At 60.8% G+C, this 108,939-nt stretch carries 127 protein-coding genes and 3 tRNA genes (1 of these 130 only partly in view); 106 read left to right on the top strand and 24 right to left on the bottom strand.

Annotated features, from left to right (window positions below; genetic code table 11):
• Nucleotides 1-998 carry the 5' portion of an acyl-CoA dehydrogenase family protein gene (locus tag AAD018_RS14345; protein WP_367315487.1) on the bottom strand. Its footprint begins 691 nt before the window's first position, so only the first 998 of its 1,689 coding nucleotides appear in the window; it begins with the start codon at nt 996-998; the stop codon falls past the left edge of the window.
• A 145-nt stretch (nt 999-1,143) separates the two neighbouring features.
• On the opposite strand from AAD018_RS14345, the gene AAD018_RS14340 reads away from it, so the two are divergent.
• Nucleotides 1,144-1,926, top strand: a complete 783-nt coding sequence (locus tag AAD018_RS14340) for a sulfite exporter TauE/SafE family protein (protein WP_367315488.1) — start codon at nt 1,144-1,146, stop codon at nt 1,924-1,926.
• Here the strand turns inward: AAD018_RS14340 and AAD018_RS14335 are convergent.
• Both AAD018_RS14335 and AAD018_RS14330 read right to left on the bottom strand, forming a co-directional pair.
• Nucleotides 1,923-2,453, bottom strand: a complete 531-nt coding sequence (locus tag AAD018_RS14335) for a DUF3859 domain-containing protein (protein WP_367315490.1) — start codon at nt 2,451-2,453, stop codon at nt 1,923-1,925. The two genes, AAD018_RS14340 and AAD018_RS14335, sit on opposite strands and share 4 nt — an antisense overlap.
• A 51-nt stretch (nt 2,454-2,504) precedes the next feature.
• Nucleotides 2,505-4,103: a phosphoenolpyruvate carboxykinase gene (locus AAD018_RS14330; RefSeq protein ID WP_367315491.1), complete on the bottom strand. Its 1,599-nt coding sequence runs from the start codon at nt 4,101-4,103 to the stop codon at nt 2,505-2,507.
• Between the two features lie 292 nt (nt 4,104-4,395).
• Between AAD018_RS14330 and AAD018_RS14325 the strand changes: the two genes are divergently transcribed.
• The 7 genes from AAD018_RS14325 to AAD018_RS14295 are packed head-to-tail and all read left to right on the top strand — an operon-like array spanning nt 4,396 to nt 9,883.
• Entirely contained in the window at nt 4,396-5,097 is a 702-nt protein-coding gene (locus tag AAD018_RS14325; RefSeq protein WP_367315492.1) for a response regulator transcription factor, read from the top strand.
• A gap of 6 nt (nt 5,098-5,103) precedes the next feature.
• Complete coding sequence (locus AAD018_RS14320) at nt 5,104-6,825, top strand: sensor histidine kinase (protein ID WP_367315493.1); 1,722 nt, start codon at nt 5,104-5,106, stop codon at nt 6,823-6,825.
• A 13-nt stretch (nt 6,826-6,838) separates the two neighbouring features.
• Nucleotides 6,839-7,321, top strand: coding sequence for an HPr kinase/phosphorylase (locus AAD018_RS14315; protein WP_367315494.1), 483 nt, complete (start codon nt 6,839-6,841; stop codon nt 7,319-7,321).
• Nucleotides 7,318-8,256, top strand: coding sequence for an RNase adapter RapZ (rapZ, locus tag AAD018_RS14310; protein ID WP_367315495.1), 939 nt, complete (start codon nt 7,318-7,320; stop codon nt 8,254-8,256). The genes AAD018_RS14315 and rapZ overlap by 4 nt, the downstream gene beginning before the upstream one ends.
• Before the next feature lie 32 nt (nt 8,257-8,288).
• Nucleotides 8,289-8,696, top strand: a complete 408-nt coding sequence (locus AAD018_RS14305; protein WP_367315576.1) for a PTS sugar transporter subunit IIA — start codon at nt 8,289-8,291, stop codon at nt 8,694-8,696.
• A complete protein-coding gene (locus AAD018_RS14300; RefSeq protein WP_367315496.1) occupies nt 8,693-8,962 on the top strand; it encodes an HPr family phosphocarrier protein in 270 nt (89 codons plus the stop codon). Before AAD018_RS14305 ends, AAD018_RS14300 begins: the two co-directional genes overlap by 4 nt.
• Nucleotides 8,963-9,019: 57 nt before the next feature.
• Nucleotides 9,020-9,883: a lysophospholipid acyltransferase family protein gene (locus tag AAD018_RS14295; protein WP_367315577.1), complete on the top strand. Its 864-nt coding sequence runs from the start codon at nt 9,020-9,022 to the stop codon at nt 9,881-9,883.
• Nucleotides 9,884-9,966: 83 nt separating this feature from the next.
• On the opposite strand, the gene AAD018_RS14290 is transcribed toward AAD018_RS14295, so the two are convergent.
• Nucleotides 9,967-10,842: a 3-hydroxybutyryl-CoA dehydrogenase gene (locus tag AAD018_RS14290; RefSeq protein ID WP_367315497.1), complete on the bottom strand. Its 876-nt coding sequence runs from the start codon at nt 10,840-10,842 to the stop codon at nt 9,967-9,969.
• A gap of 164 nt (nt 10,843-11,006) precedes the next feature.
• Here AAD018_RS14290 and AAD018_RS14285 point away from each other — a divergent pair, with 164 nt between their 5' ends.
• A complete protein-coding gene (locus tag AAD018_RS14285) occupies nt 11,007-11,903 on the top strand; it encodes a DUF6473 family protein (protein WP_367315498.1) in 897 nt (298 codons plus the stop codon).
• On the opposite strand, the gene AAD018_RS14280 is transcribed toward AAD018_RS14285, so the two are convergent.
• Together AAD018_RS14280 and AAD018_RS14275 are read right to left on the bottom strand one after the other, a co-directional pair.
• On the bottom strand, nt 11,900-12,829 hold the full coding sequence (locus AAD018_RS14280) for an electron transfer flavoprotein subunit alpha/FixB family protein (RefSeq protein WP_367315499.1): 930 nt from the start codon (nt 12,827-12,829) through the stop codon (nt 11,900-11,902). The two genes, AAD018_RS14285 and AAD018_RS14280, sit on opposite strands and share 4 nt — an antisense overlap.
• Entirely contained in the window at nt 12,829-13,587 is a 759-nt protein-coding gene (locus AAD018_RS14275; protein WP_367315500.1) for an electron transfer flavoprotein subunit beta/FixA family protein, read from the bottom strand. Before AAD018_RS14275 ends, AAD018_RS14280 begins: the two co-directional genes overlap by 1 nt.
• 287 nt (nt 13,588-13,874) lie before the next feature.
• On the opposite strand from AAD018_RS14275, the gene AAD018_RS14270 reads away from it, so the two are divergent.
• Entirely contained in the window at nt 13,875-15,170 is a 1,296-nt protein-coding gene (locus AAD018_RS14270; RefSeq protein ID WP_367315501.1) for an ABC transporter substrate-binding protein, read from the top strand.
• Between the two features lie 73 nt (nt 15,171-15,243).
• Here the strand turns inward: AAD018_RS14270 and AAD018_RS14265 are convergent, their stop codons facing one another.
• From AAD018_RS14265 to AAD018_RS14250, 4 genes are all read right to left on the bottom strand, one after another.
• Nucleotides 15,244-15,816: a cob(I)yrinic acid a,c-diamide adenosyltransferase gene (locus tag AAD018_RS14265; protein ID WP_367315502.1), complete on the bottom strand. Its 573-nt coding sequence runs from the start codon at nt 15,814-15,816 to the stop codon at nt 15,244-15,246.
• On the bottom strand, nt 15,816-16,025 hold the full coding sequence (locus AAD018_RS14260; protein WP_367315503.1) for a twin transmembrane helix small protein: 210 nt from the start codon (nt 16,023-16,025) through the stop codon (nt 15,816-15,818). The genes AAD018_RS14265 and AAD018_RS14260 overlap by 1 nt, the downstream gene beginning before the upstream one ends.
• Before the next feature lie 61 nt (nt 16,026-16,086).
• Entirely contained in the window at nt 16,087-16,920 is an 834-nt protein-coding gene (locus tag AAD018_RS14255; protein ID WP_367315504.1) for an SDR family NAD(P)-dependent oxidoreductase, read from the bottom strand.
• A gap of 60 nt (nt 16,921-16,980) precedes the next feature.
• Nucleotides 16,981-17,499: an SH3 domain-containing protein gene (locus AAD018_RS14250; protein WP_367315505.1), complete on the bottom strand. Its 519-nt coding sequence runs from the start codon at nt 17,497-17,499 to the stop codon at nt 16,981-16,983.
• A 125-nt stretch (nt 17,500-17,624) separates the two neighbouring features.
• Here AAD018_RS14250 and AAD018_RS14245 point away from each other — a divergent pair, with 125 nt between their 5' ends.
• The 4 genes from AAD018_RS14245 (at nt 17,625) to tuf (AAD018_RS14230) (ending at nt 23,959) form a co-directional block, all read left to right on the top strand.
• The gene (locus tag AAD018_RS14245; protein ID WP_367315506.1) at nt 17,625-19,922 is read left to right on the top strand and encodes a DNA topoisomerase IV subunit A; all 2,298 of its coding nucleotides are present in this window, start codon (nt 17,625-17,627) and stop codon (nt 19,920-19,922) included.
• 22 nt (nt 19,923-19,944) lie between these two features.
• Nucleotides 19,945-21,171 carry a DUF898 family protein gene (locus AAD018_RS14240; RefSeq protein ID WP_367315578.1) on the top strand — a complete coding sequence of 409 codons (1,227 nt, stop codon included), beginning with the start codon at nt 19,945-19,947 and terminating at the stop codon, nt 21,169-21,171.
• On the top strand, nt 21,168-22,400 hold the full coding sequence (locus AAD018_RS14235) for a M48 family metallopeptidase (protein ID WP_367315507.1): 1,233 nt from the start codon (nt 21,168-21,170) through the stop codon (nt 22,398-22,400). Before AAD018_RS14240 ends, AAD018_RS14235 begins: the two co-directional genes overlap by 4 nt.
• 383 nt (nt 22,401-22,783) lie before the next feature.
• Complete coding sequence (gene tuf, locus AAD018_RS14230) at nt 22,784-23,959, top strand: elongation factor Tu (RefSeq protein ID WP_367315508.1); 1,176 nt, start codon at nt 22,784-22,786, stop codon at nt 23,957-23,959.
• 180 nt (nt 23,960-24,139) lie between these two features.
• Here tuf (AAD018_RS14230) and AAD018_RS14225 read toward each other — a convergent pair whose 3' ends face one another.
• On the bottom strand, nt 24,140-24,412 hold the full coding sequence (locus AAD018_RS14225) for a hypothetical protein (protein WP_367316632.1): 273 nt from the start codon (nt 24,410-24,412) through the stop codon (nt 24,140-24,142).
• Between the two features lie 106 nt (nt 24,413-24,518).
• Between AAD018_RS14225 and AAD018_RS14220 the strand changes: the two genes are divergently transcribed.
• Together AAD018_RS14220 and AAD018_RS14215 are read left to right on the top strand one after the other, a co-directional pair.
• Complete coding sequence (locus AAD018_RS14220; RefSeq protein ID WP_367316631.1) at nt 24,519-25,454, top strand: hypothetical protein; 936 nt, start codon at nt 24,519-24,521, stop codon at nt 25,452-25,454.
• 65 nt (nt 25,455-25,519) lie between these two features.
• Nucleotides 25,520-25,595, top strand: a tRNA-Trp gene (locus AAD018_RS14215).
• 14 nt (nt 25,596-25,609) lie between these two features.
• Here AAD018_RS14215 and AAD018_RS14210 read toward each other — a convergent pair.
• Nucleotides 25,610-26,128 carry a peptide-methionine (R)-S-oxide reductase gene (locus AAD018_RS14210; RefSeq protein WP_367316630.1) on the bottom strand — a complete coding sequence of 173 codons (519 nt, stop codon included), beginning with the start codon at nt 26,126-26,128 and terminating at the stop codon, nt 25,610-25,612.
• A gap of 116 nt (nt 26,129-26,244) precedes the next feature.
• Here AAD018_RS14210 and AAD018_RS14205 point away from each other — a divergent pair, with 116 nt between their 5' ends.
• The 54 genes from AAD018_RS14205 to AAD018_RS13940 all read left to right on the top strand — a co-directional run bounded on the left by AAD018_RS14205 (nt 26,245) and on the right by AAD018_RS13940 (nt 72,472).
• Entirely contained in the window at nt 26,245-27,117 is an 873-nt protein-coding gene (locus tag AAD018_RS14205; protein ID WP_367316629.1) for a hypothetical protein, read from the top strand.
• 90 nt (nt 27,118-27,207) lie between these two features.
• Complete coding sequence (secE, locus tag AAD018_RS14200) at nt 27,208-27,408, top strand: preprotein translocase subunit SecE (protein ID WP_367316634.1); 201 nt, start codon at nt 27,208-27,210, stop codon at nt 27,406-27,408.
• A 178-nt stretch (nt 27,409-27,586) separates the two neighbouring features.
• A complete protein-coding gene (nusG, locus tag AAD018_RS14195) occupies nt 27,587-28,120 on the top strand; it encodes a transcription termination/antitermination protein NusG (protein WP_367316628.1) in 534 nt (177 codons plus the stop codon).
• A gap of 216 nt (nt 28,121-28,336) precedes the next feature.
• Nucleotides 28,337-28,762 carry a 50S ribosomal protein L11 gene (gene rplK, locus AAD018_RS14190; protein WP_367316627.1) on the top strand — a complete coding sequence of 142 codons (426 nt, stop codon included), beginning with the start codon at nt 28,337-28,339 and terminating at the stop codon, nt 28,760-28,762.
• Nucleotides 28,762-29,463 carry a 50S ribosomal protein L1 gene (gene rplA / locus AAD018_RS14185; protein WP_367316626.1) on the top strand — a complete coding sequence of 234 codons (702 nt, stop codon included), beginning with the start codon at nt 28,762-28,764 and terminating at the stop codon, nt 29,461-29,463. The genes rplK and rplA overlap by 1 nt, the downstream gene beginning before the upstream one ends.
• A 378-nt stretch (nt 29,464-29,841) precedes the next feature.
• Nucleotides 29,842-30,354, top strand: coding sequence for a 50S ribosomal protein L10 (gene rplJ, locus AAD018_RS14180; protein ID WP_367316625.1), 513 nt, complete (start codon nt 29,842-29,844; stop codon nt 30,352-30,354).
• Nucleotides 30,355-30,435: 81 nt separating this feature from the next.
• Entirely contained in the window at nt 30,436-30,813 is a 378-nt protein-coding gene (rplL, locus tag AAD018_RS14175; RefSeq protein WP_367316624.1) for a 50S ribosomal protein L7/L12, read from the top strand.
• A 288-nt stretch (nt 30,814-31,101) separates the two neighbouring features.
• A complete protein-coding gene (gene rpoB, locus AAD018_RS14170) occupies nt 31,102-35,238 on the top strand; it encodes a DNA-directed RNA polymerase subunit beta (RefSeq protein ID WP_367316623.1) in 4,137 nt (1,378 codons plus the stop codon).
• Between the two features lie 89 nt (nt 35,239-35,327).
• The gene (rpoC, locus tag AAD018_RS14165; protein WP_367316622.1) at nt 35,328-39,581 is read left to right on the top strand and encodes a DNA-directed RNA polymerase subunit beta'; all 4,254 of its coding nucleotides are present in this window, start codon (nt 35,328-35,330) and stop codon (nt 39,579-39,581) included.
• Between the two features lie 132 nt (nt 39,582-39,713).
• On the top strand, nt 39,714-39,971 hold the full coding sequence (locus AAD018_RS14160) for an acylphosphatase (protein ID WP_412005284.1): 258 nt from the start codon (nt 39,714-39,716) through the stop codon (nt 39,969-39,971).
• A 9-nt stretch (nt 39,972-39,980) separates the two neighbouring features.
• Nucleotides 39,981-40,883, top strand: coding sequence for a DMT family transporter (locus AAD018_RS14155; protein ID WP_367316620.1), 903 nt, complete (start codon nt 39,981-39,983; stop codon nt 40,881-40,883).
• A gap of 272 nt (nt 40,884-41,155) precedes the next feature.
• Nucleotides 41,156-41,527: a 30S ribosomal protein S12 gene (gene rpsL, locus AAD018_RS14150; RefSeq protein ID WP_007118826.1), complete on the top strand. Its 372-nt coding sequence runs from the start codon at nt 41,156-41,158 to the stop codon at nt 41,525-41,527.
• A gap of 12 nt (nt 41,528-41,539) precedes the next feature.
• Nucleotides 41,540-42,010 carry a 30S ribosomal protein S7 gene (gene rpsG / locus AAD018_RS14145; RefSeq protein WP_367316619.1) on the top strand — a complete coding sequence of 157 codons (471 nt, stop codon included), beginning with the start codon at nt 41,540-41,542 and terminating at the stop codon, nt 42,008-42,010.
• A 24-nt stretch (nt 42,011-42,034) separates the two neighbouring features.
• On the top strand, nt 42,035-44,152 hold the full coding sequence (gene fusA, locus AAD018_RS14140; protein ID WP_367316618.1) for an elongation factor G: 2,118 nt from the start codon (nt 42,035-42,037) through the stop codon (nt 44,150-44,152).
• Nucleotides 44,153-44,236: 84 nt separating this feature from the next.
• Nucleotides 44,237-45,412 carry an elongation factor Tu gene (tuf, locus tag AAD018_RS14135; protein WP_367315508.1) on the top strand — a complete coding sequence of 392 codons (1,176 nt, stop codon included), beginning with the start codon at nt 44,237-44,239 and terminating at the stop codon, nt 45,410-45,412.
• A 188-nt stretch (nt 45,413-45,600) separates the two neighbouring features.
• Nucleotides 45,601-45,915, top strand: coding sequence for a 30S ribosomal protein S10 (gene rpsJ, locus AAD018_RS14130; RefSeq protein ID WP_367315510.1), 315 nt, complete (start codon nt 45,601-45,603; stop codon nt 45,913-45,915).
• Between the two features lie 16 nt (nt 45,916-45,931).
• Nucleotides 45,932-46,807 carry a 50S ribosomal protein L3 gene (gene rplC / locus AAD018_RS14125; protein WP_367315511.1) on the top strand — a complete coding sequence of 292 codons (876 nt, stop codon included), beginning with the start codon at nt 45,932-45,934 and terminating at the stop codon, nt 46,805-46,807.
• The gene (gene rplD, locus AAD018_RS14120; protein WP_367315512.1) at nt 46,804-47,424 is read left to right on the top strand and encodes a 50S ribosomal protein L4; all 621 of its coding nucleotides are present in this window, start codon (nt 46,804-46,806) and stop codon (nt 47,422-47,424) included. The genes rplC and rplD overlap by 4 nt, the downstream gene beginning before the upstream one ends.
• Nucleotides 47,421-47,720: a 50S ribosomal protein L23 gene (locus tag AAD018_RS14115; RefSeq protein WP_367315513.1), complete on the top strand. Its 300-nt coding sequence runs from the start codon at nt 47,421-47,423 to the stop codon at nt 47,718-47,720. The genes rplD and AAD018_RS14115 overlap by 4 nt, the downstream gene beginning before the upstream one ends.
• 122 nt (nt 47,721-47,842) lie before the next feature.
• Complete coding sequence (rplB, locus tag AAD018_RS14110; protein ID WP_367315514.1) at nt 47,843-48,685, top strand: 50S ribosomal protein L2; 843 nt, start codon at nt 47,843-47,845, stop codon at nt 48,683-48,685.
• A 3-nt stretch (nt 48,686-48,688) separates the two neighbouring features.
• On the top strand, nt 48,689-48,967 hold the full coding sequence (gene rpsS, locus AAD018_RS14105) for a 30S ribosomal protein S19 (RefSeq protein ID WP_058260876.1): 279 nt from the start codon (nt 48,689-48,691) through the stop codon (nt 48,965-48,967).
• A complete protein-coding gene (gene rplV / locus AAD018_RS14100) occupies nt 48,964-49,344 on the top strand; it encodes a 50S ribosomal protein L22 (RefSeq protein ID WP_367315515.1) in 381 nt (126 codons plus the stop codon). Before rpsS ends, rplV begins: the two co-directional genes overlap by 4 nt.
• Nucleotides 49,344-50,054 carry a 30S ribosomal protein S3 gene (gene rpsC / locus AAD018_RS14095; RefSeq protein WP_367315516.1) on the top strand — a complete coding sequence of 237 codons (711 nt, stop codon included), beginning with the start codon at nt 49,344-49,346 and terminating at the stop codon, nt 50,052-50,054. The genes rplV and rpsC overlap by 1 nt, the downstream gene beginning before the upstream one ends.
• 3 nt (nt 50,055-50,057) lie before the next feature.
• On the top strand, nt 50,058-50,471 hold the full coding sequence (gene rplP / locus AAD018_RS14090) for a 50S ribosomal protein L16 (RefSeq protein WP_367315517.1): 414 nt from the start codon (nt 50,058-50,060) through the stop codon (nt 50,469-50,471).
• Nucleotides 50,472-50,653: 182 nt separating this feature from the next.
• The gene (locus AAD018_RS14085) at nt 50,654-51,271 is read left to right on the top strand and encodes a TIGR02466 family protein (RefSeq protein WP_367315518.1); all 618 of its coding nucleotides are present in this window, start codon (nt 50,654-50,656) and stop codon (nt 51,269-51,271) included.
• A 574-nt stretch (nt 51,272-51,845) separates the two neighbouring features.
• On the top strand, nt 51,846-52,052 hold the full coding sequence (gene rpmC, locus AAD018_RS14080) for a 50S ribosomal protein L29 (RefSeq protein ID WP_367315519.1): 207 nt from the start codon (nt 51,846-51,848) through the stop codon (nt 52,050-52,052).
• A gap of 4 nt (nt 52,053-52,056) precedes the next feature.
• Entirely contained in the window at nt 52,057-52,287 is a 231-nt protein-coding gene (gene rpsQ, locus AAD018_RS14075; RefSeq protein ID WP_367315520.1) for a 30S ribosomal protein S17, read from the top strand.
• Nucleotides 52,288-52,352: 65 nt separating this feature from the next.
• Entirely contained in the window at nt 52,353-52,721 is a 369-nt protein-coding gene (rplN, locus tag AAD018_RS14070; protein ID WP_011567679.1) for a 50S ribosomal protein L14, read from the top strand.
• Entirely contained in the window at nt 52,721-53,026 is a 306-nt protein-coding gene (gene rplX, locus AAD018_RS14065; RefSeq protein ID WP_367315521.1) for a 50S ribosomal protein L24, read from the top strand. The genes rplN and rplX overlap by 1 nt, the downstream gene beginning before the upstream one ends.
• Complete coding sequence (gene rplE, locus AAD018_RS14060; protein ID WP_367315522.1) at nt 53,026-53,589, top strand: 50S ribosomal protein L5; 564 nt, start codon at nt 53,026-53,028, stop codon at nt 53,587-53,589. The genes rplX and rplE overlap by 1 nt, the downstream gene beginning before the upstream one ends.
• 11 nt (nt 53,590-53,600) lie before the next feature.
• Nucleotides 53,601-53,906: a 30S ribosomal protein S14 gene (rpsN, locus tag AAD018_RS14055; protein WP_367315523.1), complete on the top strand. Its 306-nt coding sequence runs from the start codon at nt 53,601-53,603 to the stop codon at nt 53,904-53,906.
• 15 nt (nt 53,907-53,921) lie between these two features.
• A complete protein-coding gene (gene rpsH / locus AAD018_RS14050) occupies nt 53,922-54,314 on the top strand; it encodes a 30S ribosomal protein S8 (RefSeq protein WP_367315524.1) in 393 nt (130 codons plus the stop codon).
• A gap of 10 nt (nt 54,315-54,324) precedes the next feature.
• Nucleotides 54,325-54,858, top strand: a complete 534-nt coding sequence (gene rplF / locus AAD018_RS14045; RefSeq protein ID WP_367315525.1) for a 50S ribosomal protein L6 — start codon at nt 54,325-54,327, stop codon at nt 54,856-54,858.
• A gap of 12 nt (nt 54,859-54,870) precedes the next feature.
• Nucleotides 54,871-55,230 (top strand): 50S ribosomal protein L18, encoded by a 360-nt coding sequence (gene rplR / locus AAD018_RS14040; RefSeq protein WP_367315526.1) that lies wholly within the window; start codon nt 54,871-54,873, stop codon nt 55,228-55,230.
• A 138-nt stretch (nt 55,231-55,368) separates the two neighbouring features.
• Nucleotides 55,369-55,968, top strand: coding sequence for a 30S ribosomal protein S5 (rpsE, locus tag AAD018_RS14035; RefSeq protein WP_367315527.1), 600 nt, complete (start codon nt 55,369-55,371; stop codon nt 55,966-55,968).
• Between the two features lie 12 nt (nt 55,969-55,980).
• Entirely contained in the window at nt 55,981-56,169 is a 189-nt protein-coding gene (rpmD, locus tag AAD018_RS14030) for a 50S ribosomal protein L30 (protein ID WP_367315528.1), read from the top strand.
• Between the two features lie 187 nt (nt 56,170-56,356).
• On the top strand, nt 56,357-57,085 hold the full coding sequence (locus AAD018_RS14025) for a hypothetical protein (protein ID WP_367315529.1): 729 nt from the start codon (nt 56,357-56,359) through the stop codon (nt 57,083-57,085).
• A gap of 165 nt (nt 57,086-57,250) precedes the next feature.
• Nucleotides 57,251-57,739 (top strand): 50S ribosomal protein L15, encoded by a 489-nt coding sequence (gene rplO / locus AAD018_RS14020; protein ID WP_367315530.1) that lies wholly within the window; start codon nt 57,251-57,253, stop codon nt 57,737-57,739.
• A gap of 94 nt (nt 57,740-57,833) precedes the next feature.
• Entirely contained in the window at nt 57,834-59,201 is a 1,368-nt protein-coding gene (gene secY / locus AAD018_RS14015; protein WP_367315531.1) for a preprotein translocase subunit SecY, read from the top strand.
• Nucleotides 59,198-59,842 carry an adenylate kinase gene (locus tag AAD018_RS14010; RefSeq protein ID WP_367315533.1) on the top strand — a complete coding sequence of 215 codons (645 nt, stop codon included), beginning with the start codon at nt 59,198-59,200 and terminating at the stop codon, nt 59,840-59,842. The genes secY and AAD018_RS14010 overlap by 4 nt, the downstream gene beginning before the upstream one ends.
• A gap of 285 nt (nt 59,843-60,127) precedes the next feature.
• Nucleotides 60,128-60,496 carry a 30S ribosomal protein S13 gene (gene rpsM, locus AAD018_RS14005; RefSeq protein WP_367315534.1) on the top strand — a complete coding sequence of 123 codons (369 nt, stop codon included), beginning with the start codon at nt 60,128-60,130 and terminating at the stop codon, nt 60,494-60,496.
• A 15-nt stretch (nt 60,497-60,511) separates the two neighbouring features.
• Nucleotides 60,512-60,904: a 30S ribosomal protein S11 gene (gene rpsK, locus AAD018_RS14000; protein WP_367315535.1), complete on the top strand. Its 393-nt coding sequence runs from the start codon at nt 60,512-60,514 to the stop codon at nt 60,902-60,904.
• A 118-nt stretch (nt 60,905-61,022) separates the two neighbouring features.
• Complete coding sequence (locus AAD018_RS13995; protein ID WP_367315536.1) at nt 61,023-62,039, top strand: DNA-directed RNA polymerase subunit alpha; 1,017 nt, start codon at nt 61,023-61,025, stop codon at nt 62,037-62,039.
• Between the two features lie 237 nt (nt 62,040-62,276).
• Nucleotides 62,277-62,699: a 50S ribosomal protein L17 gene (gene rplQ / locus AAD018_RS13990; RefSeq protein WP_367315537.1), complete on the top strand. Its 423-nt coding sequence runs from the start codon at nt 62,277-62,279 to the stop codon at nt 62,697-62,699.
• A gap of 300 nt (nt 62,700-62,999) precedes the next feature.
• Entirely contained in the window at nt 63,000-63,611 is a 612-nt protein-coding gene (locus AAD018_RS13985; RefSeq protein WP_367315539.1) for an autoinducer binding domain-containing protein, read from the top strand.
• A gap of 64 nt (nt 63,612-63,675) precedes the next feature.
• A complete protein-coding gene (locus AAD018_RS13980; RefSeq protein ID WP_367315540.1) occupies nt 63,676-64,266 on the top strand; it encodes an acyl-homoserine-lactone synthase in 591 nt (196 codons plus the stop codon).
• Nucleotides 64,267-64,311: 45 nt separating this feature from the next.
• Nucleotides 64,312-65,622: a replication-associated recombination protein A gene (locus AAD018_RS13975; RefSeq protein ID WP_367315541.1), complete on the top strand. Its 1,311-nt coding sequence runs from the start codon at nt 64,312-64,314 to the stop codon at nt 65,620-65,622.
• 32 nt (nt 65,623-65,654) lie between these two features.
• Entirely contained in the window at nt 65,655-66,029 is a 375-nt protein-coding gene (locus tag AAD018_RS13970; RefSeq protein WP_367315542.1) for a fluoride efflux transporter FluC, read from the top strand.
• A complete protein-coding gene (locus AAD018_RS13965; RefSeq protein ID WP_367315543.1) occupies nt 66,026-67,072 on the top strand; it encodes an RluA family pseudouridine synthase in 1,047 nt (348 codons plus the stop codon). Before AAD018_RS13970 ends, AAD018_RS13965 begins: the two co-directional genes overlap by 4 nt.
• Nucleotides 67,073-67,083: 11 nt before the next feature.
• Nucleotides 67,084-67,803 carry an ATP12 family chaperone protein gene (locus AAD018_RS13960; protein WP_367315544.1) on the top strand — a complete coding sequence of 240 codons (720 nt, stop codon included), beginning with the start codon at nt 67,084-67,086 and terminating at the stop codon, nt 67,801-67,803.
• A gap of 201 nt (nt 67,804-68,004) precedes the next feature.
• On the top strand, nt 68,005-69,021 hold the full coding sequence (locus AAD018_RS13955) for an amino acid ABC transporter substrate-binding protein (RefSeq protein ID WP_367315545.1): 1,017 nt from the start codon (nt 68,005-68,007) through the stop codon (nt 69,019-69,021).
• A gap of 122 nt (nt 69,022-69,143) precedes the next feature.
• On the top strand, nt 69,144-70,373 hold the full coding sequence (locus AAD018_RS13950) for an amino acid ABC transporter permease (RefSeq protein ID WP_367315546.1): 1,230 nt from the start codon (nt 69,144-69,146) through the stop codon (nt 70,371-70,373).
• Nucleotide 70,374: 1 nt separating this feature from the next.
• Nucleotides 70,375-71,670, top strand: coding sequence for an amino acid ABC transporter permease (locus tag AAD018_RS13945; protein WP_367315547.1), 1,296 nt, complete (start codon nt 70,375-70,377; stop codon nt 71,668-71,670).
• Between the two features lie 13 nt (nt 71,671-71,683).
• Complete coding sequence (locus AAD018_RS13940; RefSeq protein WP_367315548.1) at nt 71,684-72,472, top strand: amino acid ABC transporter ATP-binding protein; 789 nt, start codon at nt 71,684-71,686, stop codon at nt 72,470-72,472.
• Here AAD018_RS13940 and AAD018_RS13935 read toward each other — a convergent pair.
• From AAD018_RS13935 to ttcA, 5 genes are all read right to left on the bottom strand, one after another.
• A complete protein-coding gene (locus tag AAD018_RS13935) occupies nt 72,450-72,959 on the bottom strand; it encodes a SixA phosphatase family protein (protein WP_412005283.1) in 510 nt (169 codons plus the stop codon). The two genes, AAD018_RS13940 and AAD018_RS13935, sit on opposite strands and share 23 nt — an antisense overlap.
• A gap of 1 nt (nt 72,960) precedes the next feature.
• On the bottom strand, nt 72,961-73,830 hold the full coding sequence (gene argB / locus AAD018_RS13930) for an acetylglutamate kinase (RefSeq protein ID WP_367315550.1): 870 nt from the start codon (nt 73,828-73,830) through the stop codon (nt 72,961-72,963).
• Nucleotides 73,831-73,885: 55 nt separating this feature from the next.
• Entirely contained in the window at nt 73,886-74,539 is a 654-nt protein-coding gene (gene yihA, locus AAD018_RS13925) for a ribosome biogenesis GTP-binding protein YihA/YsxC (protein ID WP_367315551.1), read from the bottom strand.
• A 24-nt stretch (nt 74,540-74,563) separates the two neighbouring features.
• Entirely contained in the window at nt 74,564-76,390 is a 1,827-nt protein-coding gene (gene yidC / locus AAD018_RS13920) for a membrane protein insertase YidC (protein ID WP_367315552.1), read from the bottom strand.
• A 150-nt stretch (nt 76,391-76,540) separates the two neighbouring features.
• Complete coding sequence (gene ttcA / locus AAD018_RS13915; RefSeq protein WP_367315553.1) at nt 76,541-77,389, bottom strand: tRNA 2-thiocytidine(32) synthetase TtcA; 849 nt, start codon at nt 77,387-77,389, stop codon at nt 76,541-76,543.
• Between the two features lie 45 nt (nt 77,390-77,434).
• On the opposite strand from ttcA, the gene AAD018_RS13910 reads away from it, so the two are divergent.
• A complete protein-coding gene (locus tag AAD018_RS13910; protein WP_367315554.1) occupies nt 77,435-78,028 on the top strand; it encodes a DUF1353 domain-containing protein in 594 nt (197 codons plus the stop codon).
• On the opposite strand, the gene yidD is transcribed toward AAD018_RS13910, so the two are convergent.
• The 3 genes from yidD to rpmH are packed head-to-tail and all read right to left on the bottom strand — an operon-like array spanning nt 77,929 to nt 78,752.
• Nucleotides 77,929-78,207, bottom strand: coding sequence for a membrane protein insertion efficiency factor YidD (gene yidD, locus AAD018_RS13905; protein WP_367315555.1), 279 nt, complete (start codon nt 78,205-78,207; stop codon nt 77,929-77,931). The two genes, AAD018_RS13910 and yidD, sit on opposite strands and share 100 nt — an antisense overlap.
• Nucleotides 78,204-78,602 (bottom strand): ribonuclease P protein component, encoded by a 399-nt coding sequence (rnpA, locus tag AAD018_RS13900; protein WP_412005282.1) that lies wholly within the window; start codon nt 78,600-78,602, stop codon nt 78,204-78,206. Before rnpA ends, yidD begins: the two co-directional genes overlap by 4 nt.
• Nucleotides 78,603-78,617: 15 nt before the next feature.
• Nucleotides 78,618-78,752 (bottom strand): 50S ribosomal protein L34, encoded by a 135-nt coding sequence (rpmH, locus tag AAD018_RS13895; protein ID WP_072775959.1) that lies wholly within the window; start codon nt 78,750-78,752, stop codon nt 78,618-78,620.
• A 329-nt stretch (nt 78,753-79,081) separates the two neighbouring features.
• Between rpmH and AAD018_RS13890 the strand changes: the two genes are divergently transcribed.
• From AAD018_RS13890 to AAD018_RS13870, 5 genes are all read left to right on the top strand, one after another.
• Nucleotides 79,082-79,813 carry a TVP38/TMEM64 family protein gene (locus AAD018_RS13890; protein WP_367315556.1) on the top strand — a complete coding sequence of 244 codons (732 nt, stop codon included), beginning with the start codon at nt 79,082-79,084 and terminating at the stop codon, nt 79,811-79,813.
• A 3-nt stretch (nt 79,814-79,816) separates the two neighbouring features.
• A complete protein-coding gene (locus AAD018_RS13885) occupies nt 79,817-81,265 on the top strand; it encodes a dihydrolipoyl dehydrogenase family protein (RefSeq protein WP_367315557.1) in 1,449 nt (482 codons plus the stop codon).
• Nucleotides 81,266-81,290: 25 nt separating this feature from the next.
• Complete coding sequence (locus AAD018_RS13880; RefSeq protein ID WP_367315558.1) at nt 81,291-82,691, top strand: sensor histidine kinase; 1,401 nt, start codon at nt 81,291-81,293, stop codon at nt 82,689-82,691.
• Between the two features lie 53 nt (nt 82,692-82,744).
• Nucleotides 82,745-82,821 (top strand) — tRNA-Arg (locus AAD018_RS13875).
• A gap of 185 nt (nt 82,822-83,006) precedes the next feature.
• On the top strand, nt 83,007-84,284 hold the full coding sequence (locus AAD018_RS13870) for a phage integrase (RefSeq protein WP_367315560.1): 1,278 nt from the start codon (nt 83,007-83,009) through the stop codon (nt 84,282-84,284).
• 364 nt (nt 84,285-84,648) lie between these two features.
• On the opposite strand, the gene AAD018_RS13865 is transcribed toward AAD018_RS13870, so the two are convergent.
• From AAD018_RS13865 to AAD018_RS13855, 3 genes are all read right to left on the bottom strand, one after another.
• Entirely contained in the window at nt 84,649-84,888 is a 240-nt protein-coding gene (locus tag AAD018_RS13865; protein ID WP_367315561.1) for a hypothetical protein, read from the bottom strand.
• Nucleotides 84,889-85,267: 379 nt separating this feature from the next.
• Nucleotides 85,268-85,720, bottom strand: coding sequence for a Lar family restriction alleviation protein (locus AAD018_RS13860; RefSeq protein ID WP_412005281.1), 453 nt, complete (start codon nt 85,718-85,720; stop codon nt 85,268-85,270).
• 705 nt (nt 85,721-86,425) lie between these two features.
• Nucleotides 86,426-86,791, bottom strand: a complete 366-nt coding sequence (locus tag AAD018_RS13855; RefSeq protein ID WP_367316616.1) for a helix-turn-helix domain-containing protein — start codon at nt 86,789-86,791, stop codon at nt 86,426-86,428.
• A gap of 11 nt (nt 86,792-86,802) precedes the next feature.
• On the opposite strand from AAD018_RS13855, the gene AAD018_RS13850 reads away from it, so the two are divergent.
• Complete coding sequence (locus tag AAD018_RS13850; protein WP_367316615.1) at nt 86,803-87,084, top strand: helix-turn-helix transcriptional regulator; 282 nt, start codon at nt 86,803-86,805, stop codon at nt 87,082-87,084.
• Between the two features lie 348 nt (nt 87,085-87,432).
• Here the strand turns inward: AAD018_RS13850 and AAD018_RS13845 are convergent, their stop codons facing one another.
• A complete protein-coding gene (locus AAD018_RS13845) occupies nt 87,433-87,654 on the bottom strand; it encodes a hypothetical protein (RefSeq protein WP_367316613.1) in 222 nt (73 codons plus the stop codon).
• A gap of 48 nt (nt 87,655-87,702) precedes the next feature.
• Between AAD018_RS13845 and AAD018_RS13840 the strand changes: the two genes are divergently transcribed.
• From AAD018_RS13840 to AAD018_RS13700, 29 genes are all read left to right on the top strand, one after another.
• Nucleotides 87,703-87,936: a hypothetical protein gene (locus AAD018_RS13840; protein ID WP_367316612.1), complete on the top strand. Its 234-nt coding sequence runs from the start codon at nt 87,703-87,705 to the stop codon at nt 87,934-87,936.
• Complete coding sequence (locus AAD018_RS13835) at nt 87,909-88,295, top strand: hypothetical protein (RefSeq protein WP_367316611.1); 387 nt, start codon at nt 87,909-87,911, stop codon at nt 88,293-88,295. Before AAD018_RS13840 ends, AAD018_RS13835 begins: the two co-directional genes overlap by 28 nt.
• A 38-nt stretch (nt 88,296-88,333) precedes the next feature.
• Nucleotides 88,334-88,501, top strand: coding sequence for a hypothetical protein (locus AAD018_RS13830; protein WP_367316610.1), 168 nt, complete (start codon nt 88,334-88,336; stop codon nt 88,499-88,501).
• Complete coding sequence (locus AAD018_RS13825) at nt 88,488-88,724, top strand: GcrA family cell cycle regulator (RefSeq protein ID WP_367316609.1); 237 nt, start codon at nt 88,488-88,490, stop codon at nt 88,722-88,724. Before AAD018_RS13830 ends, AAD018_RS13825 begins: the two co-directional genes overlap by 14 nt.
• A gap of 324 nt (nt 88,725-89,048) precedes the next feature.
• Entirely contained in the window at nt 89,049-90,173 is a 1,125-nt protein-coding gene (locus AAD018_RS13820) for a DUF7146 domain-containing protein (protein ID WP_367316608.1), read from the top strand.
• A complete protein-coding gene (locus AAD018_RS13815) occupies nt 90,154-92,043 on the top strand; it encodes a phage/plasmid primase, P4 family (protein ID WP_367316607.1) in 1,890 nt (629 codons plus the stop codon). The genes AAD018_RS13820 and AAD018_RS13815 overlap by 20 nt, the downstream gene beginning before the upstream one ends.
• A 478-nt stretch (nt 92,044-92,521) precedes the next feature.
• Entirely contained in the window at nt 92,522-93,142 is a 621-nt protein-coding gene (locus AAD018_RS13810) for a hypothetical protein (RefSeq protein WP_367316606.1), read from the top strand.
• Nucleotides 93,143-93,361: 219 nt separating this feature from the next.
• The gene (locus tag AAD018_RS13805; protein ID WP_367316605.1) at nt 93,362-93,979 is read left to right on the top strand and encodes a hypothetical protein; all 618 of its coding nucleotides are present in this window, start codon (nt 93,362-93,364) and stop codon (nt 93,977-93,979) included.
• A 281-nt stretch (nt 93,980-94,260) separates the two neighbouring features.
• The gene (locus tag AAD018_RS13800; RefSeq protein WP_367316604.1) at nt 94,261-95,289 is read left to right on the top strand and encodes a PAS domain-containing protein; all 1,029 of its coding nucleotides are present in this window, start codon (nt 94,261-94,263) and stop codon (nt 95,287-95,289) included.
• A 127-nt stretch (nt 95,290-95,416) separates the two neighbouring features.
• A tRNA-Met gene (locus AAD018_RS13795) sits at nt 95,417-95,492 on the top strand.
• A 33-nt stretch (nt 95,493-95,525) separates the two neighbouring features.
• Nucleotides 95,526-95,897 carry an HNH endonuclease gene (locus AAD018_RS13790; protein WP_367316603.1) on the top strand — a complete coding sequence of 124 codons (372 nt, stop codon included), beginning with the start codon at nt 95,526-95,528 and terminating at the stop codon, nt 95,895-95,897.
• A gap of 88 nt (nt 95,898-95,985) precedes the next feature.
• The gene (locus AAD018_RS13785) at nt 95,986-96,519 is read left to right on the top strand and encodes a resolvase (RefSeq protein ID WP_367316602.1); all 534 of its coding nucleotides are present in this window, start codon (nt 95,986-95,988) and stop codon (nt 96,517-96,519) included.
• A 1-nt stretch (nt 96,520) separates the two neighbouring features.
• Nucleotides 96,521-98,245, top strand: a complete 1,725-nt coding sequence (locus AAD018_RS13780) for a terminase large subunit (RefSeq protein WP_367316601.1) — start codon at nt 96,521-96,523, stop codon at nt 98,243-98,245.
• Between the two features lie 4 nt (nt 98,246-98,249).
• On the top strand, nt 98,250-99,503 hold the full coding sequence (locus AAD018_RS13775) for a phage portal protein (protein WP_367316600.1): 1,254 nt from the start codon (nt 98,250-98,252) through the stop codon (nt 99,501-99,503).
• Nucleotides 99,493-100,341 (top strand): head maturation protease, ClpP-related, encoded by an 849-nt coding sequence (locus tag AAD018_RS13770; protein ID WP_367316599.1) that lies wholly within the window; start codon nt 99,493-99,495, stop codon nt 100,339-100,341. The genes AAD018_RS13775 and AAD018_RS13770 overlap by 11 nt, the downstream gene beginning before the upstream one ends.
• Nucleotides 100,342-100,350: 9 nt before the next feature.
• Entirely contained in the window at nt 100,351-101,592 is a 1,242-nt protein-coding gene (locus AAD018_RS13765; protein ID WP_367316598.1) for a phage major capsid protein, read from the top strand.
• Nucleotides 101,593-101,671: 79 nt separating this feature from the next.
• Nucleotides 101,672-101,944: a hypothetical protein gene (locus AAD018_RS13760; protein ID WP_367316597.1), complete on the top strand. Its 273-nt coding sequence runs from the start codon at nt 101,672-101,674 to the stop codon at nt 101,942-101,944.
• A 3-nt stretch (nt 101,945-101,947) separates the two neighbouring features.
• The gene (locus AAD018_RS13755) at nt 101,948-102,514 is read left to right on the top strand and encodes a head-tail connector protein (RefSeq protein ID WP_367316596.1); all 567 of its coding nucleotides are present in this window, start codon (nt 101,948-101,950) and stop codon (nt 102,512-102,514) included.
• A complete protein-coding gene (locus tag AAD018_RS13750; protein WP_412005280.1) occupies nt 102,499-102,849 on the top strand; it encodes a head-tail adaptor protein in 351 nt (116 codons plus the stop codon). The genes AAD018_RS13755 and AAD018_RS13750 overlap by 16 nt, the downstream gene beginning before the upstream one ends.
• The gene (locus tag AAD018_RS13745; protein ID WP_367316594.1) at nt 102,849-103,265 is read left to right on the top strand and encodes a DUF3168 domain-containing protein; all 417 of its coding nucleotides are present in this window, start codon (nt 102,849-102,851) and stop codon (nt 103,263-103,265) included. Before AAD018_RS13750 ends, AAD018_RS13745 begins: the two co-directional genes overlap by 1 nt.
• Nucleotides 103,265-103,669 (top strand): HK97-gp10 family putative phage morphogenesis protein, encoded by a 405-nt coding sequence (locus AAD018_RS13740; protein WP_367316593.1) that lies wholly within the window; start codon nt 103,265-103,267, stop codon nt 103,667-103,669. Before AAD018_RS13745 ends, AAD018_RS13740 begins: the two co-directional genes overlap by 1 nt.
• 28 nt (nt 103,670-103,697) lie before the next feature.
• On the top strand, nt 103,698-103,856 hold the full coding sequence (locus AAD018_RS13735) for a hypothetical protein (RefSeq protein WP_367316592.1): 159 nt from the start codon (nt 103,698-103,700) through the stop codon (nt 103,854-103,856).
• 1 nt (nt 103,857) lies between these two features.
• Nucleotides 103,858-104,307: a phage tail tube protein gene (locus AAD018_RS13730; RefSeq protein WP_367316591.1), complete on the top strand. Its 450-nt coding sequence runs from the start codon at nt 103,858-103,860 to the stop codon at nt 104,305-104,307.
• Nucleotides 104,307-104,891, top strand: coding sequence for a gene transfer agent family protein (locus tag AAD018_RS13725; RefSeq protein WP_367316590.1), 585 nt, complete (start codon nt 104,307-104,309; stop codon nt 104,889-104,891). The genes AAD018_RS13730 and AAD018_RS13725 overlap by 1 nt, the downstream gene beginning before the upstream one ends.
• A complete protein-coding gene (locus tag AAD018_RS13720) occupies nt 104,888-107,137 on the top strand; it encodes a hypothetical protein (RefSeq protein ID WP_367316589.1) in 2,250 nt (749 codons plus the stop codon). Before AAD018_RS13725 ends, AAD018_RS13720 begins: the two co-directional genes overlap by 4 nt.
• Nucleotides 107,137-107,502 carry a hypothetical protein gene (locus AAD018_RS13715; protein ID WP_367316588.1) on the top strand — a complete coding sequence of 122 codons (366 nt, stop codon included), beginning with the start codon at nt 107,137-107,139 and terminating at the stop codon, nt 107,500-107,502. The genes AAD018_RS13720 and AAD018_RS13715 overlap by 1 nt, the downstream gene beginning before the upstream one ends.
• A complete protein-coding gene (locus AAD018_RS13710) occupies nt 107,499-107,966 on the top strand; it encodes a DUF1833 family protein (RefSeq protein ID WP_367316587.1) in 468 nt (155 codons plus the stop codon). Before AAD018_RS13715 ends, AAD018_RS13710 begins: the two co-directional genes overlap by 4 nt.
• Complete coding sequence (locus AAD018_RS13705) at nt 107,966-108,349, top strand: NlpC/P60 family protein (RefSeq protein WP_367316586.1); 384 nt, start codon at nt 107,966-107,968, stop codon at nt 108,347-108,349. The genes AAD018_RS13710 and AAD018_RS13705 overlap by 1 nt, the downstream gene beginning before the upstream one ends.
• On the top strand, nt 108,339-108,939 hold a 601-nt coding region (locus AAD018_RS13700; protein WP_412005279.1), incomplete at its 3' end, for a hypothetical protein. The genes AAD018_RS13705 and AAD018_RS13700, both read left to right, overlap by 11 nt.

The following is a 108,939-nucleotide window of genomic DNA, read 5'->3' as shown; positions in this document are numbered from 1 at the left end:
GCGGCATGGGTGATCCAGGTCTTGTTGCCCGTCACGGTCCAATCCTCGCCGTTCCTCACGGCGCGCGTCCGCAAAGCCCCCAGGTCCGACCCGGTATTCGGCTCGGTAAAGACCGCCGTCGGCAGCGTCTCGGCGCTTGCCAGACGCGGCAGCCACTTTTCCTTCTGCTCCTCGGTGCCACCGCAGAGGATCAGCTCGGCGGCGATCTCGCTCCGCGTACCCAGCGAGCCGACGCCGATATAGCCACGCGAAAGCTCTTCGGAGACGACACACATCGACATTTTCGAGAGGCCAAAGCCGCCGTACTCCTCGGGGATGGTCAGGCCGAAGACGCCCAGCTCGGCCATTTCCTCAATGATCTCCATCGGGATCAACTCGTCCTTGAGATGCCAGTCATGGGCGTAGGGCTCGACCTTCTCGACCGAAAACCGCCGAAACTGCTCTCGGATCATCTCAAGCTCGTCGTCGAGCCCGGATGTGCCGACCGTGATCTCGGCGGCCTGTTCCTGCATCAACTCGTAAAGCCGCATCCGCGCGGCCTGACTGTTCCCGGCCTGCGTCAGCTCCATCACCTCGGGGACCATCATCGCGCGCTGATCATCCTGCGTGAGACCCAGATCTTGCGGACGCAGGATCTCGGTCTGGCTCATCGGCAAGCCGCCATAGATTTGCCAAAGGTACTCGCCGAAGGCGATCTGGTGGATCAGCTGCTCCAACTCGCCAAATGTCCCCTCCGCGGTCAGCCGCTCCGCCCAAAGCTGCATCTGGCGCAGCGCTTCGGTATAGGTCGCGAGCCAGGCTAGGCCATGCGCCGCCGTCTGGTTCTGCTCCAGCAACAGGCCCGAGACCCGGCCTTCGGCGGTGACATCGCCCTTCACCCGGTCCGTCGCCGTGGCAAGCAGGCTTTCGGCAGCGGTCACGCCCGCTTCGGTCAGCCGCAATAAATCCGGCAAACGCGGGTCGAGCGTCAGGGTCAGGTCCTGTCCGTCACGGGGCATGTCACTCTCCTTGTCAGTCTCGCCCGATGTAGAGCCTTCGCAGGTGCAGCGCAACTTTAATTCGCAAGTGCAGTATAGGGCGCACGTAAATGTCGCACCGGATTTTTTCTGTTGCCCCACCACGCTGCAGGATAGACCGGCGAGGATGGATCCGGTTGCCTCCCTTCTTCCCGCCACCATGACGCTCGGCACCCTGCTTCTGGCGGGCCTCGTGACCGGGCTAGGCGGCTTCGTCAAAGGGGCCGTCGGCTTTGCAATGCCCTTGGTGATGATATCCGGAATGGGCATCTTTCTCGACCCCGAACTGGTGGTTGCCGGCATCGTCCTGCCGATCGTGGTCAGCAACGGCCTGCAGATCGCGCGGGGCGGCCTCGGCGCCGCACTTCAGGCGGCGCGGGATTTCCGCGTCTATATCGTACTGGTCTGCACCTTCATCCTGATCTCCGCGCAGTTCCTGACCCGCATCCCGACCGAGGCGATGTTTCTCGTCCTCGGCATCCCTGTCGTCGTCCTCTGCGCGATCCAGCTCTCGGGCATCCGCCTGACGATCCCGCCGGGGCGCAAGGGGATCTTCTCCGTTATCGCTGGCACGATCTCAGGCATCCTCGGTGGGCTCGCCGGGACGTGGGGGCCGCCGACGGTGCTCTATCTGCTGGCGCTCGACACGCCCAAAGCCCGTCAGATGGTGGTGCAAGGCGTCATCTACGGTCTGGGGTCGGTGGCTTTGCTCGTGGGGCACCTACAATCGGGCGTCTTGAACCGCGAGACGGTGCCATTCTCCGCGCTTCTGCTCATCCCGGCCGTGATCGGCATGTGGATCGGCTTTCGCGTACAGGACCGGCTTGATCAGGAGAAGTTCCGCCGCGCGACGCTCTTCGTTCTGCTGATTGCAGGTCTGAACCTGATCCGCCGGGGCCTCGTCGCCTAGGACAGCAGGTTCCCGTCCAGACAGCCCGAAACCATGTCCGGCAGCTGCCGCGGGTTCACCACCTCGAACGACACCCGGTAGAGCGTCCGGTCCCCCTGCGTCGCCTCGAAGGTCCAGGTGCCCAGCACCATCTCTTCGGGGAAATCGAAGCTGTAGGCGTTAATCGACGTGTTCGGCCCGCCCAGTGTCGTCGTATAGGCCTGCGTCGTCGCCCCGCTTTCGCTGAACGGAGGATGGGTCAGCGTGATCGTCACATTATCCAGCACCGTCCCGTCCGGCACTTTCGACACGATGCCAAAGCTCATCACCTCATGGGCCGGCACAAGTTGCCCCTGCCAGCGGATCTGCGGCACGCGTTCGTAAAGGTCGATCTTGCCTGCCACCGTGTCGGGCGCGTCGACCGAGCCTTCGGTGATTTTTGCGCAGAACGTCCCGTGCGAGATCGACAGTTGCGGATCGACGAAGACGCCGGTCTCCGCGAAAGCGGGCGCAGAGAGACAAATGAAGGCGAGAGCGAAGCGGATCATGGATTGAGTGTCCTCGCCTCGGGGGGCGAGGTCAACCGATTGCAGTAAGTCTTAGCCGATGGCTGCCGCTTTGACGTCGTCATCGATGAACGGCACGTATTGCGCGAAATTCTCCGAGAACATGCCGACCAGCTTTTCAGCCGCCGCATCATAGGCCGCCTTGTCCCCCCAGGTGGATCTAGGATCGAGCAGCCCTGCATCGACGCCCGGCACCGTCACCGGCACCTCGAAGCCGAAATTGGGATCCTTGCGGAACGTCGCCTCGTTCAGCGACCCGTCCAAAGCCGCCGTCAGCAGCGCCCGCGTCGCCTTAATCGGCATCCGGCTTCCCGTGCCGTAAGCGCCCCCGGTCCAGCCGGTATTCACCAGCCAGCAGGTCGCGCCATGCTTGGCGATCTTGTCGCGCAAAAGGTTGCCGTAAGCCTCGGGCCGCCGCGGCATGAAGGGCGCACCAAAGCAGGTGGAGAAGGTCGGCTCCGGCTCGGTCACACCGCGCTCCGTGCCCGCGACCTTCGAGGTAAAGCCCGACAGGAAGTGATACATCGCCTGCGCCGGCGTCAGCCGCGCGATCGGAGGCAGCACGCCGAACGCATCGCAGGTCAGCATGATGACGTTCTTGGGATGCCCGCCAAGGCCCGTCGCGGACGCGTTGTCGATATAGTCCAGCGGGTAGGCGCAGCGCATGTTCGCGGTCAGCGAGTCGTCCTCGAAATCAAGCGCCTTGGTCTCAGGATCGAAGACCATATTCTCGATCACCGTCCCGAATTTCGAGCAGGTGCCGTAGATCTCCGGCTCCGCCTCGGCGCTCAGATTGATCGTCTTGGCATAGCAGCCGCCTTCGAAGTTGAACGTCCCCCGATCCGACCAGCCATGCTCGTCGTCGCCGATCAACACCCGCTTGGGATCAGCGCTCAGCGTCGTCTTGCCCGTTCCCGAGAGGCCAAAGAACACGGCGGTATCCACCGGATTGCCCTCGGCATGGTTGGCCGAGCAATGCATCGGCATCACGCCTTTCTCGGGCAGCAGGTAGTTCAGCAGCGTAAAGACCGACTTCTTGTTCTCGCCCGCATATTCGGTCCCCGCGATCAGGATCAGCTTGGCCTCGAAGTTCAGCGCGATCACCGTCTCGGACCGGCAGCCATGTCGTGCGGGATCCGCCTTGAAGGAGGGGCAGTTGATGATCGTGAAATCGGGCGCGAAGCTGTCCAGCTCCGACCGCTCCGGGCGGCGCAGCAGGTGCCGGATGAAAAGCCCGTGCCAGGCCAGCTCGGTCACCACGCGTACATCGAGCCGCAGCGCCGGATCGGCCCCCGCATAAAGGTCCTGCACGTGATAGCGGCCGCCCTTCATATGCTCGAGCATGTCGGCATGCAGCGCCTCGAAGCCGTCCACGCTCATCTCGGCATTGTTGTCCCACCAGATGTGGTCCGCGACCGACGGCGTTCTGACGACATGCTTGTCCTTGGGCGAGCGGCCGGTGAACTTGCCCGTCGTCACAAGGAAGGTGCCGCCATCCCCCAGCGTGCCTTCGCCCGCCGCCAGTGCCGCCGAGATCAGATCGGGCTCGAGCAGGTTATAGGACACCGCAGCCAGCCCCTCGATCCCCTGATCTTCAAGCTTGAACTGCGGGTTGACCCGTCCCTGATCCATACCGGCTCTCCAGAATATCGCGGCCCGACGCCGCACATTGGGGCCATATCATGGCAAATGCAGCGCTGAACAGGCGTCCGGAGAGGCGTTAGCGCAACCAAATCCATGTTATCGCAATCACTTGGGCAAAGGGGGCAGTCCGGCCTTAACTTGGACACAGATTGGCGTCAAAGCAGGCGATATCGGTTCACTGTGTCGCGATATTCGCGTTATTCATTGATTCGCAGCGGAAAACCGCACAGAGAGAAACGACGTCCGTGGACGTTTAAGGCAAGTTGGAAGGACAGGGCTCATGGCCAGGATCGCTCTTGTAGATGACGACCGCAACATTCTGACATCGGTCTCTATCACGCTCGAGGCTGAAGGGTTCGAGGTCGAGACGTACAATGACGGTCAGTCCGCGCTCGACGCCTTCAACAAGCGGATGCCGGACATGGCGGTGCTCGACATCAAGATGCCGCGCATGGATGGGATGGATCTGCTCCAGCGATTGCGGCAGAAAACCTCGATGCCGGTGATCTTCCTGACATCCAAGGAAGACGAGATCGACGAGGTGCTCGGCCTGCGCATGGGCGCCGACGATTATGTGAAAAAACCGTTTTCCCAGCGCCTTCTGGTTGAGCGGATCCGCGCGCTTCTGCGCCGTCAGGATACGCTGGCAGGCGAAGGCCCGGAAGAGACCGAAGAGACCAAGGTCATGGTCCGCGGCGAGCTGACGATGGATCCCCTGCGCCATGCGGTGACGTGGAAAGGCAAGGATGTCTCCCTTACCGTGACCGAGTTCCTGCTGCTTCAGGCCTTGGCCCAGCGGCCCGGTTTCGTCAAAAGCCGCGATCAGCTGATGGATGTGGCCTATGACGATCAGGTCTATGTCGACGACCGCACCATCGACAGCCACATCAAACGCCTGCGCAAGAAGATGCGGACCGCCGATGACGAGTTTTCGGCGATCGAGACTCTCTACGGCATCGGGTATCGTTACAACGAAGAGTAAACCGCCATGGCTGTGGCCGAGGAGATCGAGAAGCAGGAGGCAAGGCCGACCCGGCGTCCTGCCGATATCGAGCTCGACCTCGTTCTCGGCGACGACTATCTCAATCCCGACGGCTCCGACCGGATCCGTTCCAGATCGCGCAAGCGCGGCTTTATCCGGCTGAACCGCTCGCCGCTGGCGCGCAAGATCATCACCTTCAACCTGATCGCCCTGATCCTTCTCGTCGCGGGCGTGCTCTATCTCAATCCCTCCCGCGACAGCCTCGTCTTCCAGCGCGCCAACGATCTGGTGACCGAGGCCGAACTGATTGCCGATGTCTACGAGGCGACGATGCAGCCCGGCGATTTCGTGGGCGATGCCGCAGCACAGATCATGTCAGAGCTCGATTTGCGCGGCGGCAGCGATATCTACGTCTTCAACCGCGCCGGACAGCTCATCGCCTCGACCGAGAACGGTCCGAACAACACCGCCGGGCCTGTCACCGGCCTGCGCGACCGGGCGCAGGGCAACCTGCTCACCGGATTTCTGAACCGCATCTGGGACGGGGTGGAGCGGATCGCAGCCGCCGCCACCGATGCGCCCGATCCGATCGATCCGTTCCAGACGGCCCGAACGCTCCATGACGGGGCGGTCCTCGGCGTCACGCAGGTGACGACGACGCGCAACGCGCAGGGTGACACGGTCTTCACAGTCGTCACGCCGATCTTCCGGGGCGGCATTGCCATGGGAACCGTGGGCGTCACATCGGCTGCCGGTGAGATTGACTCGCTGGTCCGCGCCGAACGCGAACAGGTGCTCCAGATGTTCGTCATCGGCGTCGTCGTCTCTATCGGTCTCAGCCTGACGCTCGCCTCCACCATTGCGAACCCGCTTGCCGATCTGGCCACCGCTGCCGAAATTGGCAGCGAGAAAACTGCGGGCAAGTTCAGTCCCGAACGGGTGCGGATCCCCGACCTGACCGCCCGCCCGGACGAGATCGGGCGATTATCGGCGGCCCTCCGAGGGATGGTGACCGCTCTTTACGAGCGGATCGAGGGGAACGAGCAATTTGCTGCGGATGTCGCCCACGAGATCAAGAACCCGCTCGCCTCCCTGCGCTCTGCCGTCGGCACGCTGCGTCTGGCCAAACGCGGCGACCAGCGCGACCGCCTTCTGGACGTGATCGACCATGACGTGCGCCGCCTCGACCGTCTGGTCAGCGACATCGCCAACGCGTCCCGGCTCGACAGCGAACTGGTCAAGGAAGAGGAAGAGGAGTTCGACCTTCTCGTCATGCTCAAGAACCTCACCGATTTCCTCGGCGAGGATGCCAAGACCAAGGATATTGAATTCATCTCCGATCTTCCGGGCAGCCCGGTCTACATCCAGGGCCTCGAGGCGCGGCTGGCGCAGGTCTTTGTCAACCTGATCAGCAACGCGATCTCCTTTTGCGAAGCGGGCGACGCGATCCGCGTCTGGGTCCGGCGCAGCAACAACCGCGTTCTGGTCGTGGTCGAGGATACCGGCCCCGGCATCCCCGACAGCGCGCTCAAGAAAGTGTTCCAGCGCTTCTATTCGGAACGCCCCGAAAAGCAGTTCGGCAACAATTCCGGCCTCGGCCTCGCCATCTCCAAACAGATCGTGGAGGCCCATGGCGGCGTGATCTGGGCCGAGAACATCCGCCCCACCGATGCCGATGCGGGCTCCGATCCGCTGGGCGCGCGCTTTGTCGTGGGCCTGCCGGTCTAGAATGGAGGGCGCGGTGAGCCACTCGGATCACCCCGCAAACCCCGCCCCGGACATACCCGGCACCCAACCCAAGGTGGAGTGGCAGATCCTTCACGCCACCACAGTCGTCCAAAACGGTCAGGCCGCGCTTCTCTTCGGCCCGTCCGGCAGCGGAAAGTCGGCCCTCGCGCTCGAAATGCTGGCCTTGGGGGCCGGGCTGATCTCGGACGACCAAACCCGCCTCGACCTGCGGGAGGGCGAGGTCATCGCCTCTAAACCGGACACCCTGCCGCCCCTGATCGAGGCGCGCGGCGTGGGCCTTCTCCACGTGCATCTCGCCGCGCCCGCGCCCGTCCGCTTCGCCGTCGATCTGGGCGAGCCGGAACCCGAACGCCTGCCACCCTACCGCTCCCTGAGCATCCTCGGCTGCGACATCGCGCTCCTTCACAAAGCCGCGTCAGGCCCTTTTGCTGCCGCACTTATGCAATATCTATCCGCGGGTCGGAGCACGCCATGACCTCTCACCCGTCCACACCCCTCACCCCGGATCGCGCCGCCGATCGCCGCCTGTCGCTCGTTCTCGTGACCGGCCCCTCCGGCGCGGGCCGGTCCACGGCGATCAACGCGCTCGAGGATCTGGGCTTCGAGGTGATCGACAATCTGCCCCTGTCGCTGTTTCAGCGCCTCCTCGAAGGGCCGCCGCTTGGCCGTCCGCTGGCGCTGGGCCTTGATGTGCGCAATCGCGACTTCAGCACCGAGGGCCTGACCGGCCTGATCGAGCGGCTGCGCTCGGATTCCGCCCTTGCGCTCGAGGTGATGTATATCGACAGCTCGGACGAGGTGCTGCTGCGCCGCTATTCCGAAACCCGCCGCCGCCACCCGATGGCGCCCGCCTCGTCCCCGGGCGACGGGATCCGGATCGAACGCGAGCTTCTGGGCCCGATCCGCGACAGCGCCGACATCCTGATCGATACAAGCCAGATGAGCCCGCACGACCTGCGCGGCGAGATGGGCCGCATCTTCGCCTCCGAAAGCGGGCCAAATCTGGCCGTGTCGATCCAGTCCTTCTCCTACAAGCGCGGCCTGCCGCGCAGCGTCGATCTCGTCTTCGACTGCCGCTTCCTGCGCAACCCCCATTGGGAGGACACGCTGCGCCCCCTCGACGGGCGCGATTCCCGGGTCGGGGACTATGTCTCGGCGGACGCGACCTACGATCCTTTCTTCGACAAGACGCTCGATCTGATCACGACCTTGCTCCCGGCCTACCGGGACGAGGGCAAGGCCCACCTGACCATCGCTTTTGGATGCACCGGCGGGCAACACAGGTCTGTTTTCGTTACGGAAAGAATGGCGTCAGCCCTTGCAGAGGCGGGCTGGCAGGTATCTAGTCGCCACAGGGAGCTGGAACGGCGGGGTTTGGCCGCCTCCAGCGCCAACGGAGCAAGCCAGTGAACGTGCAGGCCAGCGCGCAGACAGAGACACATGTGATCGGGATCGTGATCGTCGCCCATGGCGGGTTGGCGCGGGAATATCTCTCCGCCGTCGAACACGTGGTCGGACGCCAATCGGGAATACGCGCCATCGCCATCGAACCCAATGATGACCGGGCCGAAAAACAGGCCGAGATCTGCCGCGCCGCAGATGACGTCGATACCGGCGGCGGTGTGGTAATCGTCACCGACATGTTCGGCGGATCACCCTCCAACCTGTCCTTGCGCGCCTGTTGCCCGGACAATCGCCGCATCGTCTATGGCGCCAATCTTCCCATGCTTATCAAACTTGCCAAATCCCGCCGGAAAAGCGTGGCGGATGCGGTCGCGGGCGCTTTGGCCGCGGGCCGCAAATATATCGACAGCCAGATCGTCAGCGCGGATGCCCTGAGCGCCGGATGAGCGTCAGACGGCTGAAAATCGTGAACGAGAAGGGTCTGCATGCCCGCGCCTCGGCAAAATTCGTGGAAACCGTCGAAGGATACGATGCCAGCGCTACGGTAAGACGCGACGGCATCGACGCCTCCGGAGACAGCATAATGGGTCTTTTAATGTTGGCAGCTTCGAAAGGAACTTTTATAGACGTCGAAACCGATGGCGTAGATGCGGAAGCTCTGGCTTGCGCGCTCGAAGCTCTGGTGGCCGACAAGTTCGGCGAAGGTATCTAGGGCAGCCGCTTCAGCGGGAGGGCAGGTTAATTGGTGGACGGCTCGCATCACAGATCGCTGATCGGTCCGCCGGGCGTGGCGACGCCTCCGGCGAACTATCAGGCTTATGATCGGCGCAGCCTGACCTATGCCAACACCTTCGACAATCCCGTGAAGGCCGGCGTCATCCGTTCGATGGAGTGGATGACCGGCAAGCTGACGATCCTGCGCCTGATCCGCGAATTCGAACGGCTCGGCGCGCCTCAGGGGCAGGCCTTCTGGAAGGCCGCGCTCGACACGATGGGCGTGACGCTGACCACGCCCCAGGTGCAGTTGGACCGGATCCCCGCCAAGGGACCCGTGATGATCGTGGCAAACCATCCACACGGGCTTGTCGATGGCATGGTCCTGGCCGAGCTGATCGGGCGGGTGCGCACCGACTACAAGGTGCTGACGCGCTCGCTCTTGACCGGAATCGACGAGGTGGCGGCGTCGTACCTGATCCCCGTGCCCTTCCCGCACGAGGAAGACGCGCAGCGCAAAATGATGGAAATGCGCGCCACCGCGATGGCAGAACTCAAGGATGGCGGGGTTGTCGCGCTCTTTCCCTCCGGCGTCGTGGCGTCTTCGGAGACGATGTTCGGCCCCGCAATCGAAGCGGAATGGAACGTCTTTACCGCCAAGATGATCCGCCGCTCGGGCGCGACGGTCGTGCCGATCTACTTTCCGGGATCCAATTCGCGCTGGTATCAGATCGCCAACCGGATCTCGGCGACGCTGCGGCAGGGATTACTTCTCCACGAAATTGTCCACAGCCTGAACCGCGATCAGGGCCCCATCGTCGGCGATCCGGTCGATCCCGCCCAGATCGCAGAGCGCGAGGGCGATCCTCGCGCCTTTATGGCCTGGCTGCGAGAGCACACGCTCGCCCTCAAAGGCTGACCCAACCAAATTGAGCGCCTTGCGGCGCATTCCATATTTTGTCCGCCCCGCAGCCATGTCGCGCCTGCGAGAGTCGATGGATCCTAGCGGGTCGGAACAGGGGGATCCTGTCGGTAGTCATAAAAGCCCCGGCCGGATTTGCGGCCTAGCCATCCGGCCTCCACGTATTTCGTCAAAAGCGGGCAGGGGCGGTACTTGGTATCCGCCAGCCCGTCATGCAGCACGTTCATGATCGCAAGGCAGGTATCGAGCCCGATGAAGTCGGCGAGGGCGAGAGGGCCCATCGGGTGGTTCGCGCCCAGCTTCATCGCCAGATCGATGGATTTGACCGATCCCACCCCTTCGTAAAGCGTATAGATCGCCTCGTTGATCATCGGCATCAGGATCCGGTTGACGATGAAGGCCGGAAAATCCTCCGCCGTCGCCGCCGTCTTGCCCAGCTTTTCGACAACGGCCATGCAAGCGTTGAACGTCTCCTGATCCGTTGCGATGCCGCGGATCAGTTCGACCAGTTGCATCACCGGGACGGGGTTCATGAAGTGGAACCCCATGAACCGTTCGGGCCGGTCCGTCCGGCTCGCCAGCCGCGTGATCGAGATCGAGGAGGTGTTCGAGGTCAGGATCGTCTCGGGTTTCAGATGCGGCAGCAGATCCTCGAAGATCGCCTGCTTGACTGTCTCGCGCTCCGTCGCCGCCTCGATGATCAGATCGGTCCGGCCCAGATCGGTCAGGGTTCGCGTGGTCGAGATCCGGGCGAGCGCTTCGGTCTTCTCGGCTTCGCTGATCTTCTCGCGGCTGACCTGGCGGGTGAGGTTCGCATCAATCAGCTCGCGCGCCTCTTTCAGCGCCTCGTCGCTGATATCGGTCAGCAGCACCTCGTATCCGGCCAGCGCCATGACATGGGCGATCCCGTTGCCCATCTGCCCCGCTCCGACGACGCCGATCTGCTCTATGCCCATTGCGTCATCCTTTCTGACCCACATTCGCGCGGAGCATAGGGGCGGCGGACCGGCCTCTCAAGGGCGGAAACTTCGTAAAAATATCAACAAACTGGCGGTTTAGCGAATTGGAAAGGTCTTGGAGCGACTCTGCGGACCCAACCCCCTTGTCGAGGATCCCGACAATGAAGCACGAACGCGTGGAGACAGGCAGATCTCCCGATTATCAGGACTGCCGCTACGGTCAGTCGCGTCTAGCCTTTCGCGGACCGATGGTGGTTCCCGATGACCGGACGATCACGTTCATCGGGGGCGCCGAGACGTTCGGCCGGTATATGGAGGTCCCTTTTCCCACACTCGTCTCGCGGAAGATGAATCGGCCCGTCGTCAATCTGGGCTTTCCGAATGCCGGTCCCGATCTGCTTGGCAGCGATCCCGACCTGATCGAGATCTGCAATCGCTCCGCCGCCGTGGTCTTTCAGGTCCCCGACGCCCTCAACCTGTCGAACCGGCTCTACCGCGTCCATCGGCGCCGCAACGACCGCTTCATCGGCGCGTCGGGCCAACTGCGCGATCTGTTCGAGGATGTCGATTTCTCTCAATTCACCTTCACCCGCCATATGCTTGGCGCGGTATGGGAGGCGGCTCCAGACCAGTTTGACGTGCTGCGCACCGAAATGCAGACGGCGTGGCGGCATCGGATGCGTGTGCTGCTGTCACGCTTTACCGTCCCGGTCATCCTGCTCTGGCTGTCGGATAAACCCCCGCGTCCGCCCCATTGGGGCGATGAGGGCAATCCGCTGGCGACACGGCCCATCCTGGTGAGCGGCGAGATGCTGAAAGCGGCAGGCGAACATGCGTCGCGGACAATCGTCGTGGTGCCGAACGCTCATGATATCGAAGAAGGACAGACGGATCTGATCCTGCCCCCCGATACGACCGATCTGGCTAGCGGCGCCTTGGGAACGCTGGCGCACGACCAGGCGGCAAGAGCGGTTATCGACACGCTCGGCAAACTTGGGATCGGCAAAAAAATGAGCCTGCCGGAAGGCAGGCTCATCCCAAGAAAAACAGCCGTCTAGGCCAGCTTCTCGGTCAGCTCCGGCACGGCCTCGAACAGGTCGGCGACAAGCCCATAATCGGCAACCTGAAAGATCGGCGCCTCTTCGTCCTTGTTGATGGCGACGATCACCTTGCTGTCCTTCATGCCCGCAAGATGCTGGATCGCTCCAGAGATCCCGACGGCAATATAAAGATCGGGCGCCACCACCTTGCCGGTCTGACCGACTTGCCAGTCATTCGGCGCATAACCCGAATCGACCGCCGCCCGCGATGCCCCGACCGCCGCGTTCAGCGTATCGGCCAGCTTCTCGATCATCGCAAAGCTCTCTTCGGACCCGACACCGCGTCCGCCGGACACAACGACGCCAGCCGAGGTCAGATCGGGCCGGTCGCTTTCGGCAACCTTGTCCTCGACCCAGGAACTTAGCCCTGGATCGGCCGCTGCCGAGACCGTCTCGACCGAAGCCGAGCCGCCATCGCCCGCCGCATCGAAGGTCGAAGTGCGGATCGTGACGACCTTCTTGGCATCCCCGGATTTCACCGTCTGGATCGCGTTGCCCGCATAGATCGGGCGCTCGAACGTATCGCCATCGACGATCCCGCTCACATCCGACAGAACCATCACGTCCAGAAGCGCGGCCACACGGGGCATCACGTTCTTGGCGTCCGTCGTCGCAGGCGCCACGATATGCTCGTAATCGCCCGCCAGCGACACGATCAGCGCCGCCGTCGGTTCGGCCAGCCGGTGCCCAAGCGAGGCATCTTCCGCCACCAGCACCTTGGCCACACCGTCCAGCTTGGCCGCCGCGTCGCCAGCTGCGGCAGCCGACGCGCCCGCGCACAGCACCGTCACATCGCCCAGCTGCTTGGCCGCCGTCAGCGCCTTGGAGGTCGCATCGACGTTCAATTCGCCGTTCGTTACTTCACCGATCAGAAGAACCGCCATCACACAGCCCCCGCTTCCTTGAGTTTCGTCACCAGCTCATCAACCGAGCCGACCATCTCTCCAGCCTTGCGCGCCTCGGGCTCCGTCGTCTTGACGATGCTCAGACGCGGCGCGGTGTCGACGCCGTAATCGCCCGGCGTCTTCTCATCCAAAGGCTTCTTCTTAGCCTTCATGATGTTTGGCAGCGACGCGTAACGCGGCTCGTTCAACCGCAGATCGACCGTGATGATCGCGGGCATCTTGACGTCGATCGTCTGCAAACCGCCATCGACCTCGCGCGTGACTTTGGCGCTGTCGCCGTCGATCTCCACCTCCGAGGCAAAGGTCGCCTGGCTCCAGCCCAAAAGCGCGGCCAGCATTTGGCCCGTCGCGTTCATGTCATTATCGATGGCCTGCTTGCCGCACAGAACCAGCCCAGGCTGCTCTTCGTCGACGATGGCCTTCAGGATCTTGGCGACCGCCAGCGGCTCGATATCCTCGCCCACATCTTCGGTCGCAACCACCAGGATGGCGCGGTCCGCGCCCATCGCCAGCGCCGTGCGCAGCGTCTCCTGGTTCTTCTTGGTGCCGATCGATACCGCGACGATCTCCTCGGCCTTGCCTGCCTCTTTCAGACGGATCGCCTCTTCGACGGCAATCTCGTCGAACGGGTTCATCGACATCTTGACGTTGGCCAGATCGACCCCGGAGCCATCCGCCTTCACACGGACTTTCACGTTGTAGTCGATCACGCGCTTGACGGGCACGAGCACTTTCATCTGGCAAAGCCTCCCTTGATCTTTCTGTCACCCTTTGACCTAGCGCGGGCCAGCCGCCAAAAACAGAGCGAAATGACCGCAAAGACGCGACGTCTTGACGTCCACGTCAACGCTCCACTTTGTAAATGACGTAGCGACAATCTGGTTTGATTGCTTGAATTGGGCGTTAAAGCCATTGAGATGCCATGATTTAGGCCAGTGTTTTGATGCATTTGGCCTGAAAGCCCTTCGTCCCCCGACCAATCGTGAGGACGGCAAAGATCGACGTTAACAGGAGTGTCACCGTCATGAAGAAGATTACCGTTGCAGCCTTGGGAGCGCTCGCGCTTCTGGCAGGCCACCTTCCCAGCGCGGTTCAGGCGGATCTGGTGATCCCGTCCCTGACCTATCGGACGGGCCCCTACGCGCAGAGCGGTATTCCCTTCTCGGACGGGTTTTCCGACTATGTGACGCTTCTGAACGAACGCGACGGCGGCATCGAAGGCGAGCCCATTCGCGTCCTTGAATGCGAATACGGCTACGACACCGAAAAAGGCGTCGAATGCTTCAAGGAAACGCTGGCCGAAGGCGCCCTGATGTATCATCCGATGTCGACCGGTCTGACCTATCAGCTGATCCCGATCGCCCATCAGGAAGGCGTCGTGATCCACACGATGGGCTACGGCCTGACCGCCGCCGCCGATGGCGACACGTTCCCCTATGCGTTCAACTTCCCGGCGCATTACTGGCACGCAGCCTCTGCCCAGATCCGCCACATCAAAGAGGTCGAGGGCGGCTCTCTCGAAGGCCTCAAGATCGCCCATGCCTACCACAATTCGGGCTACGGCAAGGAGCCGATCCCGACCTTCGAAAAGCTGGCCGAGGCCGAGGGCTTCGAGCTTCAGCTCTTCCCCATCGACCATCCCGGTGAGGATCAATCCGCCATCTGGCCCGCCATCGAAGAGGCCGCGCCCGACTACATCCTGCTCTGGGGCTGGGGCATCATGAACCCGACCGCCCTGCGCGGCGCGCGCAGCATCGGCTTCCCGATGGATAAGCTCTTCGGCATCTGGTGGTCCGCCGGCGAATCCGATGTCCGCCAGCTTGGCCCACTCGCCGATGGCTACAAGGTCGTGACCTTCCACGCGGTCGGCACTGATTTCGCGATCTACAACGACATGAACATGCTGGTCTATCAGGGCGGCAAGGCCCGCGGCGAGATGAACAACCTTGGCGAGGTCTACTACAACCGCGGCGTCATGGCCGCGATCTTCACCACCGAGGCGATCCGCAACGCGATGGAGATCCACGGCACCGCCGACATCACTCGCGAGATGGTCCGCGATGGCTATGAGCAGCTGAGCATGGATGCCGCAACCTTCGAGGAGCTCGGGATGGAAGGCTTTATCCCCAACGTCCAGATCTCCTGCGAGAACCATTCCGGCGAGGGCCTCGTCGCGGTCAATCAGTGGAACGGCAAGCGCAGCCGCTGGGAGCAGATCACCGACTATTACGAGCCCGACGCCGCCCTGATCGAACCTCAGGTCGAGCAAGCCGCACAGGCCTTCGCCGAAGCCGCAAACCTGCCGGACGGCAACTGCTAAGCGGCTCCCGGATCCGAAAGCAAAAGGCGGCCTCCTCGGGGGCCGCCTTTTTCGTCAACCGATCATCTCACCCTCAGCGGTTCGCCCCTGGAACCCACAGCACATCTGCGCGGCCGTCGTCATTGGCGATGCGGGAGGCGACGAAGAACCAGTCGCTTAGCCGGTTGAGGTACTTCACAGCGGACTCGTTCACGCTCTCCATCGTGGCCAGCTCCATCGACAACCGCTCGGCCCTCCGCGCCACCGTCCGGCACAAATGCAGATGCGCCGCCAGAGCAGACCCGCCCGGCAGGATAAACGACCGCAGCGGCTCCAGCGCCTCGTTCATGCCGTCGATCTCGCCTTCCAGCCGGTCGACCTGCGCCGGCACCATCCGAAGCGGCGCGTACTCCGCCTCGCCGTCCTTCTCCATATCGGGGCGGCACAGATCCGCGCCCAGATCAAACAAATCGTTCTGGATCATCGCCAGTTGCGCATCCATCTCGCCCTCCGCGTGCAGCCGCGCCATCCCGACGCAGGAATTCACCTCGTCCACCGTGCCATAGGCCGTCACCCGCAGCGAATGCTTGGCGACGCGCGCCCCGTTGCCGAGGGCGGTTTCCCCGGCATCGCCGGTCTTGGTGTAGATCTTGTTGAGAACGACCATCAGTTGCCTCCCGAGCGGCGGATGAAGACGAAGAGCAGGATCAGCACGATCGCCCCGAACTGCGCATAGATCCGGTAGCGCATCAATTTGTTGGCCCGGTGCGCGTTTTCGGTCCCGCCCTTGCCGAACGTGCTGACGCCCAACCCCAGAATAACGGCGACCCCCAGACAGGCAAAAAGGGCGATCAGAAACAGCGGGTCACGAAGCATCGGCAGATCCAGTCCTATTGCGTTCGCCGCGACCTAGCGGGATCCCGCCCCAAGGAAACCCCTAGAGCCGCCCGGCAATCGCATCCAGCGCACGGGTCGGCAGCATACGCCGAAACGCCGACATCAGGTAGGTGGGCGTCGTCACGAAGTAGCGCGGGCGCGGTTTGTCTGCCTCCAGAGCATGGATCAGCTTGGCCGTCACCGCGCTCGGCGGCAGCTCGAACCGGTCGGGTGTGCCGTCACTGTTATAAAGCCGTTTCTTCAGAACGCTCTCGTATTGCTCGGTCCGGGCTGATCCCTCCACATCGATCCACTTCTCGAAATGCGGGATCGAGTTCTCGCGGATCTTCGTTGTCACCGGCCCCGGCTCAATCAGGATTACATGGATCGGCGTATCGCGCATCTCAAGCCGCAGCGTATCGGTCAGCCCCTCCATCGCGAACTTGGTCGAGTTATAGGCCCCCCGCCAGCGCAGCGCCGCAAAGCCCAAAACGGATGAGCAATTCACGACCCGCCCGAAGCCTTGGCTGCGCATCACCGGGATGACCCGCCGGGTCAGATCGTGCGGCCCGAACAGGTTCGTTTCGAAGATCGCGCGCAGCGCCTCACGCGGCAGATCCTCGGTCGCGCCCGGAATACCGTAAGCGCCGTTGTTGAAAACCGCGTCCAGCCGCCCGCCCGTCGCCTCCAGCACCTCGGCCAGACCGCCCTCGATAGTGGCGGGATCGGCGTAATCGATCCGCGGGCTCTCGAACCCCTCTTCGATCAGGCGATCGCAATCGGCTTGCTGGCGGCAGGACGCAAAAACGCGCCAGCCCCGTTCCCGAAGCCCGCGCGCACCGTCCAGTCCGATCCCGGACGAACATCCTGTAATAAGAACCGATTTGTCTGCCATATCCGCCTCTGCCCTGTCGCGATCCTGATGCCGCGACGGGCCAGACTTGGCAATGCTGCTTTAGCCGCCCGCGGTCAGCAGACGCTCCGCCATCCAACCGGTTTCGGTCTGACCGACGATCCGGATCTCGAGCCATCCCTGACCGTTATTCCCGATCACCTCGGTTTCCGCGCCCCGGCTCAGGGTCGTGACGACGCCAAAGCTGGTGCTCGGCCCTTCGCGCACATTCACGCGCGATCCGGCGACATAGCGAAGATCGGCGGGCGGCGCCGCGACCTCCTCGACCTGCGACAGCTCGCCCTGAAGAACATCAGCCTCGCCTATCTGCATAGAAGCGTTCTGGATCACCGCTTCCCCGGTTTGCACGGCTTGCGTAATCACAGCCTCGCCATCGGGGGCCTGCAACTGATCGGCGCCCGACAGGGCAGCCAATTCAATGACTTCTTCTTCAGGAACAACGCGCACATCGGCCTCTGCCGATGCGACGATCTCTGACATGGGCCGGAAATCAGACCCTCCACTCAACTCGTAATATACCAGGCCAAGGATAAAAAATGTGAAGACGATAAAGCGTCCCATGGGTCGTACTCCTTCAAAACGCTGGCAGCGTATTGCCTCGTTAATGATTCCCGCGAACAGAAAGTTTCACGAAACTTGAGGCAAGTCGGGTTTACCCCCAGATTCCCCGTGTCTACTAAGGATCCATGACCGATATCGCGGATCCCGGCGCTCCTCAGGAGGTGGACGAACCGCTCGCCCAGGCCATCGGCGAGCGTTATCTGACCTATGCGCTCTCCACGATCATGCACCGCGCGCTGCCCGATGCGCGCGACGGACTCAAGCCGGTCCACCGCCGGATCCTCTACGCGATGAGCCGCCTGCGCCTGACATCCTCGGGCGGTTTTCTGAAATCCGCCAAGATCAGCGGCGACACGATGGGCGACTTCCACCCCCATGGGGACGCCGCGATCTACGACGCGATGGCCCGCCTCGCGCAGGATTTCAACGTCCGCTATCCGCTCGTGGACGGGCAGGGAAACTTCGGCAATATCGACGGCGATAACCCCGCCGCCTCCCGCTATACCGAAGCGCGCATGACCGAAGCCGCCGAGGCACTGCTCGAAGGTCTCAGCGAGAATGCCGTTGATTTCCGCGAGAATTACGACGGCCGCCTTGACGAACCCGTTGTGCTGCCCGCGACCTTGCCCAATCTGCTGGCCAACGGATCCTCCGGGATCGCTGTCGGCATGGCCACGAACATCCCGCCGCACAACATCGCCGAGCTCTGCGATGCCTGCCTGCATCTCATCAAGACGCCCGATGCCCGGGACGAGACGCTGCTGAACTACATCCCCGGCCCCGATTTCCCGACCGGCGGCACCATCGTTGAGCCGCGCGAGAGCATCGCGCAGGCCTACGCCACCGGGCGCGGCGCCTTCCGGTTGCGCGCCAACTGGCATGTCGAACAGCTTGATCGCGGCCAATGGCAGATCGTCGTCACCGAGATCCCCTATCAGGTCCAGAAGTCCCGCCTGATCGAAAAGATCGCAGAGCTGATCCAGACCAAGAAGATCCCGATCCTCGCCGATATCCGCGACGAAAGCGCCGACGACATCCGCATGGTGCTCGAGCCGCGTTCCCGCAATGTCGAGCCTGAGATGCTGATGGGTCTGCTGTTCCGGCAGTCCGACCTTGAAACGCGCTTCTCGCTCAACATGAACGTGCTGATCGACGGCGTCACACCCAAGGTCTGCTCCCTTAAGGAGGTGTTGCGCGCCTTCCTCGATCACCGCCGCGACGTCCTGCAACGCCGCTCGCAGCACCGGCTCGAGAAGATCGACCACCGCCTCGAGGTGCTCGAAGGCTTCATCACCGCCTTCCTCAACCTCGACCGCGTCATCGACATCATTCGCTACGACGACGACCCCAAGCAGGCGCTTCAGGCCGAGGACTGGACGCAGGATCACCCCCGCGCCGCCTCCGAGGCCGACTACCGCGCGCCCATCGGGTCCGCCGCCCAGCTCTCCGAGGTGCAGGCCGACGCCATCCTCAACATGCGCCTGCGCTCCCTGCGCCGCCTCGAGGAGATGGAGCTGCGCGCCGAACGTGACGCCCTCATGGCCGAACATGCCGAGCTGACCGACCTACTCGCTGACGAAACGCTCCAGTGGACAGAGATCACCGATCAGCTCCGCGAGACCAAGAAGACCTTCGGCCGCAACCACCCCCTCGGCGCCCGCCGCAGCCAGTTCGCCGAGGCGACCGACACGCCCGACATCGCCCCCGAGGATCTTGTCCAACGCGAACCCGTCACCATCGTCTGCTCGCAGATGGGCTGGATCCGCGCCATGTCCGGCCACATCGACCTGACCAAAGAGCTCAAATACAAGGACGGCGACGGCCCCCGCTTCGTTTTCCATGCCGAGACGACCGACAAGATCCTGCTCTTCGGCACCAATGGCCGCTTCTATACGCTCCCCGCCAGCCAGCTTCCAGGCGGCCGCGGCATGGGAGAGCCCGTGCGCCTGATGATCGGCCTGCCGAACGAAGCGGGCATCGTGGATCTCTTCACCCACCAGCCGGGCCGCACGCTGCTCGTCGCCTCCGATGCGGGCGACGGCTTCCTGCTGCCCGAAGACGAGGCCATCGCCCAAACCAAGGCGGGCAAACAGGTCCTCAACACCAAGGATCCGCACAAGGCGAAGATCTGCAAACCGGTGACCGGCGATCACATCGCCGTCGTCGGAGAGAACCGCAAGGTGCTCGTCTTCCCGCTGGATGAATTACCGACCATGACGCGCGGCAAAGGTGTCCGCCTCCAACGCTACAAGGACGGGGGCCTGAGCGATGCCACCACATTCACCCTGGCCCACGGCCTCTCCTGGCAGGACCCGGCCGGACGGACCCGAACCGAAACCGAACTCGGAGAATGGACCGCCAAGCGCGCCACCGCAGGACGCATGGCACCGCGCGGTTTCCCAAGGGGCAACACCTTCACCTAACCCGGTCACATCGCCCGAGGCGATCGCCGCCACTGCCCTCCCGCCTGAACGTCTCCCGGTCCAGTTCGCGGGGACGCGCAAGGCGCTCTTTTGGCTGGCCATGCGCACGGGCCTCTTCACCGTTCTGACGCTGGGCATTTACCGGTTCTGGATGAAGACCCGCCTGCGCCGCTGGTACTGGTCTTCGATCCGCCCGGGCGGCGATCCTCTGGAATATACCGGCCAGCCCATCGAAAAGCTGATCGGGTTCCTGATCGCGGTCTGCATCCTCGCCTTCTATCTGGCGATCATCAATCTGCTCCTGATGTTCGCCAGCTACGCGATCTTCAGCTCCAACGTCGTCGCCTATCTGGCCAGTTTCGCGGGCGTCGTGCCGGTGCTCTTTTACGCCCAATACCGCGCCCGCCGCTATGTGCTGGCCCGCACCCGCTGGCGCGCGGTCCGCTTTGGGCTCGACCCGGCGGCCTGGCGCTATTCAGGCGTCGCGCTCTGGCAATGGATCACTGTTGTCGTCTCCTTCGGCCTCCTCTGGCCGCGCAAGACCTTCCGGCTGGAAAAATTCATCACCGACCGCACCGCCTTCGGCTCGGCCAAGCTTCATCAGGGCGGCGACTGGCAGATGCTCCTTCCCGCGGCGGCGCATCTGTTCATCGGGGCCAGTTTCACGCTCTTCACCATTCTCGCCGCCACCGAGATGGAGTACGAGTCCTATACCGGCACCACCCCGTTCTGGAGCCTGCTCTACCTCACGATCCCCTACGCGATCTTTGGCCTGATCTACTACAACGTCGAATCCAAACGCATCCTCGCCAACCACAAGACAGCGAACGGCGTCGGCCTGCTCGCAAAACCGCGCGTCGCCCGGATCCTCAGGATCAACATTCTGGGCTATCTCGGGATCGCCCTCTTGATCCTGCCGATTCTTGTCATTCTGGGTTTCTTCACAGCCGCTGCCAGCCCGCTCGATCCCTTTGACTTTCCCGGACAAGAGGGCGGTCTGATCTATACGATCCGGCAATTGCCACCTTTCGTCCTGACCGGCATCATCGTCTTTCTCTATTTCGTGACCTTCCTCCTCTGGTTCGTCCTGCGCCACGCGCTCATCACCATGCCGGTGATCCGCCACTATGCCGAGACACTGACCCTGACCGGCGCGGATAATCTGCCCGGCGTCAGCCAGAAGGCCCGCGACGACTTCGCCGAGGCCGAGGGCTTTGCCGAAGCGCTCGATCTGGGGGCCGCGATATGACCGTGATCCGCGTCGGAACAGAGGTCCCCCGCTTCGAAGGGGTCGGGCTGTTCTATGACGGCGACACGCCCATCCCGCGGCCTGCCCGCATCGATATCGACGACGGCACCGATACGCTGCGTATCCATATCCTGCCCGCTGGCGAAGGCCCAACACCGGCCCCGGTGCTTTGGCCGCTCTCCAGCCTGCGCGCCTTGCCCGACCGCCCGGTTTCCGAACTGATCGTCTGGTCGAACGACGATCCCCTCCCGCGCCTGCGCCTGACCGGCGAGGCCGAGCGCCGCATCCTCGCCGCCCGCGCTCTCGATCTGCACAATCGCCCCCGGATGCGCGGACGCGGCAAGCTGCTGGGCCTCGCTATCGGCGCCGTGGGTTCGGTCGCGCTCATGATGATGGTTCTGGTGCCGTTTCTGGCCGACAGCCTTGCCGACTATCTTCCACCCTCCGGGGAGGAAGCGCTGGGATCAGCCACATTCGACCAGATCCGCAGCGCCTTGGATGACAGCGGATACGGCTTCCTTCCGATTTGCGAAAACCCCACCGGGCTGGCGTCTCTCGATATGATCGAGGACCGGATCGTCAAGGCGACCGGGTTCGAAGGCGATCTGGCCGTCCATGTTCTCGATCACCCGATGGTGAACGCCTTTGCCCTTCCGGGCGGCTATATCATCTTCTTCCGCGGCCTGCTCGAAGAAGCCGAAACCGCCGAGGAAGTCGCCGCCGTCTTCGCTCACGAGCTTGGCCATGTGGACGCTCGCGACCCCACCCGCATCGCGCTGCGCTCCGCAGGCTCCATCGGTCTGCTCGGCCTTCTCTTCGGCGATTTCGCGGGAGGCACGATGGTCCTGTGGCTGGCACGAGAGATGATCCAGGCCGACTATACCCGCGACGTCGAAGCTGCCGCCGATGCCTACGCCCATATCGCGCTTCTCGCCGCCGATCTTCCGCCATCGGCGATCGCGACCTTCTTCGAACGGTTGGTGGAGGAGACCGAGATGAAAGGCACGATCCTCGCGCATCTGACCTCCCATCCCGAAATGGGCGACCGGATCGAAGCGGCACGCGCCGCCACGCCCGAGGGCCGAAGCTTCACGCCTCTGATGTCGGACGAGGAGTTCGAGGCGCTCCAGACGATCTGCGACTATGACAGCGACTACGACCCGGATCCGGCGGAAGAAGAATACGAGGATCTGCTTCCTCCCGGATACGGAGACACGGCAGATCCCTGATGCCGGATAGCTAAAGGGTCGGGTGGCCGGATCAACAATCTCTAGGCAAAGGCGGTCATTGTTCAGTGCTGTTGCGCGCGGCGGCATCGTGCGCTGCGTTAAGGCGCATACATGCCCAAAATCCACCGACCGGATACCGACGCAATACCGACCGGATACCGAAGGCCCGTTTCGGCCATCGGGCCAGCGTTAACGGACGATTCGCGGCATTTGGGGGCCTCGGGCTGTTTTCGCCTCTCGCACGGCCTTCATCTTCCGTTAGGCTTCGCGCCCCGCCGCACCGATCCGGCTTGATTTCCCCGCCGCGTGGTCCTATGTCGCGCCCGTCTGTGAACCCCGGGCGCCAAGGTCGCGCCCCATAAAATGCGAGGCGCCAAAGGCCCATGGCTAAGGAAAAGTTTGAACGCACGAAGCCGCATGTGAACATCGGCACGATTGGTCACGTTGATCACGGCAAGACGACTTTGACGGCTGCGATCACGAAGTATTTCGGCGATTTCAAGGCCTATGATCAGATTGACGGCGCGCCCGAGGAGAAGGCGCGCGGGATCACGATCTCGACGGCGCATGTCGAATACGAAACCGACGCCCGCCACTACGCTCACGTCGACTGCCCGGGCCATGCCGACTACGTCAAGAACATGATCACGGGTGCCGCTCAGATGGACGGCGCGATCCTTGTGGTGAACGCCGCCGACGGCCCGATGCCGCAGACGCGCGAGCATATTTTGCTGGGCCGCCAGGTCGGTATCCCGAAGATGGTCGTCTTCATGAACAAGGTCGATCAGGTCGATGACGAAGAGCTGCTCGAGCTCGTCGAGATGGAAGTGCGCGAGCTGCTGAGTTCCTACGAATATCCCGGCGACGACATCCCGATCATCGCGGGCTCCGCTCTGGCGGCGATGGAGGGACGCGATCCCGAGATCGGCGAGACCAAGATCCGCGAGCTGATGACAGCGGTCGACGACTACATCCCGACGCCCGAGCGGGCGATCGACCAGCCGTTCCTGATGCCGGTTGAGGACGTGTTCTCGATCTCCGGTCGCGGCACGGTTGTCACGGGCCGGGTCGAGCGCGGCGTGATCAATGTCGGCGACGAGATCGAGATCGTGGGTATCCGCGACACCAAGAAGACGACCTGCACGGGCGTCGAAATGTTCCGCAAGCTGCTCGATCGCGGCGAGGCGGGCGACAATATCGGTGCGCTTCTGCGCGGCATCGACCGCGAAGGCGTTGAGCGGGGCCAGGTGCTCTGCAAGCCCGGTTCGGTCAACCCGCACACCAAGTTCGAGGCCGAGGCCTACATCCTGACCAAGGACGAGGGCGGCCGCCACACGCCGTTCTTCGCCAACTACCGTCCGCAGTTCTACTTCCGCACGACGGATGTGACGGGCACGGTTCAGCTGGCCGAGGGCACCGAGATGGTGATGCCGGGCGACAACGTCTCCTTCGGGGTCGAGCTAATCGCCCCGATCGCCATGGAGCAGGGCCTGCGCTTCGCCATCCGCGAAGGCGGCCGCACCGTGGGTGCGGGCGTGGTGTCCAAGATCATCGAGTAAAGCGACGCGCCCGCGAAAGCGGGCCATCGCGCACCCAGACATCCGGGCGCCCACCGCGCCCCCTACCAAACGCCGCTCCCCCGCCCCAAAGACCCCGGGGGAGCGACAAGAACCCAGGTTCGACGTGGACGGCACAATCCCGTGCCCCCCACCTCTCAACCTAAGACAAGCCGTGAAAGATCAGTGGCTTAGATATCTGAACAGCCCATCACCCACCGCAGATCTCAGTTGCCGCCTCTTTTGCGATTGGCTCGCCTTATTCGTCCCGGTCGAGATAACGGCGATCAGTTGCGTGGTCGTAAGATCCTCGGCATTCACGTCAAAGTCGAAGGATCGCAGCACACTCTGAGCCTGACGCTCGAGCTGGGTCCGGCCATCAGCGGCCGACGGGGCGGGTGCGACAAGCAGCAGACCGCCTGCGAGGACGAGACTCGCTTTGAAAAGACCTGACATCGCGGCTCCTTTCTGGAAGACATCCCTCTATCTATAGCGCAGCCCGTGATGTCCAAGGCATCGCATCTACGCGAGCAAGACAACTTTGATCTGCAAGGGGACAGTTTTGGCCAGTTCAGACGCCGATATCGCCGCCGTTTTCATGGTCGAGCCGGGCCATTACGAATGGCCTGCTATCCTCCTCGCCGCGTCCCTCAGAGCGTTCGCGACCGATCGCATATCGATCCATGCCTATTGCCGCGCATCCCTGATCGACCAGCTTCACGCAGATACGGTCACCTGGTTCGAGCGTCACGGGATCGAGCTGGCCGCCATCGAGCCGGAATTCGAAGTCATCTATCCGCAAGGCAACAAGCTTTATGCCTGCGCAGCCAAGAGGCAGGCTCCGGCGACGATCCTCTTTGATACCGATATTCTTTTGTTGCGGCCCATCCGGCTTGCCGAGACACTGGTCGAGGGCTGCATCTCGGGTCGTCCGACAGGTCCCTGGATGTGGGGCAAGACAGCCGAGGAATGGCGCCCGGCCTACGAGAGCGTCGGGCTCGATCTTCCGCGGCTGCGGCTTGGACGTCCCAATGGCAGCTTCACGGCCCCCAGCATCAATGCGGGATATGTCGGCTACACGGAACAAGGCTTCGGTGAGGTTTGGCGGGATACGGCCCTGGAGATCGAGCGAAAACGGCTGGCCAAGGGCATCTATCCAACGCTCGACCAGATCTCCCTTGCCGTTGCGACAGAGCGGGCGGGGCTTTTGTTTAACTTCATCGAAGCGACTTGGAACATGTCCGGAGAGATCAACCGGCAGGCGGTTCAGAAATTGAATATCTATCACTACCAGAAGGCTGAACGCCTCCTCGATCTTCCCGTGAAATGGCTGGCGGATGCGCTTTTGCAGGACAGCACCGACTTCGCCAGCCTAGAGGACCTCATAGCCTTTTATGACCGAGAGGCCGCCCGACCAGTCGAGGTGCTGCACAATGAAGGCTATTGGAAAGCCGTCATTCGAAAGCAGCGCAAGGTCGATGAGCCGCATAAGCCTTAGTCATCTGTTGGATTGATCTTGGACTTGATCTCGATAGAGGGGTGGCTTAACCCCGCCTTTGGCAGAGGGGTTTAGCTCAGTTGGTAGAGCATCGGTCTCCAAAACCGAGGGTCGTGGGTTCGAGTCCCTCAACCCCTGCCAAGCCGACCGCGAAGTCAGGTCGCGCTTGGCGTAAAGGTCAGGCCCGCCCCGTTGATGCAGTGAATGACCTCATTATTAATCCCCACGATATGACCGTGATGCGATCCGCACCGACGGCACGCCGCTTCGATCGCCGGACCGGTGCCGCCGGTCATGGGGCCAGAACGGTCGATATCCGTAAGGATCGCGGTCGGACGGGAATGGTAGAAAAAGACCCAGCCCATCGGCAGGATCACCTTCCATTCGCTGTCATAGAGTGGCAGATCGCAGGCCTTGCAGGAATAGACCCCGGGTTCGGACGCTTCCCAATAGGGATGGGATCGGGCCGGTTCGGTTCCACCTTCGCGCAGGACGTTGAATTCCAGATTCGACAGCATCTCGCGCCATTCCCCCTCGGGACGGTTCACCTCGAACTGGTAGGCATCGAGACGATCGGCGAGATCGGCGCGCGCCGAGGATCCGGCGGCGATGGCAGCGCTTCCCAGCGCAGCCGTGCCAAGGAACGTTCGGCGGTCGAGAGGGGCGGATGTCATTGTCGTTCTCCTTCTTCTGAGAGTGATCCTATCGCAGATCTGCCGAAATACTGGGCACGTCTGCGTGAAGGCCGTTCAGCGCGAAATTCTGGCAGTGCGAGCGGCGCGCGATCGGGATGACAGATCTGACCGTCGCACTTCACGCCGGTGCCCATAAGACGGCAACGACGCATCTCCAAAGGACGATGGCCGACAACATGGCGCTCATCAATGAGGCCGGTATATCGTTTCGTGGTCCGAATGCCTTCCGTACGCCGGGCGCAACGCTTCGGCACATGTTCGAAATCGGCCTCAAGATGGAAGAGCCCATTCCCGGCGGGCCGCAGGCTATGCTGAAAAATTTGGCGGACGGCCGGGATCGATTGATCATATCGGAGGAGAATTTCCTCGGGTCCCTCAATCCACCCGATGGACCGTTTCGGCGCCTTCTCTATCCCGATGGACCGGGACGTCTTGAGAGTTTGGCCAAGCGGATTTCGCCTTGTCCACTCGATCTTTTCTTCGCGGTCAGGGATCCCGCGACATTCATGCAATCGGCTTACAGTCAGGTCCTGTCGTCGGGTCGCAAGGTGTCTCTTCAAGACTACGTCAATGATGTTCCGCCCAAGAAAATCAGCTGGTTCCGTCTCGTAAGACGGCTGGTCGAGAAAAATGCCGCCCGGCGGATCTGGATCTGGCGATACGAAGATTATCCGAAGATACAGGAGCAGATATACAGCCACCTCCTGACACCCGAAATCGCGCGATCTATCGTGCCGCACCCCGTTCGCGTGAACAAAGGCCTGTCGCAGGCTGCGGTTGAGGCCTGCCTTTCTGACGATCCGCAAAGCCCCTCCGCCCCAGAAGCCAAGGCTCACTATCCGGTGGGGGAGACCTATCCGCGCTATGATGGTTTCTCTGAGGAGGCACGCCGTCTCAGCCGGATCCGGTACGAGGATGATCTGGAAAGGATTGCCGCGCTTCCCGGAGTTCAGCTTCTCAGACCGTGACGTCGCATTTGACCCGAACCGGTGCGGAGTGCCTTGAAACATGAAGTTGTGCCGCGTATGTCGCGAGCCAAGAGATCACGAGGACAGATGATGGCCAGGACCAATCCGGCACAGTTTATTCAGCAGGTTCGGCAGGAAGTGTCGAAGGTCACATGGCCGACCCGCCGTGAGGTCGTGCTGACGACCATCATGGTCTTTATCATGGCCGCGCTGACAGCTGTCTTCTTTAGCTTGGTCGACTGGGGCATTCGCAGCCTGCTTGAGGTCGTGCTGGTCTATTTCGGATCCTGACCGGACGGCGCGCCGGGGTTGAAAGCTGCACCGCTCCGCAGTATAGGCGGCAGACTTTGATGAGGCGTGCGGCGAATCGTGTTGCACGCCGCTTTTTGTTCCGGAACCCGGATCAATCGAACGGACAGACAATCGCGGCCTGATGGGCCGCCAAGAGTGAAAAGGCGACGAGGGGCATATGGCGAAACGGTGGTATTCGGTTAGCGTTCTGTCGAACTTCGAAAAGAAGATCGCGGAGCAGATCCGCACCTCCGTTGCGGAAGCCGAGCTTGAGGATCAGATCGACGAGGTTCTGGTCCCGACCGAGGAAGTGATCGAGGTGCGTCGCGGCAAGAAAGTGACCGCAGAGCGCCGCTTCATGCCGGGTTACGTGCTCGTGCATATGGAGATGTCCGATGAGGGCTATCACCTGATCAACTCGATCAACCGCGTCACCGGCTTTCTGGGCCCCCAGGGCCGCCCGATGCCGATGCGCGATGCCGAAGTGAACCAGATCCTCAACCGCGTCCAGGAAGGCGAGGAAGCACCGCGCACGCTGATCCACTTTGAGATCGGCGAGAAGGTGAAGGTCAACGACGGCCCGTTCGAGGATTTCGACGGCATGGTCGAGGAAGTGGACGACGAGAACCAGCGCCTCAAGGTGACAGTCTCGATTTTCGGCCGGGCAACCCCGGTGGAGCTGGAATATACGCAGGTGTCTAAGCAAGGCTAGGTTTGCTTACCAGACGCTGTCCCGAGCTTGACCCGGGACCTCGGTATCTCAAGGAGATCGGCTTGAACATACTGTCCGGCAAGAACCGGAGGGCAAACGATATCCCGGACTTTTCCGGGTGATGAGTGGGAGGTACCGCGCGCGCGCGTTCGGCCGGACCACACAACGAAAGGCCTCTGGAACGCGTTTCAGGGGCGTTGGAAAAGGAGACGGCCAATGGCCAAGAAACTCGCCGGCACCATGAAGCTTCAGGTGCCCGCCGGACAAGCCAACCCCTCGCCGCCCGTCGGGCCGGCCCTGGGTCAGCGCGGCATCAACATCATGGAATTCTGCAAGGCGTTCAACGCCAAGACTGCTGATATGGAGCCCGGCGCGCCGTGCCCGACCGTGATCACCTACTACCAGGACAAGTCCTTCACGATGGACATCAAGACGCCGCCTGCGTCCTACTACCTCAAGAAGGCGGCTGGTCTGAAATCGGGTGCGACGAACCCAAGCCGCGAGACGGCGGGGACCGTGACGACTAAGCAGGTCCGGGAAATCGCCGAGGCGAAAATGAAGGACCTCAACGCAACGACCGTAGAAGCCGCGATGCAAACCATCCTTGGCTCGGCCCGGTCCATGGGCATCGAGGTGAAGTAATGGCAAAGCTTGGAAAACGCGCTCGCGACGCCCGTGAAGCCTTCGCTGGCAAGGAAGAGGTTTCGGTCTCCGAAGCCGTCGCTCTGGTCAAGGACAACGCCAAGGCCAAGTTCGATGAGACCGTCGAGGTCGCGATGAATCTCGGCATCGATCCTCGTCACGCGGACCAGATGGTGCGCGGCAAGGTCTCGCTGCCCAACGGCACCGGCAAGGACGTCCGCGTTGCGGTCTTCGCGCGCGGCGACAAGGCGGATGAAGCCAAGGCGGCTGGCGCCGATATCGTTGGCGCAGAGGATCTGATGGAAACCGTCCAAGGCGGCGAGATCAACTTCGACCGCTGCATCGCGACGCCTGACATGATGCCGATCGTCGGCCGCCTGGGTAAGGTGCTTGGCCCTCGTAACCTGATGCCGAACCCCAAGGTCGGTACGGTGACGATGGACGTCAAGGAAGCCGTCGAGGCTGCCAAGGGTGGCGAGGTCCAGTTCAAGGCCGAGAAGAACGGCGTTGTCCATGCGGGCATCGGCAAAACCAGCTTTGACGCCAAGAAGATCGAGGAGAACCTCCTCGCCTTCGTCGACGCGGTCAGCAAGGCCAAGCCGTCGGGCTCCAAGGGCACCTATATGAAAAAGGTGTCGCTGAGCTCAACGATGGGCCCGGGTGTCACCGTTGATGTGGTCAGCGCGACCGGCAACGACTGATCGTCTTCGAAACGCAAGATAAGGCAGGTCCTCGCGGCCTGCCTTTTCGTTTGCCGGATGCTGTATTTCTAGATGCGCTCCGGCATCGGGCCTTTCGGGACCAAACGCCACGGCAGCGGGCAGGGGGCTTGGCAATGCGTACCTTTGCCTTTAGCTAGACCACTCGGCCCGAATGAGCGATTCGTTCGGGCCGTTATTCGTCCGAGACGGTGGGTTGCCCGCAAGGGTGCTAATTCCTGCCTGAGACGGGATCAGACCAGACATCTCGAGGCTCTCCTCGGACGACCTGGCTCACCCGTTCATACGGACCCTTGATGTCGGGCGGCTCGCTGTCCGGCAAGACTGAGCCGGGGAATACCCCATACTTGGAGAAAAACTGTGGATAGAGCCCAGAAAGAGAAAGTGGTCGAGGAACTCGGCCAGATCTTCGAAAGCTCTGGCGTCGTCGTGGTGTCACGCTACGAGGGCCTCACGGTTGCCGAAATGCAGGATCTGCGCGCGCAAATGCGTGAAGCAGGCGGATCCGTGCGTGTTGCCAAGAACAGGCTCGCCAAGATCGCCCTTGAGGGGAAGCCATGCGCCAGCATCGCTGATTACCTCTCGGGCATGACCGTCCTCGCCTACAGCGAGGATCCCGTCGCGGCCGCCAAGGTCATCGACGCCTATGCCAAGGGGAACGACAAGCTCGAGATCCTCGGCGGGGCTATGGGAGAAAACGGTCTGGATGTCGATGGTGTGAAAGCCGTCGCGAAGATGCCGTCGCGCGAGGAGCTTATCGCTTCGATCGTCGGTTGCATTGCCGCGCCTGCCTCGAACATCGCCGGTGCCATTGGCGCTCCTGCAAGCAATATCGCAAGCGTTCTTTCGACCATCGAAGAGAAGGCGGCATAAGCGCAATCGAAATGAGGTCCCGCGTGGGGTTGCATCCCTGACGTTGGAACACATCTAGGAAAAACGGAAAGAAGTCTTAACATGGCTGATCTTAAGAAACTCGCCGAAGAGATCGTTGGTCTGACGCTTCTCGAGGCACAGGAACTGAAAACAATCCTCAAGGACGAATATGGCATCGAGCCCGCCGCCGGTGGCGCGGTCATGATGGCCGGTCCTGCTGGCGACGCCGGTGGCGCTGCTGCGGAAGAGAAGACCGAATTTGACGTCGTACTCAAGAATGCCGGCGCTCAGAAGATCGCGGTCATCAAAGAAGTCCGCGGCATCACTGGCCTCGGCCTGAAGGAAGCCAAGGACCTCGTCGAGGCTGGCGGCAAGGTCAAAGAAGGCGTGTCGAAAGACGAAGCCGAAGAGATCAAGGGCAAGCTCGAAGGCGCTGGCGCCGAGGTCGAGCTGGCCTAAGAGGCTTGCGGGGGCGAAATCTTCTAGAAGATTTTGAAGTCAGATTTTTCTAGAAAAATCTGCGCCCTCCATCGAAACGACGAGCTGGCCCGGCGATTTGCGGGGCCAGCTTAACCTGTCTTAACGGAGGTCCGTTTCCCGGACCCCCCTTTGGACAGGTTGCAGATCGGGAGGCGTCCATTGGGACGGGCGCCGGGTATTGATCGCAACCCATCCGCTCTCATTGGGGCGCCGTGCCGAGGCCCGACGGCACTGCACCTCGCGAGATATGAAAAGGTGACGACGCATATGGCTCAGTCCTTCCTCGGTCAGAAACGCTTGCGCAAATACTACGGCAAAATCCGCGAAGTGCTGGAGATGCCGAACCTCATCGAAGTCCAGAAATCTTCTTACGATCTGTTCCTGCGGTCCGGCGATCAGCTCGAGCCGCTTGACGGCGAGGGGATCAAGGGTGTCTTCCAGTCGGTCTTCCCGATTAAGGATTTCAACGAAACGGCCATCCTCGAATTCGTCAAGTACGAGCTTGAAAAGCCGAAATACGATGTCGAGGAATGCCAACAGCGCGACATGACCTACAGCGCGCCGCTCAAGGTGACGCTGCGCCTCATCGTGTTCGATGTGGACGAGGATACCGGCGCCAAATCAGTTAAGGATATCAAGGAGCAGGACGTCTTCATGGGCGACATGCCTCTGATGACGCCGAACGGGACATTCATCGTCAACGGGACCGAGCGCGTCATCGTCTCCCAGATGCACCGCTCGCCGGGCGTGTTCTTCGATCACGACAAGGGCAAGACCCATTCCTCGGGCAAGCTTCTCTTTGCCTGCCGGATCATCCCCTATCGCGGCTCCTGGCTCGACTTCGAATTCGACGCCAAGGATATCGTGTTCGCACGGATCGACCGCCGCCGGAAACTGCCGGTGACGACGCTGCTCTATTCGCTCGGCTTCGATCAGGAAGGCATCATGGATGCCTATTACGACACGGTCGATTACAAGCTGAAGAAGAACAAGGGCTGGGTCACCAAGTTCTTCCCGCAGCGCGTTCGCGGCACCCGTCCGACCTATGATCTGGTCGATGCGAAATCCGGCGACATGATCGCGGAGGCCGGAAAGAAGGTTACCCCGCGCGCTGTCAAGCAGCTGATCGATGAGGGCAAGGTCACCGAGCTTCTGGTCCCCTATGACCAGATCGTTGGTAAGTTCGCTGCCCGCGACATCATCAACGAAGAAACCGGCGCGATCTATGTCGAGGCTGGCGACGAACTGACGCTCGAGATGGACAAGGACGGCGAGGTTATCGGTGGCACGCTCAAGGAGCTGGTCGATGCCGGTATCACGACGATCCCGGTTCTCGATATCGATAACGTGAATGTCGGTCCGTACATGCGCAACACCATGGCGCAGGACAAGAACATGAACCGCGAAACCGCGCTCATGGACATCTACCGCGTCATGCGCCCGGGCGAGCCTCCCACCGTTGATGCGGCCTCGAACCTTTTTGACACGCTCTTTTTCGACAGCGAGCGTTACGATCTGTCCGCCGTCGGCCGGGTCAAGATGAACATGCGTCTCGATCTGGATGCCGAAGACACGCAGCGTACGCTCCGCAAGGAAGACATCGTCGCCTGTATCAAGGCGCTGGTCGACCTGCGCGACGGGCGGGGCGATGTGGATGATATCGACCACCTCGGCAACCGCCGCGTGCGGTCCGTGGGCGAGCTGATGGAGAACCAGTATCGCGTCGGCCTTCTGCGGATGGAACGCGCGATCAAGGAGCGGATGTCGTCGGTCGAAATTGACACGGTCATGCCGCAAGATCTGATCAACGCCAAACCGGCGGCCGCTGCCGTGCGCGAATTCTTCGGCTCTTCGCAGCTGTCGCAGTTCATGGACCAGACCAACCCGCTCTCGGAAGTGACGCATAAGCGTCGTCTTTCCGCGCTTGGGCCGGGCGGACTGACGCGCGAACGCGCGGGCTTTGAGGTGCGCGACGTGCACCCGACCCATTACGGTCGGATGTGCCCCATCGAGACGCCGGAAGGTCCGAATATCGGTCTAATCAACTCGCTCGCCACCTTCGCGCGGGTGAACAAATACGGCTTCATCGAAACGCCTTATCGGTTGGTCAAAGATGGCAAGGTTACCGATGAAGTGCACTACATGTCCGCGACCGAAGAGATGCGGCACACCGTGGCGCAGGCAAACGCGAACCTGACCGATGAGGGCAAGTTCGTGAACGATCTGGTCTCGACCCGTCAATCGGGCGACTACATGCTGGCGCCGAACGAGCAGGTCGACCTGATCGACGTCTCGCCCAAGCAGCTGGTCTCGGTTGCCGCCTCGCTGATCCCGTTCCTCGAGAATGACGACGCGAACCGGGCTCTCATGGGCTCGAACATGCAGCGTCAGGCGGTTCCGCTTCTGCAGGCCGAGGCGCCGCTCGTCGGCACCGGGATCGAGGAAGTCGTGGCCCGGGATTCCGGCGCTGCGATCATGGCCAAACGGGCCGGCATCATCGACCAGGTCGATGCGGCCCGGATCGTTGTGCGTGCAACGGCAGATATGGAGCCGGGCGATCCTGGCGTCGATATCTACCGGATGCGCAAGTTCCAGCGGTCGAACCAGAACACCTGCATCAACCAGCGCCCGCTGGTGAAGGTGGGTGATGAAGTTCGCAAGGGTCAGGTTATCGCTGACGGTCCATCCACGGATTTGGGGGAACTGGCGCTCGGCAAGAACGTCGTCGTCGCCTTCATGCCGTGGAACGGCTACAACTACGAGGACTCGATCCTGATCTCCGAGCGCGTCACACGCGACGACGTCTTCACCTCGATCCATATCGAGGAATTCGAAGTCGCCGCTCGTGACACGAAGCTTGGTCCAGAAGAGATTACCCGCGATATCCCCAATGTCGGCGAGGAGGCGCTGCGCAACCTCGATGAGGCAGGCATCGTCTATATCGGCGCCGAAGTGGGGCCTGCGGATATCCTTGTCGGTAAGATCACGCCGAAGGGTGAAAGCCCGATGACGCCGGAAGAAAAACTTCTGCGCGCCATCTTCGGTGAGAAGGCATCCGACGTGCGCGACACCTCCCTGCGACTGCCGCCGGGGGATTTCGGAACCGTCGTCGAAGTGCGGGTCTTCAACCGTCACGGCGTCGAAAAGGACGAGCGTGCGCTGCAGATCGAGCGGGAAGAGGTCGAACGTCTAAGCCGCGACCGCGACGACGAACTCGCGATCCTCGACCGGAACATCTATGCGCGTCTCAAGGACCTGATCCTCGGCAAGACAGCCGTCAAAGGGCCCAAGGGCATTAAGGCGAACTCCGAGATCACAGAAGATCTTCTGGGTGAGCTGAGCCGCGGCCAGTGGTGGCAGCTCGCTCTCAAGGACGAGAGCGACGCCCAGATCGTCGAGGCGCTCAACGAGCAGTACGAGGCGCAGAAGCGCCAGCTCGATGCACGGTTCGAGGACAAGGTCGAGAAGGTGCGCCGGGGCGATGATCTGCCTCCGGGTGTCATGAAGATGGTCAAGGTCTTCGTGGCGGTGAAGCGTAAGCTGCAGCCGGGCGACAAGATGGCCGGCCGTCACGGCAACAAGGGCGTCATCTCCAAGGTTGTTCCGATGGAGGATATGCCCTTCCTCGCCGACGGCACGCCGGTCGATTTCGTCCTGAACCCGCTTGGCGTTCCCAGCCGGATGAATGTCGGTCAGATCCTCGAGACGCATATGGGCTGGGCCGCGCGCGGCCTGGGTCTGCATATCGACGAGGCGCTGGATGATTATCGCCGCTCGGGGGATCTGACGCCGGTGCGCGACGCGATGAAGATCGCCTATGGCGACGATGTCTACGATGAAGGCATCGCCGGTATGAACGAGGAGCTTCTGGTCGAGGCGGCGGACAACGTCACCCATGGCGTGCCAATCGCGACGCCCGTCTTCGACGGCGCGAAAGAGGCCGACGTGAACGATGCGCTCGTGCGGGCCGGGTTCTCGCAGAGCGGTCAATCCGATCTCTTCGATGGCCGGACAGGCGAGAAGTTCGCGCGTCAGGTCACGGTGGGCATCAAATACCTGCTCAAGCTGCATCACCTTGTGGACGACAAGATCCACGCGCGCTCGACCGGCCCCTACAGCCTTGTGACCCAGCAGCCGCTGGGCGGTAAGGCGCAGTTCGGCGGTCAGCGCTTCGGTGAGATGGAGGTCTGGGCGCTTGAAGCCTACGGCGCGGCCTACACCTTGCAGGAGATGCTGACGGTGAAGTCCGACGACGTGGCCGGCCGGACCAAGGTCTATGAGAGCATCGTCAAAGGCGAGGACAACTTCGAGGCCGGCGTGCCGGAATCGTTCAACGTTCTCGTCAAGGAGGTCCGGGGTCTGGGCCTCAACATGGAACTCCTGGATGCGGAGGTGGAAGAGTAAGAATTTTCTAGAAAATTCTTAAGGACAAATCCTTCTAGAAGGATTTGTCCGCCGCTCCCCTCTCAGCGCCCGATATTCGAGGTATCAAAATGAACCAGGAACTGACCAACAACCCGTTCAACCCGCTCACGCCGGCGAAGACCTTTGACGAGATCAAGGTGTCCCTGGCCTCGCCCGAGCGGATCCTGTCGTGGTCCTTTGGCGAGATCAAGAAGCCCGAGACCATCAACTACCGCACGTTCAAGCCTGAACGTGACGGTCTTTTCTGCGCGCGTATCTTTGGCCCGATCAAGGACTACGAATGCCTCTGCGGTAAATACAAGCGCATGAAATATCGCGGCGTCGTTTGCGAGAAATGCGGTGTTGAGGTGACGCTCCAGAAGGTCCGGCGCGAGCGGATGGGCCATATCGAACTGGCCGCGCCTGTCGCCCATATCTGGTTCCTCAAGTCGCTCCCCAGCCGCATCGGCCTGATGCTGGACATGACACTGCGCGATCTTGAGCGGATCCTCTATTTCGAGAACTACGTCGTGATCGAACCGGGTCTGACGGATCTCACCTATGGTCAGCTCATGACCGAAGAGGAGTTCCTCGACGCGCAGGATGCTTACGGTATGGATGCCTTTACTGCCAATATCGGTGCCGAGGCGATCCGCGAGATGCTGCAGGCCATCGATCTGGAGCAGGAGGCTGCAACACTTCGCGAGGACCTAAAGGAGGCGACCGGCGAACTGAAGCCCAAGAAGATCATCAAGCGTCTGAAGATCGTTGAAAGCTTCATCGAATCCGGCAACCGCCCGGAATGGATGATCCTGACGGTCGTGCCGGTCATCCCGCCGGAGCTGCGCCCTCTTGTTCCGCTGGATGGCGGCCGTTTCGCGACGTCGGATCTCAACGATCTTTATCGCCGGGTCATCAACCGAAATAACCGTCTCAAGCGGCTCATCGAGTTGCGCGCGCCGGACATCATCGTCCGCAACGAAAAGCGGATGCTCCAGGAGTCGGTGGACGCGCTCTTCGACAACGGCCGCCGCGGACGGGTGATCACGGGTGCCAACAAGCGTCCGTTGAAATCGCTGTCCGACATGCTCAAGGGCAAGCAGGGCCGCTTCCGCCAGAACCTTCTGGGTAAGCGCGTCGACTTTTCGGGCCGCTCCGTCATCGTGACGGGACCAGAACTGAAGCTGCATCAATGCGGTCTGCCCAAGAAAATGGCGCTCGAGCTTTTCAAGCCGTTCATCTATTCGCGGCTCGAGGCAAAGGGGCTCAGCTCTACCGTCAAGCAGGCCAAGAAGCTGGTCGAGAAAGAGCGTCCCGAGGTCTGGGATATCCTCGACGAGGTGATCCGCGAGCATCCCGTCATGCTGAACCGTGCCCCGACGCTGCACCGTCTCGGCATTCAGGCGTTCGAGCCGGTTCTCATCGAAGGCAAGGCGATCCAGCTTCACCCGCTGGTCTGCTCGGCCTTCAACGCTGACTTCGACGGTGACCAGATGGCCGTTCACGTGCCGCTCTCACTCGAGGCGCAACTGGAAGCGCGCGTGTTGATGATGTCGACGAACAACGTGCTGTCTCCCGCCAACGGTGCGCCGATCATCGTGCCGTCGCAGGATATGATCCTGGGTCTCTACTACACCACGATTGCCCGCGAAGGCATGAAGGGTGAGGGGCTCGTCTTCGGATCGGTCGAGGAAGTCGAACACGCGCTCGACGCCGGCGAGGTGCATCTGCACTCCAAGATCACCGCGCGGCTCAAGCAGATCGACGACGAAGGCAACGAGGTGATGAAACGCTTCGAGACCACGCCGGGCCGGATCCGTCTGGGCGCGCTTTTGCCGCTCAACGCCAAGGCGCCGTTCGATCTTGTGAACCGTCTTCTCAAGAAAGGCGAGGTGCAGCAGGTCATCGACACCGTCTACCGCTATTGCGGCCAGAAGGAATCGGTCATCTTCTGCGACCAGATCATGACGATGGGCTTCCGCGAAGCTTTCCGGGCCGGGATTTCCTTCGGCAAGGACGACATGGTCGTGCCCGAAACCAAGTGGACTCTCGTCGACGAGACCCGCGATCAGGTGAAGGACTTCGAGCAGCAATATATGGATGGCCTGATCACCCAAGGCGAGAAGTATAACAAGGTCGTCGATGCCTGGTCGAAATGTAACGACAAGGTCACCGATGCTATGATGGACACCATTTCGGCCAAGCGGAAGGACGACAACGGTCAGGAGCAGGAGCCGAACTCGGTCTACATGATGGCTCACTCCAAGGCCCGTGGCTCGGTCACCCAGATGAAACAGCTGGGCGCCATGCGCGGCCTGATGGCCAAGCCGAACGGTGAAATCATCGAAACGCCGATCATCTCGAACTTCAAGGAAGGTCTGACCGTTCTGGAGTACTTCAACTCCACCCACGGGGCCCGTAAGGGTCTGTCCGATACCGCTTTGAAGACGGCGAACTCGGGTTATCTGACCCGCCGTCTGGTGGATGTCGCACAAGACTGCATCATCCGCGAGGTCGATTGCGGCACCGAGCGTGCGATCACCGCCGAGGCTGCCGTCAATGACGGTGAAGTCGTGGCTTCGCTCTCCGAGCGGGTGCTGGGCCGTGTGTCGGCCGATGACGTGCTGGTGCCGGGGTCGGACGAGGTTCTGGTGAAGCAAGGCGAGCTCATCGACGAGCGCAAGGCCGACCTGATCGAGAATTCCGGTGTCACCAAGATGCGTATCCGCTCGCCTCTCACTTGCGAGGCCGAGGATGGCGTCTGCGCGACCTGCTACGGGCGTGACCTTGCTCGCGGCACCATGGTCAACCAGGGCGAGGCTGTCGGTATCATCGCGGCCCAGTCCATCGGTGAGCCTGGCACACAGTTGACGATGCGGACCTTCCACATCGGCGGCGTGGCCCAGGGTGGCCAGCAGTCGTTCCTTGAGGCGTCGCAGGAAGGCAAGGTGGAGTTCCGCAATGCCCAGATTCTCGAGAACGCAGCGGGCGAGCAGATCGTCATGGGCCGGAACATGGTCCTTGCGATCATGGGCGACGACGGCGAAGAGCGGGCCAGCCACAAGATCGGCTACGGCACGAAAATCTTCGTCAAGGACGGTGCCAAGATCGCGCGTGGCGACAAGATGTTCGAATGGGATCCCTACACGCTCCCGATCATCGCCGAGAAGGCTGGTACGATTAAATATGTCGACCTCATCAACGGTATTGCCGTTCGCGAAGATACCGACGATGCAACCGGCATGACGCAACGGATCGTGGCCGATTGGCGCTCGGCGCCCAAAGGCAACGAGTTGGCGCCGAAGATCCTTGTCGTCGGGGAGGATGGAGAGCCGGTCGCCAAGGATGACGGCAATCCCGTCGCCTACACGATGTCGGTCGATGCGGTTCTGTCTGTTGAGGACGGCGACAAGATCGAAGCGGGCGATGTGGTCGCGCGTATTCCTCGCGAGGGTGCGAAGACGAAGGACATCACCGGCGGTCTGCCGCGTGTGGCCGAACTCTTCGAAGCGCGCCGTCCCAAGGATCACGCGATCATCGCGGAAATCGATGGCTATGTGCGGTTCGGCAAGGACTACAAGAACAAGCGCCGCATTGCGATCGAACCGGCAGACGAGACCATGGAGAAGGTCGAGTATATGGTGCCCAAGGGCAAACATATCCCCGTGGCTGAAGGCGACTTCATCCAGAAGGGCGACTACATCATGGACGGCAACCCCGCGCCGCACGACATCCTCGCTATCATGGGGGTCGAGGCGCTCGCGGATTACATGATCGACGAAGTGCAGGACGTCTATCGCCTGCAAGGTGTGAAGATCAACGACAAGCACATCGAGGTCATCGTCCGTCAGATGCTTCAGAAGTGGGAGATCCAGGACAGCGGGGAGACCACGCTGCTCAAAGGCGAACATGTCGACAAGGCCGAGTTCGATGCCGCCAATGAGAAGGCTATCGCCAAGGGCGCCCGTCCCGCACAGGGCGAACCGATCCTTCTGGGCATCACCAAGGCGTCGCTGCAAACCCGCAGCTTCATCTCGGCGGCCTCGTTCCAGGAGACGACCCGCGTTCTTACCGAGGCGTCCGTTCAGGGCAAGCGCGACAAGCTCGTCGGTCTCAAGGAGAACGTCATCGTCGGACGTCTCATTCCGGCTGGTACAGGCGGCGCGACCCAGCGCGTGACGCGGATCGCGTCCGAGCGGGACAATGTCGTCATCCAGGCCCGCCGCGAAGAGGCTGAACAGGCCGCGGCCCTCGCCGCGCCCGAGCCGGTCGCAGACGAGGTGATGGAGAGCGACGGCGATCTCGATACGCTGATCGTCGACACCCCCGAGAGCCGGGACTAACTGAAAAAAGAGGCCGCCGCGAGGCGGCCTCTTTCGTTTCCGGGCCTCGTCGAAGACAATTGCAATATTCAGCTTTGGTCCGACGCGATCGCAGGCTATCGAGGTCCTATGACCTCTCCCTCCCAAACTTCTTTGACCATACGGGTCACAGGCCGTGTCCAAGGCGTAGGTTTCCGCGCATTTACCCGCGATGAGGCCCGATCGCGAAATCTGTCCGGTTGGGTCCGCAACGAGCCCGATGGGTCCGTTTCGGCGCTCGTTGGCGGCTCTCCAGCCGATGTTGGGGACTTCCTGACCGCCTTGCGCCGCGGACCGCCCGCCGCGAAGGTCGACACGGTCGAAACCGACCCCGCCGATCCACCCGCCGGCGGTTTCTCGATCCTGCACTAGGCGGCCTGAATGGCGCTTTCTCCAAACATGCGCGGCGCGCTCTTCATGGCCTCGGCTATGAGCCTTTTCACGGTAAACGACGCCTGCATGAAGGCGCTCGCCGGAGAAGTGCCGCTCTTTCAGGTCATCTTCCTGCGCGGCGTCCTGACGACCGCGTTGATCGCGCTTTACTTGATGGCAACCGACCGACGCGCCTTCATTCTACCTTCGAAAGAGCGGACCCTTGTCGCCCTGCGTGCGCTTGCTGAAGCTGGTGCAGCGGTTTTCTTCTTTGCAGCTCTCTTCAACATGCCGCTCGCCAATCTCAGTGCCATCCTCCAGGCACTGCCTCTGACCGTGACCTTCGCAGCATGGCTCTTTCTCAAGGAACCCGTAGGCTGGCGGCGCCTGTCTGCCATCCTCGTCGGACTTTGCGGTGTTTTGCTGATCGTGCGCCCCGATGCGGACGGGTTCTCGCTCCATGCGGGCTTTGCGCTGCTCGCCGTTGTCTTCGCCACGACCCGCGATGTGCTGACCCGCAAGCTCGCGCCTGGAACCTCCTCGATGACTGTGACCTTCGCGACGTCCGCAATGGTGACCGTCGCCGCCGGGATCGGCAGCCTCTTCGTAACCTGGGTCCCGCTTACGCTGACCTCTGGCGGCCTGATTGGCATCGCCTCAATCCTGATCCTCGGCGCCTATCTCACTATCGTTCTGGCCATGCGGCAGGGAGAGCTCAGCTTCGTCGCGCCATTCCGGTATACCAGCCTTCTTGTCGCGATTGTCCTCGGGGTGGTTTTCTTCGGCGAATGGCCTGACACAACGACGTTTCTTGGCGCAGCAATCGTCGTCGGAAGCGGGCTCTATACGCTGCACCGAGAGCGCTATGCCGTCCCGCGTCCAACCGTCCCGACATCGACCGGCAAGAGTTGACACCCCCCGCGACTCTCCGTATAGAGCGCCCACTCAGCCGGGGGCATCCTCTGGCCGCGCGACATCAGAATTGAAGTGGTCATGATCCGGGTCGATGCCCCGATCCTCTGAAAGCCCACCGCGTCGTTTCCGAAAGCGGAGACGCCAGCGGTTGTTTTTCGTTGTGACAGAGCGCGTTAGACGAACATCACCGCCCCGCGGACGCGCGGATGCGGATCCTTAAAAGCGGCGCCGCCGCATGACATGCGCAAGAAAGTGGGGACAAAAGCCCGATGCCAACGATCCAACAGCTGATCCGCAAACCGCGGCAGCCCAAAGTCAAACGTTCGAAATCGATGCACCTGCAGGAATGCCCGCAAAAGCGCGGCGTCTGCACACGCGTCTACACGACCACTCCGAAAAAGCCGAACTCGGCCATGCGGAAGGTTGCGAAGGTTCGCCTGACCAACGGCTTCGAGGTCATCAGCTATATCCCGGGTGAGAGCCACAACCTGCAGGAGCACTCGGTGGTCCTGATCCGTGGCGGCCGTGTGAAAGACCTTCCCGGTGTCCGCTATCACATCCTGCGCGGCGTTCTTGACACGCAAGGTGTCAAAGACCGCAAGCAGCGTCGTTCGAAATACGGCGCCAAGCGTCCGAAGTAAGAGGAAACCGATATGTCCCGCCGCCACGCCGCAGAGAAACGCGAAGTCCTGCCCGACGCCAAATTCGGTGACCGCGTTCTGACGAAATTCATGAACAACCTGATGATCGACGGTAAAAAGTCGACGGCAGAGCGTATCGTTTACAACGCCTTCGATCGCGTTGAAGACAAGCTCAAGAAAAGCCCCGTCGAAGTCTTTCACGAGAGCCTGGACAACATCAAACCGGCCGTCGAAGTTCGCTCGCGCCGCGTCGGTGGTGCCACCTATCAGGTGCCCGTCGAAGTACGCCCCGAGCGCCGCGAGGCTCTTGCGATCCGCTGGCTGATCGAAGCCAGCCGCAAGCGCAACGAAAACACCATGGAAGAGCGTCTGGCCGGTGAGCTGATCGACGCTGTCCAAGGTCGCGGCACCGCCGTGAAAAAGCGCGAAGACACCCACAAGATGGCCGACGCCAACAAAGCGTTCAGCCACTACCGCTGGTAAACTAAGGACTCCAGGAGCAGCCCAATGGCACGCGACTATCCCCTCGACCGCTACCGCAACTTCGGCATCATGGCCCACATCGATGCAGGTAAGACGACCTGCTCGGAGCGGATCCTGTATTACACCGGAAAGTCCCACAATATCGGCGAAGTCCATGACGGCGCCGCCACGATGGACTGGATGGAGCAGGAGCAGGAGCGGGGCATTACCATCACGTCTGCTGCTACCACGACCTTCTGGGAGCGGACCGAGGACGGCACAAATGCCGACACGCCCAAGCACCGGATGAACATCATCGACACGCCGGGTCACGTGGACTTCACGATCGAAGTTGAGCGTTCGCTGGCCGTTCTCGACGGTGCTGTCGCCGTGCTGGACGCCAATGCCGGTGTCGAGCCGCAGACCGAAACCGTTTGGCGTCAGGCCGACCGCTACAAGGTTCCGCGTATCGTCTTCGTCAACAAAATGGACAAGATCGGCGCCGACTTCTTCAACTGCGTCGAGATGGTCGCAGACCGCACGGGTGCGGTCCCTGCTCCCGTCCAGATCCCGATCGGTGCAGAGACCGAGCTGGAAGGCATCATCGACCTGATCACCATGGAAGAGTGGGTCTGGGCCGGTGAAGACCTCGGTGCGTCCTGGGAAAAGCGTCCGATCCGCGACAGCCTCAAGGACACCGCCGATGAATGGCGCGGCAAGCTCATCGAGACGGCTGTCGAGATGGATGACGACGCCATGGAGGCCTATCTCGAAGGCGAAGAGCCTGACGTGGCCAAGCTGCGCGAGCTGATCCGCAAGGGTACGTTGTCGCTCTCCTTTGTGCCGGTTCTGTGTGGCTCCGCGTTCAAAAACAAGGGCGTTCAGCCCCTTCTCAACGCCGTCATCGATTTCCTGCCGAGCCCGCTCGACGTGGTCGACTACATGGGCTTCAAGCCCGGCGACGAGACGGAAACTCGCGATATCGCCCGCCGTGCCGACGACGACATGGCCTTCGCCGGTCTGGCTTTCAAAATCATGAACGACCCCTTCGTGGGCTCTCTGACCTTCACCCGGATCTATTCGGGTAAGCTCAACAAGGGCGACACGATGCTCAACTCCACCAAGGAGAAGAAAGAGCGTGTGGGCCGCATGATGATGATGCACTCTAACAACCGCGAAGAGATCGAAGAGGCGTTTGCCGGTGACATCATCGCGCTGGCCGGTCTCAAGGACACGACGACGGGCGACACGCTCTGCGCCGTGAACGATCCGGTCGTGCTCGAAACGATGACCTTCCCCGATCCCGTGATCGAGATCGCGGTCGAGCCCAAGACGAAGGCCGACCAGGAAAAAATGTCCGCCGGTCTTCAGCGCCTTGCCGCAGAGGATCCGTCCTTCCGCGTCGAAACCGACCTCGAATCCGGTCAGACGATCATGAAGGGAATGGGCGAACTTCACCTCGACATCCTCGTCGACCGCCTCAAGCGCGAATTCAAGGTCGAAGCGAATATCGGCGCGCCTCAGGTGGCCTATCGCGAGACCGTGTCCCGCGAAGCCGAGATCACCTACACTCACAAGAAGCAGTCGGGTGGTTCCGGTCAGTTCGCCGAGGTCAAGATGATCATCGCGCCGACCGAGCCGGGCGAGGGCTACTCTTTCGAAAGCCGCATCGTCGGCGGTGCCGTGCCGAAGGAATATATCCCCGGCGTCGAGAAGGGTATTAACTCGGTCATGGATAGCGGTCCGCTGGCCGGCTTCCCGGTCATCGACTTCAAGGTCGCGCTGATCGACGGCAAGTTCCACGACGTGGACTCAAGCGTTCTCGCCTTCGAAATTGCCGCCCGCATGGGTATGCGCGAAGGCATGAAGAAGGCAGGCGCCAAGCTGCTCGAGCCGATTATGAAGGTAGAGGTGATCACGCCGGAGGATTACACCGGTGGTATCATCGGCGATCTCACCTCGCGGCGCGGTCAGGTCACGGGCCAGGAAACCCGCGGCAATGCCATCGCGATCAACGCTTTCGTGCCGCTGGCCAATATGTTCGGCTACATCAACACCCTGCGCTCTATGTCCTCGGGCCGCGCGCAGTTCACGATGCAGTTCGACCACTACGAGCCGGTCCCGCAGAATATCTCGGAAGAGATCCAATCGAAATACGCATGACGGGTTGGCGGGGTGAGCCCCGCCCTGCCCACCAACCCGTAAGGCGGGGCTCCCCCGCCGTCCGACATAAGAAGGAGGCCTCCCATGGCTAAGGAAAAGTTTGAACGCACGAAGCCGCATGTGAACATCGGCACGATTGGTCACGTTGATCACGGCAAGACGACTTTGACGGCTGCGATCACGAAGTATTTCGGCGATTTCAAGGCCTATGATCAGATTGACGGCGCGCCCGAGGAGAAGGCGCGCGGGATCACGATCTCGACGGCGCATGTCGAATACGAAACCGACGCCCGCCACTACGCTCACGTCGACTGCCCGGGCCATGCCGACTACGTCAAGAACATGATCACGGGTGCCGCTCAGATGGACGGCGCGATCCTTGTGGTGAACGCCGCCGACGGCCCGATGCCGCAGACGCGCGAGCATATTTTGCTGGGCCGCCAGGTCGGTATCCCGAAGATGGTCGTCTTCATGAACAAGGTCGATCAGGTCGATGACGAAGAGCTGCTCGAGCTCGTCGAGATGGAAGTGCGCGAGCTGCTGAGTTCCTACGAATATCCCGGCGACGACATCCCGATCATCGCGGGCTCCGCTCTGGCGGCGATGGAGGGACGCGATCCCGAGATCGGCGAGACCAAGATCCGCGAGCTGATGACAGCGGTCGACGACTACATCCCGACGCCCGAGCGGGCGATCGACCAGCCGTTCCTGATGCCGGTTGAGGACGTGTTCTCGATCTCCGGTCGCGGCACGGTTGTCACGGGCCGGGTCGAGCGCGGCGTGATCAATGTCGGCGACGAGATCGAGATCGTGGGTATCCGCGACACCAAGAAGACGACCTGCACGGGCGTCGAAATGTTCCGCAAGCTGCTCGATCGCGGCGAGGCGGGCGACAATATCGGTGCGCTTCTGCGCGGCATCGACCGCGAAGGCGTTGAGCGGGGCCAGGTGCTCTGCAAGCCCGGTTCGGTCAACCCGCACACCAAGTTCGAGGCCGAGGCCTACATCCTGACCAAGGACGAGGGCGGCCGCCACACGCCGTTCTTCGCCAACTACCGTCCGCAGTTCTACTTCCGCACGACGGATGTGACGGGCACGGTTCAGCTGGCCGAGGGCACCGAGATGGTGATGCCGGGCGACAACGTCTCCTTCGGGGTCGAGCTAATCGCCCCGATCGCCATGGAGCAGGGCCTGCGCTTCGCCATCCGCGAAGGCGGCCGCACCGTGGGTGCGGGCGTGGTGTCCAAGATCATCGAGTAAAGCGACGCGCCCGCGAAAGCGGGCCATCGCGCACCCAGACATCCGGGCGCCCACCGCGCCCCCTACCAAACGCCGCTCCCCCGCCCCAAAGACCCCGGGGGAGCGACAAGAACCCAGGTTCGACGTGGACGGCACAATCCCGTGCCCCCCACCTCTCAACCTAAGACAAGCCGTGAAAGGCAAGAGACATGGCCGTTCAAAGCCAGAACATCCGAATTCGCCTCAAGGCGTTCGATTACCGCGTGCTGGATGCCAGCACGCAGGAGATCGTGAACACCGCCAAGCGGACCGGCGCCTCTGTCCGGGGTCCCATTCCGCTGCCGAACAAGATCGAACGCTTCACCGTTCTGCGTGGTCCCCACGTCGACAAAAAGAGCCGTGACCAGTTCGAAATCCGCACGCATAAGCGTCTTCTCGATATCGTCGATCCGACCCCACAGACCGTGGACGCGCTGATGAAGCTCGACCTCGCCGCTGGTGTGGATGTCGAGATCAAGGTCTGAGGGAGGCACGATCAACATGCTACGCTCAGGTATTATCGCCAAGAAGGTCGGGATGACCCGGATCTTCCAGGAAGACGGCAAACAAATCCCCGTCACCGTCCTGCAACTCGACAAGCTTCAGGTCGTGGCCAAGCGCACGGCCGAGAAGGATGGCTATTCGGCCGTTCAACTCGGTGCCGGCACCGCCAAGGCCAAGCGGACTTCCGCGCCGATGCGCGGTGTCTTCGCGGCGGCCAAGGTCGAGCCCAAGCGCAAGATCGCAGAGTTTCGCGTCGCTCCCGAGAACCTCATCGAGGTGGGCGAGGAAATCACCGCGAACCACTATTTCGAAGGTCAGTTCGTCGATGTCTCCGGCACGTCGATCGGTAAAGGCTTTGCGGGTGCCATGAAACGGCACAACTTCAGCGGTCTGCGCGCAACGCACGGCGTGTCGATCAGCCACCGCTCGCACGGTTCCACCGGTCAGTGTCAGGATCCCGGCAAGGTCTTCAAAGGCAAGAAGATGGCCGGCCACATGGGCGCGGCCAAGGTCACGACGCAGAACCTTCAGGTGGTCAAGACCGACGCCGATCGTGGTCTCATCATGGTCAAAGGTGCCGTTCCGGGCTCCAAAGGCGGCTGGGTCACGGTCAAGGATGCGGTCAAAAAGCCGACACCTGAGAACGTGATCTATCCTGCGGCTCTGAAATCCGCTGCCGAGGAAGCCGAACGTCTGGCTGCCGAAGCTGCTGCGGCCGCCGAAGCCGAAGCCAAGGCCGCCGAAGAGGCCGCACTGGCCGAACAGGCCGCTGCGGAAGAGGCTGCGCTTCAAGAGGCCGAAGCTGAGATCGCCGCTGAGAAGTCGGATACCGACAACTCCGATGCCACACCGGAAGGAGGCGACGACAAATGAAAGCTGATGCAATCAAGCTGGACGGTGGCAAAGCCGGATCCGTCGATCTCTCCGATGAGATCTTCGGCCTCGAGCCGCGCATCGATATCCTGCACCGCGTCGTACGCTGGCAGCGCAACAACTCGCAGCAAGGCACGCACAAGGTCAAGACCCGCTCCGAGACGAGCTACTCGACCAAGAAGATCTATCGCCAGAAAGGCACCGGTGGCGCACGTCACGGTAGCCGCAACGCGCCGATCTTCCGCAAGGGTGGTATCTACAAGGGTCCGACCCCGCGCAGCCATGGTCACGAGCTGACCAAGAAGTTCCGCAAGCTGGGCCTGCGCCACGCGCTCAGCGCCAAGCAATCGGCGGGCGAGCTGATCGTCATTGACGAGGCGAAGCTCAGCGATGCCAAGACCGCGCAGCTGGCCAAGCACGCCAAGTCGCTTGGCTGGAAGCGTGCCCTTGTGATCGACGGCCCCGAAGTCGATGCGAACTTCGCCCAGGCCGCGCGCAACCTCGACGGCGTGGACGTGCTCTCCTCCATGGGCGCCAATGTCTACGACATTCTGAAATCCGACACGCTGGTCCTCACCAAGGCCGGTGTCGAAGCCCTGGAGGCCCGTCTGAAATGACCACCAAGGCAGAACTCTATGACGTGATCCGCAAGCCGGTCATCACCGAGAAGGCCACCATGGCCTCCGAGGCGAATGCCGTTGTCTTTGAAGTCGCGATCGACGCCAACAAGCCCATGATCAAGGAGGCCGTCGAAGGTCTCTTCGGGGTCAAGGTTAAGGCGGTGAACACGACGATTACCAAAGGCAAGCAAAAGCGCTTTCGCGGTCAGCTTGGCCGCCGCAAGGATGTCAAAAAGGCTTACGTCACGCTCGAAGAGGGCAATACGATTGACGTCAACACCGGCCTCTCCTAAGGAGGCGCATCTTACGGCCTCGCACCTCGCGGGGCCGTAGACATTTACGAACCGGGGACCTTCGGGGCCCTTCATCCATCAGGGTCTCCTCGAGACCCGCAAAGCAACGGAAAGACAGTTAAATGGCACTCAAGTCGTACAAACCGACGACGCCGGGCCAGCGAGGGCTGGTGCTGATCGACCGTTCGGAGCTTTGGAAAGGCCGCCCGGTCAAGAGCCTTACAGAAGGCCTGACCAAGAATGGCGGACGGAACAATACCGGACGGATCACGATGCGGCGTCGTGGCGGCGGGGCAAAGCGCCTCTACCGCGTGGTCGATTTCAAGCGCAACAAGTTCGACGTACCCGCGGTCGTCGCGCGTATTGAATACGACCCCAACCGAACCGCCTTCATCGCACTGATCCAGTACGAAGACGGCGAACAGGCCTACGTCCTCGCGCCTCAGCGTCTGGCGATTGGCGACAAGATCGTCAGCGGTCAGAAGGCGGACATCAAGCCCGGCAATGCGATGCCTTTCCAGGGCATGCCGATCGGCACGATCGTCCACAACATCGAGCTGAAGCCGGGCAAAGGCGGCCAGATCGCGCGCGCTGCAGGCACCTATGCCCAGTTCGTCGGCCGTGATGGCGGCTATGCGCAGATCCGCCTTAGCTCGGGCGAACTTCGCCTCGTGCGGCAGGAATGCATGGCGACGGTCGGTGCGGTCTCAAACCCGGACAACAGCAACCAGAACTTCGGTAAGGCCGGACGCAACCGTCACAAGGGCATCCGCCCCTCCGTGCGCGGTGTCGTCATGAACCCGGTCGATCACCCCCATGGTGGCGGCGAAGGCCGGACCTCTGGCGGTCGTCACCCGGTCAGCCCCTGGGGTAAACCCACGAAGGGTGCCCGCACCCGCAACAAGAACAAGGCGTCGCAGAAGCTGATCCTTCGCTCGCGTCACGCTAAGAAGAAAAGGCGCTAAACCATGAGCCGTTCCGTCTGGAAAGGGCCTTTTGTGGACGCCTATGTCCTCAAGAAGGCCGAAGCCTCCCGCGAGAGCGGGCGCAACGAGGTCATCAAGATCTGGTCGCGTCGCTCCACCATCCTGCCCCAGTTCGTGGGCCTCACCTTCGGCGTCTATAACGGGCACAAGCATATTCCCGTGAACGTCTCCGAAGACATGATCGGTCAGAAGTTCGGGGAATATTCGCCCACGCGGACCTATTACGGTCACGCCGCCGACAAGAAGGCGAAGCGCAAATGAGCAAGGAAAAGAACCCCCGCCGCGTGGCTGACAACGAAGCGATGGCCAAGACCCGCATGCTTCGCACCAGCCCGCAGAAACTGAACCTCGTGGCGGCGATGATCCGCGGCAAGAAGGTGGACAAGGCCCTTACGGACCTCACCTTCTCGAAAAAGCGGATCGCAGAGGATGTGAAGAAGTGTCTTCAGTCCGCCATCGCCAACGCCGAGAATAACCATAACCTGGACGTCGACGAGCTTGTCGTCGCCGAGGCCTATGTGGGCAAGAACCTGACGATGAAGCGCGGACGTCCCCGTGCGCGTGGCCGCTTCGGTCGCATCATCAAACCGTTCTCCGAGCTCACCATCAAGGTCCGCCAGGTCGAGGAGCAAGCCTAATGGGTAACAAGGTCAATCCGATCGGCATGCGGCTCCAGGTCAACCGCACCTGGGACAGCCGCTGGTATGCCGACACCAAGGATTACGGTGATCTCCTCCTCGAGGATATCAGGATCCGTAACTTCATTCGCGAAGAGTGCAAGCAAGCCGGCATCAGCCGGGTGATCATCGAGCGTCCGCACCGCAAGTGCCGCGTCACGATCCACTCGGCCCGCCCGGGCGTCATCATCGGCAAGAAAGGCGCGGATATCGAAACGCTCCGCAAGAAGCTAGCCACGATGACCGACAGCGAGCTGCATCTCAACATCGTTGAGGTCCGCAAGCCAGAGCTTGACGCCCAGCTGGTCGGCGAAAGCATCGCTCAGCAGCTTGAGCGTCGTGTTTCGTTCCGCCGCGCCATGAAGCGGTCGGTCCAGAATGCCATGCGCATGGGCGCCCTCGGCATCCGCGTGAACCTTGCGGGCCGTCTCGGCGGCGCTGAGATCGCGCGCACCGAATGGTATCGCGAGGGCCGGGTGCCGCTGCACACGCTCCGCGCCGATATCGATTACGCTGGCGTCGAGGCGAAGACCCCTTATGGGATCATCGGGATCAAGGTCTGGATCTTCAAAGGCGAGATCATGGAGCACGACCCCGCAGCGCGCGACCGCAAGCAGCAGGAGCTTCAGGATGGCCCGGCCCCTCGCGGCGCCGGTGGCCGGAGGAACTAAGTCATGCTTCAGCCAAAACGCACCAAATTCCGCAAGGCCCATAAGGGCCGGATCAAGGGGGAGGCCAAAGGCGGCTTCGACCTTGCTTTCGGGACCTATGGCCTCAAGGCCACCGAGCCCGAGCGCATCACCGCCCGTCAGATCGAGGCGGCCCGCCGTGCCATGACGCGCCACATGAAGCGTCAGGGCCGTGTCTGGATCCGGATCTTCCCGGACCTGCCCGTTACGTCCAAGCCCGTCGAGGTTCGGATGGGTAAAGGCAAGGGCTCCGTCGATTTCTGGGCCGCCAAGGTCAAGCCGGGCCGCATCATGTTCGAGATCGACGGCGTCAACGACACCGTCGCCCGCGAAGCGCTCCGCCTCGCCGCGATGAAACTGCCGGTCAAGACGCGCACCGTCGTTCGCGAAGACTGGTAACCGGCGAAACGAATGTTACGCCGCGTGCGCGACAGGGGATTGCTCGCAATCACCGAAAGCGTCACCCGGTTACAATATGACAAAACCCCCGCCCAACCGGCGGGGGTTTTTTAGATCTGCAGGGCGGGTTTCATCCTGCCTTCCCCCTCGCCACTCTTAAATCCCTCCGCTATTCCAATCTCATGCCTATTAGATCCCTCTTCGTCACCCGCCTCTACCGCGCCGCCCTCTCCGAACAGGGCGATCCCATCGATCCGGCCGAGCTCGAGACCTCTTGCCTCACTATCGCGGAGGATGACGAAGCCGGTCAGGCTTGGTGCGAGGAGAATGACTTCCCCGGCTATACCAGCTACGCTTCGCTCACGGACCTGGGCTGGCGCTTCCCGATCTTTGCCGATCTGATCGAGGTGCTCGACCGGCACGTCGCTGCCTTCGCCGAAGAGCTGCAGTTCGACCTCGGCGGCAAGGCACTCGAGCTTGAGGATATCTGGATCAACATCCTGCCAGAGGGCGGTATCCACACCTCCCACCTGCATCCCCACTCGGTGATCAGCGGGACGACCTACGTCGCTATGCCCAAGGGAACCAGCGCCATCCGCTTCGAGGATCCCCGCCACCCGATGATGATGGCCGCCCCGCCCCGCCGCTCCGACGCATCCGAAGACCAGCGAACCTTCGTCTATGTGAAACCGCAGGTCGGAGACGTCCTCCTCTGGGAAAGCTGGCTCCGCCACGAAGTGCCCATGAACATGAGCGAAGAGGATCGGGTGAGCGTAAGCTTTAACTATCGGTGGGGGTGAGCACCGATCCTGGCCGCATGGCCCGGCAGAAGGTCCAGTGGACCTTTTGAGGCGCGAACGGCAAGAGCCTATCAGTGACTAACTTTTCAACGCCGGAACTTGCCCTAATCAGGTGATTTTAGGCTATGAGTAGCCGCACCATAACTTACAGGATTGCACCATTACTTCGTCTTGGATCTTCTAGAGCCTAATTGAAACAGGGACTTAGAATTGTAGAAGAAAAATAATTGTGGATAAAACAAAAAATGGTTGGAACAAGAATCAGCGATATGAAGAATGAGAATGTGGGCTCAGGAGTACACTATATTTAGTTGCTCCCGAGCCCGCTGGCTCCGGCGAGGTGCACCTCGTGACCAGCTTAGTCTAGCAACTAAAGCATAGTCACGGGGTGCACCGATCCTCAAGTAAGAAACTCGCAGATGGCGAACTCAACGTCATACTGTTGGTTTTGATCAGATTCTTCGCTTGCATAGGTATATACCTGCCTCTATACGGCCCCTTCATTCACGAACTCCACGGGAATCAGCGTCACCCGACGATCGGGGCGCTCTCGTGATGTTGAAAGGACCAGGCGATGAACGCCACAGAATTGCGCGACAAGACGCCGGACCAACTCCGCGACGAACTCGCTTCCCTCAAGAAGGAGGCCTTCAACCTCCGCTTCCAGCAGGCTACCGGCCAGCTGGAGAATACCGCTCGCATGCGCTCTGTCCGCCGTGACGCCGCTCGTGTGAAGACGATCCTGAACGAAAAGGCAGCGACCGCTGCCTCTGAGGAGTAAGAGCATGCCCAAACGTATCCTTCAGGGCACCGTGACCTCGAACCAGAACGCCCAGACCGTCACCGTGTCGGTCGAACGCCGGTTCAAGCACCCGCTCCTGCAAAAGACCGTCCGGAAATCCAAGAAGTACCGGGCCCATGACGAGAACAACACGTTCAACGTCGGTGACATGGTTCGCATTCAGGAATGCGCGCCCAAGTCGAAAACGAAACGCTGGGAGGTGATTGCCGAGTAAGGCTGTCACACCCGGTTTGATCGAAACCCTGGGGCAGATGTCCCCAAAGGTCGGGAGAAACCAATATGATCCAGATGCAGACCAATCTGGATGTCGCTGACAATTCCGGTGCTCGCCGGGTTCAGTGCATCAAGGTCCTCGGCGGATCCAAGCGCAAATACGCCTCTGTGGGCGACATCATCGTGGTGTCGGTCAAAGAGGCTATTCCGCGTGGCCGTGTGAAAAAAGGCGACGTCCGCAAGGCCGTCGTCGTGCGCACCGCCAAGGAAGTCCGCCGCGAAGACGGCACCGCGATCCGCTTTGATCGCAACGCCGCCGTCATCCTCAACAACAACAACGAACCGATCGGCACCCGCATCTTCGGGCCGGTGGTTCGCGAGCTGCGCGCGAAGAACTTCATGAAGATCATCTCGCTCGCGCCGGAGGTGCTGTAATGGCTGCCAAGCTGAAAACAGGAGACAAGGTCGTCGTGCTGGCCGGCAAGGACAAGGGCAAGACGGGCGAGATTAAGTCCGTCGATCCCAAATCCGGCAAGGCCGTCGTCGATGGCGTGAACATCGCCATCCGTCACACCAAGCAAAGCCAAGCGTCCCAGGGCGGCCGCGTGCCTAAGGCGATGCCGATCGATCTGAGCAACCTGGCCATCCAGGATGCGAACGGCAAAGCGACCCGCGTTGGCTTCCGTACCGAAGACGGCAAGAAGGTCCGCTTCGCCAAGACCACGGGAGATGTGATCTGATGCTCGATACAGCAACCTACACCCCCCGCCTCAAGGCCCTCTTCGCGGATGAGATCCGCGCGAAGATGAAAGAGGAATTCGGCTACAAGAACGACATGCAGATCCCGCGTCTGGACAAGATCGTCCTGAACATCGGGGCCGGTGCCGAAGCCGTCAAGGACAGCAAGAAGGCCAAGTCGGCTGCCGACGATCTGACCGCGATTGCCGGTCAGAAGGCCGTCATCACCAAGGCCAAGAAGTCGATCGCCGGCTTCCGCGTCCGTGAAGACATGCCGCTCGGCGCCAAGGTCACGCTGCGCGGCGACCGCATGTACGACTTCCTCGACCGTCTGGTCACCATCGCGCTGCCCCGCGTTCGCGACTTCCGCGGCGTTTCGGGTAAGTCGTTCGATGGCCGTGGCAACTACGCCATGGGCATGAAAGAGCACATCGTCTTCCCCGAGATCGACTTCGACAAGATCGATGAGGCCTGGGGTCTGGACATCGTAATCTGCACCACGGCGGACAACGACGCCGAAGCCAAAGCGCTGTTGAAGCATTTCAACATGCCCTTCAACAGCTGAGGACATTCGATATGGCTAAAAAAGCAATGATCGAGCGCGAAAAAAAGCGCGAACGCCTCGTCGCGAAGTACGCTGAAAAGCGGGCGGCTCTGAAAGAGATCGCCAACGACGAAAGCAAGCCCATGGAAGAGCGGTTCAAAGCCCGCCTCAAGCTTTCCAAGCTGCCGCGCAACTCGTCCGCAGTGCGCCTGCACAACCGCTGCCAGCTCACTGGCCGCCCGCATGCGTACTATCGCAAATTGAAAATCAGCCGGATCGCCCTGCGCGAGCTTGGCTCCAACGGCGAGATCCCCGGTCTCGTCAAGTCCAGCTGGTAAGGGAGGCGTAGACAGATGAACGATCCCATCGGCGATATGCTGACTCGCATCCGCAACGGCCAAATGCGCGCCAAGTCCACGGTCCTGACGCCAGCGTCCAAGCTGCGCGGCTGGGTTCTCGATGTGCTGGCCGACGAAGGCTACATCCGCGGCTACGAGGCCACGACCGGCATCGACGGTCACCCGGCTTTCGAGATCAGCCTCAAATACTATGAAGGCACCCCCGTCATTCGCGAGCTCAAGCGGGTCTCCAAGCCCGGCCGCCGCGTCTACATGGGTGTCAAGGACATCCCGCAGGTCCGTCAGGGCCTCGGCGTGTCGATTGTCAGCACGCCCCGCGGCGTGATGTCGGACGCGAATGCACGCGCTGCCAATGTCGGCGGCGAGGTGCTTTGCACGATCTTCTAGGGAGAGGCACATGTCTCGTATTGGTAAAAGACCAGTCGACCTGCCCTCCGGGGTCGAGGCGAACATCTCCGGTCAGACGGTAGAAGTGAAGGGACCCAAGGGCACCCGCAGCTTCACCGCCACCGATGATGTGACCCTCGCGGTCGAAGACAATGCCGTGACGGTTACCCCGCGCGGCAAGTCCAAGCGCGCGCGCCAGCAGTGGGGTATGTCCCGCACGATGGTCGCCAACCTCGTTACCGGCGTGACTGACGGCTTTAAGAAAGAGCTCGAGATCAACGGCGTCGGTTACCGGGCACAGATGCAGGGCAATACGCTCAAGCTGTCGCTCGGTCTCAGCCACGAGGTCAACTTCGACGTCCCGCAAGGCGTCACCGTCACCGCCCCCAAGCAGACGCAGATCATCGTCGAGGGGACGGACGAGCAACTCGTCGGTCAGGTCGCCGCGAACATTCGCGCATGGCGCAAGCCCGAGCCCTACAAGGGCAAAGGCATTAAGTATCTCGACGAATATATCTTCCGCAAGGAAGGCAAGAAGAAGTAAGGACCCAGGAAAATGGCAAACAGCAAGAGAGATCTGTTCCTCAAGCGCCGCCTGCGCGTCCGGAACAAGCTGCGCAAGGTCAATGCAGGGCGCCCGCGCCTGAGCGTTCACCGCAGCAACAAGAACATCAGCGTTCAGCTGATCGATGACGTGAGCGGCGTGACGCTCGCCTCGGCCTCCTCGCTCGAGAAGGATCTGGGCATCGTCGGCAAGAACAATGTCGAGGCCGCCGCCAAGGTCGGCGCCGCGATTGCCGAACGCGCCAAGAAAGCCGGCGTGGAAGAAGCCTATTTTGACCGGGGCGGCTTCCTCTTTCACGGGAAGGTCAAGGCTCTTGCCGACGCCGCCCGCGAGAACGGCCTGAAGATCTAAGACTGACCCCGCGCCCCGATCAGGGCGCGGTCTGAAGAGGGCGGCGAGCTTCGCCCTCTCGATGATCCGGCGGCCCAGGGTCGACCAGGATTGGACAAACACGAAGCGCCCACAGGCGCGATGCATGAAGGAGGCCACATGGCCAGAGATGACAACCGCCGGGGACGCCGCGACCGCGACGAGAACCCGGAATTCGCCGATCGCCTTGTGGCCATCAACCGCGTCTCCAAGACAGTCAAGGGCGGCAAGCGCTTCGGCTTTGCGGCGCTCGTCGTCGTGGGCGACCAGAAAGGCCGTGTCGGCTTCGGCAAGGGCAAGGCCAAAGAGGTCCCCGAGGCGATCCGCAAGGGAACCGAAGCGGCCAAGCGCAACATGATCCGCGTGCCGCTCCGCGAAGGCCGGACGCTGCACCACGACATGACCGGCCGCCACGGCGCCGGTAAGGTTGTCATGCGGACTGCGCCAGAGGGAACCGGCATCATCGCCGGTGGTCCAATGCGTGCCGTGTTCGAGATGCTTGGCCTCAAGGACGTCGTCTCCAAATCGACCGGCTCGCAGAACCCCTACAACATGATCCGGGCAACGCTGAACGGCCTGCAAAAAGAGCAGAGCCCCCGCTCGGTGGCGCAGCGCCGCGGCAAGAAGGTCGCTGACATCCTGCCCAAGCGCGATGTGGTCGACCAGCAATCCGACGTGGCTCACAACGCCCCCGTCGCTGAAGCAACCCCCGACGCATAAGGAGATCCGATCATGGCAAAAACCATCGTCGTCAAACAGATCGGCTCCCCGATCCGCCGCCCGCAAAAGCAGCGGGCCACGCTGATCGGCCTCGGCCTGAACAAAATGCACAAAACCCGCGAGCTAGAGGACACCCCGTCCGTCCGCGGCATGGTCGAAAGCATCCCCCACCTCGTCGAGATCGTCGAAGAGCGCGGGTAAGCACCCCAAAGCGACGCCGTCCCGGACTTGATCCGGCACTTCGATTCTCGAAGCACCTCGACCCGAAAGGATCGGGGTGCTTTTTCTCTGTATACTCAGCCATTTAATCGCAGGCCTTGTGTCGTTCCACGCCAGTGCTGCCCTGTACGATCGAGCAGAGGCTTGGGAATTCGAGAATTGGAACATAATGACCGAGGATCAGACGGCGATATCAAATTTTATGCGCTGGTTTCGCATAGCGTCCGAGAAAGCGTGGGCAAACCTGAGAGAGCGCGACCTTGCTAGCTTTCGGGCTCAGGAAGTTGGTGGGCTTAGCCACCGGCGCGGTACTCATTGGTTGAACGGTTTCTCAGAAGAAGAGATTGAGAGAATCGAGGCTCGCGAGGGTAGAGCCCTTCCATTTGAACTGAAGACTTTCCTCAGAATTTGCGGAAAAACCGACAGAGGCTTCATGTCCTTTGGCTACAATGATGATAACGTCATCGTTCAACGCCCAGATGTCCCGATCTTTTACGATTGGAGTGATGACGGGCAGATTGCGATTGCTCGTCAAAGTATCCGGAGCCGCATCCTGTCTCACGTCGAGACTGGATCCTGGCTGAAAGAGTGGGGCCCTCGTCCGGCTGACTTATCCTCGGCAATGACTATGGCTGCCGAGAAGATCGAAGACGGTGCTCCCTTGTATCCTTTGCATAGCCACCGCGCTGTACTGCCGCTTTCTGCCCGATCGTTGTCGCCGGTCCTATCCTGTCATGGTCTTGATACCACTATCTATAGCTCCAGCCTGTGCCGTAACCTCGTGGAAGATACCGGCCTTGATCTTGATCTATCGGACGCACCGCCGGTTCCTGACCAAGATGCGCGCGCTATACACAGTGAGGTCCATCAGATGCCTTTCTGGGGCCTACTCGTTTAGCAGTTGGGTTGGCTGAAGTGTCTACAGGCCAACTCAACTGCCTCTTGATCCCACCACGCCTCCCGTCTATACGCCACCGGTCGGATCAGACCGACGTAATCAATCAAGAAACGCCGTGTCCGCCCATCTCGCTTCGGGGGCGGTTCCGGCTCGAAAGGAAGCGACATGGTTAAACTGAACGAACTGCACGACAATCCCGGCGCCACGAAAAAGCGCAAGCGCGTGGGCCGTGGTCCCGGCTCCGGAATTGGCAAGACCGCAGGACGCGGCATCAAGGGTCAGAAATCCCGCTCGGGTGTGGCCATCAATGGCTACGAGGGCGGCCAGATGCCGCTCTACCAGCGCCTGCCCAAGCGCGGCTTCAACAAGCCCAACCGCAAGCAATATGCCGTTGTAAACCTCGGCCTCATCCAAAAGTTTATCGATGCGGGCAAGCTCAAAGGCGACATCACCGAAGACAGCCTGATCGAAAGCGGCCTTCTGCGCCGCAAGCGCGATGGCGTCCGTCTCCTTGCCAAGGGCGAGCTGACGGCAAAGGCCAACATCACTGTCACCGGCGCGTCCAAAGGCGCGATCGAGGCGGTCGAAAAGGCCGGCGGCAGCGTCACGCTGGCCGCTCCCGTCGCGGAAACGGCACCGTCCGAGAGCGCCTGAAGGTTGTGACCGGCTTGCCGGTCCCCTACATCTTCGGCTAGATTCCACGGCGCCGCCTGACCGGGCGGCGTCCTTCTGAGAAGAGAGTCCTTTCATGGCATCAGCAGCAGAGCAAATGGCCGCCAATATGAGCTGGAGCGCCTTCGGTAAGGCGACCGAGCTCAGGCAACGGATCCTCTTCGCACTGGCTCTTCTCTGCGTCTACCGCCTCGGCACCTTCATTCCCGTCCCCGGGATCGACGGCTCTGCCTTGCGCAATTTCATGGAGGAGGCGTCCCAAGGCATCGGCGGCGTCCTGTCGATGTTTACGGGAGGCGCGCTTGGCCGGATGGGCATCTTTGCCCTCGGCATCATGCCTTACATCTCCGCCTCGATCATCGTGCAGCTTCTCTCCGCGATGTACGAGCCGCTCAAGCAGCTCAAAAAAGAAGGCCAGCAGGGCCGCCAGAAGATCAACCAGTATACCCGCTACGGCACGGTGATCCTGGCGACATTCCAGGCCTTCGGTCTGGCCGTCAGCCTCGAGGCTGGTAATCTCGCCTCCGATCCGGGCCTCTTCTTCCGCGCCTCGACCGTTATCACGCTTGTGGGCGGCACGATGTTCCTGATGTGGATTGGCGAGCAGATCACCGCCCGCGGGATCGGTAACGGCATCTCGCTCATCATCTTCGTTGGCATCATCGCCGAGGTGCCCGCCGCGCTTGCTCAATTCTTCCGCCAGGCCGAATCCAGCGGCAACTGGGCCCTTGTCATCGGCGTGATCATCATGGTGATCTTGTTATTGGGTTTCGTCGTGTTCATGGAACGAGCCCTGCGAAAGATCCATCTGCAATACCCGCGCCGTCAGGTCGGCATGAAGGTCTATGACGGCGGCTCCTCGCACCTGCCGATCAAGGTGAACCCGGCGGGCGTGATCCCTGCGATCTTCGCCTCCGCGCTGCTTCTACTGCCCACGACGATCTCGACCTTCTCGGGCAGTGATACCGGCCGGGTCATGTCGACGATCCTCGCCTATTTCGGCCCCGGCCAACCCGCCTATCTGGTCTTCTTCACGGCAATGATCGTCTTCTTCACGTTCTTTTACACCAAGGAAGTCGCCTTCAAGGTCGACGAGGTCGCCGACAACCTTAAGAACCAGAACGGTTTTGTGCCCGGCATCCGGCCCGGCAAGCGGACGGCGGAATACCTCGACTACGTTGTCACTCGCCTTCTGGTCCTTGGCTCCGGCTATCTTGCCGCGGTTTGCCTTCTGCCCGAGATCCTGCGCACCCAGCTGTCCATCCCGGTCTATGTCGGGGGAACGTCCATCCTTATTATCGTGAGCGTCGGCATGGACACGATCCAGCAAATCCAGTCGCACCTGCTCGCCCACCAATACGAAGGTCTCATTGAGAAATCCCAGCTGCGTGGCAAACGCAGCACCGGTAAACCTCGCAAGTCCAAGGGTCCGGCGCGTCGATGAATATTATACTTCTGGGCCCACCGGGTGCGGGCAAAGGCACTCAGGCCCGTAAGCTGGTCGACGAGCGCAAGATGATCCAGCTCTCCACCGGGGACATGCTGCGCGAGGCGCGGACCTCCGGCACCGAGATGGGACAGAAAGTGGCCGAGGTCATGGATCGCGGGGATCTTGTCACCGATGAGATCGTGATTGGCCTGATCCGCGAGAAGCTGGAGGCTGGCGAAGCCGAAGGCGGCTATATCTTCGACGGCTTTCCCAGAACGCTGGCGCAGGCTGACGCGCTAGGTCAGCTTTTGACCGAGTTGAACGAGAGCCTCGACCACGTGATCGAGATGCAGGTGGACGATGAGGCGCTTGTCACCCGCATCATAGGCCGCGCGACCTGCGCCGATTGCGGCGAGGTCTATCACGACGTGACCAAGCCAATCCCCGCGGATGGCCACTGCACGAATTGCAACGGGACCGAGTTCAAGCGCCGCGCGGATGACACAGAGGAGGCGCTAAAGACACGCCTTCTGGCTTACTATAAGCAGACGTCTCCGCTGATCGGTTATTATTATGCGAAAGACATGCTCGAAAGCGTCGATGGTCTGCAGGCGATGGACGATGTCTCGGGCGCCATCTCGCGCGTCCTTTCCTGAAGGGCGCACGATTTTCTAGAAAATCGTGTTAAACCAAAATCTTCTAGAAGATTTTGCCACTCCAGGATCTTCTAGAAGATCCTGCCCGGAACGACCTCTTGACGATTTGTCAAGAACCCCATAGGTGGTGCCATCCCGAAAGGGAATCGCCCGCGCGAGAGGCCGATCACCCCGCGCAACCCAACTGAGATGACAGTGACCCGAAGGCACGATGAGCCTTCCGGTTTACCGTTGTGAAAAAAGGGTCTGGAACTACGGACCCGCAACGAGAGAAGGACACCACACGTGGCACGTATTGCTGGCGTCAACATTCCGACCGCCAAACGAGTTCCCATCGCGCTCACCTATATCACCGGTATCGGCAACACCTCGGCCGAGCAGATCTGCGAAGCTGTCGGCATCGACCGTTCCCGCCGGGTCAATGAGCTTTCCGATGCCGAGATCCTGCAGATCCGCGAGCATATCGACGCGAACTTTACCGTTGAAGGTGATCTGCGCCGCGAGGTGCAGATGAACATCAAGCGCTTGATGGATCTGGGCTGCTATCGCGGCCTGCGCCATCGCCGCAATCTCCCCGTGCGCGGTCAGCGCACCCACACCAATGCCCGCACCCGCAAAGGCCCCGCAAAGGCCATCGCAGGCAAGAAGAAGTAAGGGGAGACCGGACAAATGGCACGCGATACCCGCACCCGCGGAAAAAAGAAGGTCTCCAAGAACATCGCCGCAGGCGTTGCTCATGTGAATTCTTCGTTCAACAACACCAAGATCCTGATCTCCGACGTTCAGGGCAACGCCATCGCCTGGTCCTCGGCCGGCACGATGGGCTTCAAGGGATCCCGCAAGTCGACGCCCTATGCTGCCCAGATGGCTGCCGAAGATGCCGGTAAAAAGGCGCAGGAACACGGCGTCAAGACACTCGAGGTCGAAGTGCAAGGCCCCGGTTCCGGTCGTGAGAGCGCGCTTCGTGCTCTGGCGGCCGTCGGTTTCAACATCACGTCGATCCGCGATGTAACACCGATTGCCCATAACGGCTGCCGCCCGCCCAAGCGTCGGCGCGTCTGACTCGCATTTGAAGATCCAGGAAGGTCCGCGCCAACTGCGCGGCCTTTCGCTTTCGTTTTTAGAAACCTCGGGAGTCTTCCGTTTTGGACATGAGCGGCGGACGGGAATGGAGGGACGCATGATCCATAAAAACTGGGCAGAGCTGATCAAGCCCACGCAACTCGACGTCAAACCGGGCAGCGACCCGGCGCGCCGCGCAACAGTCACGGCAGAACCGCTCGAGCGCGGCTTCGGTCTGACGCTCGGCAACGCGCTGCGCCGCGTTCTGATGTCATCGCTCCAGGGCGCAGCCATCACGTCGGTTCAGATCGACAACGTGCTGCACGAGTTCTCGTCGATCTCTGGCGTGCGTGAAGACGTGACCGATGTCGTCCTCAACCTCAAGGGCGTCGACATTAAGATGGAGACCGAAGGCCCCAAGCGCTTGTCGGTTCAGGCCAAGGGTCCGGGCGTCGTCACCGCAGGTGACATCTCCGAATCCGCCGGGATCGAGATCCTGAACAAGGAGCATGTCATCTGTCACCTCGACGATGGCGCGGACCTGTTCATGGAACTGACGGTCAACACCGGCAAAGGCTACGTCGCCGCCGACAAGAACAAACCCGAGGATGCGCCGATCGGCATGATCGCCATCGATGCGATCTATTCGCCGGTCAAAAAGGTCAGCTACGACGTTCAGCCGACCCGCGAAGGTCAGGTTCTCGACTACGACAAGTTGACGATGAAGATCGAAACCGACGGTTCGATCACACCTGACGATGCCGTGGCCTTTGCCGCGCGGATCATCCAGGATCAGTTGTCGATCTTCGTGAACTTCGACGAGCCCGAAAGCGCCTCGGCCCAGTCCGATGATGACGGCCTTGAGTTCAACCCGCTCCTTCTCAAGAAGGTCGACGAACTCGAGCTGTCCGTCCGCTCTGCGAACTGCCTCAAGAACGACAACATCGTCTATATCGGCGACCTCATCCAAAAGACCGAGGCCGAGATGCTGCGCACGCCGAATTTCGGCCGCAAGTCGCTTAACGAGATCAAGGAGGTTCTCTCCGGAATGGGTTTGCACCTCGGCATGGATGTCGAGGACTGGCCGCCGGACAATATCGAGGATCTGGCTAAGAAGTTCGAAGATCAGTTCTAATCCAGGATCGATCCCGCCTCACAGGTGCCGAAGCGACAGCTTATGGAGTGAGGCGGGATCCTGAGAAAGGTCGGCGGAATTTCACGTAATCCTTGAGGGATGCGAATTTCCACCGACCGGATACCGACGGTATACCGACCGGATACCGCACGAAGAAAATGGGCAATTCCGCCCCAAGGAGAGTGTGGGACACGCATCCCGCGCCAGACAAAGAATAAAGCACTTAGGAGACCTCAAATGCGCCACGCCCGCGGCTATCGCCGCCTCAACCGCACCCACGAGCACCGCAAGGCGCTCTTTGCCAACATGGCCGGATCGCTCATCGAACACGAGCAAATCAAGACCACGCTGCCTAAGGCAAAAGAGCTGAAGCGGATCATCGACAAACTTGTAACCCTCGGAAAACGCGGCGATATCCACGCTCGCCGTCAAGCCGCTGCCCGGCTTAAGCAGGACCACCACGTCGCCAAACTCTTTGACGTCCTTGGCCCGCGCTATGCCGAACGCCAAGGGGGCTACGTCCGCGTTCTGAAGGCTGGTTTCCGGTATGGGGATATGGCGCCTATGGCGATCATCGAATTTGTCGACCGTGACGTCGATGCGAAAGGTGCCTCAGACAAGGCTCGCCTCGCAGAAGAAGAAGCTGCAATCGACGCATAAGTCGTTGAATTATATATCAAAGAGCCTCGCCGATCGGTGAGGCTCTTCTAGTTTTGGCACCCGTGTGATGCGCGCGTATTGATACGAGCCGTTCGGCGTCGAAGAATGCGCAGGACAGCCTTTGCATCGCTCGATTGCACTTTGATAAAGTCGATCAGAAGATCCCGATCTCTCAAATCCATATCTTGCATGTGATGATGAAGATCTGCGTCGATATTCTTCACAGCTATACCCTTGTTTTCGCTTGATCTCCTCACAATTTATGGTTGACCGGCCGTTAAGCAACTTGTCTAAAAAGACATGTCCCTTAGGTCTGGAATAGAACGTCAAACACACCGTCTGTCTGCGCTTGCACCAGGCGGTTTTTTCTTTGCGCTGCACATCAGGTTCGCGCTGCCGCTCTTGCACCATCAGACGTATCCGCAGGGCTGGACGGACCGTTATACAGAGGAGGCTTATGCGCTTCGCGATCCGATCATCGCCTGGGGATTCAGTCAGGTCGGTGCCGCGAGATGGAGCGAAATAAAGATACCAGATCCCTTCGACATCCTTGAGCAGGCGAAGGACTTCGGCATGATCTATGGTTTCGCAGTATCCTGCGGCGAGATGAAGTCACGTACGATTGCATCTGCGGCCCGTGATGACCGAGAGTTCAGTGATGATGAAATAGCCGAATTCTCCGAGCTGATTCAACAGCTTCATAAGATTACCGAACCACCGACAACGCTCACGGATGCCCAACTCGAAGCCCTGCGGTGCATCGCCAACGGGGATCGTCACGCAGCTGCCGCAGCGAAACTGAATATCTCCGAGAGCGCGTTGAAGGCGCGTCTTTCATCGGCAAGGCAAGGTCTTCTTGCCCGAACGACCGCAGAAGCGATCCAGAGGGCAAAGGATTACCGATTGCTGTAGGTGATCCACATGGCTGTTCCGGCGGGGTGAACCGTTAACCACCGTCCTGCTGGAGCAAAAAGCTATGCAAACAACGACCCTTTCTTTCGCCAACATGCACAACCATGGAGAGCTGCTGGCAAATATCCTGCGCGCGAGACGACAGTCCTTCATCGTGCAGAACAAGTGGAACCTGCCCGAAGCCATGGGCATGGAGTTCGACCAATACGACACGCCGCAAAGCCGCTGGATCGCCGTTCACAACGAGTTGGGGGAGGTCCTTGCCGGCTTGCGTCTGACCCCGACAACGGCGCGATGTGGTATCTACAGCTACATGATCCGCGATGCCCAGAACGGCTTGCTCGACTCCATCCCTACAGATCTGCTCTACGATCCCGCTCCCGTGGGCGAGGAGGTGTGGGAGGCCACGCGCGGTTTTGTGGCGCATGATATCCCCGCCCACCTTCGCCGCAGGGTACATCTCAACCTCGTGCTCGAGATGCAGCGCACAAGCCGCGCAGAGGGGATCCGCCGAATGATCGCTCTGCTTCCCTCGAACTGGAACAGGTGGTCGGCTCGCTGCAATCTGCAAATGTCCGATGCTGGCCGGACGATGAACATGGGCGGAATCGATTATCAGGCCGTCTGGATCGATTTTGCCGCGCAGTTGAACTGACGGACGTCTTTGAAACTCCCGTCGGACCGGCCTAGGGTCGGTCCGATGCCAGATCTCTTCGATACCCCCAACGCAGAGCGACCTGCCTCAAGGACACGGCCGCTGGCCGACCGGCTGAGGCCGGCGCGGCTCGAGGATGTCGTTGGGCAAGATAAAGTCTTGTCGCCAGATGGTCCGTTGGGTGCGATGCTTGCATCGGATGCCCTGTCCTCGGTGATCTTCTGGGGCCCGCCTGGCGTCGGGAAGACGACGATCGCGCGGCTGCTCGCGGACGAAACGGACCTGCATTTTGTGCAGATCAGCGCGATTTTCAGCGGTGTCGCTGAGCTGAAGAAAGTGTTCGAGGCAGCCCGCCTAAGACAGCGGCAAGGGCAGGGAACGTTGCTTTTCGTTGACGAGATCCACCGGTTCAATAAGGCGCAGCAGGACGGCTTTCTTCCTTACATCGAAGATGGGACGATCCTGCTGATCGGGGCCACGACCGAAAACCCCTCCTTCGAGCTCAACGCGGCGCTTCTTAGCCGTGCGCAGGTCATTTTGCTGGAGCGTCTGTCGCGCGATAGTCTCGAAGGATTGATCAAACGCGCGGAAGCCGAAATCGAGAGCCATCTGCCACTCGATGAAGGCGGGCGGGCGCTGCTTATCGAACTTTCGGACGGGGATGGAAGGGCGCTGCTGAACCTCATCGAGCAGATCCTCTCCTGGAAACTGACCGAAAGGATCGGAGCCGATGTCCTCAGCCGTCGCCTGTCACAGCGTGCCGCCAAATACGACAAAAGCGGCGACGAGCACTACAATCTAATGTCCGCTCTGCACAAATGCGTTCGGGGAAGTGATCCCGACGCCGCTCTCTACTGGACGGCGCGGATGCTTACCGGCGGAGAGGATCCGCGCTACCTCGCCCGGCGCATCACCCGAATGGCGGTCGAGGATATCGGTCTTGCCGATCCGCAGGCGCATCGCATGACACTCGATGCCTGGGAAACCTATGAGAGGCTTGGCTCGCCCGAAGGAGAGCTGGCGCTCGCGCAAGCCGTCGTTTACTTGGCGCTCGCTCCAAAATCCAACGCGGGTTACGTGGCGTACAAGGCCGCAATGAAAGCTGCGAAAAAGACCGGCTCTGAACCTCCGCCAAAGCACATCCTCAACGCGCCGACCTCGATGATGAAAGAGCAAGGATACGGTGCGGGTTATACTTATGACCATGACGCGGAAGACGGGTTTTCGGGTCAGAACTACTTTCCCGACGCGATGGACCGCGAGGCCTATTATAGCCCGGTCAAGCGCGGCTTCGAACGCGAGTTGAAGAAACGTCTCGACTACTTTGCCAGATTGAGAACCGAGCGACGCAGTTGACACCTCCGCCCGGGCGGATATTGCCCAGAGCCATGGGTTCTGCCTTTCTTCAGGTCGCGATCGGCGGCGCAATCGGCTCCGTGCTTCGGTATGGCGTGTCGATTGCCATGGGGATCAGCCCCGGCGGTTTTCCCCTCGCGGTCCTGACCGTGAATATCTTCGGATCCGTCCTGATGGGTCTTTTCATAGGTCTCGCAGCCAGTCGCGGATTGATGGGGATCAGCCCCTTCGTCCAAACAGGTCTGCTTGGCGGCTTCACGACATTTTCTGCATTCTCGCTTGAGGCGGTGACACTCTACGAACGTGGCGCGATCGGGCAGGCGGCGCTTTATGTCGGCCTCTCCGTCGGGCTGTCCATTGCAGGCCTCTTTTTGGGGCTCGTCATGGCACGGGGACTCTTCTCATGAGCGGTGTGCAGATCGTCGATGTCGCCTCTGGTGAAGGAGATCAGCGGATTGACCGCTGGCTCCGGCGGCGGTTTCCGCACCTGAGTCAGGGCCGGATCGAAAAGATGTGCCGCAAGGGCGAGCTGCGGCTCGATGGCGCGCGCGTCAAATCAAACACTCGCGTCGAAGTGGGCCAGCAGGTTCGCATTCCGCCGGTGCCGAACGCCTCCGAAGTCTCCTCAAATCGCGTGACCCGGGTGAGCGATGCGGACGCCGAGATGATGAGAAGCCTCGTCATCTATAAGGACGATCATCTTATCGCCCTCAACAAACCTCCGGGGATCGCTAGTCAGGGCGGCAGCGGTCAAAGCCGACATCTCGACGGTCTGGCCGAAGCGCTTCGCTTTGATGCGGACGAAAAGCCGCGCCTCGTTCATCGGCTCGATAAAGATACATCTGGTGTCTTTGTCATGGCCCGAAGCCGGGAAAGCGCGACGGCCCTGTCAGAAGCCTTTCGCGACCGCGAGACCCGCAAGATCTACTGGGCCGCCGTCGCAGGGGTTCCGCATCCTGCAATGGGGACCATCCGATATGGTCTCGTCAAAGCGGGCGGGCATGGCTCGGGTGGAGAAGGCGAGAAGATGCGCTGCATCCACCCTCGTGATATCGACGAAACCGCTGGTGCGAAACGAGCCACCTCCGATTATGCCGTGCTTTCCGGTCTAGGCGGGCGCGTGTCGTGGTGTGCGCTGGTCCCCATCACCGGTCGCACCCATCAACTTCGCGCTCATATGGCCGAACTCGGTCACCCTATCATCGGGGACGGCAAATACGGCGGATCGGGTCAGGAGAACATGGGCGACGGATGGGGCGCCCAGCTTGGCGATCAGATTAGCCGAAAGCTCCACCTTCACGCGCGCTCCCTCGTGTTGACCCACCCATTCACGGGCGCCCGTCTGTCCTTGGTCTGCCCGCTACCGGATCATATGCACCGGACATGGGACTTCTTTGGCTGGGATACCGCCACTGTCCCGGCAGATCCTTTCGAAGACGATCTGGCCTGAGGAGGACGGTGATGGCTGAATGGGCTCTGAAGCGATTCTGGAGCGACGCTTGCGTCGTCGAGGATCGCCACGGGTATCGGATCGAGCTGGATGGAAAGCCGATCCGGACACCTCTCAAGGATCTGCTTTTGTTGCCGACCCGCGCGATGGCGGATGCGGTCTCGGCCGAGTGGGATGCTCAAACAGATGTGATCGATCCTCGCGCGATGCCAATGACGCGATCTGCCAATTCCGCGATCGACAAGGTCGCGCGGCAAAAGGCCGAGGTCGAAGCGATTGTCGCGGATTATGGAGAGACGGACCTCCTTTGCTACCGCGCGCCGGATCCGGCAGCACTGGTCGAGCGACAGGCGGAGGCTTGGGATCCTCTGCTCGATTGGGCTGCAGAACGCTATGGTGCGCGCCTTGCGACGGGGACTGGCGTTCTGCCGATTGCACAGTCTTCTCGAACCTTGGCGGCCCTGTCCGACGCAGTAGCTCAGACGACTCCATTCGAGCTGACAGCTTTGCACGATCTCGTGAGCCTTTCCGGCTCGCTCGTGCTGGGACTTGCCGCCGCTGAGCGTGTCTATCCGCTCGTCGATGTTTGGAAACGATCGCGTGTGGATGAGGTATGGCAGATAGAACAATGGGGCGAAGACGAGGAAGCTGCAGAAGCGTTGACCATCAAGGAAGAAGCGTTTCATCATGCTTTTGCTTTTTTCCAACTGGCGCAAAAAAACGCGAGTTGAGTAAGCGTTGCCCGATGCTTGGGCGCCCAAAAAGACAGACGTTTCCTAGGGAACATGTCCGCTTCGGCCCTTGACCTCCTCGCGGAAATCCGCCCAAGCTGTCAGTATTGAAGGGGACACCTTCACGTCACTCGATGCCGTTCTCTCGCAGAGCGGCCAAAACCGCTTAAAGTCAGGGCGGACACTCAGGAAGAGGTAAACATGAACAAATCCGTATTTCTCGGCGTATTAACCGTAGCTGGTATGGCGGCCGGCGTTGCATCTGCTGCAACGCTCGATGACGTCAAAAGCCGGGGAACGCTCAACTGTGGTGTATCCACCGGCCTCGTTGGTTTTGCGGCTCCGAACACGAGCGGTGAATGGGAGGGCTTTGACGTCGATCTTTGCCGTGCCGTCGCCGCAGCTGTTTTGGGGGATCCCACAGCCGTCGAATTCGTTCCGACTACACCCAAGACGCGGTTTACTGCGTTGTCTTCGGGCGAAGTTGACATGCTCGCACGGAACACGACCTGGACTTTTAGCCGCGACAACGATCTCAAGCTCGAATTCACCGGCATCAACTATTATGACGGTCAGGGCTTCATGGTCCCGACAGAGCTTGGCGTGTCGTCGGCCAAGGATCTCGACGGCGCGACCGTCTGCATCCAGACCGGAACCACAACAGAGCTGAATCTTGCGGATTACTTCCGCGCCAACAATATCAGCTACGAGCCTGTTCCGATCGAAACCAACGCCGAAGCTCAGCAGCAGTATCTGGCCGGTGCTTGCGACGTCTACACGACGGATGCCTCCGGTCTGGCCGCGACGCGTGCAACTTTCGAAAACCCGGATGATCACGTGCTTCTGCCCGAAATTATCTCGAAAGAGCCGCTCGGACCGCTGGTCCGTCATGGCGACAACGAGTGGGGCGATATCGTTCGCTGGACCCTCAACGCACTGATTTCGGCTGAAGAGCTCGGTGTCACCTCTGCGAATGTGGGCGAAATCGGCGAGTCTTCGAACAATCCCGAAATCAAACGTCTTCTGGGAACCGAGGGCGAGCTGGGTGCGATGCTTGGTCTGGACCCGAACTGGGCTCAGCAGGCGATCACCGCAGGTGGTAACTATGGTGAGATCTTCGAAAAGAACATCGGAGAGAACACCCCGATTGGTTTGTCCCGTGGTCTGAACGCGCAGTGGACCGATGGTGGCCTCCTCTATTCGCCACCGTTCCGCTAAGAACCGTTGAAGAGGGCGCGGACCATTCCGCGCCCTTTTCACATGTACTTTAAAGATAACATTCGAACCGGGATCGAGGCTGTCTTGCCTCTCGCGGATTCGAAGAGCCAGGGAACACGTCCATGACGGCTATGTCCGACGCCCCCACGCAATCCTTCCGACTTTCCATGCTGCTCTACGATATGCGGTATCGTGGCTACACAATCCAGTTCATCGTCATCCTGTTCGTTGTTCTGGCGATCGGATACCTCGTGTCAAACCTCTTCGCCAACTTGGCGGAGCAGGGCGTGGTCCTGACCTTTGGTTTTCTTGAACAGCCCGCCGGATACGATATCAGTCAGAGTCTGATCGACTACAACAGTCAGAGCTCCCATCTGCGAGCATCTGTCGTTGGCGCGCTGAATACGCTTCTCGTCGCAGCCATGGCTTGCGTTCTTGCCACGATTCTCGGTGTCTTTGCCGGTATCCTCCGTCTGTCGAACAACTGGCTCGTCGCCAAACTCATGGCGATTTATGTCGAAGCCTTTCGCAATGTTCCGATCCTTATTTGGATCATCATCATCAACACGGTTGTGACCAGTTTTGGATCCTCCCCACGGGTCTTTCTGACAAGAGGCGGATCGGTCGAGCCAGAAAGCTCGATGTTCCTGGGCATGTTCGCCTTCACAAACCGCGGTCTATACATCCCCTCAATCGGTCTTGGAGCCGGGTGGGTCGTCGTGATCCTGGCTTTCATTGCGGGGATCGTCGGCTTTTTCGCCTGGCGCTCCTATGTTAAAAAGAAGCTCTTTCAGGAGGGTAGTCTTTTACCCTCATGGCCGGCTTGGGCTATCCTTTTCGGCCCGGTCATCCTTGCGCTTGTGTTGCTTCCCGGTGCTTTGACGATCCTGCGACCAGATGTCGAATCGAACAACTTCAACATTCAAGACGGTGTTCTGCTCGGACGGCCCTTGCTCGCTCTCTGGCTTGCCCTTTCTATCTACACAGGCGCTTTCATCGCGGAAAACGTCCGTGCCGGGATCCTCGCGATTTCCAAAGGCCAGACCGAAGCCGCTGCCGCCTTAGGGCTGCGTCCTGGCCGGATCATGAATCTTGTGATCCTGCCGCAGGCGCTTCGGGTCATTATTCCGCCGCTCATCTCGCAGTACCTGAACATCACAAAGAACTCGTCGCTCGCAATCGCAGTCGGCTATGCCGATATCACGGCGACCCTTGGGGGCATCACCCTTAATCAGACGGGCCGTGCCATCGAATGTGTGCTTCTGCTTATGCTCTTTTATCTGACCATCAGCTTAAGCATCTCGGTGTTGATGAACCTCTACAACAACTCCGTCCGGCTTAAGGAGCGTTGAGATGAGCGATACGCATGCACAAACCGTCGCCTTCGTCCGCGACACCGAAATCCCGCCATCGCCTCCACCCGCGTCGGAAGCCGGAGTGATCAAGTGGCTGCGTGAGAACCTGTTCTCGAGCATCTCAAACTCGATCCTGACCATTCTCGGCCTTATCGCGGTTTACTATATGGTCGTCGGCCTTGGTCCTTGGCTCGCGAACAGCATCTGGCAATCGGACAGTCTCGCAGAGTGTCGCGAAATCCTCGATGGAGCGACCGGCGCGTGTTTTGCCGTCATTCGCGAACGCTGGAATCAGCTTCTTTTCGGGTTCAGATATCCAAGCGATGAGTACTGGCGTCCCGCTTTGGCCTTCATCTTGCTTTTCGTAGCGATTCTGCCGGTTCTCTTTAGCAACCTGCCACGGAAGCTGTTGATCGGAACTGCGCTCTATCCGTTTCTGGCGTTTTGGCTGATCTGGGGCGGCTCCGTTCTGATCCCGATTGTCGCTCTCTTGGGCTTCATTGTAGGCGGCGTCGCCTATTCGATGATGTCGGCTCGCAGCTTTGTTGGTGCGGTGGTGGCTGCCATTGTTGCCGCCGCAGTGACGTGGTGGGCTGGCGGTCTTCTCCTTGAGATAGGATCCGACTTTCTCGCGCTTAGAGCCGTGCCGTCACGTGATCTGGGCGGCTTCATGTTGAATATGATCTTGGGAACAGTCTGCGTTTCACTGTCCCTGCCCATTGGGATCGTACTTGCGCTGGGGCGACAATCGAACCTCCCGATTGTCAAGGTTCTTTGCGTGATCTTCATCGAGTTTGTCCGGGGCGTGCCGCTTATTACACTGCTCTTCGTGGCCAGCGTGATCCTGGCCTATTTCTTCCCGCCCGAAAGCAATCTCGATCTGGTTCTGCGGGTCATCATCATGATCACGATGTTTGCCTCAGCCTATATTGCCGAGGTGATCCGGGGCGGTTTGGCGGCCCTGCCGCGCGGCCAGTATGAGGCGGCAGATAGCCTTGGCCTTGATTACGCGCAGTCGATGCGGCTTATTATTCTGCCGCAGGCGCTGAAGATCTCGATCCCCGGTATCGTGAATGTGGCCGTCGGCCTTTTCAAGGATACGACCCTCGTTGCGATTATCTCGATGTACGATCTCGTCGGCCTTATTCGCGGACCGATCCTGGCGTCGACCGACTGGAACGGCGTCTACTGGGAACTCTGGAGCTTTGCCGCTCTGCTCTTCTTCGTCATCTGCTACGGCATTTCGCAATATTCACAATGGCTCGAGCGCAAGCTGGCCACGGATCACCGATAAGGAGTCTTCACACATGACCATGACCGAAGACATGCACCTCGACACCTCGCAGATGAAAGTCTCCGACGAGGTCGCGATATCTATCGATAATATGAATAAGTGGTACGGTAGCTTCCACGTTCTACGCGATATCGATCTTACTGTTCATCGCGGGGAACGGATTGTGATTTGCGGTCCATCCGGATCCGGGAAATCGACACTCATTCGATGCATCAATGCTCTTGAAGAGCATCAGCAAGGTCGGATCGAGGTCGATGGAACGGTACTGTCATCAGACCTCAAAAACATCGACAAGATCCGGTCCGAGGTCGGAATGTGCTTTCAGCATTTTAACCTCTTCCCGCATCTGACGATCTTGGAGAACTGCACCCTTGCGCCGATCTGGGTGCGCAAGACGCCAAAGAAAGAAGCCGAGGAAACGGCGATGCACTTCCTGCGGAAGGTGAAGATCCCCGAGCAGGCCGACAAGTATCCTGGCCAGCTTTCGGGCGGCCAGCAGCAGCGTGTCGCCATCGCCCGATCCCTCTGCATGCGGCCTCGGATCATGCTCTTTGATGAGCCGACTTCAGCGCTCGATCCCGAGATGATCAAGGAAGTTCTCGATACGATGATCGAGCTTGCTGAAGAGGGGATGACGATGCTCTGCGTCACCCACGAGATGGGTTTTGCTCGCCAGGTCGCGAACCGTGTGATCTTCATGGATGACGGACAAATCGTCGAGCAGAATGAGCCAGAGGCGTTCTTCAGCAATCCTCAGAACGAACGGACAAAGCTGTTCCTCAGCCAGATCCTCGGTCACTGAGCAAGTCTCGGGGCAGCACGAAGTCCAGTACCTTGGCGGATCCCTCCGCCAAGGTTGGCCAATCTTCGATTTCGTAAACGGTCGTTGCGCCAGTCGGATATCGCAAGAAATCATGATGATCCGGCGGCGTTGCCGCGAGAGCTTCTGAGAAATGTGCGATCCCGGGGTTGTGCGCGATGAGGATCGTTGTTCCCTGACCATGCTCTCTGAGCGTATTCAGAATGGTCTGCTCTGAGGCGCAATAAAGAGCGTCGAAATAGATCGGGTCGGGGGCATCGCTGGCATGTTCGGCAATCAGATCCCAAGTCTGCCGCGTTCTCGTGGAGCTTGAGACCAGCGCCCGGTCGATGCGGCCAATGTGTTCGGCCATCCACTTACCCAAGGCTGCTGCTGACTTGCGGCCTCTGCCGGAAAGAGGCCTCGCTTCGTCGCCGGTCATGGCTCCTGACCAATCGGATTTGGCATGTCTGGTGAGGATTAGCTTCATGTCACTGAGGCGCCGATCGAATGATGGATCCGGCGCCGTGCTCCGTGAAGAGCTCAAGCAAACATGCATTCGGCGCTCGCCCATCGAGGATGACAGCGGCCCTCACGCCGCTTTCAATCGCTTGTAGCGCCGTTTCGGTCTTGGGGATCATGCCGCCCGCAATAACGCCATCGTTCACTAGCTGACCGATCTGCTCAACGCTCAATTCGGTCAGGACATCACCGCTTGCATCCTTCACGCCCGCGACATCCGTCAGGAGCAGCAGCCGGTCCGCCTTCAACGCCCCGGCAATCGCACCGGCAGCCGTGTCGCCATTGATGTTGAAGGTCTCTCCTGCGCGCCCCGCCCCGATCGGAGCGATCACGGGGATCGTGTCGCTCTTGAACAGGGTATGAAGCAGACTCGTGTCGATCTCGACCGGGTTGCCGACAAAGCCAAGCTCCGGCGTTGCGGGTTCGCAAATCATTAGGCTTGCATCTTTACCCGATAGTCCCGCGGCCCGCCCACCTTGTCCGTTGATTGCCTGTGTGATCGCCTTGTTTACCTGACCGGATAGGACCATCTCGACAACTTCGACCGTGGCGGCATCCGTGATACGCTTGCCATCAATGAACCGAGATGGAATTTCCAGCTTGTCCAGCATGCTGTTGATCATCGGCCCGCCGCCATGGACGATGACCGGGTTCACACCGACCTGCTGCATCAGGACGATATCGCGGGCAAAGCCGTCCAGCGCCTCGCGACTGCCCATCGCATGCCCGCCCAGCTTGATAACGACGATAGCCCCGTCATACCGCTGTAGAAACGGAAGCGCCTCGCTTAGGGTCCGGGCGGTGGCGATCCAGTCGCGGCTCATGTCACGGGGCTTCATTCTGTCGCATCGTCCGGGCGAGATATCCGGTTCGATCCAGTCTGTGAAGGGAGGTTCATTCAAGGCCTGCGATGATCGCACGCAGTGTCGCGATCCCATCACCCGTCTCGGATGACGTCATCACAATCTCTGGGAACGCGGCGGGATACTTCTGCAAGGCCTTTCGTGTCAGATCCAGCGCACGCTCTTTGTCCGAGGCCTTCACTTTGTCCGCCTTGGTCAAGACGCATTGAAACGTAACCGCAGCTGATCCGAGCAGGGACATGATCTCTTCGTCTACCGACTTCACACCGTGCCGGGCATCGATCAACACAAAGGCCCGGCGCAGGTTTTGCCGTCCGGTCAGATAGGATTTAAGCAGGGCCTGCCACTTCTGGACCACTGGCAGCGGAGCATTCGCAAACCCGTAGCCGGGCAGGTCCACCAGATAGTGGCTTTCTGCCAAAGTGAAGAAGTTGATCTCCTGTGTACGGCCCGGCGTATTCGACGCACGTGCCAAGGCCTTCTGGCCTGTCAACGCATTGATCAACGTCGATTTGCCGACATTAGAGCGCCCGGCGAGGCAAATCTCAATCCGATCCGCAGGCGGCAGACCCGACATGGCAACAACGCCCTTCAGAAACTCCGTCGATCCGGCAAAAAGCTTGCGACCGGCCTCCTGGATCTCCGGCTCGGGATTCCCGGCCAGTGGGAAGGGTAGATCCGCCATAGGTTCAGATCCGTCCGGCCCGCATCACTTGTTTTTGGCCTCTGCTGTCTTCTTCCCGCCACCAAGGATATTTCCGAAGACATCCGGCTTGATCCCCTGACTGCGCATGATGAGATACTGCTGCGAGAAGGTGATCATGTTGTTCGCAATCCAATAAACAACCAGTCCGCTGGCAAAGCTGCCGAGCATGAACATGAAAACCCAAGGCATCCATGCAAAGATCATCCGCTGTGTCGGGTCTGTTGGGGCCGGGTTCAGCTTCTGCTGAAGCCACATGGAAATCCCCAGAAGGATCGGGAGGATCCCCAGCGAGAAGAGGAAGAAGATCGAACCAACCTCGGGCGTTCCCCATGGCAGCAGGCCAAAGAGGTTCAGGATCGAAGAAGGATCGGGCGCTGAAAGATCCCGGATCCATCCGAACCAAGGCGCGTGGCGGAGTTCGATCGTGACGAAAATCACTTTGTAGAGCGAGAAGAAGATCGGGATCTGAAGCAGGATCGGCAGGCAGCCTGCAGCCGGATTGACCTTGTTGTCCTTGTAAAGCTTCATCATGCCTTGCTGAAGCTGCTGACGATCATCGCCCGCCCGTTCCTTCAGCTTTTCCATTTCAGGCTGAAGCTCTTTCATCTTCGCCATCGAGACGTAGGATTTGTACGCAAGCGGCAGAAGAACTGCCTTGATGATCAAGGTCAGGACAATGATCGACCATCCCATATTCCCAATATAAATATTGAGGAAGTGGAGCAGCGCGAAGATCGGCTTCGTAAGAAAGAAGAACCAACCCCAGTCAATCGAGTCGATGAAGCGCGGGATATCCCGCTCGTTCTCGTAGGTCCGGATCGCCTCCCATTCCTTCGCACCGGCAAACAGCTTGCTCGCCTGCGATACGACTTCGCCGGGGGCGACGGTTTGAACCGGAAGAATGATCTCGGTCTGGTAGATGTCCTGCCCGCTACTGTAACGTGCAACGGACCGGAATGGAGTGCCGGTCGGCGGCACCAGCGTTGTCATCCAGTATTTGTCCGTAAAACCGATCCAGCCACCTGTCTCGCCCCGACGCTGCTGATCGGATGCATCAAGCTCGGTCAGATCGGAATAGCTGATCTGATCGGTTCCCTCGTCGCTCAGCCGAATGACGCCTTCATGCAGGATGAAGAAACCCGTCAGATCCTCAGGCTCTCCGTGACGCGCCACCAACCCATAGGCTGCCATGTCGGCGGCTTGACTGCCGGTATTCTCAACGGACTGTGTGATGTCGAAAAGGTACTCGTCATCTACGCGAATTTCACGGCGGAAAGTCAGTCCAGCACCATTGTCCCAGCGCAGAACGACAGGCTCTCCTGGACGTAGTGTGCCCCCGCTTTCAATGTCCCACTCGGTCGACGCCCCCGGAACGGCCTCTGCGTCCACACCAGATCCGCCGATCCAGCCATAGAGCGCGTAATAGGGGGCGTCCGTGCCCAACGGTGACAGAAGCTGGACGATACCGGAATCGTCCTCCAGCGTTTCGTTGTAACCCTTGAGCGCAAGTTGATCGATGCGCCCACCGATCAGAGAGATTGATCCAGCGAGGCTTGGCGTGTCGATTTCGATCCGGTCTGCCCGCCCGATCTGGGCCTCGATATCGGACACGCTCTGTTCTGGCGTAGCCGTTGTCGAAGTTGTCCCATCGAGTGATGGTGGCTGTGCAACCTCTGGCGTTCGTGACGGATCAGCCGGTTGCGCCAGCTCCGTGGCCGGCGGGGTGTCGGATTGAACCGGCGGCTCTGGCGGGAAGAGCACGAACCAGACCATAAGAACAAGAAAGCTCAGAACTGAGGCCAGAATAATGTTCTTGTTCTGATCATCCATAAGGAGCTGCCGTGCGTGATGTCGGGAAAAATGAGATTTGGCCGGTTGAACAGGGGGCCGTCGCTGACGTCAAGTCGATTCCAGTCTCAGATAAGCAGTGAAGCATCATGCAGCAAGGCGGCAAACCCATATCAAAGGGGCCTTGCCAGGTCACTTGTCTGTATCCGATCCTGCGTTTTCCCTTACCAGTCCGGCAAAATCGAACAGTGACGGGTCGAGCATATGGGACCGGCGCACATTCGTGAGCGACTTGAAAATGACCTGCCGCCGACCGGGGCTGTTTCGCTCCCACTGGTCCAACATCGCTTTTATTTGCTGGCGCTGAAGACCGTCCTGACTTCCACATAGGTCACAGGGAATGATGGGATAGTTCATTGCTTTGGAGAAGCGGTCACAGTCGATCTCTGCGACATGCGCGAGAGGCCGGTAGACAAAAAGATCTCCGTCTTCGTTCAGCAGCTTCGGAGGCATTGTCGCAGTCCGTCCGCTGTGAAACAAATTCATGAAAAAGGTCTCGAGAATGTCGTCGCGATGGTGACCCAGAACGACCGCCGAACATCCCTCCTCGCGCGCGATCCGATAAAGATTGCCACGCCTTAACCGCGAGCAAAGGGCGCAATAGGTTCGCCCCTGCGGAACCTTGTCCATGACGATAGAATAGGTGTCTTGGTATTCGATCCGATGACGCACGCCCATCCGTTCAAGGAAGTCGGGCAGGACTGTCGCCGGAAAGCCGGGCTGACCCTGATCGAGATTGCAGGCCAAAAGCTCGACCGGAAGCAGGCCGCGCCATTGCAGCTCGTGCAGGATGGCAAGCAACGTGTAGCTGTCTTTGCCCCCTGACAAACAGACAAGCCAGCGTGTGCCCGGTTCAACCATGCCATACTGGTCAACTGCTTCACGAGTCTGCCGGACAAGACGCTTGCGCAGCTTGCGAAACTCCGTCGTTGCAGGAGCGCCCTCAAAAAGGGGATGAATATCGTCAATGTCGTCGAGCATCGCAGGCTCCATATCCTTTGGACCGCAGACAGGAAAGGTTTCTCGATGGATCAATTCGATCATCCGCGCCGTAGGCACGATCCCTATCCCGATCATTGGTCCAGGCTTGGAGGGTTTTCCTATCGCGATCCCCTCGTGCTCGTCCGTCTGAAGGATGCGGTGCGCCTTCGAACCGGGGAAGATGCCGATTTCATCACGGGCGCCCCGTTTGGGGTCCTGATTGAGGTGGATCGGCACGTCCGGAAGCTCATCGTTCCACCTGGTCTGATCACCGACTTGACCTCCGTTCCGGTGATCGCGCGCTGGACCGTCGGCCGGGTTGGGCCGTGGCTCGAGGCCGCAATCGTTCACGACTATCTCTATATTGCCTGGCAGGATCAGCCCCACCCTGTCGCCCGGGACCGGGATCGCCTGTTCGCCGATCTCGTCATGCTGGCCGGGATGAAGGCGGCCCGGGTAGGCCTCCTTCGCCGGTATGCGATTTTCGCGGCGGTTCGGCTTTTCGGTGGCTTCGGATACCGCCGCCGGACTCGTGATCGCTATGCGGACCTGTCGGATGTCGACTGGGCCTTCGTTCTGCCAGGAGAAGCGCTATCGCTGCCGGGGACATTGTCGATACCCGAGCCACCCCAGGGGTGACACCGGCTCAACCGGCGAAGCGTCAGCCAGCCGCCTTTGAGGCCGCCATGCCGCTGGAGCGCTTCAAGAGCGTAGACAGAGCAGGTGGGCTGAAACCGGCAGCCGTGACCCACCCACGGGGACAAAACAAGCCGGTAGGCGCGGATGGGTAGCGCGATGATATGAGCAAGCGGCGTCATTTTCCATGGAGCTTGCGAAGGGCGCGTCCGAAATCCTCTTTCAAGACATCGAAGGGCAGCGTGGCTGTCATCTTGTGTCGTCCGATCAGCACATAGTCCCAACCGCCTTGCCCATCTTGCGCGAGCCCCTGTCTGGCGATCTCCCGCAGGCGCCGCTTTGCCCGATTGCGGGCCACTGCGTTCCCGACCTTCTTGGAGCAGGTATATCCCACCCGGATCCCGGGTCCGTCCTCACGGCGGCGTCCCTGAAGAACGAATCCGTCCGTCACGACCCTCCTCGCCCGCGCCAGACGCAGAAAATCCGACCGCTCCTTCAAAACGGTCGGCATAAACGTCAAAGCCGCGGAGGGAAACCCCGCGGCATCGGTTGGTTTATCGGGTTCGGCTGTCAGCATGGCAGCCAGACCGGATCACGCGCTGAGCGACTTCCGGCCGCGTGCGCGACGGGCGTTCAGAATCTTGCGCCCGGCTTTCGTTGCCATACGCGAACGAAATCCGTGGCGCCGCTTGCGCACGAGATTGGAAGGCTGAAAGGTGCGTTTCATCGCGTCTCTCCGGTTCAGAGGTCGATCCGCGTTATGGATCAAGACCTGTCATATATCGAAGCCCGTGCATTAATTGCCTCTCTTGCGCGTGTCAATCGCCCAAGCGCCTTGGAAAACCTGCAACAAGGAGCGCGGACGGGGCGTCACATTGTTACAGGTCCGCCGACTCTGGCATCGATCCTGAAACATGCGCAGCCGGTTTCGCTCAAACTCCTCACCGCAGCGTGAGAAGGCCATCAACCGGCTGTGAGCCCTCTATCCGTCGCGGTGAACTCTCGTCATCTGTAGCCCAGCCCCGCCCAACGGGACCTGATTGGAGAGCCAAGGATATGACACGAGACGAGACGTCCCCGCCCAACGCCATGCTGCGCCGTTTGCCCCTAATCGTGATCGGGCTTGCCGCCGTCCTGGGTTTCTTTTTCCTCAGAGACTACTTCACCTTTCAGACCCTCGCGGACAATCGGGAAACCCTGATCGCGTTCCGCGATAGCAACTATATCGCGACGGTCCTCGTGTTCATGGCAGTCTATATCGTCATCGTCGGATTCTCTCTGCCCGGCGCCACGATCGCGACACTGACGGGTGGGTTTCTCTTTGCAACGTTTCCCGGGGCGCTCTTCAACGTCACGGCGGCAACGATAGGAGCCATCGTCATCTTTCTCGCCGCACGGTGGGGCCTTGGAGAGCGGCTCGCTGCCAAAATGGATGCGTCCGATGGCGCGGTGAAGAAGATTAAAGCGGCGATTGACGACAGTCAGTGGGAGGCGCTCTTTCTGATCCGTCTGGTGCCCGCGGTGCCCTTCTTCGTCGCCAATCTGGTTCCCGCCCTCGTCGGGGTCCCGCTTGTTCGGTTCGCGGTCACTACATTTCTGGGCATCATTCCCGGCGCGGTCGTCTATACCTCCGTCGGGGCGGGCTTGGGCGAAGTCTTCGCCCGCGGAGAGACGCCCAATCTTGGCATCATCTTCGAGCCCCACATCCTCTTCCCGATCCTCGGCCTGTGCTGCCTGGCCGCCCTTCCAATCGTCCTCAAGGCCGTGCGCGGCAAGAAAGGGATCTGAGTCATGACACAGACCGCAGAACCAGCCCGCACAGCCGATCGCATCAAAACTGACATCCTCATCATCGGCGCAGGATCCGGCGGCCTTTCGGTGGCGGCCGGGGCGGTCCAGATGGGCGCAAATGTAGTCCTGCTCGAAGGTCACAAGATGGGCGGCGATTGCCTCAACTACGGATGCGTTCCCTCCAAGGCGCTGATCGCGGCCGGCAAGAAGGCTCACGCGATGCGCTCTGGCGGCGGCTTCGGCGTCGAGCAGGTCGATCCGTCCGTGGACTACGCTCAAGCGAAGGAGCACGTCCATAAAGTGATCGAAACCATCGCCCCCGTCGACAGCCAGGAGCGGTTCGAGGGTCTGGGAGTCAAGGTCATCCGCGAATACGGCCGGTTCATCTCGAAGACTGAGGTGCAGGCAGGAGAGACGATCATCGAGGCCCGCCGGATCGTCATCGCAACCGGATCCTCTCCTCTCGTGCCGCCGATCCCGGGGATCGACGAGGTCGAAGTTCACACGAATGAAACGATCTTCGACCTTCGTACCAAACCCGAGCATCTTCTCATCATCGGCGGCGGCCCGATCGGTATGGAAATGGCGCAGGCCCATATCCGGCTCGGATCGAAGGTCACGGTCATCGAAGGACAAAGAGCCATGGGAAAGGACGATCCGGAGCTGGCCGCGATCGTTCTCGACAAACTCCGGGCCGAAGGCGTCGAGATCATCGAAGAGGCTCAAGCCGAAAAGATCTCGGGCAAGGACGGCGAGATCACCGTAAGTACGCCCAAAGGGGATTTGACGGGCTCGCATCTTCTGATGGCGGTGGGGCGCAAGGTCAATCTCGACAAGCTCGACCTCGAAATAGGCGGTGTCCGGTTCAAGCGCGGCGGCGTCACCACCGGCGACGATCTGCGCTCCGTCTCAAACCGCAGCGTCTATGCCATCGGAGATGCGGCGGGGGGTTATCAGTTCACTCATGTCGCGGGCTACCATGCCGGGGTCGTCATCAAGTCGATGCTCTTCGGCCTGCCTTCGAAGGCCAGACAGGATCACATCCCGTGGGCCACCTACACCGATCCCGAACTGGCCCAGGTCGGGCTGACCGAGGCCGAAGCGCAAAAGAAATTCGGGTCCAAACTGAGCGTAGTTCGGTTCCCCTACGACGAAAATGATCGCGCCATCGCCGAAGGCAAGACGACGGGTCTCGTGAAGGTGATGGTCGTCTCCGGCCGTCCGGTCGGCGCCTCCATCGTTGGCGCGCAGGCGGGCGAATTGATCGGCATGTGGGCGATGGCGATTGCCAACAAGCTCAAAATGACGGCCTTATCTAATACCGTGCTGCCCTATCCGACCTTGATGGAGGTCAACAAAAGGGCGGCAGGGGCGTATCTTGGCCCGAAGATCTTCGAAAGCGATCTGGTGAAATGGGTCGTCGGCACGGTTCAAAGGTTTTTGCCCTGAAGGATCAAAGGCAGGGAAGGCGAACATGATCAAATCACTTTCCGGCCGTTTTCTGGTTCTGACGACCGTCTTCGTCATGTTGGCGGAGGTGCTGATCTTCGTGCCATCCGTCGCGCGCTTCAGGGAAGACTATCTGCGATTGCGACTTGAACGCGCACAGATCGCCTCATTGGCGCTACTGGCCGATGACATGATCGACCGCGAGCTCGAGAAAGAGCTTTTGACAAATGCCGGCGTCTACAACGTCGTCCTGCGCCGGGACGAGATCAGCCAGCTAATCCTGTCGTCGCAGATCCCGGCGCCGATCCATGCCACCTTCGATCTGCGTGATCCGACCGCCTGGGAACTGATCCGCCATGCCATCGAGCGCCTCATCGATACCGAAGAGCGGGTCGTCCGTGTCATCGGCGAGCCGGTTCGCGAAGGCGGTCTCCTCATCGAGGTTGCCATGCCGACGATGGATCTACGCGACGAGATGATCGCCTATGGGATCCGGATCCTGTTCCTGTCGGCCCTGATCTCCATCGTCACCGCGACATTGCTCTTTCTCGCCGCACGCCGGTTCATCGTTACACCGATCAAGGGCGTTGTCCGCGCCATGCAGCGCTACGCTGACGCGCCCGAGGACAATCGTCGCATTATCGAACCGAAGGCTAGCGTCACGGAACTCAGAGAGGCCGAAGAAGCCCTGCAATCCCTGCAATCGCAACTGACCACCGCCCTGCGCCAGAAAGAGCGTCTGGCCCAACTCGGTGGTGCGGTCGCTAAAATCAGCCATGACCTGCGGAACATCCTGACCTCCGCTCAGCTCTTCACGGACCGGATCGAGACGTCCGAGGATCCGCTGGTCACCCGGATGGCACCCAAGCTTGTCAACTCCATCACGCGGGCCGTCTCCTTGTGCGAAAGCACGCTCGCCTTCGGCCGGGCCGAGGAGCCCCCGCCGACGCTCGACCGGCTCGCTATCAACCGCATAGTAGAAGACGTCATCGACAGCGAGAGGCTGGCCGCTGGCGATTATCCTCTTGAAATCGCTGACGAGGTCCCGGCAGGCTTGGTCGTTCGCGCCGACGGAGAGCAGCTGTTTCGCGTCGTCTCGAACCTGGTCCGCAATGCGCGTCAGGCCATCATGGCCACCGGCGATCCCGGTCGCATCTGCGTCTCCGCTTGGGAAGACGACACGGCATGGTGGATCGAGATCACCGATACCGGCCCCGGCCTGCCCCCAAAAGCGCAGGAATATCTCTTCCAGCCGTTTCAGGGTGGCGCGCGCAAGGGCGGCTCAGGCCTTGGTCTAGCAATCGCAGCAGAACTCATTCGCGGTCACGGCGGAACTCTCGAGCTTTCCAGAACAGGGGACGAGGGAACATCCTTCAAGATCTGTCTCCCCAAAGGAGACGCCATGTCCCTCTTGGCCGCCGGATAGGCGTTTGGGCCTTGCATTGCCCGAGGTCGGAAGCTATCCCCGCCACACTCTGCGCGCTGGTAGCTCAGTTGGATAGAGTACCTGACTACGAATCAGGGGGTCGGGGGTTCGAATCCTCCCCAGCGCGCCATTTTCTCCCCGCAAAATAATCATCCAAGACATTGATAACTAATGATTAAATCCCGTCTTGATCGTTCGGATCAGCCAAGATTTGCATGCGTTTTTGCTGAACAACTTGCCAACACCCGCGCCGATTCCTAGGCTCCGGATCATGCATGGTCGCCCCGATTCCCGTCCCCGTCCCCGACGCGCCGCGTGATCTTCCGACGCGGAAAGAAGGGGCTTTTTACCCATGCCCGCAGGCGACCCAAACGCTTCGAACCCGTAGATGAGCGCGAGATTATCTACACCGCACTCAGAACCGACCAAGAGGCAGTCGCCCGAGCCAAGGCCGCCGAGATCGAGGCGATGCAGGACGCCTATTGGGAAGCACGGTTGGCCGGTCACGATGCCCGCGCGGCCGCCTATTTCGACGCGCTCAAGGACATTGCCGCGCGCCGTGGCTTCGCCTACCGGCCGGCGCAGGACCTCGCTTCGGCGGAGCTTTCCGAGATCCTGCGCCGCGCCGAGGCGATCACCTCCGCATCCTCCAACGCCCGGCCGGATCTCGAAGCCGCTCTCTTGGGCGCTGCCGAGCCGATCTCGATCCCTATCTCCAAGCTCTTCGAGCGCTATGAGGACCTTACCCGGGATAGACGCATCGGCTACAGCAGTGATCAGACCCGGCGCTGGCGCAACCAGCGCCTGAAGGCCACGGCTAATTTCATCAAGGCGATCGGAGACCGAGAGATCGACAAGATCACCCGTCAGGATGCGCTCGGCTTCCGCGCCTGGTGGTGGAAGAGGGTCGAGGCTGGAGAGGTGCAGGCGGCGACGGCAAACAAAGACTTTACGATGCTGGGGGCGATGATCGCTGCCATTCGGGGTCTGGAGCAGACCGATCGGCCAAACCCGTTCCACGGTATCCGCTTCGAGCAGCAGACCGGCAAGCGACTGCCGTTCTCGCCGAAGTGGATTCAAGATAGGCTCTGTGCTCCTGAGGCCCTCTCTGCGCTCAATTCGCAAGCGGCCGATATCCTGCGCGCGATGATCAATACCGGCGCTCGGCCCTCAGAGATCTGCGCATTGCGCCCGGCCCAAATCCGTCTTGAAGCGCCCATCCCGCATATTGCGATTGAGGAGGGGGACGCCATGCGCCTGAAGACCCCCCATTCCCGGCGCGATATCCCATTGGTCGGGATCTCGCTGGCCGCCCTCAAGCGGCACCCGAACGGCTTCCCGCGTTATTTCGACAAGCCTTCGAGCTGGTCCCAGCTCGTCAACGATCATCTGCGCGCGAGCGGCCTTGCAGAGACTCCGAACCATACCGCCTACGGCCTGCGGCACAGCTTTTCGGACGCGCTGCAAAACGCCAACTGTCCCGACCGAACCCGTAAGGAGTTGATGGGGCATCGGGTCGAGGGCATGAGCTACGGCGCTGGCGCGCGTCTTGATGTCAAACGGGATTGGATTGATCGGATTGGATTCGGCTGAGTGGATCAGCTCGGCCGCAAGCGCTCCGATTTAAGGAAACGCGAGGCGCGCTCGACCGCTTCCTCTTGGGCCTCGGCCGCGTCCAACTCGCTTTCAAGGCGTTCGAATATCGGTGCGTAGACCTCGCCGCCCGGCCGCTGCATTGCCTCAGCGACAGTGACAAGAGCCGCTCTTATGCGCGCCTTGTGATTCACGGCCGGCCCACCATCACGGCGCGTCGGCAATGACTTGTCGAATTCGAGTTAGGAGGCGGAGGCAAAGCACGGCTCGGCAAGGTCACACCCCATGTCAAGTCCGCCGCCGCCGGCGTAGAGGGACAAGCCGACTTGGGGAGGTAGCACCTTGCCATCCGCCTGCGCCGTACTCAGATTTTCATCGCTTGATCGTCGACGATACGCCACGCGCGTGGATGGTTGTCGATGACGTCGGCATTGCGCAGCTCGCAGACCACGTAGGTCTGCATATTCGTGGCACGGGTTACCTTCGCCGCCTGAGCCGCCAGCATACAGTCGTGAAGGCTTGGCATCGCGCTGACTTCTTTTTCGGCGCAGCCCCCTTCGACTGTCAGTCCCGCACAAAGAACGAGAGTCCAGATGAATTCCATAATCTTCCTCCTATCAAATGAAATTGAAACCGTTGACCTTCGGGTAATAAACCAACAACAGCGGCGACCCTTCTCGCCTTAGGTTGCGGGTGCAATTGTGCCGCTCCACTTTGACGAGATCTAGGCGGATCGCCTCAATACCGATCTGAAAGACGACTAAGTCGATCATTGATGGAACTCCGCGATCCGCGAGCGTTCTGCCTGATCTTCGTGACGTGCCAACGTCATCAGCCGGCCAAGGATGGAGGAGGCATTGCGATCAAGAGCGCCTCGCTGAGCGGCGGAGGCGTGCGCGGCTCCGCTCGGTACGGAGCAACCTCAACCCCGCTCAGCGAGGCGCTTCGAAGGGGGGTGTTACGACCCCTGCGCGCCTGAACGGTCACCAAAGCACCCCCTGGGCGGCGATAAAGGCGAGTAGCCCCGTTGCGAAGGCGCAGATGACCAGCAGTATCAATTCGATATCTGTCCGATTCACAAACCAATCGCGCATCTGCATCCACGGCGACCGACTGCAGATAATCGCCCTGCGGTCTGCCAATCTGGCCGCGTGGGACGGACCCCACTTCGCGTCTTGCATCTCCTCGGCGTGGATCTGGAAATCATCGATGACCGTCGGCAATTGAGATCTGGCACCGCCAACCCCGCCAAATGCCATCTGGACGAACCTGCGGTTCCATAGATCCGCGATATCTCGACCCTCGCGATGTCGTGGCCCGGTTGCGCCGCAGGCCTTGCATGCGACCTGCTCAAATCCAAACATCCGATACATCTCAGGCGGCATGATCAAATCACGCGATCCACACCACGGGCACGGCAATAAATCCGTCGTCATACCACTTCCTCCGAGAGTTTGGTTTTCGCTATGCGGGTCCGCGTTGCGCATGGGTTCCACACCCATCTCAGGACACCACGTGAATGCGCCGGTCGAGCTTACAACGGTCGCGCGCATCAGCATTAAGCCGAGTCATATTCACCCGCTTGCCACGAGCAGACATGAGGCTAGCCCATGCAAGTGTTCGGAGCTGATAGTTGCGCCGGGCGACGTCAGGATTGCTTGCCACAGCGCGGGCGCCAAGTGTCTCTACCGCGCATGAGATGTGGACGAACGACCTCATGTTTAGCACCCGGGAGCTTGCTGCGCCGGAGGCGGGGGCGGCAGCATCGGAATTGGCGGCGTGCCGTCATCGTCCCATTCGGATGCGATGGCGATGATGGTTCCGATAGGTTGACCGCACGACCGTGAAAGTCGCACAGCAGCAGGTTCCAATTGGAATAATGTCGTTGGAAATCTGTCGGTTTGCATACATCTGGCTCCTTCTGAAGCTCAGATATATGCCTGACAGGCATAATCCGTCAATGCCTGACAGGAATGTTTTTCAATAACACCCGCCGCGCAGCTACACTGATTGGTAGAGCGAAGCGCTGGGTTCGCAATTATTCATAGAATGGGAGGGGGCCTTGAAAGAAATGCTGGCCAAGCTTTCGACTCACGAGCTTTGGGCTTATGCGTGCATTGTTTTCGGTTCCAAAGCGACCCTCAGCGGCGACTCATTGACTCCAGAACTGTCAACGCGGCAGATCGATGATCCTCCGGAAGATCGTCGGCCGCCCGCAAAACGCGATTGATGAAGTCACTTGCACCGAACAGCGTGACAGGCTCGACCTCCAAGCAAGTTGCAAGCTTGTTTATCTGTCGGAGAGTGATGCCATCATAGCCGCTCTCGATCTTTGAGATCGTCCCTTGGCTCATCTCTGCCATTTCGGCCAAATCTGCCTGAGATAGGCCTCGCTGCTCTCTGATCTGCTTTAGGTTCTTCATGGGATGCAAATTGCACGCGTCATGATGAGCTAACCAGCCGCTAGTAGGAATAATATTCTTGACGGGCATATTCTTCACAGGCATATCCTCATCCCATGAGTTCGCTTGCACGATATCTGGAAGATCGAGGTGAAACGCAGCAGCAGTTTGCGAAGCGCATCGGCATGTCGCAGCCAAACGTCTCGAAGCTCTGCAGCGAGAATCCTAGGCTGAGTTTGTCTGCAGCTCTGCGCATTTCCGATGCAACAGACGGAGAAGTGCCGGTAGATTCCTGGTCCCAATTCAAGGTCCTCGGTCAAACTCAAAATCGAAATGCTGAGCAGTATACTAATCGAAGTGGGGGCATTTCAGAGCGTCTTCAAGGAAGCGGTTCATGACCGCTCCAGCAAAAGCTAACATTGCATTCAGTCGCGTTTCGAACGGAAGGCCACGCGCCGCTAAGAGCAAAGAGCCTTCCAGCCGCCGCCCGTCGCGTTGTTCTCACTCGCTCCGGCGCGGGCGGCGGCTTCAAGTAATTCCGGCGGGGCAGCGTCCTCCGCTTCAATCAATTCAGGTGTCAGCCTCGCTGAAAAGCATGACGCCTTCGCGGCCTGATCAACAGAGACAACCTGGTTTCGGTGTGCCTGGTTGCGAGGCACAGGGCCGTGCCGCCACGACGGATATAGGGGGCCTGAGCCGGGCCCCAACTGAGCTCGTGGGCGAAGCCGTACCGGCGGCAGGCCATCTCAGATCACTTCGGAAGGGCAGGGGATGACGGCATTCAAAGCCCCGACACGTACTGCGAGGGCCCGGATCACCCAAGCCGAGCGGGACCGGATCACGTCCTGGATGCGCATTCTCGTCAGAGCGCCCGGCATTGCTCGGACGGATCGCCGTTTCTGCGCGTCGATGATCGCAAAGGAAAACCGAGGCGGGTTCTGGCCGTCGTCGAAGGAGGCATGGCGCATGCAACGCCTGATCTTCGAATTTCGCAATCGCAATAGGGAGACAGCCGAATGAGCAGCCCGTCTGACGAAGCTATTGTCGAGGATGTCTATAACCGCGCGGCCGAGTTTGCCAACGCGATCCAGCGAGCCGAGGAGGCCGGGCTTGATGTCCGAATGTTGGTGAACACGCCGTCAGACAGTCCGATTGGGATACGCCAGCGCGTGAATTTCTCCGTGTCCGTGCAGCGGATTTATCAGCGGGAAACATACGGAAAATGTCTGATTACGATGGTTTCGGCATGAGCAGCCTGACCGCCGAAGAGCGCCGCCTTATCGATGCGGCTATGAAGCGTGGGAAGGTGCAGAGAATCGCACGAGGCGCCACCGGTCTGGGCGAGTACCGCTGGAATGAGGAGCAACAAGATCTCGTCGCGGTGGATGATCGGAACTGCCTGAGCAAGAAATGGCGCGATCGCCAGAGGACCAAGGCAGACCGTCGACGCAGCACAATCGAGCGGGATCTGAAGGCAGGTCGCACGCTTTCTCAAATCGCTCTCGATTGGGGCGTCCATGAATCAACGGTTCGGGAAGATTGCCGTCGCCTTGGTCTCAGTGTTTCGAGCGACGGTCGGCTCAAGATACTCCTCGAGGCGCCGTCTTGACGCCTCGCGTTTTCCCTCTGGATAGCTTGGCCGTGGAGATGTCTGCGGATCCCAAGTTTCCGAGCCTGACCCGGTACCGGATCAGCTTTGACGGGATCGAAAAGACGGTCGTGATGGACGGCTATCTCAAGCCGTCGATGGCCGATGAACTCGATGCCATTGCAGCCTTCATTCGGACACAGGAGGGCTATCATGAGCCCACATAGCTCCGAATGGACCGATCAACGGCTGTTGCAGCTGATGCATCTGAAGGATGTTGAGGGTCTCACCTTCGCTCAGATCGCGGTCCGCTTCTCTGTGTCGCGCAGTAGTGTAATCGGCGCCTATCACCGTATCGACAAGGCGATCCGAGATGAGCCGCTCGATCGCCATGACGGGTCTATGTCCGTGCGGTGGTGGGCCGAGCGGAAGGGGGGGCAGCATGCCTAGTCGCACGCCCACCCCCGAGGAACGGGCGTTGCTGCATCTCGGGGGTGCGCTTGCATGTCGGTGTTTGCCAGTAAGCGAACAGGCCGTAGTGATCTCGGAGATGAACCGGCTTCAGCGGATCGTCCAAGAGCGTACATTCACCCGAGAGTACGAAGACCGAGAGCTTCATGATACTACGGTTCGTTTGTTGGCGATCGCCAGAGATCTCGCGTCTCTCCATCATAGTGATCGAACATTTATCCAAGTAATCACTGACCTCCGTCACGTGATTCAGATGTCGCATCTAACCCTCGCGGAGCGCTGTCTTGGTCGGAGGATCGGCGAATGACACAGGCCGATGACGAGAGGCTCTTCGAGGCCCGACTGATCCCGATCAAGGAAATTGCCGATCGATTGAAGATCGAGGGCCTTAAGCCTGCAAGTCATGAGCTGGTTGGGCCTTGCCCTAAATGCGGCGGGACCGACAGGTTCGCGATCCACCCCGATGATGGCGTCTTCAATTGCCGGGCCTGCGGGGGCGGCGATGGGATACGGTTGGTCGAGCATGTCCTCAATTGCAGTTTCCGCGAGGCTATGGATTGGCTGGTCGGCGAGCGCCAGGTTGAGCTGACCGGGGCGGAGAAGGCGGAGCGCAAAGCGGCCCATGAGGCCGCCGAACAAAGACGGCAGGAGACAGCCGCGCGCAAGCGGGCCGATGCGATCCGGATGGCCCGCGCGCTCTGGGCTGAGGGGTGCATCTTTTCCGGAAGCACCGCTGAGACCTACCTCACCATGCGCGGGATCGAATTCGACACACCTCCACCTGCGCTGCGGTTTCACCCGAACCTTCGCTACATGCATATGATCGATGGCCAATGGACGGAGTTGCATCGCGGCCCGGCCATGCTCGCCGCGATCTTGGCCCCTTCGGGTCAACTGATCGGGGTGCACCGGACTTGGATGGATCTGTCCTCGCCGAAGTCGAAGTGGAAGGTCATCATTGAGCATGACGGCAAAATGCTCGACGCCAAGAAAGTTCTAGGCTCGAAGAAGGGCGGGGCAATCCGCCTGACCCGCCTCGACAAGCCGTCAGTTCTCGTCATGGGGGAGGGGATCGAGACGACGTCGACAGCGATGGTCGCGCGCCCCTTGCCCGTCGCGGATTATTGGTGCGGCGTCGATCTCGGCAACATGTCCGGCAGGATGCGGAAAGTTCAGGGTAAGCGCTATTCCGGTCTGCCGGACCTGAACGATGAGAACGCCTTTCTTCCGCCCCCCTGGACCAAGCGGCTGATCTACCTGATGGACGGCGATTCCGATCCAAGAATGACCCGTGCCAAGCTCGAATCCGGGCTGAAGCGGGCGATAGCCCATAGGGCCGACCTGCGCGCACAGATCGTCCATGCCGGGGAGGGTGTCGACCTCAATGACGTGTTGATTGGGGAGCTCAATGACCAACAAGACGGATAAGGTCAGAGCGGCCTTTGATGCCGCCGAGGATGTCACGCCAGACGATGATCTTCCCGATCAGATCGATGGCGAAGATCCCGGGCCGACGGGCGGCTATGATGGCGGTCAGCCACCCGGCGGGGGCGAGCATGGTCCGCCCGATGGCATCCCAAGCCCTGAGATCGAAGGCGCAAAGCAAAGTCTTAACGATACCGGCAACGCAAATCGCTTTGTCCTCTACTGCGGGCAGGACTGCATGTTCGTTCCGCGCGTGGGTTGGCATGTCTGGGACGGCAAACGCTGGAAGCTCGACCCAGACGGGATAGCGGTTCGTGGCCGTGCCCAGTCGATCCATGAATGGATCGAGAAAGAGATCCCGCATCTTCAGCTCAGCGCGACCGAGCGGCGGCGCGTCGATCGTCTCAATGCGATCCGGATCGATCTACGCGACTTCGACAAAGCCTATCCGGACCTGTCCGAGGATGAACGCGTCGAGAAGCGCCAGCAGCTCCTCGCGGAAAAGGACAAGCTGAACGGTGAGCTTTGGGGGCGCGGATCGTCCCGCCAGCGGCATAAGACCTTCGCGCGCTCGGCCGGCAATAGCGGTTCGATCAAGAACCTGCTCACGGAGGCGACAACGATGCTAAATCGCGAAGTTGAGGATCTCGATGCTGATCCTCTGACCGTCAACACCGAAAGCGGGATCCTGCGCTTCACCGTCACGGACATGCGAAAGGATGGTGCCGGCAAACAGGCCGAAGTCGGTCTGATACCCCATGAGCGGATCGTTGCGATCGAGGGTCGCAATCGGCCGCAATACATCACCAAGCTGATGCCTGCGATCTACGATCCAGACGCGACCTGCCCGAAATTCGATAAGTTCCTCGAAACGGTCCAACCCGATCCGGCGATGCGGGCTTTCCTGCAGCGGTGGTTCGGCCTGTCGATGACGGCCTTGCCGGTCCAGAAGTTCCTCTATTGCTACGGGATGGGCGCCAATGGCAAATCGCTCCTGGCGGGCCTAATGCGCCGCATGCTGGGCGACTATGCCACGATGGTGAAGATCGAAAGCCTGACGGGCAAGAACCGCAAGTCAGGCTCGGATGCCACTCCGGACCTCATGCGCCTCATAGGCGCCCGTGCCGCAATCACTAACGAGCCTGAAGAGGGCGAGCGGCTGCAGGAACAGAAAGTTAAGGAGATGACCGGCGGCGACGAGATGCTTGTGCGCAGCTTGCACAACGACTTCGTCGCCTTCACGCCCTACTTCAAGCTGACCTTCACCGGGAACCACAAGCTCGAAATCCGCGGCACCGATGACGGGATCTGGCGGCGGCCGCTGCTTTGCCCGTTCGAGGTGCAGATCCCCGAACGCCAGCGCAATGAGAAGCTGGGCGATGAGCTCTTCGACGAAGAGCGGTCCGGCGTCCTGAACTGGATGATCGGCGGCCTGCTGGATTATCTTGAGGGCGGGCTGCAGGAGCCGCCGCAAGTCCTCCAGGCGACCGAAGAGTACCGCAAGGATAGCGACCCGATCGGCGATTTCTTGGCGACGGCCTGCGAGATCGATGGGGGATCGGACTTCCTGCCCTCCCGCGATCTGGTCGACGCCTGCTATCTGTATCTGCTCGAGAACACCGCGCATGCGTGGCAGCCGGGCAACCTGCAGCGGAAGATCAAAGAGCGGAACGGCAAGTATCGCCATCCCCGAACAGGCAAGACCTACAAGCGGCACAAGAAAAACGGCATCTGGGGCTATACGGGTATCCAGCTGACGGCCGACATCCAGAGCCGCCTCGCTGATGCGCCTCGGGACGCCAAGGGCCTGCCCATGCTGCGCAAAGATGGCTCCAGCGGCTACATCCCGCCAGACGACGACGACTTCGCGTGATGGGTCGGGTGGCATATCCCTTTGAAACCGCCACCTGCACCCCGCACCCCTTCACCCAGAAACATCGAAATTTGGGGCAGAATTCAGACTTCTGCCCCAAAACGGGGCGTGTCTTGCGAAGACGCGCGATCCGAAAAGATGCGCACCTACAAACGCTTACCGGCTTTTCGGGGCAGCTAGGGCGCATAGGGCAGAAATCTGAGAGGTACACGTGTGCGCGAGGGTCCGGGGGTCCGGGGACCGTCCCAAATGGAAGGTCTCTCACGTGTAGGTCGAATTTATCTGCCCTATGCGCCCTAGCTGCCCCGGAACGTCAATTATTGCTTATACATCAATGGGTTATGAGAACTCTAATTCGAGTGAAGTTCTGCCCCGTCACCCGGTGTTCTGCCCTAGCCGCCCCAGATCACTGCTCACCTACTCAACATCTTCCGCTTCTCTCTTTCGAGAGAACAATATCTAGAGAAAGGACGTAAAAATGACGCTGATTGCGATCAAAGATCGAGGATCGAACAAGGCAAAAGCCCGCTGCGATAGCTGCGGCAAGGAAGTGACCTTCTCCTGCCGCCATGAAAAGACCGAGGGCGGCAAGCGTAGCCCGAACCAGGCCGACGCCCTGGCCAAGCTTATCGGTCTCGGCTGGACCGACGCCGATGGAGCACTGCAGTGCGATGAATGCTCAATGGCGCGGGCGGCCAAGGATGCGGCGATTGCAAAAGTCGCAAAGGGCGATATCCGTCAGCCGACGCGGGCGGAGCGCCGCGAGATCGCCGACCTTCTCTCGGAGGTCTATGACGTCGATGCCGAGCGCTACAAAGGCAGTGACACTGATGACAGCATCGCGGAGGTCATTGGCGTCATGCCGGGCTGGGTGGCCGCTATCCGTGAGGACATGTTCGGACCGTCTGGCGAAAATGAAGACATGGTCTGCCTCGAGGCCCAACTCGCCGACTTCCGAAAACAGGCAGATGAGCGGCTTCTGATGGTCGAAGCGGCGACCGATGCTCTACGCAAATCTGTCGACCAAGCCGCATCAATGTCTGAGCAGTTGCGACGGATCAAGGCCGCTGTCGGTCAGCGCATCTCGCGCCGGGTGTAACGCAGTTCGACACGCAGAGGTCATCCTATGGGCAAAATAACAAAAGAAGAGCAGGCGGCGATCGACCGATACTTGGAAGGCCGGCCACCAACGAAACGGACAAGGGCCAAAATCATCCGGCACCCGGCCTGCTATCCAGACCGCATCGCGCCGGAACGTGGGTCCAATTTCGGCCCGCGACCTGCAGCGGATCAACGACGGGACATTTTGCGCCGGGAAATGAGCGCGATCGAGGCGCTCGAATGGGCGTTCGGTCGCGAAAAGGTCGGGCTGGATCTGCCGGATCCGCGCAGCCCGGAAGAGCGCGGATCCGGCTTCGGGATGGAACACGTGCTACTGGAGCGGGCGCGGCTTGGAGGAGTGCGCATCGATACCTCGATCGGTCGAAGCTCGGCTCACGAGGATGCGGAAGTGATTGCGGCCGTCCTATCAGCGCTACCGCAAGCCGTCGGCGGCAAGCGTATGGCAATTCGGATTGCCGAGCTGGCACGAGCCGGGCGGCGACCGGACTGGATGCCCGATGCACAACCGCGTCTCGAGCCGTTGGCGCTCAATGGTCGGGGGTCGGCAAAGACCGAGATCTGCGAGATACTTCGTGTCAAACGGCGGGTTCGAACGGGAGCGCGAGGGGATCGGTGGTTCAATCGCAAGGTAGAGGTTCGGTGGTGTCCGTGTCGATGGGTGCCGGATCAAGCTCAGATAAGCACGGCTCGCAGCGCCTATGTGCGCTGGTGGATTGCGCTTGATCGGTTTCGAGTCGATCTGATCGGCAAGGGTATGCTTCGATCTGTTGTCATCGCGCCGGATATGCCGCCATCCTCACCTTGGAGACACTAGAGATGCGCCGTTAGCCTCGTGTCTTCCTCCCGTCTTTGTAGCTTTCGTGATCAACGCACTCACTGGAATGGTGTCGACAGGTCTCTACGCGGGCTCCTGCAGAGATCGGCCATAAGGATTTGATTAACTTAAGTTAAGTTGACAGATTAACTTACGCTAATCGTTCCAGCGACAAACGGTCGCATCCGTAGGTCTTTGTTTGATATGATTGAAAACAATCCAAGTTAACCAACCGGAGTGCTCCTTACGGCGATTTGCCGACCGAAAAATAAGCGAGAAAGATGACGATATCAGATGACCAGATAGGTGAGCCCCGTCGCCTAAGTGAAGAAGAAGTCGGAGACATTGTTCTGAGATCCGACGTGGCTATGGTACTTACGAACCCTAATCTAGACGACAATCCAATCGTTTACGTCAACTCTGCCTTCGAGGCGATGACTGGCTTCACAGCGAATATGGCTATCGGCCGTAACTGTCGTTTCCTGCAGGGGGACGATCGAGAACAGCCGCCGGTGGATAGGCTGCGTGATGCAATCGCTAGCCGACAGGATGTGATTGTCGATCTGATGAACTACCGCTCTGACGGCAGTCAGTTCAAGAACCGCCTTCGGGTGTCGCCCGTTTTCGCGGAAGACGGTAAGGTTGAGTTCTTTCTTGGATTGCAAAACGACGTCTCGAAGGGCAGCGCTATTGCGACATTCGATGATCTGGATGAACAGCTCGCCGAGATCCAGCATCGGGTCAAAAATCATCTCTCGATGGTTGTCGCGCTCATCCGGCAAGAAGGGAGATCCTCTGGAGCTTCGGGCGACTTCTCAGCTCTGTCGCGCCGCATCGAAAGCCTGCAGCTGCTCTACGAAGAAATGATGAATACGACCAGTGATGGAACGATAGCGATCGGTCCGTATCTCGGTCGCGTTGCCAATACGATCGCGCATCTCGATGGCCGTGCAGGGATAAAGGTAAATGTCGACTTTGATGCAGGCGAGGTGCCGCTTGATACGGCTACACAGGTGGGACTGATCCTCTCGGAGTTGATGACCAATACACTTCAGCACGCGTTCAGAGATCGGCAAGCTGGTACGATGGAAGTGTCCAGCTCAGTTCTTCAGAATGGTGGTATGCGTCTCATCGTAGCCGACGATGGCGTCGGCTTCGGCGATGAAGAGTGGCCCAACAACGAGAGCAATGGCGGTCGGATCGTTGATGGACTGGTGAAGGGCCTAGACGCCGAGCTGAATGTTTCCTCCAGTGACTACGGCGCCGTCATCACGATCGATATTCCGGTGGAGAAGGTTCAGTCGAAGTAGAGATGTCGAGCGACTAATCCCGACCAAGTCTGTCTCAGATACTTGACGTGGCACAGGGCTTATGATTGACATTTTGCCAGCACGTGTTTCGCGCCCGGAGGAGAGATCCTACCGGGCGCGTTTCGTTTGTGGGGTGGAGCAGCGGTCAGCTCGCCGGTCTCATAAGCCGGAGGTCGCAGGTTCAAATCCTGCTCCCGCAACCAGACACCATCGAAAGCCTTAGCGAGGATCGAACCATGGGTCGCCTCAAAGGGCGCGAATTGCCAAGCCGCATCGGAAGGCCGACATCCCGCTTGGCCCGGCATGACGACGGCGAGGCAGCGCGTCATCGCCGTCGCGATTCTGAGAAACCGTGGCGTGCGTGGCAGAAGACGGCGCGGTGGCAAAAGCTGCGGCTTCGCGTCCTGAACCGAGACGGTCTGGTCTGCCAGCAAACGGGCGTCCTACTGATCGGCTTGCATCCCGCACCGAATAGCCCGGTTGTCGATCATATCCTTCCGCATCGCGGTGATCCGGTCCTCTTCTGGGATGTGCAGAACCTCCAGACCGTGTCGAAGCAATGGCACGACCGCGAAAAGCAGCGTCGAGAATATGCCGAAGGCCTCTGATCGCGTGGCAGCGTGAAGGGGGGGCGGTCGAAAGTTCGGGGAGCCGATCTGGCTAGACCCGTCCTCCTAACACCGAGAGATTTTTTATATGAGCCGTGAAAATCAGGCTGAGCCAATCAGCTACACGTTCTGGGGCGACCCGGTCTTCGACAGGAAAGGCAAGCGTGGTCGTCCGCCGTTCGAGCGGACGGATGAAAACGCCAATAAAGTCATGATGTTGCTGGCGATGGGCTGGGGCAATGACCGCATCGCGGGATGCATCCTCGATCCGCGCACGGGAAAATCGATCAGCGTGCCCACCTTGAAGCGGCATTTTAGATCCGAGCTGAGTGTGCGCGATCAGGCCCGCGATCAGTTCATGGCGAAGCAATTGATGGTCGCGGCGCAAGCGGCCTTCGACGGCAATGTCGGAGCGATGCGCCTGCTCAATCAGATGGTCGAAAAGAACGACGCGCTTCTTGCATCGTCGCGCCTGACCGGTCGACAGACCGCACCGAAGCAGGCCGCGCAGGACGCACGGCTTGGGAAGAAGGAGATCGCCTTGCAGAAAGCCGAGAAGATGGTCGCGGGCGACAGCGGATCGACCTGGGGCGATGATCTGAAACCCGGATACGAGAACTGACGTGAAGCAGCTTCAGCCAGAAGATTTCACGCCCGATCCGGCCTGGTCGACAGCGGTTCCGGATTGGGAGGAGCGGATCCTCGAGGGTCGGTCGCTTATTCCCGATCTGCCCCTGTTCGATGCCGTTGCGGAGAAGGCTCTACGGATCTTCAAGCGGCTTCGGGTCCCGGATCTCATCGGCACGCCGACCTATGGCGAGATCTGCGAAGAATGGGTCTTCGATTTGGTCCGCGTCATCTTCGGGAGCTACGATCCGGAGTTGAAGCGGCGGATGATCCGCGAGTTCTTCCTCCTCGTTCCTAAGAAGAACGGCAAATCGGCGATCGCGGCGGCGATCATCGTCACGGCGGCAATTCTGAACGAACGCCCCAAGGCCGAGCTCTTCCTGATCTCGTCGACGCAACAGATCGCCAGCATCGCCTTCGATCAGGCGGCCGGCATGATCCGCCTCGATCCCGATCTGAAAGACCTCTTTCACATCAAGGAACACAGAAAGCTGATTATCCACCGCACGACCGAGGCCGAACTGATGATCCTGTCGGCGGATGCCGATGTCGTGACGGGGTCGAAAGCTGCCTATGTGCTGATCGACGAATTGCACGAGTTGGGCGCGAAGGCGAAGGCGCCCAAGATCCTGATCGAGCTGCGCGGCGGATTGAAGTCTCGCCTGGAGGGATTCCTGCTCATCATCACGACGCAGTCGAAGGATCGGCCGAGCGGAGAGTTCGAGAAAGAGCTGAACCTGGCGCGCGCTGTTCGTGACGGCCATATCCAGCTTCCGCGTCTTTCGATCCTCTACGAACTGCCGACGGCGATGCAGGAGAAGGAGAAGTGGAGAGACCCGGCGACCTGGGCGATGGTCAACCCCAACCTCGGCCGCTCGATCCATGCCACCGATCTGTCCGACGATCTTCGAACGGCGCACGAGAAAGGCAAGGATGCGCTCGCGCTCTTCGCCAGCCAGCATCTCAATGTGGAGATCGGGCTTGGCCTCAAGACAGGACGTTGGATCGGCGCCGATTACTGGCCGCAGCAGGGGCGCGCCGATCTCAGCCTCGAGGGCATTCTCGCGACCTCGGAGGTCTGCGTCCTCGGCCTCGATGGCGGCGGACTGGACGATCTGCTCGGCGTCGCCGTCCTCGGCCGGCATGCCGAGACCCGGGTCTGGCAGCACTGGGGGAAGGCGTGGGCCGACCGAGCGATCCTGAAACTCCGTCAATCGATCGCGCCGGAGCTGCAGACGCTGGTCGAAGCGGATCAATTGACGCTCGTCGACAACCTCGAGGAGGAGGCCATTCCCGAGATCGTTGAGATCTGCCAGACGCTTCGCGATATGGGTCTGCTACCGGAGCAGGACGGTATCGGCATGGACCCCCAAGGGGTGGCCGCAATCGTCGATGCGCTGGTCGAGGCAGAGTTCGAGATCGAAGATATCCGGCCTATCGGCCAGGGCTATAAGCTGCATGCCGCGATTAAGTCTCTCCCGGTTCGGTTGAAGAACGGCACCGTTGTTCATTGCGCGCAACGGCTCATGACCTGGTGTGTCGAGAACGCGAAGACCGAAGCGCGCGGCAATGCCGTCATCGTGACAAAGGCCGAAAGCGGGACCGGGAAGATCGATCCGCTGATGGCGCTCTTCAACGCCTATCAGCTTATGAGCTGGAACCCGCAGGCGGCGGCCACGGGACCGAGCGTCTACGAAGAACGCGGCCTGCTGCGGGTCTAGGCGGATGGATCTCTTTGGCATGTTCCGGCGGCGCGATGCACCGCCCTCTTCCGATGCGCCTCCGCCGCAGGCTATGGCGAGCGAGGGCGCGGTCTTCGACGGTCTGAACGATCCGGCCCTTTACGAGTTCATGCGCTATGGCGCCGCGACCGTGACCGAGTCCGGCGCATCTGTGACGACGAAGACCGCGCTTCGAAACACGACGGTGCTGCGATGCGTGTCGCTGATCGCCTTCGCCATCGGTATGCTGCCACTGCATCTTCGCCGAAAGGACGACAAGACCAAAGCGCAGGACCATCCGCTTTTCCGGGTTCTCTACCGCCGACCAAATGCCTGGCAGACCGCGTTTGAGTTTCGCTCATTGATGGCGCAACGGGCGCTGATCGACGGAAACGCCTATGCGCTGATCGTTCGAAGCGGAAACCGGATCCTCCAGCTCGTCCCGCTGGAAAGCAAGCGAGTGCAGGTGACGCAACGATCCGATTGGTCACTCGAATATCGGGTCGATCGCGGCCCGCAAGGCACGGTCATCCTGCCGCAATCAGATGTGTTTCATGTGCGATATGGCATCTCGGAGGATGGGATCTCCGGTGTGTCACTGGTCAAGCAGGCGGCGGAAGCCATCGGCCTCGCTCAACAAGCCCAAAAGGCAGCGGCACGTCTCTTTCGCAATGGCATGATGGTTGGAGGCGCGCTCAAACATCCGGGCAAGCTGTCGCCGGAAGCCTACGACCGGCTGAGAGCGTCGATGAACGACGATACCGGCGCAGAGAATGCGCATCGCTGGAAGATCCTCGAAGAGGGCATGGAGCTCGCGTCCACAGGCGCCTCCGGCAAAGACAGTCAATCGGTCGAGCAGCAGAAGCTACAAATCGAAGACATCGCCCGACCGTTCGGCGTACCGCGTCCGCTGCTCAATCTCGACGATACCTCGTGGGGGTCAGGCATCGACGTCCTGGGCCAGCTCTTCGTGCGCTACTCGCTAAATCCGTGGTTTGAGGCATGGGAGCAGGCCATCGAACGATCGCTCTTGAGCGACGCCGATGCGGATGTTTTCGAGGCGAAGTTCAATGCGGGCGCCCTGTTGCGCGGGTCGATGCTCGATCAGGCGGAGTTCTTCGCGAAGGGCCTTGGGTCGGGGGGCCATACGCCTTGGCTTCACCCTGACGAGCCGCGCGAGATGATGGACATGCCACAACGAGATGACCTGCCGCCCGCGATGGGGCAGCAGGCGGGAGAACAGCAAAATGAGCCTTAGAGACCTGCCCGAGTTCAAAGCCGAACGTCTGACCGAGATCTGTGCGTTCGAACTGGATACGGATGCGCTGTCCAATTGGAATGCCGGTCTGTCCGTTCGGTCCGCCGATGATGAGACGTCGATCTCAATCCTAGATGTCATAGGGGAAGATCCTTGGACGGGTGGAGGCGTCACCTCCAAGAGGATCGCCGCCGCGCTGCGGTCGATCGGAGATCGGGATGTTACGGTCAACCTCAACTCGCCTGGAGGCGATTTCTTCGAAGGTGTGGCGATTTACAATATGCTGCGGGCCCATCCGCACCGGGTGAGTGTTCGCATTCTCGGCCTGGCAGCCTCCGCAGGCTCGGTCATTGCAATGGCGGGAGACGACATCGCGATCGGCAAGGCAGGGTTCATGATGGTGCATAACTGCTGGGTCATGGCGATCGGCAATCGCCATGATCTTGCGGAAGCGGCCAAGACGATGGAACCCTTCGACGATGCGATGGCAGGTGTTTACGCGGAACGGTCCGGCGTTAAGCGCGCCGAAGCTGCTGGATGGATGGATGCCGAGACGTGGTTCAATGGCGAACAGGCGGTCGAGGCAGGTCTTGCGGATGGATTTCTGCCCGCCGACATGGTTTCGGAAAATGAGATGCAAGCCGAAACGATGCGCAACGTGAATGCGGTCCGGCGGATCGACGCGTTGCTCGCTAAATCAGGATTGCCGAGGACGGAACGCCGAGCGCTTCTGTCCGAGGCGAAGGGGGGCACGCCGAGCGCTGCCCCGACCGTCATGCAAGACGCTGACGAAATCGCGGCCCTATTGAAGGGCCTAAGCACCACACTCACAAAATAGGAGCATCCTATGTCGATGCCTTTCCAACCCGCCAAAGCGCGCGGGATCCAAGTCGTTCGGGCGGATGCCGGCGGCGGCGATATCAAAGCTCTGTTGGCTCAGCTGCAAACGGACTGGGAATCCTTCAAGTCTACCGCTGCAGAAAAGGACAAGGAGGTCGCCGACAAATTCGACGACGTCGTTACGACCGAGAAGTTCGAGAAGATCAATTCCAGCGTCACCGATTTGCAGACGGCCGTCGACCAGGCCAATGCGAAGCTCGCTGCGATGAGCGTGGCGGCCGGCAATGTCGAGACCATTCCCGATCAGGAATACACCTCCGCGTTCCGGTCCCATTTCAGCAAAGGCGATGTGCAAGCCGCCCTCAATAAGGGGGCCGATGATGAAGGCGGTTATTTGGCCCCGGTCGAATGGGATCGCACGATCACGGACAAACTGATCGAGGTCTCGCAGATGCGCCAGATCGCCTCGACGATGTCGATCTCGACCGCCGGGTTCAAGAAGCTCTATAACCTGCGCGGCACGGCGTCCGGATGGGTCGGCGAGACGGCGGCGCGCCCTCAAACCGGGACGGCGGATTTCGGGCAGATGACGTTCACGCCTGGCGAGCTTTATGCGAACCCGGCCGCGACCCAGCAGATGCTCGATGATGCTGAGGTGAACCTCGAGCAATGGCTCGCGAATGAGGTTGAGACCGAATTTGCTCTGCAGGAAGGCCTCGCCTTCATCGCTGGCGATGGCGCGAACAAGCCGCGCGGGTTTCTGACCTTCGCCCAAGGGGGCTCCGCAGCGGCCGTCAATCCGCTTGGCGCGATCCCTGTGCTGCCGATGGCGGCGACGGCGGCCGTTACGGAAGACGAGTTGCTGGATGCCATCTACGACCTGCCGTCTGTCTTCACGGCCAATGCGCGCTTCGTGATGAACCGCTCGACGATGGGCGCGATCCGCAAGTTGCGGGACGGTGATGGTCGGCAGCTTTGGCAGCCGTCGACAGCGGAAGGACAGCCATCCACTCTGCTGAACTACCCCGTTACGGAGATGCCTGGAATGCCGGATCTGGCGGCAGGCGCGCTTCCGATCGCCTTCGGTGATTTTCAGCGCGGCTACCTCATCGTTGATCGGACCGGCGTTCGGGTCCTGCGCGATCCCTACACCAACAAGCCCTACGTGATGTTCTACACGACGAAGCGCGTTGGTGGTGGCGTCAGCAATCCAGAATGTCTGCGTGTCCTGCGCAGCGCTGCAGCCTGATCTGCCAGAGCGGAGCGGCTGACTAAAACAGAGCCCGCCGATCACGGCGGGCTTTTCATCTTTCGATAGGAGACCTTTCATGGCGAAGAAACCGACCAAGACCAATGACGCACCGGCCGATCCGGCTCCGGCTGAACAGATCGACAGTGCCTCTGGCGCAATCGTCGAGCCGGAGATCGTCGACGGCGTGCAGACCGACCACCCGGCGATCGATGACAATCCGCGCGCAGGAACAGAAGCGGTGCAAAACCGGCGGGACATGAACGATCCGAAAAACCGCCGCCCTGGCAACACCGACTTTGTCGGTCAGGGTCTCGATCCCGCTCCCTATGGAACGCCCGCAGAGGACTAGGCAATGCTCGTTCCTCAACTTGTGACACCGCCTGCGGAACTTCCCGTCTCGCTCGAGATGGCCAAGGAACAAGCCGAGATCGATTTCGATGATCGGGACGCCTTGATCCAAGCCTTTATCGGGGCTGCCACGGCGCATCTCGATGGGTATTCGGGAATTCTCGGGCGGTGTCTCGTCTCTCAGGAATGGCGGCAGGACTTTGCCTGCTGGGGGACGCTGCGCCTGCCGTTCCCGGACGTGAGCTCTGTCGAGGTCAGTTACATCGATGCGGCCGGCGTCAGGCAGACAATCGACACTGCTGACTATCAGATCGCCGCAGAGCCCGGGGGGCCGGTCGTTCGCTTCGTTCGCAGGTCGTATCCGGCCGTCTTTTACGATGACGTCGCCCCGATCAGCGTCACGTTTCAGGCTGGCTACGGGACCGCAGAGGATGTGCCGTGGTCTCTTCGAGTCGCGATCCTGCAGCATGCCGCCGCCATGTTCGAATATCGCGAAAGTCTCGCAGACAGGATCGAACCAACTGGCGTCTATGAGATGCTGATCGCGCCCTATCGATGGATCCGGGTCTGATGCTGTCGGGTCGACTGACAACGCAGGTGGCTTTTGATGCCGAGGTCCTGGTCCCAGACGGATATGGGGGGCAAGATCGATCGTGGAATGAGGCGTTCCGCGCGAGAGCTCAGATCCGCTATCAGAGCGGTCGGGAGGCCGTAGAGGCTGGCGGGCTGACCGGGACAGCGTCTTTCAAGGTGCGCATTCGGCGTCAGGATGCGGTCGATGCGCTGACAACCGACTATCGAATGCGGGATCTGAATGAGGATCTCGTTTTCAACATCAGAGAGATTGACCGCGTCACGGACCGCAAGTTCGTCTGGCTGGTCGTTGAGAACGGAGTGGCAGTCTGATGGCGACGCCGTCCGAAGACCTGCAGAAGGTTGTCTATGATCGCTTGCGAAGTGACCCAGCGGTCAGTGCGATCGTCGGGGACAATATCTTCGATCTGCCAAGCGATGGTGCACCCGGCCATCCATCACCGCGCATCACCTTTGGTCCCAGCGACTTCGTGCCGGAAGAGATGGACTGCATCGCCGCTCGTGCGGAGACGCTTCAGATCGATATCTGGGTCGAAGACGGCAAGCGGCTGCGGCCTGCCAAGGCCCTCGCCGATAAAGTCTACGCCGCCCTTCATCGTGCGCCGCTGGACCTCGAAACTCATGCGCTGGCCGAACTCGCGATCAGTGGCGTCCGCGCCTTCATGGATCCGGACGGTCTGACAGGCCATGGCGTCGTCATCGTCACGGCGCTGATCGAAGAACGCTGATGGTCCAGGGCCTCGACAAGTTGAACCGGCGCTGGAAGGCAATTCCGGAGCGGGTGCGGATTGAGCTCCGGTCCGCGATGGAGAACGCCGCCGATGCGATCGTCGAGGACATGTATGATCTTGCGCCGCAGGATACCGGCGATCTGGCGGGATCGATCGGCTGGACGTGGGGCCAGCCACCGGCCGGAGCGATGACAGTCACGCAGGTTGCGAGTGGCGATGACGACGATCTGCGGATCCGGATCTATGCGGGTGGCGGAGAGGCATTCTACGCGCTCTTTCAGGAATTCGGCACGGTCGATATGCCTGCCAACCCGTTCTTCTATCCGACCTGGCGCACATGGCGGCGCAGGGTCCGATCGCGCATCAGCGCAGCCATGAGACGCGGCATTCGGGCCGCCTGATTACCACCACTCATCGAAGGAGAGACAGATGAACATCCGCATGCTGCGGACCGATGAGGCGCGCGTAAAGCCCGCCGTGGTCCGCGTCTACCAGGAGGGGCGCACCTACACCGTCCCCAAATCGATCGGGGAGCCGTTCATCGCGCGCGGATCCGCCGAACCTGCCCCCACCAAGAAGGAGAGCTGATATGGCTGATCCAGAACTGAGCGGCGATTTCCTGATCCTCTTGGGAGATGGGGGTGATCCCGAGACCTTCGGCTTTCCCTGCGGTGCAACCGTCCGCTCTGTCACCTTCGGAAAAACGACCGGCGAAGAGACCTTGCTGGATTGCGACGATCCGGTCGGCGCAGCAGCAGCTGTCTCTCGTTGGGTCGAGGGATCTGACACGAACCTTTCGATCTCCGGGCGCGTCGCCAAGCAATTCTTCGAGCAATGGCGCGCTTTCGCGGACGACCCCGAGGGCAGACGCAATGTCCGGGTCGAAGTCTATAGCGCGACGGCCGGGGAGGGCGGCCACTGGGACGTCCCGGCTATTCTCACCGAGTTCGAGATGGGGGCGGAGGGCAAGGGAACGATGACCTTTTCCGCGACGCTCGCTGGGGCCGCGTCGCGTAGCTGGACGGCGGCGCCCGCGTGATGGCGTCACAATCCACGGCGTCGATTGCCTCGGCCTGTCCGGAGACCCGTCTGGAGTGGGCCGGTGCGGAGCGGACCTTCGCTCTGCCGCTGGGATGCATCCTCGATCTCGAAGAGGCCTGCGGAAAGGTGGGCTTTGGCGAGATCTATCTCAGGATGGGCTCGCACCGCTATTTCGCGCGGGACGTCTACCACACCATCCATCAAGGCCTGATCGGCGGCGGTATAGCTGCATCCGAGGCCAAGAGGCTGCTGGACGAGCGGTTCGATCTCACGCCGATCGGTGTGCATGTTCAGATCGCACTCGAGATCTTGATCACCGCGATGTCGGGCGTCGAAGCGAAGAGCGAGGGATCTGGCGAGGAGGGCACGCCCGAGCCGCTCGATAAAGGCAAGATCTTCGCGGCGCTGATCAAGATCGGTTTGACACCCGACCAGGTGCGCGCGATGCGCTATGACGACTATGTCGCGCTTTGCCGTGCGGCGGGTGGTGCAAAGGTCGAACCGCCCTCCGAAGAGGCCTATGAGGCGATGCTGGCAGCTCATGAAGAGCGCGAGCGCCAGCGGGCGGACGCCTCGCCGTGACGACAACCACAGCGGACCGCCTTGTTGTCCGCATGGAAGCCACCCTGCGCAAGTTCGAGCGGCAGATGGATCAAGGTCGCCGGAAGGCCAACAGGACCGCGACCGGTATCGAGAACCGCTTCAAGACCATGGGCAACCGAGTCGGGCGTAGCGCCGAACAAGCCTCGCGCGGATTGGCCGGCGTCTTTCAGATCTCCGGGCGCGGCCGCTTTGTTCTGACCAACACGGCCAACCAGATCGGAGACGTGGCGGTGCAGCTGCAAGGTGGCACGAGCGCTGCCCGCGCTCTGGGTCAGCAGATGCCGCAGCTTCTGGGGGGATTTGCTGCCCTCGGTGGCGCCGTTGGGGTTGTGGCTCCTTTGCTCGGCACAGTTGCGGCAATCGGGATCCCGCTGGCCGCGATGCTGCTGCGCAACGGCGAAGCCTCGCAGACCCTCACCGATCGAACCAATGCCCTGTCCGAGGCGGTGCGGGCGTATCAGGCGGCAGCGCAAGATGCGCAGACCCCGACGGAGGAATTGCGCGACCGGTATGGTGCCGCGAGCGAGGCGGCGCGCGAGTTCATCATGGCGCTGCGGGATCTCAACGAGGTCCGCGCTGGTGAGCAGCTCCAATCGGTCGCGGACAGCTTGGCAGGCGATTTTGCGCAACTGGAAGACCGGTTCGGAGAGGGGTTCGATCTGACCTTCGAAGAGGCCGGGCAAGCGCTGCAGGATCTCGAAGGCAGGTTCGAAGATGTCGAGCGGCGGATCCAATCCCTGGACACGACCGTCGAAGAGCGCACCCTGCTGCGCGATCAGATCGCCAACGAGCGCGATGCGCTGCTGGAATACGGCGAGGCGCTCGATGAGCTTGAGATCCGGTTCGACATCAACAGCGCGGCAGCGGGAACGCTTGCCGATGGGCTGGTCAATCTCGCGAATGCGGATGGGCCGCAAGCCGTCGTCGAAGCGACGGAGGATCTTCTGGACCGACTGGAGCAGGCCTTCGGATCGCTGAGCCAGATGACCGCCAAGCAACGGGCATTCTATGAGGAGGTCGTCAAGACGGGCGAGGAGGCGGCAACGCTCGTCGGCGAGATCGATGCCGGACTGCTCTCTATGGAAGGCCTCGTTGATGCGATTGCCGCTGCGGCCGATGGCGTTCCGGGACTGACCGGCCTTGTTTCGGACCTGCGCAAGGAGCTGGCCGATGCGGCTTGGGTGGCCTGGCGCATGGCCAGCGGTATTTCTGCTTCGGAGCGCCGCGAGCAAGCCGTGGGTGGTGCCGATCGCGCGCGCGATCAGGTTCGGGAGACCTTCAATTCTCAGGGGATCCGGCGCGAGGACATCGTCTCGGTGCGCCGCACCGGCGGGCGCTCGGACAGCGGTACTGGACGCAGCTCCGGCGGCGGCACGGGATCGGGTGGTGGCCGGTCCGGTCAGACCGACGCCATGCGCGAAGAGCCGCAGCGTCTGAAGGACGCCGAGCGGATCTACCTGCGCACCCGGACGGCGGCCGAGCAGCACCGTCTCGAGCTGGAGCGCCTGAAAGAGCTCTACGAATCCGGGGCCTTCGAAGACTATCCGGATGCCTATAAGCGCGCGCTCGAAGAGCTGAACACGGAGCTGGAGGAGACGGAGTTCGAGCCGCTCCTGTCCTTTCTCGATGAGACATCGACCAGCCTCGCCGGGGCTACGGAGAGTTGGGAGGCGTTCGGCGACGCGGCCGTCGACGCCATCGCGCGCATCGCCGAAGAGCTACTCAAACAGCAGATCCTGGAGGCCCTCATGGCCATAGCCGGTCCGAACACGTTTCTGGGCGGCGCCATCAACGGAGCGCTCGGCGGGAGCGCGTCCGGGGCGCAGGCATCGGGGTTTGCCGACGCGGCCGCCTTCGGTCCGTCGCGCGGTGGGACCGGTTCGCTCGGCTTGCCGTCCTTTGCAGGCGGTGGCGGCACAGGCAACGGTATTCGGGCAGGGGGCATCGACGGCAAAGGCGGGTTCCCCGCGCTTCTGCACCCCAAGGAAACTGTGATCGATCACACCAAGGGCGGCGCCTCGCTGGAAGGCAGCGTCGCCGTCGAGATCTTCGTGAACGACGACGGAACGCTTGGCGCCATTGCGACCCAGGCGGGCGGCGTTGCGGCTGCAAAGATCATGGAAACCCATGGCGGCAAGATGGTGAACCATGCGCTTGCAACCGGCCAGGCCGATCAAGGCGCGCAGGCCCGCTTCGGGATCCGCAGCCGCGCGAGGCGCGGATAATGGCGCGCTGGCCTGCCGGGGTGCCCTGCCGGTTTCAGATCGGCTCGCTCGTCGAGACCGGTCCGATCGGCAACGTCATCGCGACCTCGATGTCGTCGGGGCCGGTCAAGACGCGCCGTCGATACACCGCCGCCCCACGCGAGGTCAGCTTCGTCACCGGCGTGCTGACCGCCGATCAGGTCGCCGCTTTCGAGGCGTGGTTCGCAGACGTTCTGAAGGACGGGGTGCTGCCTTTTGAGATGCCGCATCCGCGCACCCGGGTTGAGACGATCTGGCGCTTTGTGGGCGGGGCCGATCCTTACAGCCTCGCCTATCGGAGCCCATCGCTCTTCACGCTCAGCTTTCGTTTGGAGATCCTTCCATGAGCCTTTCTCCCGTCGCCCGCCGCTCGATCGATGCAGGCCAGACCGATGCGGTCTGGCTGGTCCTTGCCGATCTGCGCCATCCCGACTGGGATCAGGACATCCACCTCGTCACCAATACCGAGGCGATCGTCTCGAACGGGATCACTTATCTGCCCTATGCGATGTCGATCACCTTTCCCGAGGAGGGGACCGAAGGCGTGCCGTTCGTCGCCTTTGCCGCCGATAATGTCTCGCAGGAGATCCTCGCCGAGCTGCGCAGCGTCAGCGGACCGATCACGGTCGATCTCTGCCATATCGTGGCCTCTCAGCCGGACCGCCGCATCGCGCCGCTGGACGGGCTGGAGCTGCGCGTCTTCAGCTACGATGTTCAGACGATCTCCGGCCAAATCGTGGCCTCGCCCGTGCGCGAAGCGCCGGCCAGCGCGATCTCCTTCACCCCCAACCGGTTTCCCGCGCTGTTCTGATGTGGACCGCAGACTACATCGGATGGCCCTTCGCCGAGGGCGGGCGGAGCCGTGCGGGCATCGATTGTCTGGGGCTCTACCTGCTGCTCAACCGAGAGCGCCTGGGCAGCACCCTGCCGGACCTCGCCTGCACGCGCGCCCAAGCCGTGCGCCGCCGCCTGGTCGATGCCGAGCGGGCCCATTGGCAAGCCGTCGATCCGGTGCGGATTCGGGAGGGCGATCTTATCCTGATGCAGGCGGCCGGCCATCTCGCTCATGTCGGCTATGCCGTGGATGCCGTCTGGATGCTGCATATCGAAGATGATCTGGGATCGCGGATGGCGCGCCATGGCGAGCACCCGATCGTCTCCCGGATCGAGGGGATCTATCGCTATGCCGCTTGATCCGATCCCCGCCAAGCTGGAGCGCGCAGCCTCGCCGATCCAGACGATGGTCTCAACCTCGCCGCTGCCGAAGCCCCAGCCGCTCATGCGCTATCTCGAAGGCATCACCCTCGCGGAGATGGCCGATCGCGGCGGGATCGAGCGGGGGACCTGGGCGGCCTATCGCGCGACGATCACGATCGGCCTGCAGAGCTGGGAGATCCCGGCGCAGCACTGGACCGTGACCAAGCCCCATGGCGGCGCGATCGTCGAGATCGTCCCGATCGTCCATGGCCCGGCCGTCGCCGCGATCGGCAGCGCCCTGATCACGTCCTTCGCCCCGACCATTGCCGCCAGCATCTTCGGGACCGGTCTTCTGGCAACGCTGGCAACGGCGGCGATCAGCATCGTCGGAACGCTGGCGCTCAACTCCCTGATCCAGCCGCCCGAGCCCGAGATCGGCGACACGACGCCGTTCTACGGGATCGGCGCCCCGGCGAACCGGGTCGAGCGCTATGCGCCCGTCGCCTATCCGGTCGGCCGGCATCTGAGCTATCCGCAGCCTGCCGCCACGGGCTATTCGGAGACGCGCGAGGACACCGTCATCTATC

This window comes from Aestuariibius insulae (assembly GCF_040783535.2).
In the GTDB taxonomy this organism is placed as follows: Bacteria; Pseudomonadota; Alphaproteobacteria; order Rhodobacterales; family Rhodobacteraceae; genus Aestuariibius; species Aestuariibius insulae.
This window is presented reverse-complemented; position numbering and strand designations above follow the sequence as displayed.

Coding starts and splice junctions, on each gene's coding strand:
- AAD018_RS14340 (WP_367315488.1), top strand. CDS start 1,144: ATGGATCCGGTTGCCTCCCTTCTTCCCGCCACCATGACGCTCGGCACC.
- AAD018_RS14335 (WP_367315490.1), bottom strand. CDS start 2,453: ATGATCCGCTTCGCTCTCGCCTTCATTTGTCTCTCTGCGCCCGCTTTC.
- AAD018_RS14330 (WP_367315491.1), bottom strand. CDS start 4,103: ATGGATCAGGGACGGGTCAACCCGCAGTTCAAGCTTGAAGATCAGGGG.
- AAD018_RS14325 (WP_367315492.1), top strand. CDS start 4,396: ATGGCCAGGATCGCTCTTGTAGATGACGACCGCAACATTCTGACATCG.
- AAD018_RS14320 (WP_367315493.1), top strand. CDS start 5,104: ATGGCTGTGGCCGAGGAGATCGAGAAGCAGGAGGCAAGGCCGACCCGG.
- rapZ (WP_367315495.1), top strand. CDS start 7,318: ATGACCTCTCACCCGTCCACACCCCTCACCCCGGATCGCGCCGCCGAT.
- AAD018_RS14300 (WP_367315496.1), top strand. CDS start 8,693: ATGAGCGTCAGACGGCTGAAAATCGTGAACGAGAAGGGTCTGCATGCC.
- AAD018_RS14290 (WP_367315497.1), bottom strand. CDS start 10,842: ATGGGCATAGAGCAGATCGGCGTCGTCGGAGCGGGGCAGATGGGCAAC.
- AAD018_RS14285 (WP_367315498.1), top strand. CDS start 11,007: ATGAAGCACGAACGCGTGGAGACAGGCAGATCTCCCGATTATCAGGAC.
- AAD018_RS14280 (WP_367315499.1), bottom strand. CDS start 12,829: ATGGCGGTTCTTCTGATCGGTGAAGTAACGAACGGCGAATTGAACGTC.
- AAD018_RS14275 (WP_367315500.1), bottom strand. CDS start 13,587: ATGAAAGTGCTCGTGCCCGTCAAGCGCGTGATCGACTACAACGTGAAA.
- AAD018_RS14270 (WP_367315501.1), top strand. CDS start 13,875: ATGAAGAAGATTACCGTTGCAGCCTTGGGAGCGCTCGCGCTTCTGGCA.
- AAD018_RS14265 (WP_367315502.1), bottom strand. CDS start 15,816: ATGGTCGTTCTCAACAAGATCTACACCAAGACCGGCGATGCCGGGGAA.
- AAD018_RS14260 (WP_367315503.1), bottom strand. CDS start 16,025: ATGCTTCGTGACCCGCTGTTTCTGATCGCCCTTTTTGCCTGTCTGGGG.
- AAD018_RS14255 (WP_367315504.1), bottom strand. CDS start 16,920: ATGGCAGACAAATCGGTTCTTATTACAGGATGTTCGTCCGGGATCGGA.
- AAD018_RS14250 (WP_367315505.1), bottom strand. CDS start 17,499: ATGGGACGCTTTATCGTCTTCACATTTTTTATCCTTGGCCTGGTATAT.
- AAD018_RS14245 (WP_367315506.1), top strand. CDS start 17,625: ATGACCGATATCGCGGATCCCGGCGCTCCTCAGGAGGTGGACGAACCG.
- AAD018_RS14235 (WP_367315507.1), top strand. CDS start 21,168: ATGACCGTGATCCGCGTCGGAACAGAGGTCCCCCGCTTCGAAGGGGTC.
- tuf (WP_367315508.1), top strand. CDS start 22,784: ATGGCTAAGGAAAAGTTTGAACGCACGAAGCCGCATGTGAACATCGGC.
- AAD018_RS14225 (WP_367316632.1), bottom strand. CDS start 24,412: ATGTCAGGTCTTTTCAAAGCGAGTCTCGTCCTCGCAGGCGGTCTGCTG.
- AAD018_RS14210 (WP_367316630.1), bottom strand. CDS start 26,128: ATGACATCCGCCCCTCTCGACCGCCGAACGTTCCTTGGCACGGCTGCG.
- AAD018_RS14205 (WP_367316629.1), top strand. CDS start 26,245: ATGACAGATCTGACCGTCGCACTTCACGCCGGTGCCCATAAGACGGCA.
- secE (WP_367316634.1), top strand. CDS start 27,208: ATGGCCAGGACCAATCCGGCACAGTTTATTCAGCAGGTTCGGCAGGAA.
- nusG (WP_367316628.1), top strand. CDS start 27,587: ATGGCGAAACGGTGGTATTCGGTTAGCGTTCTGTCGAACTTCGAAAAG.
- rplK (WP_367316627.1), top strand. CDS start 28,337: ATGGCCAAGAAACTCGCCGGCACCATGAAGCTTCAGGTGCCCGCCGGA.
- rplA (WP_367316626.1), top strand. CDS start 28,762: ATGGCAAAGCTTGGAAAACGCGCTCGCGACGCCCGTGAAGCCTTCGCT.
- rplL (WP_367316624.1), top strand. CDS start 30,436: ATGGCTGATCTTAAGAAACTCGCCGAAGAGATCGTTGGTCTGACGCTT.
- rpoB (WP_367316623.1), top strand. CDS start 31,102: ATGGCTCAGTCCTTCCTCGGTCAGAAACGCTTGCGCAAATACTACGGC.
- rpoC (WP_367316622.1), top strand. CDS start 35,328: ATGAACCAGGAACTGACCAACAACCCGTTCAACCCGCTCACGCCGGCG.
- AAD018_RS14155 (WP_367316620.1), top strand. CDS start 39,981: ATGGCGCTTTCTCCAAACATGCGCGGCGCGCTCTTCATGGCCTCGGCT.
- rpsL (WP_007118826.1), top strand. CDS start 41,156: ATGCCAACGATCCAACAGCTGATCCGCAAACCGCGGCAGCCCAAAGTC.
- rpsG (WP_367316619.1), top strand. CDS start 41,540: ATGTCCCGCCGCCACGCCGCAGAGAAACGCGAAGTCCTGCCCGACGCC.
- fusA (WP_367316618.1), top strand. CDS start 42,035: ATGGCACGCGACTATCCCCTCGACCGCTACCGCAACTTCGGCATCATG.
- tuf (WP_367315508.1), top strand. CDS start 44,237: ATGGCTAAGGAAAAGTTTGAACGCACGAAGCCGCATGTGAACATCGGC.
- rpsJ (WP_367315510.1), top strand. CDS start 45,601: ATGGCCGTTCAAAGCCAGAACATCCGAATTCGCCTCAAGGCGTTCGAT.
- rplC (WP_367315511.1), top strand. CDS start 45,932: ATGCTACGCTCAGGTATTATCGCCAAGAAGGTCGGGATGACCCGGATC.
- rplD (WP_367315512.1), top strand. CDS start 46,804: ATGAAAGCTGATGCAATCAAGCTGGACGGTGGCAAAGCCGGATCCGTC.
- AAD018_RS14115 (WP_367315513.1), top strand. CDS start 47,421: ATGACCACCAAGGCAGAACTCTATGACGTGATCCGCAAGCCGGTCATC.
- rplB (WP_367315514.1), top strand. CDS start 47,843: ATGGCACTCAAGTCGTACAAACCGACGACGCCGGGCCAGCGAGGGCTG.
- rpsS (WP_058260876.1), top strand. CDS start 48,689: ATGAGCCGTTCCGTCTGGAAAGGGCCTTTTGTGGACGCCTATGTCCTC.
- rplV (WP_367315515.1), top strand. CDS start 48,964: ATGAGCAAGGAAAAGAACCCCCGCCGCGTGGCTGACAACGAAGCGATG.
- rpsC (WP_367315516.1), top strand. CDS start 49,344: ATGGGTAACAAGGTCAATCCGATCGGCATGCGGCTCCAGGTCAACCGC.
- rplP (WP_367315517.1), top strand. CDS start 50,058: ATGCTTCAGCCAAAACGCACCAAATTCCGCAAGGCCCATAAGGGCCGG.
- AAD018_RS14085 (WP_367315518.1), top strand. CDS start 50,654: ATGCCTATTAGATCCCTCTTCGTCACCCGCCTCTACCGCGCCGCCCTC.
- rpmC (WP_367315519.1), top strand. CDS start 51,846: ATGAACGCCACAGAATTGCGCGACAAGACGCCGGACCAACTCCGCGAC.
- rpsQ (WP_367315520.1), top strand. CDS start 52,057: ATGCCCAAACGTATCCTTCAGGGCACCGTGACCTCGAACCAGAACGCC.
- rplN (WP_011567679.1), top strand. CDS start 52,353: ATGATCCAGATGCAGACCAATCTGGATGTCGCTGACAATTCCGGTGCT.
- rplX (WP_367315521.1), top strand. CDS start 52,721: ATGGCTGCCAAGCTGAAAACAGGAGACAAGGTCGTCGTGCTGGCCGGC.
- rplE (WP_367315522.1), top strand. CDS start 53,026: ATGCTCGATACAGCAACCTACACCCCCCGCCTCAAGGCCCTCTTCGCG.
- rpsN (WP_367315523.1), top strand. CDS start 53,601: ATGGCTAAAAAAGCAATGATCGAGCGCGAAAAAAAGCGCGAACGCCTC.
- rpsH (WP_367315524.1), top strand. CDS start 53,922: ATGAACGATCCCATCGGCGATATGCTGACTCGCATCCGCAACGGCCAA.
- rplF (WP_367315525.1), top strand. CDS start 54,325: ATGTCTCGTATTGGTAAAAGACCAGTCGACCTGCCCTCCGGGGTCGAG.
- rplR (WP_367315526.1), top strand. CDS start 54,871: ATGGCAAACAGCAAGAGAGATCTGTTCCTCAAGCGCCGCCTGCGCGTC.
- rpsE (WP_367315527.1), top strand. CDS start 55,369: ATGGCCAGAGATGACAACCGCCGGGGACGCCGCGACCGCGACGAGAAC.
- rpmD (WP_367315528.1), top strand. CDS start 55,981: ATGGCAAAAACCATCGTCGTCAAACAGATCGGCTCCCCGATCCGCCGC.
- AAD018_RS14025 (WP_367315529.1), top strand. CDS start 56,357: ATGACCGAGGATCAGACGGCGATATCAAATTTTATGCGCTGGTTTCGC.
- rplO (WP_367315530.1), top strand. CDS start 57,251: ATGGTTAAACTGAACGAACTGCACGACAATCCCGGCGCCACGAAAAAG.
- secY (WP_367315531.1), top strand. CDS start 57,834: ATGGCATCAGCAGCAGAGCAAATGGCCGCCAATATGAGCTGGAGCGCC.
- AAD018_RS14010 (WP_367315533.1), top strand. CDS start 59,198: ATGAATATTATACTTCTGGGCCCACCGGGTGCGGGCAAAGGCACTCAG.
- rpsK (WP_367315535.1), top strand. CDS start 60,512: ATGGCACGCGATACCCGCACCCGCGGAAAAAAGAAGGTCTCCAAGAAC.
- AAD018_RS13995 (WP_367315536.1), top strand. CDS start 61,023: ATGATCCATAAAAACTGGGCAGAGCTGATCAAGCCCACGCAACTCGAC.
- rplQ (WP_367315537.1), top strand. CDS start 62,277: ATGCGCCACGCCCGCGGCTATCGCCGCCTCAACCGCACCCACGAGCAC.
- AAD018_RS13985 (WP_367315539.1), top strand. CDS start 63,000: ATGTCCCTTAGGTCTGGAATAGAACGTCAAACACACCGTCTGTCTGCG.
- AAD018_RS13980 (WP_367315540.1), top strand. CDS start 63,676: ATGCAAACAACGACCCTTTCTTTCGCCAACATGCACAACCATGGAGAG.
- AAD018_RS13975 (WP_367315541.1), top strand. CDS start 64,312: ATGCCAGATCTCTTCGATACCCCCAACGCAGAGCGACCTGCCTCAAGG.
- AAD018_RS13970 (WP_367315542.1), top strand. CDS start 65,655: ATGGGTTCTGCCTTTCTTCAGGTCGCGATCGGCGGCGCAATCGGCTCC.
- AAD018_RS13965 (WP_367315543.1), top strand. CDS start 66,026: ATGAGCGGTGTGCAGATCGTCGATGTCGCCTCTGGTGAAGGAGATCAG.
- AAD018_RS13960 (WP_367315544.1), top strand. CDS start 67,084: ATGGCTGAATGGGCTCTGAAGCGATTCTGGAGCGACGCTTGCGTCGTC.
- AAD018_RS13955 (WP_367315545.1), top strand. CDS start 68,005: ATGAACAAATCCGTATTTCTCGGCGTATTAACCGTAGCTGGTATGGCG.
- AAD018_RS13950 (WP_367315546.1), top strand. CDS start 69,144: ATGACGGCTATGTCCGACGCCCCCACGCAATCCTTCCGACTTTCCATG.
- AAD018_RS13945 (WP_367315547.1), top strand. CDS start 70,375: ATGAGCGATACGCATGCACAAACCGTCGCCTTCGTCCGCGACACCGAA.
- AAD018_RS13940 (WP_367315548.1), top strand. CDS start 71,684: ATGACCATGACCGAAGACATGCACCTCGACACCTCGCAGATGAAAGTC.
- AAD018_RS13935 (WP_412005283.1), bottom strand. CDS start 72,959: ATGAAGCTAATCCTCACCAGACATGCCAAATCCGATTGGTCAGGAGCC.
- argB (WP_367315550.1), bottom strand. CDS start 73,830: ATGAAGCCCCGTGACATGAGCCGCGACTGGATCGCCACCGCCCGGACC.
- yihA (WP_367315551.1), bottom strand. CDS start 74,539: ATGGCGGATCTACCCTTCCCACTGGCCGGGAATCCCGAGCCGGAGATC.
- yidC (WP_367315552.1), bottom strand. CDS start 76,390: ATGGATGATCAGAACAAGAACATTATTCTGGCCTCAGTTCTGAGCTTT.
- ttcA (WP_367315553.1), bottom strand. CDS start 77,389: ATGCTCGACGACATTGACGATATTCATCCCCTTTTTGAGGGCGCTCCT.
- AAD018_RS13910 (WP_367315554.1), top strand. CDS start 77,435: ATGGATCAATTCGATCATCCGCGCCGTAGGCACGATCCCTATCCCGAT.
- yidD (WP_367315555.1), bottom strand. CDS start 78,207: ATGACGCCGCTTGCTCATATCATCGCGCTACCCATCCGCGCCTACCGG.
- rnpA (WP_412005282.1), bottom strand. CDS start 78,602: ATGCTGACAGCCGAACCCGATAAACCAACCGATGCCGCGGGGTTTCCC.
- rpmH (WP_072775959.1), bottom strand. CDS start 78,752: ATGAAACGCACCTTTCAGCCTTCCAATCTCGTGCGCAAGCGGCGCCAC.
- AAD018_RS13890 (WP_367315556.1), top strand. CDS start 79,082: ATGACACGAGACGAGACGTCCCCGCCCAACGCCATGCTGCGCCGTTTG.
- AAD018_RS13885 (WP_367315557.1), top strand. CDS start 79,817: ATGACACAGACCGCAGAACCAGCCCGCACAGCCGATCGCATCAAAACT.
- AAD018_RS13880 (WP_367315558.1), top strand. CDS start 81,291: ATGATCAAATCACTTTCCGGCCGTTTTCTGGTTCTGACGACCGTCTTC.
- AAD018_RS13865 (WP_367315561.1), bottom strand. CDS start 84,888: ATGGAATTCATCTGGACTCTCGTTCTTTGTGCGGGACTGACAGTCGAA.
- AAD018_RS13860 (WP_412005281.1), bottom strand. CDS start 85,720: ATGACGACGGATTTATTGCCGTGCCCGTGGTGTGGATCGCGTGATTTG.
- AAD018_RS13855 (WP_367316616.1), bottom strand. CDS start 86,791: ATGCCTGTGAAGAATATGCCCGTCAAGAATATTATTCCTACTAGCGGC.
- AAD018_RS13850 (WP_367316615.1), top strand. CDS start 86,803: ATGAGTTCGCTTGCACGATATCTGGAAGATCGAGGTGAAACGCAGCAG.
- AAD018_RS13845 (WP_367316613.1), bottom strand. CDS start 87,654: ATGCGCCATGCCTCCTTCGACGACGGCCAGAACCCGCCTCGGTTTTCC.
- AAD018_RS13840 (WP_367316612.1), top strand. CDS start 87,703: ATGAGCAGCCCGTCTGACGAAGCTATTGTCGAGGATGTCTATAACCGC.
- AAD018_RS13835 (WP_367316611.1), top strand. CDS start 87,909: ATGTCTGATTACGATGGTTTCGGCATGAGCAGCCTGACCGCCGAAGAG.
- AAD018_RS13830 (WP_367316610.1), top strand. CDS start 88,334: ATGTCTGCGGATCCCAAGTTTCCGAGCCTGACCCGGTACCGGATCAGC.
- AAD018_RS13825 (WP_367316609.1), top strand. CDS start 88,488: ATGAGCCCACATAGCTCCGAATGGACCGATCAACGGCTGTTGCAGCTG.
- AAD018_RS13820 (WP_367316608.1), top strand. CDS start 89,049: ATGACACAGGCCGATGACGAGAGGCTCTTCGAGGCCCGACTGATCCCG.
- AAD018_RS13815 (WP_367316607.1), top strand. CDS start 90,154: ATGACCAACAAGACGGATAAGGTCAGAGCGGCCTTTGATGCCGCCGAG.
- AAD018_RS13810 (WP_367316606.1), top strand. CDS start 92,522: ATGACGCTGATTGCGATCAAAGATCGAGGATCGAACAAGGCAAAAGCC.
- AAD018_RS13805 (WP_367316605.1), top strand. CDS start 93,362: ATGAGCGCGATCGAGGCGCTCGAATGGGCGTTCGGTCGCGAAAAGGTC.
- AAD018_RS13800 (WP_367316604.1), top strand. CDS start 94,261: ATGACGATATCAGATGACCAGATAGGTGAGCCCCGTCGCCTAAGTGAA.
- AAD018_RS13790 (WP_367316603.1), top strand. CDS start 95,526: ATGGGTCGCCTCAAAGGGCGCGAATTGCCAAGCCGCATCGGAAGGCCG.
- AAD018_RS13785 (WP_367316602.1), top strand. CDS start 95,986: ATGAGCCGTGAAAATCAGGCTGAGCCAATCAGCTACACGTTCTGGGGC.
- AAD018_RS13775 (WP_367316600.1), top strand. CDS start 98,250: ATGGATCTCTTTGGCATGTTCCGGCGGCGCGATGCACCGCCCTCTTCC.
- AAD018_RS13770 (WP_367316599.1), top strand. CDS start 99,493: ATGAGCCTTAGAGACCTGCCCGAGTTCAAAGCCGAACGTCTGACCGAG.
- AAD018_RS13765 (WP_367316598.1), top strand. CDS start 100,351: ATGTCGATGCCTTTCCAACCCGCCAAAGCGCGCGGGATCCAAGTCGTT.
- AAD018_RS13760 (WP_367316597.1), top strand. CDS start 101,672: ATGGCGAAGAAACCGACCAAGACCAATGACGCACCGGCCGATCCGGCT.
- AAD018_RS13755 (WP_367316596.1), top strand. CDS start 101,948: ATGCTCGTTCCTCAACTTGTGACACCGCCTGCGGAACTTCCCGTCTCG.
- AAD018_RS13750 (WP_412005280.1), top strand. CDS start 102,499: ATGGATCCGGGTCTGATGCTGTCGGGTCGACTGACAACGCAGGTGGCT.
- AAD018_RS13745 (WP_367316594.1), top strand. CDS start 102,849: ATGGCGACGCCGTCCGAAGACCTGCAGAAGGTTGTCTATGATCGCTTG.
- AAD018_RS13740 (WP_367316593.1), top strand. CDS start 103,265: ATGGTCCAGGGCCTCGACAAGTTGAACCGGCGCTGGAAGGCAATTCCG.
- AAD018_RS13735 (WP_367316592.1), top strand. CDS start 103,698: ATGAACATCCGCATGCTGCGGACCGATGAGGCGCGCGTAAAGCCCGCC.
- AAD018_RS13730 (WP_367316591.1), top strand. CDS start 103,858: ATGGCTGATCCAGAACTGAGCGGCGATTTCCTGATCCTCTTGGGAGAT.
- AAD018_RS13725 (WP_367316590.1), top strand. CDS start 104,307: ATGGCGTCACAATCCACGGCGTCGATTGCCTCGGCCTGTCCGGAGACC.
- AAD018_RS13715 (WP_367316588.1), top strand. CDS start 107,137: ATGGCGCGCTGGCCTGCCGGGGTGCCCTGCCGGTTTCAGATCGGCTCG.
- AAD018_RS13710 (WP_367316587.1), top strand. CDS start 107,499: ATGAGCCTTTCTCCCGTCGCCCGCCGCTCGATCGATGCAGGCCAGACC.
- AAD018_RS13705 (WP_367316586.1), top strand. CDS start 107,966: ATGTGGACCGCAGACTACATCGGATGGCCCTTCGCCGAGGGCGGGCGG.